The following is a 115,343-nucleotide window of genomic DNA, read 5'->3' as shown; positions in this document are numbered from 1 at the left end:
AAAATGACTGCCGTCGGTGTGGGCTTTTTAGCGGCGGTATCTTTGCTGCTTATTCGCAATGTCGATGCTACATTGAACCGGATTTGGCGTATCAAGAAAAAACGCCCAATGATGATTTCGTTTGCTGTTTATTGGATGGTACTGAGCTTAGGCCCTGTACTATTAGGGGCAAGCATTGGTGTTACCTCATACATTGTGTCTTTAGTGTCATTTGCTGATCAAGGGATACCGGGATTTAGTGGCTTTTTATTGAAATTATTACCTTACATAATTTCAATGGTTGGCTTCATTATGCTCTATACTTTAGTTCCTAACACACGAGTTCCATTTAGAGCGGCAATTCCAGGCGCTTTGTTTGCAGCTATGTTGTTCGAGCTGACAAAGAAAGGCTTTGCTTTGTACATCAGCCACTTCCCATCATACGAAGTAATTTATGGTGCACTGGCAACGATCCCAATTTTGTTTGTATGGGTGTATTTGTCATGGGTTGTCGTATTACTCGGTGCAGAATTTACTGTTTGTATCAGCCCTGAAAACATTGAAGACACGCCTGATATAGAAGTTTAAATATACTGCACCTAAGGAGAGCGAGGTGCAGTTACATCCACATTATATTGCCAACCGTGACTATCATTTGAGTGTTGGCGATGGTCATCAAATTCATGTGCAAGAGTATGGGGCCACGACAGGTATCGCTGTGGTGCTATGTCATGGCGGGCCCGGTGTGGGTTTGTGTCCTGAAAATTGCCGCTTTTTCGATTTAGAACGTTTTCGGGTGATCATGTTCAGCCAGCGTGGCTGTGGTCACTCAACTCCTCATGATATCTCTCAAAATACCACCTCAGAGTTAGTCGCCGATCTCGAGTTTTTACGCAATCAGTTGGGCATTGAAAAGTGGCTAGTGTGTGGTGAGTCTTGGGGGGCAACCTTAGCGCTCGTATATGCAATTAAGCACCGAGAACACATTTCGGGGCTTATTTTACGTGCCAGTTTTTTAGCTTGTAACAGTGATTTTGAATGGCTTTACACAACAAAAGGAGCCGGCGCGCATTTCTATCCTGAATGCTTTAATGAATTTGCACATGATTACACTGATTGGCATGCCTTACTCGACTTTTATCAGCAACAACTAAACAGTGATGATCAAATTAAAGCCAGTAAATTTGCCAAGCTGTGGTGTCATTGGGAGCAGGTGTTATGTCATGGTGAGCCCCTAACAAACTGGGGGTTACAAGAGCCTCATGTTGGGCTAAATCAAGCAAGGTTAATGGTGCATTATTTTCGTCATCACTGTTTTATTGAAGAGGGCTATATCGCAGAAAATGCGCATGTCTTAACGCATCTACCCATGTGGTTTATTCATGGCCGTGCCGATTTGATCTGTCGCTATAGTGCCGTACAGCAGCTTGCTGAACAGTTAAATGCGCAATTATTGATTTTAGATGGCATTGGGCACAGTAGCGATAATCAGGTATATTTGGCGGCAATGCGACGTGCCGCAGATTTAATGTATATCAAGTTATCGAGGGATCAATGCAAGGCTTAATTCAAAGAGTAAAACAGGCAAAAGTAGAAGTGGCAGGCGCAGTAGTCGGTGAAATTTCACAAGGTATTTTGCTGCTATTAGGTGTTGAAAAACAGGATACCGAGCAAAGCGCTCAAAAGCTTTTACACAAAGTCAGTAATTACCGTATTTTCACCGATGAACAAGGAAAGATGAATTTAAGTTTGAATGATATCAAAGGTGAGCTTTTAGTGGTTTCGCAGTTTACGTTAGCAGCCGACACTAAAAAGGGCATGCGTCCGAGCTTTTCAAGTGCTGGCACGCCAGAACAAGCTAATACGCTCTATGAGTATTTTATCGCAGAAGCTAAAAAAGCAGGCTTAACAGTGGCTACAGGGCAATTTGGTGCTGATATGCAAGTAAGCCTATGTAACGATGGTCCCGTTACTTTTAATTTATCTGTGTAACAGACAGTTACTTTTTTATCATCACGATGTGGTTCACGTAGTCGGGGATTTTTACAATGCTTGGCCGTTTACCGAATTCAGTGATCAGTAGGTGTTCAAGTTGTTTTAGCTGCGATGGGTGATTAGATAAAAAATTAATGAACAACAAGCCATCTTTGGCCATCGCTGCTCTTAGTTTGGTGTAAAACTGGTGTTTGTATAAAAATAATGGCGCATCTACCTCACTGAATAAATCTAGGATAATCCAATTGTATTCGTTGTTTTGCTCTAACACTTGCTGAGCATCAAAACAGTGTAGGTTATTAGCGTGATCGCCCCCAAAATAGCGTTTATAGCAGTGAATTATGTCGGGGTTTTTATCTACTGATGTCAGTTGGCTATCAGGGTAGGTGTGCTGTAAGTAATTACGAATAGCACCACCACCTAGCCCTAGTTCTAAAATCTTTTGAGGTTCGTCTAGGTCTTGCCAAAGTTTTGCAAGGTATTGTAAGTGTGGGAAAAGTAATCTAGCAGGGCGGCGTTTTTCGATAACGGATTGCAGGGTTTCGTTGATCAGTAACCAACGTAATTGGTTAAGTTGCCTAACTTGAATACTGTAATTGCCTTGCTTATGCCAATAAATGAGTTGCCCTAATCGGTGACAGTCCTCAATAAAACTATGTTTTACTGCGCCACTGGGTTCAAGAAAATGTTCCATATTTCGGGCCTTTAGCAATATCATTATAAAAATAAGACAATTATTTCAGCATAGACCAGTAGGCATAAAGTGCAATTGTGCATTAGTTTTTACAGCTAAGAATAATAATTTAGGCTGGGTCACCAAAGTATTATTCCAACTTGTTAGAAGATAGCGTATCGTAATTCGCATTCCAAAGGCCATGAGAAAAACAACAGACAGTGGCTGAATTATCACAGGAGTTTTTATGTTTAAAGTGACCACCCCACAAAGCAGCGAAGATTGGCAAGCGTATTATTCATTACGTTGGCAGGTTTTAAGAGCACCTTGGGGCGAGCCGCGCGGTTCTGAGCAAGATGACTTGGAGCAAGACGCAGAGCACCGCTTTATCAAAAATAATAACGGCGACGTATTAGGCGTAGCTCGCCTGCATTTTAATAATCACAAGCAAGCGCAAGTTCGATATATGGCGGTCGCTGAAGGTAATCGCAACCAGCATATTGGTAGCCGTTTATTACATGAATTAGAAAAAATAGCATGGACTCAAGATGCCGACGAGCTGGTATTGTTTGCTCGTGAGCGAGCACTTGATTTCTATAAGCGCCATGGCTACGAAGTAAAAGAAAAAGCGCACCTTGCTTATGATGATGTTCAGCACTGGAAAATGGTAAAACAAAAGCCGTCTGAGCCGGGGTGGTTCCGTCATCCAAACTGGACACAAGTGCTGCAAAATACGTGGCGTGAGTCGATCCCAATCAGTGATGCGATGGGCATTAAAGTAGAAAGCTATACCGATTGGCAGTTTACTACTCGCGCTGACTTAGATGCGAACTTAAACCTTCATAACACCATGTTTGCTGGCTCGATTTATAGTTTAGCGACTTTAACAGGGTGGGGCGCAACTTACCTTGCACTAAAAGAAGCAGGGCTTGAAGGGAATATCGTGTTAGCTGATGCCAACATTAAATACCTTAAACCACTGAATAACGACCCTCGTGGTAGTGTTGAGCTGGCTGGTTGTAAAGGCAAGTTAGCGGAGTTAGAAGACAGTGGTAAAGCAAGCTACCATGTGCCAGTGAATGTATACGATGGTGATGTGTTAGTGGCAGAATTTGAAGGTCACTTCATCGTTAAAAAATAACGACTATTTAGAGCGAGCTAACTAAAGCTCGCTCTTTATCAGTTAAAGTAAGTCAGTTAATAGAATACCCACACCAAAACGTTCAATATCGGCGTTGTAATCAATTAAGCTTTCGCCATAACCATTAAAGTATTGTGCGTAACCACGTAATCGGCCCCAAAGAGGGAAAGACCAATCTAATTGGATTGCACCGCGGTTATCTGAATTTAAGTTATTACGGGTCATAAAGCTAAATTCATGCTCGTTGTAACGGTATGCACCCGAGAACTCAAAGTAACCCATGTATTTGTAGATATCTGGATTATCATCGCCACGGGCTTCGATCTCATCGTCTTTTTTGTCTTCAGGAATGCGGTACCAAGGCTTAAAGCTAAATACAAAGCCATCTTTTTCCCATAAGAAATCCGCATAAATACGGTTCCATGAACGTGAATTTGGCTGGCTGCGGCCATTCGATTGATGTGAGGCACCAATTGCAATTGCCATTTCATCGCCCCAAAGCACATGCTCAGGGTCGAGGTAGTTCACCCAGAATATCTCAGGTTCATAATTCGTTTCACGAAACGGTGATGAAATATCTTTGTTATAAAACTGCCAAAACGATTGCATGGTAAATGCAAAAAATACGCCTTGGTCTTTATCTGAGAAGCCTTCGAAGATAGGCACTTTGATTGATAGTTGATATTTTACTTCAAGATTATCAAGTGGCTCGCCATCGACTTCTTCAGCGAGGTCTTTTAGGCCATCAAAAGGGCGCTCATTAGGATTGGATACGTAAGACAGCGGCAATATATAGTTACGCTTATGTGGGGTGATCACATTACGGTTTTTCTTACTTACTTCTTCACGGGCTTTACGTTTTTCAAGAGCTGTGAGCTTTTTGCTCTCGTCTAAGTCAGAACATTTTTTACGAAGTTCTTCGAGTGTTTGTTTACCGTCACCGCCAATAGCTTCGTTCAAAATACACTGCTTTACGAGTTCTAGCGCGTCATCTTGTTCGTTAGTTTGTGGTTGTTCAGTTTGAGCAAATACAGGTACAGAAAATAAGCCAGCGGCTGCCAGCCAAATGCGCCATCCCATTGCAGTTCCCTTTCAGTAGACTTGTAAGTAGGTATAATTATAACGATTTTTACATAAGTAACCGTGAACTTGTACTGAATTGTTGAAATTTTAGGTAAATAGAGAGCCCCAAGCTAAGCTTGGAGCCCTGCTGTAACGGCCTAAGGGCATAAGCCGTCGACTCTCACGCAATGAGAAGGAATGAGCTTATAGCTCAAATACGTTGGTAAAAAACTTATAAAGTTCAGTACCTTGATTCACGCTTGCTGAAGCAAAATGCAAAATAGCGATGGCGTCTTTATCAAAACTTAATGTTTGTAGGGGCTGCTCAGAAAGGTAGCGCTCCATTCTTAAAATACGGGCGATAGGCTCACCTGCTTTAATATGGCCACCCAGTGGGGCAAGGTATTCAACCATGCCACCCATAGGGGCGTAGTAAGCTATATAATCTTCAAGCATACAGGCATAGCGTGTCATCGCTTTTGGTTGGTACGCAGCATCAACTAATACCTCTTTGTGATTGAGGTAACTTAAAATGCTATTTGCATCATCAAGTGCTGCACTTAAATCGATTTTTTCTTGGCTACCTAGCTCAACGGTAAATGCCTCTACTTGAACAGCGAATTCACGGCCTTGCTTGCCAAGCTCTTCAGATAGTGACCACCATGGACAGAAACTCGCTTCATCCATCGCGCGATCAAAATCACTTGGGATCAATAGCACATGTTCGATGTTAAAGTAGCTCGCGCTGTTTTTGGCGTATTCAGGACAGTATAAGTGCTGACTTGAGATAGGCCCGGTGTGAAGATCTAAAACAATATCAGCCTGATGAGCAAGCTTTTGCAAGTTAAGGGCAATACGCTTACCCGTTGGTAGGCTGTAATCTGGGCCCGTTAATTGACTGTCGATGTCAGCAACGAGTGCCTGTTTAAACGCCGCTTTAAGGGTCGCATCATCACTGTCTTTATACTGTTCAGCAATCTGTGACGGTAACGCTTTATTAAAGCGGTACATACGGTTCCAGTTGGTGCCAGTAATTGGATCGAAGCGACCTAAAGTAAACTCACCTGATTTTTGGTTGCAGCCAATAGGGTTGGCATAAGGCACTAGGGTAATATCGCCACGCAGCTTGAGTGATTTTAGCTGCTCAAGCAATTGATAAATTACGGCGTTACCTTGTACTTCAGCGCCGTGCATATTGGCTTGTATATACACGTCTGGCCCCGTGCCATCGCCTTTTAAGCGATACACTGGGATTGTTAGAGGTAGGCCGTTTGCAATCTCGCCAACAACAATATTCTCTTGGTTGATTAATTCTTTACTCATGGTGATTACCTTAAATAATAGCTGGCATCTTCAGCGCTACGGATGCACTCAATATTGCCTTGTTCAAGGATGTATTCAGCCGCTAATTCGTGGCATAGAAAGTACGGCATACTTTCGGTAAAGCCATACGCGCCACATTGGCTGAATACCAACCAGTCTTGCTCATTTAAATCGCTCGCTAATTGGTGCTCACCTAAGCAATCAAGGGCGGTGCAAAGTGGCCCGTATAAAGTCATTGCTGCAGGCTCAGCCGTCGATTCGCGTAGTAACGATGCAGGAAAATCTTGGCTTGTCACAGCTGGGCGAAGTAAATGGTTAATACCGCCTGATAAAATGACCTGCTGTTGATTGTAATTTACTTTACGCTCAACAACTGGCGTTGCGTAATGGCCGCATTCGCCCACCGCATAGCGGCCAAGTTCCATCCAAAGCTCATTAACACCGGCATCTGCTTTTATGCTCGCTAGGGTCTCGATAAGTGCAGACCAATCAAGTCGGTTAGCATCTTGAGTATAAGGAATGCCTAAGCCACCCCCTAAGTCGAGAATATTAAGATTAATGTTTAATGAGCGTGCTAGCTGTTGCAGTGGCGCAATCATCGCGCGCCATAGCTCGGCGAGCTTGTCAGTGCTCAGCATATTGCCCCATTGGAAAATATGCAGACCATCAAAGCTAAGAGCAGGGTAATCACTTGCAGTGAGTGCTTGCCACTCATCACAGCCCAAACCAAAAGGGGTAAGGCTATCACCACCAAGTGGGTTCTTTTCGCTGTCTGGCCAACGAAGTTGTACACGCAATAGAACTTGCAGCTGACAATTTGTTTTTGTTGCTTGTTCGTTTAACCAGCGAACTTGGTTAATGCTCTCGGCCACAAAAGTACGTACGCCGCGAGCAATAAAATGTGAAATTTGTGCAGGGCTTTTTGCAGGCCCTGTGTTGAGCACGCGCTTGCTATCGATGCCTTGGGCAAGTACTTGCTCAAGTTCACCTTTACTTGCAACATCAAAGTTAAACCCTGCGCTGTCTAAACATTGAATAATGCGAGACAGTGGGTTGGCCTTAACGGCATACCAAAGTTTTACATTGGTTTGTGCAGTCAGTTGATTTAAATGTGCAGTTAATTTATCTAAATCATAGATAAAAAATGGCGTATCAAGATGCGTTGAAACTTGTTCAACCGCTTGCTTGATAGGCGTGCTCAAAAAGCTCATTAACGTAAAACCTCTTCTAACAGTAATGATGCATCGCTTTGTTCGTCACGGTATTTCACGATCAATGCACACGACATGCTTAGACCTTGTTCACGACCCCATGCATTTGAAGCTGGACGAGAGCCTGGGATCACAATCGCGTTTTCTGGAATTGCTTCACCTTTGTCTAGCTGGCGCTCGTTAACGCAATCGTAGACAGGAATGGTTGCCGATAAGCGAACACCCGGCGCAAGTACAGCACCTTTTTTCACGACCACACCTTCAACAATAACGCAGCCTGCACCGATGAATGCGCCATCTTCAATAACCACAGGGCTGGCACCAATTGGCTCAAGTACGCCACCTAATTGTACTGCCGCACTTAGGTGAACATTTTTACCCACTTGTGCACATGAACCCACTAATGCGTGGCTGTCGACCATTGTGCCTTCGTCGATGAATGCGCCAATATTTACATACGCTGGTGGCATGATAATGGTGCCTTTGGCAACGTGTGCGCCACGACGAACACTGCTACCACCTGGTACCATACGCACGCCTGCATCTGCTGCAAAGCCTTGTGGTGCTAAGTTGTGCTTATCAACAAAACCACCCGGGAACTCGGTATTTGTACCATTCTTAAAGGCTTCTAAAATGCCTTGTTTAACTTCAACATTGGCGTGCCAGTTGCCGTTCTCGTCTTGTGTTGCTGCGCGAACTGCGCCTGATTCTAAGTTGTTTAATAATTCTAACCAGCTCATGATAAAACCTGTTTTTAGTTCCAAGATAAAATTGTGTTGTTTGCGTGGGTGATGCTGTCTGTTTGCTCAAGCTCTAAATGTGTAAGCGGCGGACGTAAATGCGGGGTATTTATTTTACCTTGCAGGTGCATCAGTACTTTTACGGGGATTGGATTTGCTACAGCGAATAAACTTTGGATTGCTTGCGACCAATCGGTGAATAGATTTGGGTATTGACCACTTAAACTGCGTTTAACAAACTCATGGGTTTGAATCGGCCAAGCATTCGCGGCAACCGAAACTAAACCTTTGGCACCAGCTTGAGCAAAATACGGCATAAGTGCATCATCGCCACTGAAAATGGCTAATGTTGGTGATGCCGTTCTAAAGCCTTCAAATTTGCTAATGTCGCCACTGGCCTCTTTTAAAGCCCAAAGGTTTTTGTGTTCAGCAAGGTTTTTGATCACCTGCGGTGAGATCTCAACTGCGCTACGTCCTGGTACGTTATACAACATACAAGGGTGATGGCTTGCGTTGAGTAGGCTTTCAAACCAATGTGTTTGGCCAACAACCCCAGGTTTTGCATACAGAGGTGAGCCCAATAGATAGCCATGAATAGGTAGTTGGTTGCAGTATTCAACCCAAGCAACTTGTTGCTTGAGGTTCATGCCGCCCACAGCAACCATGAGTGGTACAGTCGGTGCTAATTGGCAAACATGCTCAACAATAGCTTGTTGCTCTTTGAGTGAAAGCGCCAGTCCTTCACCGGTACTGCCAAGCAATAAAATGCCGTTATTTGCATCTTGCTGCTCAGCGACCAGTTGTTCAAGGGCCGTGTAATCGACCTCGCCAGATTCAGAAAATGGCGTGACAAGCGCTGTCCATAATGGATAGTCGTTTAAATCAAAATTGTTGATCATCTCTCACGAACTTATAAGGTATTCGAAGAGTTTATGCGGGAGCAATTGAATGGAGCCGCATGTCGTCATTCGAACAAGGTATAATTCGAAGAGCGAATGGGCTTAAAATAATAAAGACGCAACGGCCTTATTATACTAAGACCAGAAGCTCTCCACCAAACTAATCAATAGCGTTTTGCTATTGTTGGTGACAGTCGCTGGGATTCAGCCCAGTCGCCCGAAATAAGCACCTCACAAACGGTGTTACTTCTCGGCGTTAATTCCCCTCACGTATGATCATCAGAGTCTGTGCTCTTCCCATACGCTACCTGAATAACGCACCTCTTCCAGCCCTTTATGCTCGCTTTAAAGGTTAAAGCCAACATAGTTAAATAGGGTATTGGCGGCGATTAAAGCATTTTAGCCATCTAGGTGTCAAGGCGAAGGATTTGTTTTTTAGTGACCGATTTTGCAACATGGTTACGTATAACCGTGTTTTTACGTACACTTAGCGTTAACCAAATAAATTGGAAAAATGATGGAAAAATTCAACGATATTTATCAACGAGCCGTATCTCGAAAGGGCAGTGAAGAAATGCTGCATGCGCTGTTATCAAACCCGCTCGATGATACTGATATTGCCAAAATGAATGACGATTTATGGTTAGAAGAGTTTACGCGTAAAGTATTTCAAAGCGGCTTTTATTGGTCTGTAATCAATAATAAGTGGGCTGGTTTCCGTGATGTGTTTTGGGATTTCAGCGTAGAAAAATTATTGATGATGCCACCGGATATGCTTGAGCAAAAGGCCAGTGACGAACGTATCATCCGAAATTTCAAAAAAGTACAAACGATCCCTGAAAATGCGTACATGATCCACGAAGTTGCTGAGAAACATGGCAGCTTCAGTCAATTTATCGCAGATTGGCCAACTGACAATATTATTGGTCTGTGGGCTTATCTTAAAAAACATGGCGCTCGATTAGGAGGCAACACTGGCCCTTACGCTTTGCGAGCGCTTGGTAAAGATACCTTTTTGCTTTCTCGCGATGTAGAAGCCTACTTGCGTGCCCATGAGTTGATTGATGGCGGCTTACAAACTAAAAAGTCATTACAAGCGGCGCAAGACTTCTTCAATGAATTACAACAGCAAAGTGGCTACAGCCTGCAGGCACTTAGTCAGCTCGTGGCTTATGGTGTAGGTGATAACCGCGTAGGTGTCGCAACACGTTAAGGACAGTTATGAAACTGCAAACTCGATACACAGATATTAGTGAACTACTTGCGATTAAAGATATGCCTAGCGCCGTTGCTGAGCCGCAATTGCTGCTCTTCAATGACAAGCTCGCTGATAATTTTGCGATTAATCACGACAGCGAATTTTTAGCTAAATTGTTATCTGGTTCAACGATAGATAACGACGTTGCACCAGTTGCACTTGGTTACTCAGGTCATCAATTTGGTCATTTTTCACCGCGTCTTGGTGATGGCCGAGCACATTTGCTTGGCGCTATTGCAGATAAAGATGGCACATTGTGGGACTTGCAGCTAAAAGGCGCTGGAGCAACAGTATTCTCGCGCGGTGGTGATGGTCGCTGCGCCATAGGCCCAGCAGTACGAGAGTACATCATGAGTGAGGCGCTTTATGCGCTTGGCATCGCAACTACACGCTGTTTAGCTGTGGTTACAACTGGTGAAACGGTATATCGTCAGCCACCTCGCCCGGGTGCAGTTGTTACTCGCCTAGCTAAAAGCCATATCCGTGTTGGCTCATTTCAATACTTAGCCACACAAGGGGATATCGAAGGGCTAGAAAAGCTCGTTGATTACGCAATTAATTGTCATTTTCCTGACATTAGCAGTACGGGTGAGCAGCGTTATATTGAATTTTTAACTGCCGTACTCGATAAGCAAATTGAGCTGGTTATCAGCTGGATGCGAATTGGCTTTATACATGGCGTGATGAATACCGATAATACCTTGATTAGTGGTGAAACGATTGACTATGGTCCTTGTGCGATGATGAATCAGTTTGACCTAGACACGGTGTTCAGTTCAATTGACCATCAAGGACGTTATGCATTTGGTAATCAACCCAATATTGCCAATTGGAATATTGCACGTTTGGCTGAAAGCTTAATTCCGTTATTTGCTGATCAAGAGAGTGCCGTCGAAAAACTCTCGCCGGTAGTGAATGGCTTTGCAGCTAAATTCAATGATGCATTTAATACTATGTGGCAGCAGAAATTAGGATTAGCAGGTCAGCAAGAAGGCGATCATGCTTTAGTTTCAGAATTGCTGAGTTTAATGAAACAACATCAGCTTGATTATACCAATACTTTCAATGCGCTTACTGAATCTTTAGTGAGAGACTTTGCTATTGACTCTCAACTTAAAGGGTGGGTTTCAAAATGGAGGTTAAGAACATCTTCTGAAAGTTACAGCACAATGCGCGCTGTTAATCCTGCAGTCATTCCACGCAATCATAATATTGAAATGATCTTGGCTGAGTATGAACAAACAGCTCAAAGCGTTTCACTTGATGAGTTTATGAAAGTCATCAAAGCTCCATATAAGTATGAGGAACAATTTGCTGCATGGTATCAACCTCCGAAGGAAGGTGATTGTAATTACCAAACTTTTTGTGGTACTTAAGGGTTAATCTTTATGGTTGATAACAATTGTAAATGCTCATTTTTTAAAATCTAAGTGTTCGTTGATTGAGCAAGCTAGCCGCCAGTGTTATGATTTATATCAATAAAATAGCACTAAAGTTTTGCTTTTTAACGAAAATTTACAAATAAAGTTGCTTTCAACTTGTTGATTTAAAAATAACCAATATAATAATGTAATTGGGAATGGACTTTTATCGGTTTTGAAGTCAGTAGATTGGGCTGAAAAGCGGCTTTCACCTAATCATAACAAAGCGATCTAAAGGCATTGTTATGCAAAGTTATTTAGATAACCTATTATTGGGTAATTGACTGAAATTACTCGGCAAGATTTTTGTTCTGTACCGAGTTCGTTAAGTTTTGATTAACTATTAGTCGACTACTCTGTTTAAACTGATTGAGCTGGTTCAACTTAGCTACAATTTTAATTGTGAAAATGGGAAGGAAACAATGAAATTAAAATCACTTACTATTGCTTTAGCACTTGCTGCAACTAGTGCTTCAAGCTTCGCTGCCGAAAAGCAAGGTTTCTACATCGGCGCATTTGGCGACTACTATGACGCATCTTGGGAAGACGTTCGTGACTTTTCAGCTGGCGGCCTAAATGTAGATGATTCTACAGGTTGGGGCTTAGAGCTTGGTTATCGTTTCAGTGATTACTGGAGCGCTCGTTTAGAATACGCTGATATGGATTTCGACTACAGCGTAGATTTAAACGATGGCACTACAATGAGTGGTTCTGAAAGCGGCAAGCGTTACGGTATCGACGCTTTATATCACTTAGGTGGTGGTCCATTCTACGGTATTTTCGGTCTTAAAAATCTTGATGCGGTTGACGAAGATCTAATGTTCGCAAACGTGGGTGCTGGTTACCAACACTACTTCACAGATAATTTCGCATTTAACGCTGAAACATCTTTATACCAAGGTCTTGACCGTGGTTACACAGATGTTGGCGCTAAATTAGGCCTAAGCTACATCTTTGGCGCACAAAGCTCTGCTTCAGAGCCAGTTGAACCTGCTCCAACAGTTGTTCCTGTTGCAGTTGAGCCAGTTGATAGCGATGGCGATAACATCCCTGATGCTGATGACCAATGTGCAAACACGCCAATGACTGACGCTGTTGATGGCACTGGTTGTACATTATATGAAGATCGTGAAGTAACTAAGAGCTTACTAATCACGTTCCCTAACAACACTTCTAAAGTATCTCAACAATACTTAGATGATATTGACCGCGCTGCTAAGTTCTTAAAAGAGCACCCAGGTACTGACGTAGTACTTGAAGGTCACACTTCATCAGTAGGTAAAGCTGACTACAACAAGTGGTTATCTAAGAAACGTGCTGATGCCGTTGCTAAGAAACTAATCGAAGACGGTATTGACCCAATGCGTCTTACTACTGTTGGTTTAGGTGAAGAACGCCTTAAAAACCCTGCAAATACGCCAGAAGCTCACGCTGAAAACCGTCGTGTTGAAGCGAAAGTAACTGTAATTGAGCGTGTTAAAGTAGAGCGTTAATCTAACCCTTTACGAAAATTTTAAAAACCCAGCCTAGTGCTGGGTTTTTTTATTTCTAAGACTTAAAGTAAGTAGATAGGAATGATTCTTAATAAATATTCATTTGAATAGCGTTTTTTTCTAGTACTATTCATGGTATTTATAGTGAATATAAAGTGCCTAACCACAGCATGGATTTTCATCTATACTTAAAAGCTTTATAATTAACCGTCAGAATACTATAAGTACTGGGTCTTAATTGGTATTTAGCTTAATACTACCGAGTACTTTCACGTCACCAAGAGGGCAATATTGTGCTACAAGAATATCGTAAACACGTAGAAGAACGTGCCGCGTTAGGTATCGTACCAGCGCCACTAGATGCTCAGCAAACGGCTGATCTTATTGAATTAATCAAAAACCCACCGGCAGGCGAAGAAGAGTTCATCGTTGATCTTCTAGTTAACCGTGTACCACCGGGTGTTGATGATGCGGCTTATATTAAAGCTGGTTTTTTAGCTGCAGTTGCAAAAGGTGAAGCGAGCTCTCCACTTGTATCAAAAGAAAAAGCAGCTGAGCTACTTGGTACTATGTTAGGTGGTTACAACATCGCACCTATGATCGAGCTTTTAGATGACGAAGCGTTAGCACCAATCGTTGTTAAAGGTCTTTCAAACACATTATTAATGTTCGACGCTTTCTACGATGTAGAAGAAAAAGCGAAAGCAGGTAACGAATTTGCTAAGCAAGTGATCGCGTCTTGGGCAAATGCAGAATGGTTTGTAAACAAGCCTGCAGTTGCTGAAAAAATCTCAGTTACCGTATTCAAAGTAACTGGTGAAACAAATACAGATGACCTTTCTCCTGCGCCAGATGCTTGGTCACGTCCAGATATTCCATTACACGCTTTAGCAATGCTGAAGAACGAGCGTGATGGCATCAACCCTGAAAAACCAGGCGAAGTTGGTCCAATCTCACAACTAGAAGAGCTTAAAACTAAAGGTTTACCTCTTGCATATGTAGGTGATGTAGTTGGTACGGGTTCATCTCGTAAATCTGCAACTAACTCAGTACTTTGGTTCATGGGTGATGATATTCCTTTCGTACCAAACAAGCGTGTTGGTGGTGTATGTTTAGGTGGCAAAATTGCTCCTATCTTCTTCAACACAATGGAAGACTCTGGTGCATTGCCAATCGAGCTACCTGTTGATGAGCTAAACATGGGTGACCAAATCGATATCTTCCCTTACGAAGGTGTTGTAAAGCGTCACGGTACTGATGAAGTAATCTCTACTTTCTCTCTTAAATCAGACGTAATTCTTGATGAAGTGCGTGCTGGTGGTCGTATCCCACTAATCATCGGTCGTGGTTTAACTGACAAAGCGCGTAAATCTCTAGGTTTAGAAGCAGAAGATATCTTCCGCAAACCAGCTCTAGTTGAAGATTCTGGTAAAGGCTTCACATTAGCGCAGAAGATGGTTGGTAAAGCATGTAACATGCCTGGCGTACGTCCTGGTCAATACTGTGAGCCGAAAATGACAACTGTTGGTTCACAAGATACAACAGGCCCTATGACGCGTGACGAACTTAAAGACCTTGCGTGTTTAGGTTTCTCTGCAGATTTAACAATGCAGTCTTTCTGTCATACATCAGCTTATCCTAAGCCAATTGACGTAAACACTCACCACACACTTCCTGATTTCATCATGAACCGTGGCGGTGTATCACTGCGTCCTGGTGACGGTGTAATCCACTCATGGTTAAACCGTATGTTATTACCAGATACAGTAGGTACTGGTGGTGACTCACATACTCGTTTCCCTCTAGGTATTTCATTCCCAGCGGGTTCAGGTGCGGTAGCATTCGCAGCAGCAACAGGTGTAATGCCTCTTGATATGCCTGAGTCAATCTTAGTACGTTTCAAAGGCGAAATGCAGCCAGGTATCACATTACGTGACCTAGTACATGCGATCCCTTACTACGGTATCAAAGAAGGTCTTCTTACAGTTGAGAAGAAAGGTAAGATCAACGAATTCTCTGGTCGTGTACTAGAAATCGAAGGTGTTGAGCACCTAACAGTTGAGCAAGCGTTCGAGCTTTCTGATGCATCAGCTGAGCGTTCAGCTGCAGGTTGTACAGTTAAACTTTCTAAAGAGTCTATCGCTGAATACCTTGAGTCAAACATCGTAATGCTTAAGTGGATGATCTCTGAAGGCTACGGCGATGTTCGTACTATTGAGCGTCGTATCACAGCAATGCAAGAGTGGTTAGCTAACCCAGAGCTTATGGAAGCTGATGCAGATGCAGAGTACAAACACGTACTTGAAATCGACCTAGCAGACATCAAAGAGCCAATCCTTTGTGCACCAAATGACCCAGATGATGCGCGTCTTCTTTCAGACGTTACTGGTGAGACAATCGACGAAGTATTTATCGGTTCGTGTATGACTAACATTGGTCACTTCCGTGCTGCAGGTAAACTACTAGATGGTTACAGTGGTCGTATCCCAACTCAACTTTGGGTTGCACCACCAACGAAGATGGATAAAGACCAACTTACTGACGAAGGTTACTATGGTATCTTTGGTCGTGTAGGTGCACGTATCGAAACTCCAGGATGTTCACTGTGTATGGGTAACCAAGCGCGTGTTGCTGATAAAGCAACTGTTGTGTCTACTTCTACGCGTAACTTCCCTAACCGTCTAGGTACTGGCGCAAACGTATTCTTAGCATCTGCAGAACTTGCAGCAGTAGCAGCAATCCTAGGTAAATTACCTACACCTGCTGAGTACCAAGAGTATGCAGCTAAGATCAATGCAACTGCAGCTGATACGTATCGCTACCTGAACTTCCACCGTATGCCTCAATACACTAAAAAGGCAGACCAAGTAATCGTTCAGCAAGCCGTATAATTAGTAATAATTTAATTTACTAGTATAAAAGCCCGCATTTAGCGGGCTTTTTTATTAAGTTTTTGTTCAGTTTGGTTTGTAAAATTAATACATTTGTCTACACTGATTGTTGTGAAAAGTTAACAGTTGTAACTTTGTGTTTAATGTTGTAACCAAGGAAGGTAAGCATCATTTCTTGGCTGCATAGATTTTGCAAATCAAGGAATTGAACAATGAAAGCACTTCTTCTTTTACTCCCTCTCAGCGGTTCGGCTCTTGCTGTTAACCCCTCTTTTAGCGAAGTTCGACTCGGTTTTGAAACGATTAGCTACAGTGAAACACTCAATGATGTAGCGGGATTTGGCAAGCTGAGTCAATCAATTGATGTTACTAACCCCGCAATACGACAGATATCATATACAGGGATTGATGATACATGGGGCTTTTATATTGAAAGCGCAGCAACAATTTCGACTGAAATTGAAACTGAAACTTGGCACTTGGCTGAGTTTGGCGATATTCAGGAAAATGCATTTAAAACGAAAGCGAATGAGATTGGTTTTAAAGGCGCATATAACTTTTCAAAAGCCATACAATTCACCCTAGGTACCAAGTTTTTTACGTCGAGTTTTACACGTTCAAATTTTGCCTTTGTGCAGCCTGGTGCAGCGGCATTTGATGAGGCACTAATTGCTATCTCAGCAGATCCCGATAACCCAGCACGTTTTACCTTGCCGGGTATGAACAATGCAAACAATATAGGTGACCAACAAGACTACAATTCTCAGCTTCGACCTGTGGTCTCTGTGTCAGAAGATCAAATGGGTATCTTGCTTACTTTAGGTGCTCGTTACGATAGCCGTTTAAAAGACAGTTTTAATAAATACAGTTGGTATGCCGAAGCTGAGCTGAGTACGCCAATGTACTCAGAAATTCAAAACACCCAATTTGAAACAACCACGCTTACCGACAGCTTTAATGGCTGGGGAGTGTTGGGGCGAGTGGGACTGCGTTATCAAATAATGTCGCATATTGCGTTAATGGGCGGTATTGATGCGCAATACAAGTCTCGCGATATTGTGACCAAGAATCTTGAAAATGGTCAACGCCTGCGCGTGCCTGAAGTTGAATATAGTAATGTGTCATTTGCCGTTGGTTTACAGTGGAGCTATTAATGAACAAGTTAGTCATTGTTAGCTCGTTATTCATTTGTGCTTTATCTGGATGTAAAACTATTGATTCTGTACAGCAAGATTTAGGTTCTCTAGCTAGTAGTATTACCGGCGAAGAAGCAACACCTGAGCAAATACGTGCAGCATTTGATAAAGCCCAAAGTGTCTTCCAAGAAGCCCTTAGTGCTTATAATCAAATAGATGCAGATAACCTAGCGCAATTTGATGAGGAGCGTGTAACTAAGGCTCGCAAAGTATGGGCGGTGCTAGAACCTGAATTTAATGAACTACGGTTAGCTCCTGAATATGCGCTAAAAAGCGCGTCACTATTTTCATCGGATACAGTTTCAGATGAAATCATGTCTCAAAGTCAGGAAGTCATTTCGTTGGTTGCTGAAGCGCAGCTTGCTAAGCAAAGGATCACTTCTGTTTTACAGCCAATAAGAGATGAGTTTGCAATTTTAGATCAATTGGATGCGGAAACCTCTTATGAGAAGCGTTATCGAGAGCTAGATAAGCAACATCAGCAATTAAAGGAAATGCTCATCGATGGACAAGAGCAACAAGTTGCTGAATATGTACCTAAGCTATTAGGACAACTCATTGATTTAGAAAAAGACGCCGTTGTGCAGTTTTATTTTTCTCAGTATATCGAAAAAATTTATGCACTAGCTAATTCCAAAAAAGTCGATATTTTCCGACTGTTTATCAGGACGTTCGCAAGCAATTAGAACAAGGCGAAGCATACAGCAAAGCGAACTATCGTGAGTACGAGCAAATTAAACAACAAGCAGCATTATTGTCACTGCAAATAGATCGTATTGATAGCCTCTATGCTGAGTACTTGGAGCAAAAAGCGGCTATTGATAAAGACACCGTTGAAGCACACATGCTGAGTCTAGAAAGTGAAATTTATGCACTGACTATGGCAGCAGGCTTAGGCGACCTTAGAGGCCTGCCATTCCAAGAGCAGCTTCAGCAAGTAAGAAAAGCAATTAATTGAGTAAACCAAGAGCCACAGTTCGCTGTGGCTTTTTATCAACGTTAAGGGATTTAGCGTTTAAATAGCTAAGAGTTTCCCTGCTATAAGCGAATGTAATGGAGTATAGATATGTTAATTCAAAAGCGGCTGTTAGCCGCGATTTTTGGTACCTTATTTTTAGTTGGATGCGGGGGAGGTGGAAGTAGTGACTCTGGAACTAAACCAGATCCTGTAGACCCCGTTAATCAAAGTCCAACAGTTTCTATTAGTGCTGACTCAGAGGGCACAGAGCAAACCTCATTTAAATTAAGCGCCGTAGCTGGTGATAGCGACGGTAGCATTGCTTCTTATAGTTGGACATCTGATGCTAGTTTTGATTTTGCACAAAGCGGTGGCTTAACAAGCGCAGAAGCTACTTTTCAAACACCTGATATAGATGCTGATACAACTGTTAACTTCACTGTCACTGTAACAGATAACGATGGGGCAACAGCTTCAGCAAAGCATAGCGTTATATTTAAACGAAATGTATCAACAGTGACAATTACCGGGATAGTAACGGATCAACCAATTGCTAATGCAGAGTTAGAGATTAATGTCGGTAGTGATGTCTTTTCCGTCAATGCAGATCCAACCGGGCGCTATACAATAGAGCTTGTTGTGGACGAATCTGCAAGTGAAAAGCTTGTGCTGGTTAAAGCAAAAGGTCTTGATAGCACCAATCCTGGGGTTGTTTTCGTTTCACAGTTAAGCTCAATTCAAGCGTTATTGGAACAGGCTGGTGAGGATAATACGCTTGATAGTGAAGACAACTTTGGCGTCAACATCACGAATGTGACGACCGCAGAGTATGCGCTTTTAACGCGTAATAATGAAGAACCTCAATCTGTCGAAGAGCTAAACGCAGCGTTACTAAATGTTGATGCTGATGAAAAAATCCTATTGGCAACTCTTATCAAAATCATCGTGGATAATGCTGACTATGTTCTTCCTGAAGGCGTAGAAAATACACTCGATCTTGTCAGTGACGAAGATACCGCTAAGAGTTTTGAAGATGAAGTAAATGAGAAAGATCCTGATCTCATTGAAGAGACGAAAGAAGAAATTAAAAAAGATGAAAACTTAGTTTCTGATAGCGATGAGCCTATTGTTGGTGATTTTATCGTTAACTCACCTCGTTATTATAACAATGATGCATATCACCTTGTCCTGGCAAGTGACGGTACGGGTGAACTTAATGCAAATACAAGCTCAACACTGACAATGAGTAAAGAATCAGGAGTGTATACTTTAGCATTGGCAAATAGTGTAGTGACTTACACTGATGAATATAACGATGGCAATGAATCTTATATTGCGCAAACAAAATTAACAGATATTAGTTTTCAAGTTTTAGCAGAAAACGAGGTTTTCAGAACGATTGAAGTAACTCAAACCACACAGCGAACATTGGACTACCAAAATGGTAGTGAACCCGTTGTGGAGCCTTCAAGTACTCGAACCTATACAACAAACCTGATTGATAAAACTAAAACAATAGCACTAAACACTGCTGAGTTAACAGAAAACACATGGATTTTAGACCTCAGAGACAATGATTACGATTCTGCGTCATCTGATGATGAACCTGAAACTTTACGCTTTTATGCCGATGGTACAGGAGATGTAACGGGTGAAAGTAGTGAGGTATTTAGTTGGGTACTCAATGATACTAAGTTATCTATTAGTTATGATGAAAATGGTGAAACTGGGCTAATTGAGTTTTGGTTCACGAAAGCCCTCTCTGCGGGCTATCAAGTTGTAGCATTAGACACTAGTTTTGATGAGCCAAGTAATACATTAACAGGCTTAATGATTAAAAAAGCGAATGTAACAACAACCGATGAGGATATTATTGGTCGTTGGCATGGTTTTGTTGGTACTTCTCAATCTTATGATTTGAATATTTACCCTGATGGTAGTGTTGCTATTGGTTTAGGTTATTCAAGTTTCCAAGGTCATATTGAAGATGGCAATTTCTCTAGAAAACGCTTTTATTCAGAAACATATGGTCTTGTTTCAAGCTGTGATGGCTTTGCTGATGACTGTTACCTTGAAAGTGAAATGCAACATGAATTCATTAACATTATTGGTAGCACCTATTACATTATCAGAACGCTAACTTATTACACTATGGCTGGTGAGGCATATGATGAAGTTAAATCGGTATTCATTTATGAATACAGTAAAGACTTGTCATACTCAGCCTTTACTGAAGAGCTATTAGAGGGTTCTATTTTATTTTATAAAGATGATAGCTCTTCAGATGCGATTTACATGCAATATAATGACTTAGGTGAAGTAGAGTATGTTGTCAGTTTTGATGGTGTTGAGCATATAGCAACGTTCAATGATGGCGTATTAAGCTATCAAGTTGATGGTAATACGTGGTTTGTTGAACTGGTTTCTGCGGATGAAAATGCTGTTACTATTTGCCGATACCAACAAGGAAGTAGTTGTTCAGTTGATACGCAAATTAGTTACTTACCCAAGCGCCCTAAAGTAACCTTAACTGTGAATCCATCTCAGAACGGTAACCTCTCACCTACCAGTCAAACTTCGTATTGGTACCAATATGCATCTTTCGTAATTAGCCCTGATGAAGGGTATGTTATTGACGAAATTACAGGATGCGAAGGATATATTGAAGGAGGCTATTATCTTGTCTATACCACAGGTGCTGATTGCGATATTACCGCAACGTTTAAACCTGCATTATTAGCTTCTGGCGAGTATATTTTAAATAACAGTGATTTATATAATGCACCAGCCTTGGGCTTATTACTAAATGCGGATAACACTGGCGCTGTAACTCTCAACGGTAGTTCAAATATCAACTGGTATGAAGTTGATGATCACATTGAGTTATCACCTATCGATAGTATCGTTGTAGAAGAATATATTTCTTTCCCTGATGGTATGACTGAGGTTCAGTATCGAACTGAGATCAGTTACGCTGAGTTAATGCCAATGGCAGAAAAAGGGCTTAATTGGCATTGGCTAACAGTTGAATATAGCTATTACGAGAATGACGTTTTAGTGAATACCAGCTCTGAAAGTTCCAATGTTTATGCTTTTGCTGATGGCGATGAAATTGCTGTTGCTAGTGATGATGTCGTAGGGCAATGGGCAGTAAGCGCAGAACAAGGAGGAGTGCTATTAAATATGCAGATCAATGCTGACGGAACGGGCTCTTACATAGATATTTTGAATGATGAGCAAGATACGTTTAGTTGGCAGATCATTGATAGCAACTTAGTACTTAATCACAACAGTGATAATTCAACAGATACTCTCTACTTCACTAAAAATATCAACGTTGGTTACCAATTCTTAGACCAGGGTAATGATAGTGAGGGGGATTATGTAGATGCAGGCATGTTTGTTAAACGCAATGAAGTAGCCATTAATACAGGTAATTTTTCTGGTCGTCATCGATTTAGAGAGGGCCATGAAATTGATTCGCATTGGAGTGAAATCCAAATTTATGACGATGGTGAAATCTTCTTTACCTTTGGAACAAGTTCATATCAGGGAAGCTTTGTTAATAACCGCTATATTAGAAGACTTTATGTAGATACTAGCTCTGGAGGTTGGGAAACAACTGACTTCTGTGATACTAGCTTAGATACATGTTTCCTTTATGGTGAGTTTGTTTACAAGCTAATTGCTATTGATGGAGCCCGATATTTTGTCGAGCGTACTGTGGCGTTCGATGGTAATGGCACTGGGGTGCTAGAAAAATCATCTGCACATCTATATGTACATGATTATGCTAGTTCAACAGCAGTTGATAAATTCTACGACTACGACTTATATAGCTTCACTTTATATGAAAGCGATGGCACAACTTGGTCATTAAGCGAGCAGGATTATAATGAAGATAGTCAGTCTTACGATTACTCACTGACGATTGGAGATCAAAGTATCACGGGTGTTCAATTGGTTGATGGTAAATTGTCATTTATTGAAAATGGCCAAGACACGTTGCTTGAGCTTATCAGTAACAATCGCACCGAACTCGTTTTCTGTAAGTATTTAGCAGGTAATAGTTGTCAGTCACAAGATCAAGTTTCCCTTTCTATGAGCAATTAAACGTGTAGTAAATTGTGCAATCTAAAACAGCCACATTTGTGGCTGTTTTTATTTTTTAGATTAAATATTCTAAAAGCCTAGTATAACGATCTTAAAATTATGCATTATGCCTTGCTGGTTTACATAAAAACGCAAAAATTCCCCGCTAATTGAATTAAAATCCTCGCCAATATTCTCAACGTAATAAGGCGAGATCGAAATGACTACATTAAACAACCAGAACCTTTTACAACTTCGTTTTGTAAGCCAAGCCCATATTGATGCAGTAAAGCCTTCGTTTGCTAACCTACCTGCTAATCCATACGCAGATGGTGAATTTCGTAAGCGTCGTTATTCAGTCATTAAAGTTGTTGATGGTGAATTAAAACTACAACCAACAAAAGCATTCGTGCAAGATGACTCAATCAATACCTTTCAGGGTAATGTAGAGCGCACGTATGAGAACCTTGAAGATAGCTTATTAGCGACGGATGGCATGAAGCAAATCGTTAATCAGTTCCGCGATATGACAGGTATTAGCGATGATCGCGATATAGAAATTCATCAATTTAGAATGCTTGCGATCGACAGCGACACACCTGCTGCGCCAGAAGGTGTTCACCAAGATGGTTTTGATCACGTATGTGTATGTGGTGTATCACACGAAAACCTAGAAGGTGGTGAGCTACTTGTTTACGAACACCAACAAGCTGAACCATGTTTCAAGATGGAAATTAAAGACGGCATGTTCGCACTGATTAATGACCGTGAAGTATGGCACAACGCAACGCCAATGAATAAAGTAGACGCAAGCAAAGAAGGTTATCTTGATTGCTTCGTACTCACTGCTTAAGGGTAACTCATGAACTTAACGCAATTACGTCGCCAATTCCCTGCACTTATGCAACAAGTTGCAGGACAGTCACCTATTTTCCTTGATGGCCCGGGTGGCTCTCAAGTGCCACAGTCAGTCTTAAGTGCTATGACTGCTTACTTGGGTTACTACAATTCAAACTTAGGTGGTGCATTTTTCTCAAGTGACAAAACAGTCGAGTTAATGGCAAATGCTCGCCAAGCTGCAGCTGATTTATTAAATGCCCCATCTAAAGAGCAAATCGTGTTTGGTGCAAACATGACAAGCTTAACGTTCAGCTTTAGCCGTGCTATCTCGCGTGATTGGACTAATGATGATGAAATCATCGTTACCAATGCAGATCACTTCTCAAACGTATCATCTTGGCAGCAAGCTGCTGAAGATAAAGGCGCGACAGTAAAAACGGCTCTTATCAACGAAGCTGATTGCAGCTTAGATATGGCACATTTTGAAAGTCTTTTATCAAGCAAAACAAAGCTTGTTGCAGTGACGTATGCGTCGAACACGACGGGTTCAATTAATGATATTAAACGCATTGTTGAGCTTGCTCATGCGGTTGGTGCGTTAGTTTATGTTGATGCCGTTCATTACGCACCTCATGAGCTGGTTGATGTACAAGCGCTTGATTGTGACTTTTTAGCGTGCTCTGCATACAAGTTCTTTGGTCCTCACCTTGGTATTGTTTATGGTAAACGTGAACACCTTGAAGGTTTCACACCATACAAAGTTGAGCCGGCAAAAGATGTTGCGCCAGGTCGCTGGGAAACGGGTACGCAAAGTTTTGAAGCGCTGGCTGGCTTAATTGCAGCTGTTGATTACATTGCTGCAATTAGTGAACTTGACGAAAGCCATTCACGCCGAGAAAAACTTGCGGCTGCATTTGCGATTACTAAACAACATGAAATGGCATTAAGTAAGCATTTCTTAACTCGTTTAGCTAATTATCCGCGTATCAAGTTATTTGGTATTGATGATTTAGATCGTTTAACTGAGCGTACACCGACTTTTGCCCTCACATTTGAAGGCATTGAGCCACGTATTGTGTCTGAGTTTTTAGGTAAGCAACATATTTGCGTGTGGGATGGTAATTTCTACGCTCAAGGCTTATGTAAGCAGCTAGGTGTATTAGAAACCGGTGGCGTAGTACGCATTGGTTGCATGCACTACAACACAATTGAAGAGCTTGATAAGGTTTTTGATTTATTTGATCAATTACTGGCAGGTTAAATCTGAGTTGTTAGTTTTAGTTAAGCTATAAGTTTTAAGCAGCCTGAGTGGGCTGCTTTTTTATTGCCATAAAAAAGCGCAACATCAAACGTTGCACTCCTTCTACTAATAGCTTTAGCTTAGCTTATTACCGCTTACTGCTTACTGCTTACCGTTTACCGCTTAGCATTAGGATTGTGGTTGGCCATAAATTTGCTCTGCGCGGTTGAATAAGACCCACGAGGTTAAAATATACTTATCATTTGAAATTGGCTTGTTACCACGGTGTGTGTGAGTAAAGTAGCCTGGCGCTACGACCATAGAACCCTGTTTTGGTGATATTTTTCGTTGTTGATAGTAAAACTCAGTTTCACCACCTTCTTCTACATCATTTAAATAGAACATAAATAACAGCACGCGATGCAGAGCTTCGTTGTGGCCAGCTTGCGGGTATACCTCGCTATGCCAATAAGGGTAGCCACCTTTATTGATATCGTATTTCTGTGCTTGAATTGGACCCATGCGGAAAATTTGCTGCACGAGTAATGGCAATTGTGGTTTGCCGACTTCTTCAAAGTTATCTTGTGTTAGGTCAACAGGTTTGCCTGTTTGCGGATGGTAAACTTTTAAACCAAAGGCACCAATCATCATAAAAATATGCTCTTCAAGGTACTTGAAGATGTAACCTGCAGTCGTTTGTTGAACGTGTTTAAGTTGCTCAGCGTATTCAGGATGATTATTAAGGTATAAATCGCGGCTGTCTTTTTTCGCTAGATCCACTCCGCCTGAGGTAATGCCTTGTTTTAAATGCGGGCTTTGTTCAAATACCGTGATAAAGTTGTCGCAAAATTCTTTGCTGAGGGCGTTTTCGTATACGCGAATAAAGTCCGTCATGAGCTACCTTTAGTTTATATTTTTTATAGGGTTACTATGTTTACTGAAACTATCACACCACGCTTTAGCGAAACAGATGTGCTAGGGCACATCAACAATACCGTACTCCCTGTATGGTTTGAAGCCGCCCGAGCGCCTATTTTCAGGTTTTTTACGCCCGATTTAAACCCTTATGAGTGGAAACTGATCATTGCTAAAGTTGAAGTAAGCTTTGTCGGTGAGTTGTTTTATGGTCACGATGTCACAGTGAAAACCAGTGTTGAGCACATCGGCTCTAGTTCATTTGTACTGCGCCAAGAGGCTTGGCAGCAAGATAACTGCTGTGCCGTTGGTAAAACTGTACTAGTACGCTACGACTTTACAAATAAATGTTCGCAAAAACTTAATGAGCAAGAAAGGGCTGACCTCACAGCACATTTAATCGCAGAGGAATAACCCATTTTTTGCCGACATTTATGTGTGCTTGGGGTAAAATGCGCCTTCATTATTTTGACTGAGTAATTTTGGGTTACACACAATGCTGTTAATGATCGACAATTATGATTCGTTTACATACAACCTAGTGCAATATTTTCAGCGCTTGGATCAAGATGTATTAGTTAAACGAAACGATGAGATCAGTATCGCTGAGATTAAACAACTTAACCCAGAGCACATCGTACTTTCACCTGGGCCATGTTCGCCAAACGAAGCAGGCATTTCTTTGCAAGTGGTTGAACAATTAAAAGGCCAGTTACCTATTCTTGGTATTTGCTTAGGTCACCAAACCATTGCACAGGCACTCGGTGCTGATGTGATCCGTGCAAAGCAAGTGATGCATGGTAAAACTTCATTAGTTAGACATACCAATCAAGGTGTGTTTAAAGGTTTGGCAAACCCGCTGACTGTGTGTCGTTACCACTCTCTTGTGGTTGATAAACAAAGTTTACCCGATGAATTTACTATTACCGCATGGACAGAGCAAAATTCTGATTTTGATGAAATTATGGGTATCATGCATAATGATTTAGCACTGGAAGGGGTGCAGTTTCATCCAGAAGCTATTTTGACCCAACAAGGGCTTGAATTACTTGCTAACTTTTTAACTCGCTTCTAATCTTAGGCTAGTGAATTAACAAATATGATCGACAATACGCCTGTGCAAATGACCGAAGAAAATCGACAACAAAGGACTGCGATGGTGCTTAATGAGCGCGCGCACGATCTTTTGCTTGGCCACAGTTTTGCACAGCGTCAAATTGGCTATATTCACACCCTTGAAATTGATTATGGCGAATCAATGGAGCAACGCACTTTATTAGAGGTTGAAGTTGCTGCAGAGAAGAAACGCCAAAAGAGCAGCACTGCTCATCATAAGTATCGCGCCCAAGCGAGTAAGCAATTACACCAAGTAATTGAAGCTGCCATGCATAAGCAGCTTGAAGACATTGATGCCGTGATTCACGAAACAATTGGTATCCAAGATAGCGTCCCTGCTATTTTAGATATTTTAGCTGTGCGTTCAGCCTCAGTGGGTCGACTCGAGCCCTTAGTTAAAGACTTAAGTTGGTTAGGTCGTGAGCTTGTCGCGTTTGTGAATTTGCCTTTTTACCGTCAACAGCGAAATAAGCACACCTCAGTCAAAGTTGATAACCCACTTTTAGCGCTGCGCTACATTGGCTTAGATAACTTAAAGTTTGTGGTGCCAACCTTTGCGGTACGCCATTGGATGCCGCACAGTACAGAACCATTCCCGCTGTTAAAACGTCGACTTCGTGATAATTCAATGGCGTGTGCTATCGCGGCTCAAGAGATTGCGAAGCTTAATGGTGTAAATGAGGTGCACGCCTTTACCTTAGGTATGCTACTCGATGTGGGTAAGATAGCGCTAGTTCGCATATATCTTCGTATTTTCGAGTTAGTTTGGCAGCGCCAAGTAACAAAAGCCCGTGATGAGCAAAAGAAAGACTTGCACACAGCTTTATTAGAACTAAAACCTGACCCTTTGTTTTTAAGCACCTTGCTAAACAAGCAGTCGATGAAGGTAACAGCGACCGTAATTGAGAAAATGGCCTTTAGGTATTTACCATTTAATGCGGTCATGCAGCAGTTAACGACGCCTCTGGCTAAAAATGATGAGTATTTGCCACTTACCAAAGTGATTTTAAAAGCCCGTTGTTATGCCCAGTATTTAAGTTTAAATGAGCATCAACTGGTCGAAAGTGACGAAACTGAGCGTTGGTTTGCGCACTTCGATTTCAGCAAAGAAGAGCTTGATCAGCTAGCAAAATGCAATTTTGATCGCTTTCATATCCAAATTAATTAAAAAAATTGTTAATTTTTTTGCGACTATTCATTCACTGTTTATCAATCCGCAGCAACAAACTTTTTCTCTTTAGCCTCTGCTTGGCTCACTAGCGGCACGCCTTTTTGTTCTATTTTGAGTGAAAAACAACCTTCAAATAGTTATTCACTATCCATGAAAAAATATCTCAAGCCCTTTATTTTCAAGGGCTACATGAAAGTTTTCTAAGAGACATGACGAAAATTTTCTGAAATAATGGATGAATGAAAATTGAACCAAAGAGTAATTTTGGTGATTTTGCGCTAAGCTCAATCGGCTAAGTAAAATGGCTTAGTTTAGCTTTAGAGCGCCACCTTACTCTGTGTGTGCTTACAATTATGAGGATATAAAATGACAGTCAATCGCGAATTATTTGATCAAGTAATGGTTCCTAACTATGCACCATCAAGTGTTATTCCAGTTCGAGGCGAAGGCTCTCGCGTATGGGACCAAGAAGGTCGCGAATTTATCGATTTTGCTGGTGGTATTGCTGTTAACTGTCTTGGCCATTGTCACCCGGCTCTTGTAAGTGCATTAAAAGAGCAAGGCGAAAAAATTTGGCACTTATCAAATGTAATGACGAATGAGCCAGCACTTCGTTTAGCTAAAAAGCTAACTGATGCAACGTTTGCAGAGAAAGTATATTTTGCAAACTCAGGTGCAGAAGCAAACGAAGCGGCACTTAAGCTAGCACGTCGTTTTGCACTGGATAATTACGGTGAGCAAAAGTCACAAATAATCTCATTCAATAAAGGCTTCCACGGCCGTACATTCTTCACTGTAACAGTAGGCGGTCAAGCTGCATACTCTGATGGTTTTGGTCCAAAACCAGGTGATATCGTACACTGTGACTACAACGATTTAGCGGCTTTCGAAGCGCTTATCTCAGACAATACCTGTGCGGTAATGATGGAGCCTCTGCAAGGTGAAGGCGGTATCATTTCTCCAACTGCTGAGTTTGTTGAAGGTGTTCGTGCGCTATGTACTAAACACAATGCACTACTTATCTTTGATGAAGTGCAAACAGGTGTTGGTCGTACTGGTGAACTTTATGCTTACCAAGGTCTTAATGTAACTCCAGATATATTAACAACGGCAAAAGCGTTAGGTGGTGGTTTCCCAATCGGTGCGATGATCACGACAACTGATATTGCTAAGCACTTAAAAGTCGGTACTCATGGTTCTACTTACGGCGGTAACCCACTTGCGTGTGCAGTAGCAGAAGCAGCATTCGACACAGTAAATACACCAGACGTACTTAACGGTGTTAAAGAAAAGTCAGCATTATTCCGTGAGTTACTAACTGCGATTAACGAAAAGTACAATGTATTCACTGAAATCCGTGGTGAAGGTCTTTTAATTGGTGCAGTGGTGACTGAGCAATTCAAAGGTCGTGCAAAAGAATTCCTAGTTGCCGGTACTGAAGAAGGCGTTATGTCTTTAGTTGCTGGTGCTGATGTTGTTCGTTTCACACCGTCACTTGTTATTCCAGAAGCTGATATCCGCGAAGGTATGGCTCGTTTCGAAAAAGCAGTTGCAAAAGTCGTAAACGGCTAAGCGAAACTGTCATTTCAGGGCAAGCTAGGCTTGCCCTCATTTCTTAATTTACCGTTATTTATAAGGGAGCAAGCGGACTTATGATGATCCTTCGCCCAATCCAGCAAAGCGATTACCAAGCCTTAGTAAAGATTGCTGATGAATCAGGACATGGCTTTACGTCTTTGCCTAATAATGAAGAGTTATTACAAAAGAAAATCGATCACTCTGTCAGCTCATTCGCAAAAACAGCGCAGCAGCCAGGTGATGAAGGTTACTTGTTTGTTCTTGAAGATAGCGAAACGGGAGAAGTTGTAGGGACTTCAGGTATTGAAGCTGCCGTAGGTTTAGATGATGCTTTTTATCATTATCATTTAAGCAAAGCGATTCACTCATCTCGTACGCTAAACGTGTATAAAGCCGTTGATATTTTAACGCTGTGTAATGATTACACAGGTGCAACTGAGCTGTGCACTTTATTCTTAAAAGACGGCTACCGTAAAAACAATAACGGTAAATTGCTTTCAAAAGCGCGTTTTATGTTCATTAACCAACATAAAGAGCGTTTTGCTGAAACAGTGATTGCAGAAATGCGTGGTGTTTCAGATGAAAATGGCGAAAGCCCATTCTGGCAATGGCTCGAAGAGCACTTTTTCTCGATGGACTTTCCGACGGCAGACTACTTAACGGGTATTGGTCAGAAAGTATTTATCGCTGAGTTAATGCCAAAATACCCAATTTACGTCAACTTACTAAGCAAAGACGCGCAAGCTGTGATTGGTCAAGTGCATGACAATACACGCCCAGCGATTGAACTATTAAAGAGTGAAGGTTTTACTTTTAATGGTTATGTAGACATTTTTGATGCGGGTCCAACTGTTGAAGCTAAGGTCGATAATATCGCCACAGTGCGTAACGCAAGAACAGTAAAAGTTGAGATTGGTGAAAGCCAAGGCGACACCACGGTATTGTTAGCAAACGACAAGCTTGCTGATTTTAGAGCAACCGTGACTGAAGTGAGCCTTACGTGTGATGCCGATACCATCACAATTTCAAGTGAACTTGCCAAGGCGCTTCACCTAGAAGCTGGCGATTCAGTTTCACTTGCAACACTATAAAATTCAGGAGACATATTAATGACTCATGCAGCGCAATTTATTAATGGTCAATGGCAAGCGGGCCTTGGGCATGATTTTCAATCTGTAAATCCAGCAAATAACGATGTAATCTGGCAAGCAAACACAGCAACCGCTGAGCAAGTAGACAGCGCCGTTGCTGCTGCACGTGAAGCGTTCTACAGCTGGGCTGATAAAACATTTGCAGAGCGTTTAGCGATTGTAAAAACATTCGCAGAAACGCTTAAAGAACACAGCGAAGAATTAGCGATTGCTATCGCACAAGAAACCGGTAAACCACTTTGGGAAACTCGCACTGAAGCAGGTGCGATGGTGGGTAAAATTGCTATCTCTGAAAAAGCATTTTTAGAACGCACAGGTGATGTTGAAAACCCAATGCCACAAGGTCGTGCGATGATCCGTCACAAGCCTCATGGCGTTGTCGCTGTGTTTGGTCCGTATAACTTCCCTGGTCACTTACCAAACGGCCACATTGTACCTGCACTTTTAGCTGGTAATACCGTGGTATTTAAACCGTCTGAGCTAACGCCAGCAGTTGCTGAGTTAACGTTAAAGTTATGGCAAAAGGCTGGTCTACCTGCGGGTGTTATCAACCTTGTGCAAGGTGAAGTTGAAACAGGTAAAGCGCTTGCATCTCACAAAGGTATCGACGGCTTATTCTTTACGGGTTCTTCTCGTACGGGTCATATTTTACATGAACAGTTTGCAGGTCAACCGGGTAAAATTTTAGCGTTGGAAATGGGCGGTAATAACCCGTTAATCGTTACTGATGTTGCTGATACTAAAGCGGCTATCCACGATATTATCCAATCAGCGTTTATTTCTACTGGTCAACGTTGTACGTGTGCGCGTAAGTTGTTTTTACCAAAAGGTGAGCAAGGTGATGCCATCTTAGCGGGTCTTATTAAAGCAACTAAAGCAATTAAAGTGGGCGACTACGACGCAGAAGATCAACCTTTCATGGGGTCGATGATTTCTGCTACAGCGGCTGCAGGTATGGTTGCTGCACAAAAGCAACTTGTTGAGCTAGGTGCAGACGTACTTGTTGAGCTAACTCACAAAGAAAATACCGGCTTTGTAACACCGGGTATTTTAGAGTGTACAAACGTTGCTAACTTCCCAGATGAAGAGCACTTTGGACCACTGCTTAAAGTATTCCGTTTTACTGATTTTGATGCTGCTATTGATAAAGCAAATGACACAAGCTTTGGCTTGTCAGCAGGTTTATTAAGCGACAGCGCCGCTGATTACGATCACTTCTTACGTCGTATTCGCGCAGGTATCGTGAACTGGAACCGTCCTATCACGGGTGCATCAAGTGCTGCACCATTTGGTGGTATTGGCGCATCAGGTAACCACAGAGCAAGTGCCTACTATGCAGCTGACTATTGTGCATACCCAGTCGCTTCAGTTGAGCTTGAAAAAGTAGCGATGCCAGCGACATTGAGTCCAGGCTTAAAAATCGATTAATAATCGTAAATCATTACAAAAAGCAGCTTAGGCTGCTTTTTTTGTATGAGATGTCTAGCAAAGGTAGCAATTAAAAGCGCTTTCTGCTTAAATCTAAAGAGATAGTTTTTTATTAGGTGTGCAGTCGTATGGTTTTAGATAGGCAAGGGTACGATGATCTTGTCATGTATCTCACTCAAAATTTAGCGCTTTTTGAGAAGCCAGGTCAAATTAAACCAGGAGCTCCAACAGTGTTAGAGCTGATTGAAGACGTGATAGCAGAAAACGTCATGTTACTTTGCGAGCAACATACAGAGCTTAATACTGAACAACGTAGTCAAATAGTCCGCGAAGTCGACGGTATTGTTTACGACCTACAAGAAGTTCTTAGTAGTGTCACGAATCACACTGTAACCGTTGAACAGCATGCTTTTATCGATGAGTTTGCCGGATTGGTGAAAAACTTATTCGACAGTGCTGTTGTAGAAAACGCCTAGTTTATAAAGCACCACACAATCTCTCGTCTTCAGCGAGTAGCTTAAAATAAGTGACTCGCTTTCCTCTAAAGCTCACCTCTTATCCCTTGCATCTGTGTGTGACTTGCTTACAATCAAGCAAAATAACTTTAAGAGATAAAACACATGCAAGCGAATGTAAAATGGGTAGAAGGTGATACGTTTATTGGCCTTTCAAATTCAGGTCACAATGTAGTTTTTGATGCAGGTAGCGATAGTGCAGCACCAAGCCCAATGGAAATGGTGTTAATGTCAGCAGGCTGTTGTTCATCTGTTGATGTTGTTAGCATTTTGAAAAAAGCGAAGCAGTCGTTTTCTGACGTACAAGTTAAGCTAACTGCTGAACGTGCAGAATCAGCGCCTCGCGTGTTTACTAAGATTAACCTACACTTTGTGGTTACCGGTAACGATGTCTCTGAAAAGCACCTTGCTCGCGCTGTTCAACTGTCAGCTGAAAAGTATTGTTCTGTTGCCTTAATGCTTGATAAAACAGTAGAAATTACGCATAGTCATGAAGTTGTGCAAGAACAGGTAAAATAACGCTTTTTCCGAGCACAAATTTCGTATAAAATCCGCGAACTTTTATTTCTGCTGGTGCAGGTTTCACTCGTTTAAAGGTTGGTTTAGCATGAATAAACCCTTCGATAAAATTAAGCTTCATGGCTTTAATAACTTAACTAAGAGCTTAAGCTTTAGTATTTACGATATTTGTTACGCAAAGACTGAACAACAGCGTAAAGAATATATTGAATATATCGACGAACAGTATAGTGCTGATCGCCTTACCGATATTTTAGGTGAAGTTGTGGATATTATTGGTGCAAACATCTTGAATGTTTCTCGCCAAGATTATGATCCGCAAGGTGCCAGTGTAACAATCTTGATCTCAGAAGAGCCGATTGAGCAACAAACAACGTATGACGTTGATGAAGCGCCAGGTCCTCTTCCTGAAACAGTTGTAGCGCACTTAGATAAGAGCCACATCTGTGTTCACACATACCCAGAAGCACACCCTGATGATGGTATTTGTACATTCCGTGCTGATATCGAAGTATCAACGTGTGGCATTATCTCGCCATTAAAAGCGTTAAACTTCTTAATTCACAGCCTTGAGTCTGATGTTGTAACAATTGACTATCGCGTACGTGGTTTCACCCGTGATGTTGATGGTGTTAAGCACTATATCGACCATGCAATTAACTCAATTCAGAACTACATGACTGAAGATACTAAAGAAGCGTACCAAATGATGGACGTGAACGTGTATCAAGAGAACTTGTTCCACACGAAGATGATGTTAAAAGAAACTGACTTGAATACTTATTTATTCGGTGTTTCTACCGCGGATCTTTCTGAAGACGAAGAAGAAGAAATTCGTTCTAAGCTAACTCGTGAGATGCAAGAGATCTTCTACGGTCGTAACTTACCAGACACAGAGTAAGTTATTATAGCTTCAGAAAAACGGCGCGTAATGTAAGTTACGCGCCGTTTTTTTATGCCTCATTGACTGCATTCAGCTGTACTTATATGCTGATTAAAAGGCCAATTTAAGGATTGATATGTCAGTACCTCTCTCGCAGTCGGTATTTTTAGCAGAGCAAGTTCGTGAAAATGAAGGACCCGCTGCCAAGCACTGTGGTATCAGTATGTATGAGCTTATGGAGCGAGCAGGGCAGGCTACTTACCAACAAGCTATTAATCACTTTGCTGATGCAAATGTATTCGTTGTGTTAGCGGGGGTTGGTAATAATGCAGGTGATGGTTATGTTGTTGCTCGCTTAGCGAAACAAGCGGGGAAGCAGGTTAGAGTTATTGCTGCCATGCCCGACAAACCGCTCAAAGGGGATGCCCTTAGTGCTCAGCAAGCTTGGCTCGACGCAGGAGGAGCAATAACAGCGGATATAAGCGTTATTGAGCAAGCAGACATCATTATTGATGGCTTACTTGGTACAGGTATTCAAAGCAAGGTGCGCGAGCCTTTTTCAACCTTAATTAAAGCTGCCAACGAAAGCCAAGTGCCGATAGTTGCTATCGACCTACCCTCAGGTATTCATGCAGACACAGGTGTCGAACAGGGAGTCGCAATTAAAGCTGCACTCACTGTGACTTTTGTGGGGATTAAACAAGGTTTAGTGACAGGGCAAGGGCGAGCACATGCAGGTAACATAGAGTTTGCTGATTTAGGTATTGAAGATGCCTTTTTAAAACTGACATCACCCGCTGCAGAGCTTATCAACTATCAGACGCAGCCGAGGCTTCCTGAGCGCAATAATAACAGCCACAAAACCAGTCATGGAAAATTATTGTGTGTTGGTGGTAATGCTGGCACCGCCGGCGCAATTCGTTTAACTGCAGAGGCCGCTCTTCGCACTGGTGCGGGCATGGTCAAAGTGTATACCCATAGCAGTTCTATTTTGCCAGTGAGCATCGGGCGTCCTGAACTTATGGTTACCGATACAAATTTAATTAGTGCGCTAGAGTGGGCGAGTTGTATTGCTATTGGCCCAGGGCTTGGTCAGGACGATTGGTCCGAAACAACCTTTGAAACTGTCATGCAGTATTGTTTCACTAATAACAAGCCACTGATTATTGATGCCGACGCACTTAATTTAATAGCTCAGCATGCTTCGTCATTCCCATTAGCGAATACAGTAATCACACCGCACCCCGGTGAGGCTGCAAGATTACTGAATTGCCGCACGGTTGATATTGAAGAAAATCGCTTTCATGCAGTAAAACAGCTTGCGCGCAGCTATACCACTACTTGTGTACTCAAAGGCGCTGGTAGTTTAATTGCTGATAATAACCAAACATGGGTGTGTAGAGATGGAAATCCTGCACTTGCGGTTGGCGGCAGTGGTGATGTATTAACAGGTATCATAGCGGCACTGATCGCACAGGGGCTTACTCCTCAGCAAGCAGCATGTTTGGGTGTAACATTACATGCAAAAGCCGGGGATATTGCCTCAGAGCGTGAAGGCGAAAGAGGCATGTTGCCGAGTGATTTGTTTGCGATAGTGAGGGAGTTGGTTAATGGCAGCTTTAAGCTGTAAGTTTTAAGCCGCAAGTATAAAAACATCATAACTACTACTATTTTGTTGGTTTTTAAGCTTTTTGGTGAATTCATGCTAGTATTATTACCTTAGTTCAAATGTAATAGGGAAGTTTGTTTTGAATAAGGTTAAGGTATTATTAGCAGTCGCTCTTTTGGTAAGTTCAGGTCTCAGTGCGCATTCGGGGCGTACTAACGCATCAGGCTGTCATACAAACCATTCCAATGGTAGCTATCACTGCCATAATAAAAAGCGAGCTGATAAGCAAACATATTGCCACATACTTAAAGGTGAAAAGCGTTGTGGATATGCCTATTCAACATGCCAATCGTTGAAAAAGAAGTATGGCGGGGCTTGTGAACTTAGCTATTAGCTTATTGTTCTGTTAAATGGTACAAATAATCTAGACAAAGTAACTTGGACTCGCATGCTATCTTAAATTCTTACTTCTCGAATCCTGTCGATTATTAAGGTGTTGATTTTCATTGCTTTTATTTCTATCCTGTTTTTTGGTTTTAAATTTAAATCTTCGCGGTAACACCAGTAAATTTTTTGTAAATTACTGCTGGTTGTAAATTGACTTTTTTGGGATTGTCTACAAATATTAAGCCGCAGTTTCAGAAAAGCTCGTTTCGCCATGTCTCGGGAATGTTTTATACACCTTATAAAATTGCCTCATACTGCTTCGCTAAACTTCTGGGTGATGTTTGGAATGCACATTCCAACCCTACCAAATTTAAGGATATAAATATGAATAAGCACTTACTTATTTCAGGAGTGGCCTCGTGTTTTGTGTCTGCAGTGGCATTTGCAGATGTGACAGCTATGACTGGAACTATTCACTTACAACCCACAAATGGCAGTATTAATGGTTCGACAATCTCAGTATCGTCTGAGCAGGTTGTATCTGGTGGAACGTTTGGAACTTACACTACGCAGCAAATGTATGATGATGGTTTTCGGACTGAAGATGGAAAATTTGCAATGCAAATGTTCAACTATGGCTCAGGCATAGGCGCATTTGATATTCAACCAAGACCGAGCAGTTATACAATCCTTAATGATGGTGGAGCATCATATGATGTGTATTGGGGATGGCAATATTGGCTAATTTACACAAATGATGCAATGCACGGTACTATTTTGGCTGTATGGGATCAGATGCCAACTTCATTAACTTATTCATGTGATGATTACTGTCTTGTTTCAACTATCAGTGACCCGATAGGTATCGTTGATGAAGATATGGATCAAGACGGTATACCTGATGCTGTGGACAATTGCCCTGAAGTTGCAAACCCTGATCAGCTAGATTTTGATCAGGATGGTCAAGGCGATGTATGTGATGCCGATGTTGACGGCGATGGTGTGAATAATGATCTTGATTATTGCCCTAATACCCCAGCTTCAGAAGCGGTAACTTATGAAGGATGTTCTGTTGAGCAACATATGGCTGCACAATGTGGAGAATCATCAGAGTTTGCTAACCATGGTAAATACGTCAGTTGTGTTGCAAAAGCGGCAGAAGAGCTTTTAGATCAAGCTTTAATCACCGAAGAGCAAAAAGACATGATTGTCAGTGAGGCTGCTAAATCAGATAAAGGTAAACCAAAGAAAGGTAAGTAGCTAAGAGCAGCTCTAATTAAATAGAGTTTAGCAATTTTAAATCAGACTGTGTTTCTATAATCGTAAAAAAGCCCCTAAAAACATTTGTTTATAGGGGCTTTCTTTTGAAGGGGAGGTACCTTCGGGTAATATCTTTAAATAAAGATTTTTACCAGGGGGATGATTACATCATGCCGCCCATACCACCCATGCCGCCCATGCCGCCCATATCAGGAGCACCCGCGTCATCTTTAGGGATTTCAGCAACCATTGCTTCAGTTGTGATCATAAGACCCGCGATTGAAGCAGCGTACTGTAGTGCAGAACGCGTTACTTTAGTTGGGTCTAAGATACCCATTTCGATCATGTCGTTGTACTCGCCAGATGCTGCGTTGTAACCGTAGTTACCTTCACCACCTTTTACTGAGTTAACAACAACTGATGCTTCGTCACCTGCGTTCGTTACGATTTGACGAAGTGGTGCTTCCATCGCACGAAGTGCAACTTTAATACCGTGGCTTTGGTCTTCGTTGTCGCCAATAAGCTCAGCAAGTTTGCTAGCTACGCGAACTAATGCAACACCACCACCCGGTACAACACCTTCTTCAACCGCTGCGCGAGTTGCGTGTAGCGCATCTTCAACGCGGTCTTTTTTCTCTTTCATTTCGATTTCAGTTGCTGCGCCAACTTTGATTACTGCAACACCGCCAGCTAGTTTAGCCATACGCTCTTGTAGTTTCTCTTTATCGTAGTCAGACGTTGCTTCTTCGATTTGTGCTTTGATTTGTGCAACACGGCCGTTGATGCCCTCTTCTTCACCTGCACCGTCGATGATTGTTGTGTCATCTTTAGTGATTACAACGCGCTTAGCTGTACCTAGGTCTTCAACTGTTGCTTTTTCTAGCTCTAAACCGATTTCTTCAGAAATAACGGTACCGCCAGTTAATACGGCGATGTCTTGTAGCATCGCTTTACGACGGTCACCAAAACCTGGCGCTTTAACTGCAGATACTTTAACGATGCCGCGCATGTTGTTTACTACAAGCGTTGCAAGCGCTTCGCCTTCAAGGTCTTCAGCAATGATAAGTAGAGGCTTGCTAGCTTTAGCTACGGCTTCTAATGTAGGTAGTAACTCACGAATGTTAGATACTTTTTTGTCTACAAGTAGAATGAATGGGTTGTCTAGCTCTACTGCGCCTTTTTCAGCGTTGTTGATGAAGTAAGGAGACAGATAACCACGGTCAAACTGCATACCTTCAACTACGTCTAGTTCGTTTTCTAACGACTGACCTTCTTCAACTGTGATTACGCCTGAATCACGGCCTACTTTTTCCATTGCTTCAGCAATGATGTTACCGATTTCGCTATCAGAGTTAGCAGAAATAGTACCTACTTGTGCAATTGCTTTAGCATCGGCACAAGGAACAGAAAGTGCTTTAAGTTCTTGAACAGCAGCGGCAACAGCTTTATCGATACCACGCTTAAGGTCCATTGGGTTCATACCCGCTGCAACTGCTTTTAAGCCTTCGTTTACGATAGCTTGCGCTAATACAGTTGCAGTTGTTGTACCGTCACCTGCAGCGTCATTCGCTTTCGACGCTACTTCTTTAACCATTTGTGCGCCCATGTTTTCGAACTTGTCTTCAAGCTCGATTTCTTTTGCTACAGATACACCGTCTTTAGTGATCACTGGAGCGCCGAATGATTTGTCTAATACAACGTTACGGCCTTTAGGACCTAAAGTTACTTTTACTGCGTTTGCTAAAATGTTTACGCCAGTTAGCATTTTGCCACGTGCGTCACCTGCAAAAAGTACTTCTTTTGCTGCCATGATTTAATTCCTCTTAAATTCTGTAAACGGGTTGCTAAATGAAAAGTAGGATTAGCCTACAATGCCTAGAATGTTATCTTCACGCATGATCAGGTACTCTTGACCTTCGATCTTTTCAACTTTTTCAACATAAGAGCCGAACAGCACAGTGTCACCGGCTTTTACTTCTAATGCTCTTACTTCACCGTTGTCTAAAACGCGGCCATTACCAACAGCGATAACTTCTCCGCGAGTTGATTTTTCAGCTGCAGAGCCAGTTAATACAATACCGCCAGCAGACTTAGTTTCTTCTTCTAGACGCTTAACGATGACGCGATCATGTAAAGGACGAATGTTCATTTATTTAGTTCTCCTAACAGTTTCTGAACAGTACAGAAAAAATCTTATGTTATTGCAGGGGAGTGCTAAGCCACCCGTTGCGTTTCATTGCCTTCATTAATGGGGGTGGCTTAAAAAAATCCAAGTACAAAAATTAAAAAATTTTAATCTTTTCGCTCAAATTCACCATCAATAGTTGTAGGTTGATGGTTTGGCTCTTCATGAGCGGCTGCTTTGCTATGATATTGGAAGTGTGCAGAGCCTTGATTTGCTTGCGTACTCATACGCACTGTCGCTTGGCTGGCAAGGCCTGCAGCTAGTTTGTTGCGGATTGCTGGCGTGAGTAATAAAAAGCCAAAAAAGTCAGTCATAATGCCAGGTGTCATTAATAAAACGCCGGCGATAATCACACATAAACCAGTAAATAATTCTTTTGCAGGCATTTGCCCTTGTGCCATTTGTAATTGCACGTTTTGAATCGCGCCCATGCCTTGCTGCTTCACTAATTTCGCACCGACAATCGCGGTCACAATCACAAGCGCTATGGTGGCAAAGCCGCCGATTACTTCACTCACTTGAATGAGTAACGCAATCTCCACAATCGGCACTAAAATAAATAACAAAAACAAAAATCTAAACATAACGCTCTCTAAAAAATGTCATTCTCTTTCGAGTCAGTGAAATATAAATAGGGGTGAGCAGGTCATTTTTCAAGGTGGAACCTAGGATCACCTTGCTCGCTACACATTATAGTTACTATCGGCTACTATGGTGCGACTCACGTAATCAAACAAAGGTTCCTTATGACTACGCATTTTCGACTTATTTTTACTACTTGTGCGAATGAGGCTGAAGCCCGTCAGTTGGCACAACATCTAGTTAAAGAAAAGCTAGCGGCTTGTGTGAACATTATGCCTACAATCGAATCTATTTACATGTGGGATGGCGAGATAACTCAAGCTACAGAAAGTAAGTTACTGATCAAAACAAAGTCAGAAAAAATGAATGAAGTGATCCAAACTATCAAGAAATTACATAGTTATGAGATACCAGAAATTCAGGTCGTTGATGTAGCAACAGGCAATTTAGCCTATTTTAATTGGATGGATGAGGTACTTAATTAATGCGATCGTTCCTTTTATTACTGTGCGCACTGTGGCTTGTGCCGGCCAGTGCAAGTAATAACAATTTACTTGGAAATCTATTACAACCAGCTGAGCAAACATTTCTGCCAGTTGATCAGGCCTTTGTTTTTGATTTTGACCAGCAAGGCAAAACCTTATTTATTGGCTGGGATATAGCGCCTGATTATTACCTCTATAAAAAGAAAGTCGAAATAATTGCTAAAGGCGCTGATATTGAAATCCCAGATCTTGGCAAAGGGCAAATCATAGAGGATGAGTTTTTTGGCAAAACCGAGGTCTTCTTTAACTCATTGAGTGTGGTAACTAAGCTTAGTAATGTTACGGAAGGGGCGGTTGTTAAAGTGCGTTTTCAAGGCTGTGCTGAAGCTGGACTTTGTTATCCGCCAGAAGTTAGAACCATTCCTTTATCTGTCATTGCTGGCGAGCAAGTTTCACAAACCGCGTCAGCGGGGAATGCGCTAGCGGCATTAACACAAGCAGCTGATACCAATGAGGCATCAACAAATGTTTCTCAAGAAGTAGCAAAACCAGCTGGTGAGCAGTCATATACCGATAAACTGGCATCGCAGGGCTTATTGACCAACCTAGTAATCTTCTTTTTAGTGGGTATTGGTCTGGCTTTTACGCCTTGCGTATTTCCAATGTTTCCGATTTTGTCGAGCCTTATTGCGGGTCAGCAGAATTTATCGACTAAAAAAGCGTTTTCGCTGTCGTTTGTTTATGTGCAAGGGATGGCCGTTACCTATGCTGCACTGGGCTTAGTGGTTGCATCATTAGGTGGTCAAGTACAAGGGTACTTACAGCACCCAACGGTGTTAATTAGCTTTAGTATTTTGTTTGTATTGCTGGCGATGTCGATGTTCGGCTGGTACGAAATTAAGCTGCCTAGCGGCATGATGAATAAGCTTACTCAGGTAAGTAACCAGCAAAAAGGCGGTAACTATGTTGGCGTATTTATGATGGGTGTGTTGTCTGGTTTGATAGCGTCACCTTGTACAACAGCGCCATTGTCTGCTGCTTTACTCTATGTAGCGCAAAGTGGTGACTACCTCGTCGGTGGTTTAACACTTTATGTACTCAGTTTAGGCATGGGCTTACCGTTATTACTACTGGGGACTTCTGGCGGTAAATTACTACCCAAAGCCGGTGGTTGGATGGAGCAAGTGAAAACGTTATTTGGCTTCATCATGCTGGTCGTTCCGCTAATTCTGCTTGAGCGTATTGTTGATATTGAAATCATTTGGTTAATGGCGGGTTTATTAGCACTTGCGACCGCACTTTATTTACACCATTGGCAAAGTGCGCAATCACAAGGCAAGCTAAAAACAGCACTCTGGTTTGCTGCAACTTTACTGGTTGTGACGGGGGCGAGCCTAACGAAAAATTATTTTTGGCCGAGTAAAGCGGTAGTTGCCGAAGCCGCAGCACAAACACATGGTTTTAAACAAGTTGCTAATTTAAGTGAATTGAAAGACGAAATTGCAGCTGCAAGTAGCGAAGGGCGCTTAGTGATGGTCGACTTATACGCAGACTGGTGCGTCGCGTGTAAAGAGTTTGAACACTACACGTTTCCTGATACGAATGTTCAAGCACAGTTTGCTCACTTTGAGTTAATCCAAATCGATTTAACCGAAAGTGATGCAAAAACAATTGAGCTAATGGAAGAGTTCACAGTCTTTGGTTTACCGAGCATTCTGTTCTTTGATACTCAAGGTAATGAGCTTTTAGAGCAACGCGTAACTGGCTTTTTAAATGCCAAAGACTTTGCTGAGCATTTAGCAAAAGTACGAAATAGCGCTAAATAAACGCAAACGTGCAAGAAAATAGCGAAACGCCACTCATCTGAGTGGCGTTTTTGTTTCTGTCTCGTAAAAAATGGTGGTTTTCAATGAAAAGTCGTAATTTCACTTGGTGAAGTTCAATTTATCAGCAGGAAAATGCTCAGAATGACCTTGTTGTGTGCCTTGCTGTGCCTGCCTTTGCCGCGAATAGGTAGTGATTAGACCAGTATTTTGCTGCTATTTACGTCGAAATATCTATAATAGGTGGTTAACGTGAGAAATAGTTGCTATTTTACATCAACACGCTTAGGTTAAGCGTGGGTTTATGGTGAATATGGTTAAACTGCTTACTTATAGGATATATCGCGTATTATGGCTGCAAAATTCAAACTTTTAGTTCTAAATGGGCCAAATTTAAACATGCTTGGCAAGCGTGAACCAGAAAAGTACGGTACTCAATCTCTTGATGAGATTATAGCTGAACTTAGTCAGGTTGCTGCGGGTCACAATGTTGATTTAACGCATTTCCAAAGTAACAGTGAAGCAGCATTAATAGAACTTATTCACGATGCATGGCAAGTGGTTGATGCAATTATTATTAACCCTGCTGCATTTACGCATACTAGCGTAGCCTTACGGGATGCATTGCTTAGTGTAAACATTCCCTTTTACGAGGTGCATTTAACTAATGTGCATGCTCGCGAAGCATTCCGCCATCATTCGTATTTTTCGGATGTGGCACAAGGCGTCATTATTGGATTAGGAGCAATGGGTTATAAGGTGGCACTTGAAGCTGCTGTTAGCCGGTTGCAAAACACACATTAATTTTTAAATAACTAACAGGCGGGTCGATCAATGGATATTCGCAAGATCAAAAAACTTATCGAACTAGTAGAAGAATCTGGTATTGCTGAATTAGAAATCACTGAAGGTGAAGAATCAGTACGCATCAATCGTAGCAACATGGCTGCAGCACCTGCAATGCAGTATGCGCCGCAACATTTTGCAGCACCTGCTCCAGCGGCGGCACCAGCTCCAGTAGCTGAAGCACCAGCAGCAGACGCAGCGCCAGCAGCACCAACAGGTCACCAAGTTAAATCACCTATGGTTGGTTCATTCTACTCAGCAGCTTCTCCTGAAGCAGCGCCTTATGTAGAAGTAGGTTCAAAAGTAAATGTTGGCGACACGTTATGTATCGTTGAAGCAATGAAGATGATGAACCAAATCGAATCTGATAAAGCAGGCACAGTAAAAGCTATCTTAGTTGAAAATGGCGAGCCAGTAGAATTCGATCAACCTTTATTCATCATTGAATAATAGCGCAACAAAAGGCCAACTCTATGTTAGATAAAGTAGTCATTGCAAACCGAGGTGAAATTGCACTTCGCGTACTGCGCGCCTGCAAAGAGCTTGGGATCAAAACTGTTGCTGTGCATTCAACGGCAGACCGTGATCTTAAGCACGTGTTACTGGCAGATGAAACAATTTGTATTGGTAAACCAGCTGCAAGCGAAAGTTACCTAGATATCCCGCGCATTATTGCAGCGGCAGAAGTAACAGACGCGGTTGCTATTCACCCTGGTTATGGTTTCCTTTCGGAAAATGCAGACTTTGCTGATCAAGTTGAGCAAAGTGGCTTTGTATTTATCGGTCCTAAAGGCGACACGATTCGCCTAATGGGTGACAAAGTTTCTGCAATCGAAGCGATGCGTAAAGCGGGTGTACCATGTGTACCAGGTTCTGACGGCCCATTAACCGCAGACAACGAGCGCAATATTCAAATCGCTAAGCGTATTGGTTACCCTGTAATCATTAAAGCAGCAGGCGGCGGCGGTGGTCGTGGTATGCGTGTTGTGCGCAGCGAAAAAGAATTAGTAGATTCAATTGCACTAACGCAACAAGAAGCGAAGCAATTCTTCGGTAACGGTATGGTTTACATGGAAAAATTCCTTGAAAACCCACGTCATATCGACGTTCAAGTACTTGCTGACGGTCAAGGCAATGCAGTTCACTTAGGTGAGCGTGATTGTTCTATGCAACGTCGTCACCAAAAAGTAGTTGAAGAAGCACCAGCACCAGGTATTACAGCTGAAATGCGTAAGTTTATCGGTGACCGTTGTACACGTGCGTGTATCGAAATCGGTTATCGCGGTGCAGGTACGTTCGAATTCTTATACGAAAACGGCGAGTTCTATTTCATCGAAATGAATACCCGTATTCAGGTTGAGCACCCAGTAACAGAAATGGTCACTGGCGTTGACTTAATCAAAGAACAGCTAAAAATTGCTGCTGGCCAGCCATTATCATTCACACAAGAAGATGTGGTTATTCGTGGTCATGCAATTGAGTGCCGTATTAATGCGGAAGACCCAGAAACATTCATTCCTTCACCAGGTAAAATCACGCGATTCCACCCTGCTGGCGGTTTAGGTATTCGTTGGGATAGCCACATCTATGCAGATTACACAGTACCACCTCATTACGATTCAATGATTGGTAAGCTGATCTGTTACGGTGAGAACCGTGATGTAGCGATTGCTCGTTCACGCAATGCGTTAAATGAATTAGTCATTGATGGCATCAAGACCAATACACCACTGCACAAGAAAATCTTGGCAGATGAGAACTTCCAAAACGGTGGTACAAACATCCACTACCTTGAGAAGAAACTAGGTCTGTAAACAAAATTCTGTTTAAGCTAAAAAGCCGGCAACTTTGCCGGCTTTTTTATGTCCAATTAGGCATAAGAGCGATTCTCGCCTTACAAAAATATTCTGGTATGATTAACAAAGTAATGTTTTTTCGTTTTTCATGAGGTAATAATGACCGACAGTGTTGGTTTTCCACTCGCTGATGAAGCAGCAACGGTTAATATGGGTAAGCAACTTGCCGCATTAATGGAGCAAGGAGCTGTTATTTATTTACACGGTGACTTAGGTGCCGGTAAGACAACATTAACCCGTGGTATCGTGCAAGGTTTCGGTCATCAAGGTAAGGTTAAGAGTCCAACTTATACACTGGTTGAGCCTTACCAATTAGCTAAAGCTGATGTCTATCACTTTGATTTGTATCGCTTAGGTGATCCTGAAGAACTTGAATATATGGGAATTCGCGACTATTTTTCACCACAGGCTATTTGTGTTGTGGAATGGCCAGAAAAAGGCGGCGAATTTATCCCAACACCGGATCTTGATATCACCCTACGCTATGAAGGCGAGGCGCGTGCGATTACTATTAACAGCTTAACTGACCGCGGTCAGGCAATTGTTAAGCAACTTAAGAGCGCGCAAGAATAAACAAATAAAAATAAAGGTGTACGAGTAAAAATGGGTCGTTGTACGTTTAAACTATTAACTATTTTAATGTTTTTGGTTGTGAGCCAGATTGCGCTTGCACAAAATACGATTAATAGCGTACGTGTTTGGCCCTCACCAGATAGCACCCGTGTGGTATTTGATCTAAATGACAAGCCAGATTACAGCTATTTCATGCTGAAGAACCCAGCCCGTTTAGTGATTGACTTAAAAGATACTGATAAGCTTGATAGCTTGCCTGATATCCCTAAAAAGCATCAGATACTCTCAAAACTGCGTTACTCAAAACCAAAAGATAGTAAAAGTGTACGGTTTGTTTTTGAATTAGCGCGAGCCACTAAACCAGTGGTGTTTGCCTTGCTGCCTACCGATCCTTATAAACACCGTTTAGTCGTTGACCTTGTAGACAAAACACCGAAAGCTGAGCCTGTGGCTGCAACGAATACCAGTGTTAAAAAGCGTGAGTTACAGCAAGAGCGCGATATCGTTATTGCGATTGATGCGGGTCACGGTGGTGAAGATCCAGGCTCAATTGGGCCATCGGGCACTTACGAAAAAGATATCACGCTACAAATAGCCAAGCGCTTAGAACGAATGATAGATGCTGAAAAAGGCATGATTTCGCGCATGGTGCGCCGCAGCGATTACTTTGTAAACTTAAATACGCGCACCAGTATTGCGAGAGAGAAAAAAGCAGACTTTTTTGTCTCGATCCATGCAGATGCGTTTACCAGCCCGCAGCCAAACGGGGCCTCTGTGTGGGTGTTATCGCTTCGTCGTGCTAACTCAGAAATCGGTAAATGGATCGAGGATAAAGAAAAACACTCCGAGCTTTTAGGTGGTGCAGCTGGGGTATTAAAAGATACTGCGAGTGAAAAATATTTAGCTCAAGCGCTATTAGATATGTCGATGGACCACTCAATGAAAACGGGCTTTAGTGTCGCAGAAGAAGTGGTGAGTGAATTAAAGAAAGTAGCCAAACTACATAAAAAAGTGCCGCAGGCGGCCAGTCTTGCTGTATTAAAATCGCCAGATATCCCGTCTATTTTGGTCGAAACCGGCTTTATTTCGAATCCACGTGAAGAGCGATTATTAAAAACAGCGCAGCATCAAGAGCGCTTAGCTAAAGCAATTTTCACATCAATTAAAAGTTATTATCTGCAAAATCCACCGGATGATTCATTATTTGCGAAATTAAAATCGCAATTTCCGACTAAACACAAAGTTCGTCCGGGCGAGTCGTTAAGTATTTTGGCAAACAGATACAACACCTCGGTTAGTAAATTAAAAACTGCTAACAACTTAAAATCGAATACTCTGTTTATTGGTCAAGAGCTTGATATCCCCCAAAGCTAGTCAATTTTCGTGTTAGGAACACTATGAGCATAGAAATACTACCCGCGCGATTGGCGAACCAAATTGCTGCCGGTGAAGTGGTTGAACGTCCTGCTTCCGTTGTTAAAGAACTCGTTGAAAACAGTTTAGATGCTGGCGCAACGCGCATTCAAATTGATATTGAACGTGGTGGCCATAAGCTAATTCGTATTCGCGATAATGGATCAGGGATTAATAAAGATGAACTGACCTTAGCGTTATCGCGCCATGCGACGAGCAAACTAAAATCTCTTGATGACTTAGAGAACATTTGCTCGCTGGGTTTTCGTGGTGAAGCGTTAGCATCAATTAGTTCTGTATCTCGCTTAACCTTGAGCTCAAAACCACAACAACAAGAAGCGGCATGGCAAGCATTTGCAGAAGGCCGTGACATGGCGGTACAAGTTAAGCCAACCGCACACCCTGATGGCACCACCATTGAGGTGAAAGACTTATTCTTTAATACCCCTGCGCGCCGTAAATTTCTTCGCACCGAGAAAACCGAGTTTTCACATATTGATGAGCTTATTAAGCGTATTGCGCTGAGTCGCTTTGATGTGTCTATAACGCTTACCCATAACGGTAAGGTCGTGCGTCAATACCGTGCTAAACCAAACCCTGAGCAAGCAATAGCGCGTGTCGCTCAAGTTGCTGGTAAAGCTTTTAGTGAACAGGGACTACATATTCAATCAGGTGAGGCCGGTTTGATGCTGCGGGGTTGGGTATTACCCGTGGGCTCAGCAAATAGCACACAATATACCTACGTGAATAATCGCATGATGCGCGATAAACTCATTCTGCATGCAATTCGCCAAGCCTTTGAAGAAGTCGCAGGCTCTGAAGAGCTGCCCGGTTTTGTTATTTATATTGATATTGACCCTCGTCAGGTCGATGTAAACGTGCACCCGGCTAAACATGAAGTGCGTTTTCATCAAGGCCGTTTAGTGCATGACTTTATTTTGCAGGCAATAAAACAAGTTGTGGTACCGCTTCAGCATGAGGCCAGTTTTGCCGAGCACAATGACACTGCTTTTCAGCATGTTCCGCTGAATGAGCCACACCTCAGCAGCACGCAGCCAAGTTTTACTCAATCAGCGCCAACAGAGCAGTATGATTACCCTAAATCTGAATTACAGCCAACACGTTCAGCGAGTTATTCAGGGGCAACAGGAGCAGGGCGCTCTGGCGGTGGGTTTAGTGGCGACAGCCAAGGACACAGTAAAACATCGCATCAAGATGTAAATGCTTTTTATCAAGGGATCAGTGAGCAACATGCTGCGCATTTTGACCAAGTACGCCCAGAGCCAAGCATTACAGCACCTGTTGTTGAGCAAGCTAAGCTTGCAAAACTCATCCACGTACGTGAAGGCGAGTGCGTATTTAGCGAAGACAATCAACTCTTTGCAGCGCACTTTAAGCATGCATTAGCACTCGACTGGCAAGCCCAAGTAGAACAAGCGGGCAGCCTTGATGGCAAAGCTCTATTGTTACCCGTGCGAGTAAATGCAAGCGCTGATGATATTAGCGCGCTAAATACTCAGCAGTCTTGGTTTACCTTACTTGGTTTTGATTTAGTAATAGAAAAACAGTTTGTGATGGTGAAGAAGCTTCCGCCTTGTGTGTATTTACTTGATGTAAGTGATGCTATTGAGCGGCTTATTACTGGCTGTAAAGCTTCTCCAAGTTCACTCGATGAATGGCTAGCTTGGTTAGCTCAGCAAATACCTACACGTTATTACGCAAGTCAGGCCTTTATGGAGCAAGTGGCTCGGTTAGAAAATAATCCACAAACTATGCAACGTTTACGTCAAAAAGCGGTTAAAATAGAACTATCTCAGTTTTTAAATTAAGCAAGGTATTTAGGCTTGAATAACTTACCCGTCATTTTTTTAATGGGACCAACCGCTGCAGGGAAAACAGACTTAGCAATTTCGCTGTGTGAGCATTTAAACACAGAAATAATCAGTGTTGATTCAGCATTAGTCTATAAAGATATGGACATCGGCACGGCAAAACCAAATGCCGAAGAGCTTGCTCGTGCGCCGCATCACTTGATTGATATTATTGACCCAGCAGAAAGTTATTCAGTGGCGGATTTTCGCCGTGATGCAATTGAAAAGATTGATCTATTTCATCAGCAAGGTAAAGTACCTGTATTGGTTGGCGGTACAATGATGTATTTTAAGTCGCTTATTGATGGCTTATCACCGCTACCTGAGGCATCACCTGAAGTACGTGCTGAACTCGAAAAGGAAGCAAAGCAGTTTGGCTGGCCACATTTGCATAAAGAACTTGTGAAAATCGATCCAGATGCAGCGAAAAAAATGAGCGAAAATGATTCGCAACGTATTAATCGCGCATTAGAAGTGTATCGTATAACAGGTAAAACAATGACTGAGCTGCAAAAACAAAAGCAGCCTGAGCTTCCTTATACTTTCTATCAATTTGCCATTGCGCCTGATGATCGCAGTGAATTACATCAGCGAATTGAAAAAAGGTTTAAAATAATGCTCGATCAGGGGTTTGAAAATGAAGTTTCATCCCTATATAAACGTAAGGATTTACACCCTGACCTACCTTCGATTCGTTGTGTGGGTTATAGACAAATGTGGGATTACATTGCTGGCGAAATTGACTATGATGAGATGGTCTTTCGTGGTATTGCAGCCACACGGCAGTTAGCCAAGCGACAATTGACTTGGTTAAGAGGTTGGCCTGAAGTAACTTGGTTGACCACGGGTGATGAAGAAAACTTGCAACGTGTAGTAAGTTCGCTAAGCTAGTAGTAGCTGGAAGTTTTTTAGCTTTGTTAAATTAGTTCAGCTACTTAATTATAATAACACCTAGAACGAAGGAAAATAACATGGCAAAAGGCCAGTCGTTACAAGACCCATTTTTAAATGCGTTACGTCGTGAGCGCATTCCAGTATCAATCTTTTTGGTTAATGGCATTAAATTACAGGGTAAAATCCAGTCATTTGACCAATTTGTTATTTTACTTGAAAACACCGTGAATCAAATGGTGTATAAACACGCTATTTCAACTGTTGTTCCAGCGCGTTCTGTTAACTTCCAAGGCGTTCAAGGAAGTGATGATTCAGAAGAGCAAGAATCTGGAAATTTTTAAACTTAGGAGCGTAATGCTTGTTTGACCGTTATGAAGCCGGCGAACAGGCAGTTTTAGTTCATATCGACTTACCTAAAGAGGGGGATCGCGAAGATCTTCACGAATTAGAGTTGTTGGTATCTTCTGCTGGTGTTAGTAGTTTGGCGATTGTGCAAGGCAGTCGTCAAGCACCGCATCCGAAACTTTTCGTCGGTACCGGAAAAGCAGAAGAAATCGCTGAAACTGTCAAAATCCACAATGCAGATGTCATCATTTTCAACCATCAACTTAGCCCGTCACAGGAACGCAATTTAGAGCGCGTTTGTCAGTGCCGTGTTCTTGATCGTACGAGTTTGATCCTTGATATTTTTGCGCAGCGAGCGCGTACTCACGAAGGTAAGCTTCAGGTTGAGTTAGCTCAGTTACGCCATATTTCTACTCGCCTGATCCGTGGTTGGACCCACCTTGAAAGACAAAAAGGGGGGATAGGTTTACGTGGTCCGGGTGAAACCCAGCTCGAAACCGATAGACGATTGCTACGTGCAAGAATTAAAAATATTCGTGCTCGTTTAGATAAAGTTGCTGTTCAACGTGAGCAGGGACGACGTGCGCGTACGCGAAATGAAATACCCACTGTGTCACTGGTTGGTTATACCAATGCGGGTAAATCAACGTTATTTAACCGTATTACAGATTCTGATGTGTACGCAGCAGATCAGTTATTCGCAACACTTGATCCAACCTTACGTAAGTTGGATATAGGTGATATTGGGCCAGTTATTTTAGCTGACACGGTAGGCTTTATTCGCCATTTACCTCATGACCTTGTTGCAGCATTTAAAGCGACCTTAACGGAAACCCGCGAAGCGGATTTACAGTTACACGTTATCGATGTGGCAGACCACGTCGAAAAGAAAATATTGAGCAAGTACAGTCTGTTTTAAAAGAGATAGAAGCAGATGAAGTGCCGCAATTATTGGTTTATAACAAAATTGATGCGCTCGATGACGTTGCGCCACGTATAGATAGAAATGACGAAGGCCAACCAGTACGGGTGTGGTTATCGGCACGAACAGGTGTGGGTTGTGAGCTGCTGAGTGAGGCAATTAACGAGTTACTTGCTAAAAAAATGTTTGCTGACGAGCTAAAATTACCACCTCAACATGGTCGTATTCGTGCAGCACTGTTTAACTTAAACGCAGTTCATCAAGAGAGTTTTGATGAGCAAGGGAACTGGTTACTATCGGTACGCTTGCCAATGGCAGAATGGAATCGCTTGAAAAAAGAGATGGGACAGGATCTCAACTCTTTCATAGCGACTAACTAAAAATCACCAGCATTTGTCTTTTTTAGTATGAGAAATGCTGTAGATTTGATAGATTTAACCTAATTCATTTAGATAACAATGGAGTATAGCTATGGCCTGGAATGAACCGGGTAATAATGGCAATGATAAAGATCCGTGGAATAATAAAGGCGGAAAAGATCAAGGCCCACCTGATTTAGACGAGGTAATGCGTAAGTTCGGCAACAAGTTTGGCGGTTTATTTGGTGGTAATAAGCCAGGTAAAAGCGGCGGCGGACTTGGTGGCGCAGGCATTTCTTTCATCCTTATTATTGCCGTCATCGTATGGGCATTAAGTGGTATTTACACGGTAAAAGAAGCTGAGCGCGGTATTGTTTTACAATTTGGACAATACAATCGCATTGCAGAACCTGGCTTACGTTGGAAAATGACCTTCATTGAACGTGTGATCCCGGTTGATATCGAAGCGGTTCGCTCGTTATCTGCTAAAGGCTTCATGCTGACAGAAGACGAAAACGTGGTAAATGTAGAGTTTGAAGTACAGTACCGTGTTATCGATCCACACCTATACAAGTTCAGCGTTACTGATGCTGATCACAGCTTACAACAAGCCCTTGATAGTGCACTTCGTTATGTTATTGGTCATGTGAAAATGGACCAAGTACTAACAACTGGCCGTGAAGTTGTGCGTCAACAAACGTGGGATGAGCTAAACAAAATTATCGAGCCTTACAATCTAGGTATTATTGTAAGCGATGTGAACTTTAAAGATTCACGTCCGCCTGGCGAAGTAAAAGACGCATTTGATGATGCGATTGCTGCACAAGAAGATGAAGAGCGTTTCATCCGTGAAGCAGAAGCCTATGCTCGTGAAATTGAACCTCGTGCTCGTGGTCAAGTGACCCGTATGACACAAGAAGCAGAAGGTTATCGTGAGCGTATTAAGCTAGAAGCACAAGGTGAAGTGGCACGTTTTGAAAAACTATTACCTGAGTATCAAGCTGCGAAAGAAGTAACTCGCAAGCGTTTATACATCGATGCGATGGAAGAAGTGCTAGGTAACAGCTCTAAAGTGTTAGTTGATGTTGAAGGCGGTAATAACATGATGTATTTACCTCTTGATAAAATCATGGAAAAGCAAGGCACAGCAACGCGTGTTGCACTACCAAGCTCAAGTGATATTCAAGATCTTCGCAATAAGCTAAACACATCACGTAACAGCACGGTAAATTCAAGTAATGACCGTTTCGCAACTGACCGTTTTAATGAGGGGAGATAAGCAAGATGAAAAATTTTAGTTTAGTAATACTTGCCCTTGCAGTTGTGATGTCTTTCTCTGCGATTTTTGTTGTACAAGAAGGCGAGAAGGCAATCGTACTGTTATTTAGCAAAGTTGAAAAAGACAGTGACGACAAGGCTGTAGTATATGGCCCAGGTTTACACTTAAAAGTGCCTTTCTTCAGCCAAGTACGTCGTTTAGATGCGCGTATTCAAACGTTAGATGGCGCACCTGACCGTTTCGTTACGAGTGAGAAAAAAGACTTAATCGTTGATTCTTATGTGAAATGGCGCATTAACGATTTTAGTGCATTCTACCTGCGTGCTCGTGGTGATAAGCAATATGCTGAAACACTCCTCAAGCAAAAGGTGAACAATGGTCTTCGTACTAATTTTGGTTCTCGTACTATCAAAGAGATTGTCTCTGGCGAGCGTAGTGAACTGATGGAAGAAGCGTTAGTTCAAGCGTCTGAAAGTGCACAAGAACTAGGTATTGAAGTACTTGATGTGCGTGTTAAGCAAATTAACTTACCACAAGAAGTGAGTAGCTCAATCTTCCAACGTATGCGTGCTGAGCGTACTGCGGTTGCAAAAGAGCACCGTTCAGAAGGTCAAGAAAAAGCTGAAACAATTCGCGCAGAAGTAGACCGTCGTGTCACTGTTATGCTGGCAGATGCTGAACGTAATGCACGTACCGTTCGCGGTCAAGGTGATGCTGATGCTGCTGCTATCTATGCTAACGCTTATAACAAAGATGCTGAATTCTTTGGTTTTATGCGCAGCCTAGAAGCGTACAAAAATACCTTTAAAGATAAGCAAGATATCATGGTGATTTCACCAGATAGCGATTTCTTTAATTATATGAAAGGTACAAAAGCACAGTAATTAATTGCTGTGTGATAAAAAGCCCTGCTGTGTGTGGGGCTTTTTTTGTTTCTGTGTGTGATTAATTTTTATCCTTAGCTAGTTTATAAACCTCTGTTCTGCATGTAGTTGTTTAATTAAATAAGATGATAAAAATTCAGGCGCAGAAAAAATAAGCTAAACGGGGTGATCTTTCACCTCGTTTTCTGATAAAATCTCGTCCTAATTTTTTCTAAGTGAATTTGCAATGGGTAAAAACGTTGTTGTACTAGGCACCCAATGGGGTGACGAAGGTAAGGGTAAGGTAGTTGACCTCCTTACAGACAAAGCATCTTTAGTAGTTCGTTATCAAGGTGGTCATAACGCAGGCCATACTTTGGTAATCAACGGTGAAAAGACGGTTTTACACCTTATTCCATCGGGTGTATTACGTGACAATGTTAAGTGTGTGATTGGTAATGGTGTTGTTTTATCACCAGAAGCATTAATGAAAGAAATCGGCATGCTAGAAGAGCGTGGCGTACCAGTACGTGAGCGCTTATTAATCAGCGAAGCATGTCCATTAATTTTACCTTTCCACATTGCATTAGATTTAGCCCGTGAAAAAGCACGTGGCGATAAGCCAATTGGTACTACAGGTCGTGGTATCGGTCCAGCTTATGAAGACAAAGTAGCACGTCGTGGTTTACGTGTAGGTGATTTATTCAACCCTGAACAGTTTGCTAGCAAGCTTAAAGAAGTATTGGAATACCATAACTTCACGTTAGAGCATTACTACAAAGTTGAGCCAGTTGATTTCCAAAAGACATTTGACGATGCAATGGCTATCGCAGATATCTTAAAAGCAATGGTTGTTGACGTTACTGAGCTACTTGATCAAACGCGTTTAGCGGGCGACCACATCTTATTCGAAGGTGCGCAAGGTACATTACTTGACATCGACCACGGTACTTACCCGTACGTAACATCATCAAACACAACAGCTGGTGGTGTAGCGACAGGTGCTGGTTTTGGTCCATTACACCTTGATTACGTGTTAGGTATCATCAAGGCTTACACAACGCGTGTAGGTTCTGGTCCTTTCCCTACAGAGCTTTACGACGGTCTTGATAAACAAGATCCAGTAGGTAAGCACTTAGGTGAAAAAGGTCATGAGTTCGGCGCAACGACTGGTCGTTTACGCCGTACTGGTTGGTTAGATGCAGTGGCAATGCGCCGTGCAGTTCAAATCAACAGCATTTCAGGTTTCTGTTTAACTAAACTAGACGTTTTAGACGGTTTAGAAACATTAAAAATCTGTACTGGTTACCAGTTAGAAGATGGCACAGTAACGAACGTTACGCCATTAGCGGCTGAAGGTTACGAGAAAGTAACACCAGTATACGAAGAGATGCCAGGCTGGTCAGAAAACACAGTAGGTGCTACGTCAGTTGATCAATTACCGCAAGCGGCACTTGATTACATCAAACGTATTGAAGAAATCACTGGTGTTCCAGTTGATATCATCTCTACAGGTCCTGACCGTGTAGAAACTATGGTATTACGCAGCCCATTTGCATAATTGTCATAGTGACTAAAAAGCTGCTTCGGCAGCTTTTTTTGTGCCCGAAATTCACTTGGTATAATATTTGTATATTATTTGCTAAGACTGACTTTATTTAAGTGACTTTGATGCGTGTTTTATTGCCTTTAACATTACTCTTCTCAAGCCTAAGCATGGCTGAAGAGCCCATAACTGCAGTGCCTCTGTACACAGAGAGCGAGTTAATTGGCTTGATCAATAAAAATGCACACCTAGCACGTGTAAAGGCAGATGATTGCCAGTTAGTGCAAGATATCGAGGCCCGAGCCAATAAAATGGCACTGCCATCATATCAGTTCCTGTATGGTGATATGCTAGCGTATGCAGTGTGTGTAGACCGTAATGTAGAGTTAGGGGTTTATTACATGCGTCAGGCCGCTCAGCAAGGGCTAGGTGCGGCTTTAGAGCAGCTTGGTCGTTACTATGATGTTGGCCAGTTAGTGCAGCAAGATAAAGCGATGGCAGTCACCTATTTACGAGAAGCATCTGCCCAAGGCAACTTAAAGGCACAAATGCGTTTGGTTAACCTATTTAATCAAGGCTATGGTAGTCCGCGTGATTATGAAGACGCCTACCGATGGTTATTCCACTCAATGGTTGCCGATAAAGCCACCCACAAAAAAATTGAGCACCTACTGGCAAAGCTTGCAGAGAAAATGCCAGACAGCGTCGTAGCACGCGCACGTTTACCAATGTAGAAACAAATACATAGCAATAAAAAAGGCCAGCTAATGCTGGCCTTTTTTTATTTCTCTTCTTTATTTTCTTTTGGTTTGCCGTTGTTAGGGTCTTTCAGCACCGACAATTTAGGCGGTTGTAGCGCCACAATTCGCTCACCTACTTGCGGAGTTTTCTCCATGTTAGTAGTGAACGGACGAATTTTTATAGGTGAATCATCATCATCTGTCTTTTCGCCATGCAAGATAAACAGTGGGATAGCTTCGCTATTTACTTCTTTGTATTGCTCCCAGCTAAACTCATCAGAAATACGCGTTGCACTGACTTTACCGCCTTTGGCAATCAAGCTACTTAAGCGCGCATAAGCCCCATTATCGCCAAATAGAATTTGTCGTGATAAGAAAGTCGCACTGTCTTTGTTTGCTTTAGCGTGGTTAGTTGAAGAGCGCAGTGAAAACACATCTTTTTCGTCAAGTAAATGCGAGAAGTACTGCACACCTAATGCATTATGATGGCGATTAGGCGAAAGCGCGAGAACGCTACGAATCGTCGTTAATGGCAAATAACGTTCAGCATGTTCAGATTGTGGATTACCATAGTAACAAGGTAAGCCATCCATACGTGCCATTTTGCAGTTCTCCCATGCAGGATCAGACAAATGCACTGGAATATTTTGATCTTTTAAGCCGCAGGCAATGGCACGGGCTACATGGTTTGCACCAATAATCAAAATGGTATTTGGCGCAGGCTGACGTACTTTTAATAACTTTGCCAAGGGCGTTGCAGTCAGACTTTGCAATACCACAGTCACGATGATCACCGTGAAGATAAGTGGCACGATTTTCTCTGCATCAGCAATGCCAGCTTCCACCATACTTAACGCGAATACAGAACCTACCGCCGCGGCAACAATACCCCGTGGCGCAATCCACGAGAGAACTAAACGAGACTTAAGTGGTAAATCGGTTTTAAAGGTCGAGATTGCGATACATGCAGGACGGGCTACAAATAACACGATGGCTAAGAAAATAAACACATCGCTATGTAACATCATTAAATCAGAGAGCTGTAGACGGGCAGCAAGTAAGATGAATAACGATGAGATTAAGATCATCGACAGGTCTTCTTTAAACTCTAGCACTGAGTCAATTTCGAGCTCATCTTGGTTCGCAAGCCAAATACCAAACACGGTAACAGCGAGAAGACCAGATTCATGGCTAAGGTGGTTAGAAACCGTAAAACTAATCAGTACTAACGCTAAAATACCAAATTTATGTAATTCGAACGGTAGCCATTCGCGGCGTATTAGCAATGTAGTGAGCCAACCTGCTACCACACCAATCGTTAAACCAACACCTAAGGTTTTAAATAGCGCGATAATGGTATGACTGAGTACTTCGCCTTGCCCTACAAGCATGACGGCTTCAAACACCAGTACCGCGAATAATGCACCAATGGGATCTATGACGATGCCTTCCCAGCGCAAAATACGGTCGATATCTTGGGTCGGTCTCATAGAGTTTAACAGCGGTGCAATAACAGTAGGGCCAGTAACAACAAGTACTGCACCAAGCACTGCGGCAACCCGCCAGTTAAGCTCTAAAATCCAATATGCGCTTAGGCTTATTACTAAGCAAGTTGTGATCATGCCGATTGAACAAAGATTACGAACAACCTTGCCGATACCTTTTAGTTCTCTAAAGTGTAGGGTCAGTGAGCCTTCGAATAAGATCACAGCAACGCTAAGAGAGACTACAGGGAATAATAAATCACCTAATAATGCGTCGGGTTCTAAAATGCCACTGAAAGGACCAAGTACTAGACCTGTTAGTAGTAAAAATAAAATAGCCGGTACACGAAACGCCCAAGCTACCCATTGTGCTAATACCGAGCACAAGGCGATCCCTGCTATATAAATTGCTGACATAGAATGAATTATCCTTTAGTTACTACTATTTAAAAAATACCAACACCATAGATAATCGCGTTTGAAGACGATAGTTAGCCGCTGAACTTTTAAATAAAATGCTTGCCTATTAAAGCCTACTCACCGTCATGGACACAAGCAAACTTGTTGCTTCAAATACGATTTTAGTCGTTATTACTACTTTTTGGGGTGCTTTTAAGAACAAAAACCAGATTAATTGGTAAAAAATCATTATGCTATGCATCTTGCTCTCTAACTCATTGTTAAAAAGTGTCTATTTCTAACATTTATGGCAAGTATAAAAGCTATGATTACTTTTTGCCCTTGATCTTTGCCCCTGATTTCCCGTATTATATTTCGTGTTCAAACAATTTGATATCTAATTTTTTATAAGTGTTATTACACTTGTTTAGTGTTTTATCTTCATTTAATCAGTTGTTTGTAACATATTTAGTGTTTTATACACTTTGTTTTCTAATTAAATAGAAATGAGCTTGCTAACGTTCAGTGTGTATTTATTACGTGTTGAATAGAATATAAGTTCATTATCTGGTCAATGTTTAGCCCCCATCGTGGCGGCTAAATCTCGGTCATACAATCTACACCCTATCTGCTGGTGTACCTGATTGTATAGGCTCTATGTATGTTGTGATTAATAAAAGCCGCACACAGCTTTTTACAGCGATACATAAACAACACTTATCTTTTTTAATCAACTTATGGTTTATAACCGTTTGGTCTACTGACTGAATAAAAGTTGTGCTATATCTAATCGCAGTACTTGCGTGGCGTAGTCGTGTGCATAGATAAGTGGTTTGACAAAGTGATAATAGTCAGTGCGTTTAGTAACACTAAACGCGAGTCTTTTAATCAGTGGCAAATTGGCACTGAACAGATAGTAAAATGGAAAGTTGAACAGTTATGCAAAAGTTTAAATGGCGACGTATAGTACTAAAAGTAGGTAGCGCGTTAATCGCACCAGAGCAAGATGGGTGTCGTTCACGTTATTTACTGACCATTGCACAGTTCATCGTTCGTTGTCGAGCGCAAGGTATCGAAGTAATTTTAGTATCATCGGGTTCGGTAGCTGCTGGTTCGCATTTATTCCCTGAACAAGAAAAACGTTCAGTAACGATGAAAAAAGCTATGGCGGCTGCTGGTCAAACAGAAATGATGGCAATGTGGGATCGTTTCTTTGATTTTCCATCGGCACAAATTTTATTAACCCACGGTGACTTACGTGACCGTGAGCGTTACACCAGTATTCGTGAAACAGTTTTCACCTTACTAGAGCATGGTGTGTTACCGATCATTAATGAGAATGACACGGTAACAACCGATGATTTAAAGGTTGGCGACAACGATAACTTGTCGGCAATGGTTGCAGCCGCTGCGGACGCAGACGCATTGATGATCTTTTCGGACGTAGATGGTCTTTATGACAAGAACCCGAATCTACATGAAGATGCAGTGCTGCTACCTGAAATAGATAGCATTGATGAATCTATTTATGCCATGGCAGGCTGTGCAACCAGCGCAGTTGGTACAGGTGGTATGAAAACGAAGATTGAAGCGGCAGAAAAAGCCACTTCACATGGTATTACAACCTTTATCTTAAATGGTTTTAAAGAACAGACGTTTAACCGACTGTTAGAGGGTGATAACCCGGGTACTATCTTCAAACCATATGACAAACCAATGCAAGAAGCTGTGCATTGGATGACTCACACAGCAAATGAGCAAGGTGAGGTTGTCGTAGAAGGTTCGATTGATAAATCAACCGAAGATGGCTGTATTCGTAGCGATGAAATCGTTGCGGTACATGGAGAATTTGGCGTAGGCGATACTATTTTAGTCCGCAGTGATGATGGTACGCGTCTAGCAAAAGCAACAGCGAATTACAGTAGCTGTTTATTGAATTTTATTGCTGACAACGAGCAAAGTGAATTTAGCGAAAAAATGCAAGATTCAATCGGGCCAGTTGTTTCAGAGAAAGATATCGCATTATTGGAGAAGTCATGAGTTTAATTACGGATATTTCGAGTCAGGCTGCAAAAGCTGCAACCCAGTTAGCTTTACTTGATACTGCTACTAAGAATCAAGTGTTAACTGAGATGGCACAGGCATTGCGAGAAAATAAAGCCTTTATCATCAAAGAAAACGAAAGCGATTTGGCAGCAGCGCGTGATAACAACCTTGCTGCGTCTATGATTGACCGTTTAACGCTAAACGATGAGCGTATTGAAGCAATGGCTGAAGGCATTGAAGTAATTGTTAGCCTTGATGATCCTGTTGGTCAATTACGCGAAATTTCAGAGCGCCCAAACGGTATTAAGATCAGCAAGATGCGCGTACCACTTGGTGTTGTGTGTATGATTTATGAAGCACGCCCGAATGTGACGGCTGATGCTGGTGCGTTATGTTTTAAATCGGGTAATGGTGTGATTTTACGTGGTGGTAAAGAAGCACTGCGTAGTTCACAAGCCATTGCGAGTGTGATGCACAAAGTGCTTGAAAAGCATGGTTTACCTGCTGCGTTAATTTCGGTGATCCCAGATCCAGACCGTGGTCTACTTATGGAGCTGATGCAACAACGCGACACAATTGATTTAATCATCCCACGTGGTGGTGAAGGCTTAATTAACTTTGTGACAGAAAACAGCACTATCCCAGTCATTCAGCACTTTAAAGGTGTATGTCACCTTTATGTTGATAAAGACGCTGATCTGAATGTTGCAATCAATTTACTATTAAATGGTAAAACTCAGCGCACAGGTGTGTGTAATGCCTTAGAAGGTTTAGTGGTTCACCAAGATATCGCTGATGAGTTTTTAAACCTGTGTGCAGTTGTTCTTCGTCAAGAAGGCGTAAAAGTAAATGCAGATGCGAAAGCTGCCGAGTATTTTGATAATGCCACTGTACTTGCTGACGACGAGTTTGGTGAAGAGTACTTAGATTTAGAAATCGCAATTAAGGTTGTGCCTGATTTTGCAGGTGCGATTGATCATATTGCTAAATTTGGTTCAAACCACACTGAAGTGATTTGTACTAAAGACCAAGCTGCGGCGCAGTTATTCCAACGTAGTGTAGATGCGTCTGTGGTGATGGTTAATGCATCATCGCGTTTTTCTGATGGCTCACAATTAGGCTTAGGTGCTGAGATTGGTATCGCGACAACGAAGTTACATGCTTATGGCCCTATGGGCTTAGAATCGCTGACAACTGAAAAATACTTAGTGAATGGTGAAGGTCAAATTCGTGAGTAATCGCTAAAAAATTGTTTAAAAAGCCGGGCTTTGCTCGGTTTTTTTGTGTCTGTTATAAAACGAAGACGACAGAAAGACAAATAAAATTGCTTTAACTTAGAATGTATTGGTTTTTATTAAAGATTCGGCAGATTGCCTAAAGAAGAGTAGGAAGGTGGTGGAGCTAAGCAGGATCGAACTGCTGACCTCCTGCGTGCAAGGCAGGCGCTCTCCCAGCTGAGCTATAGCCCCACATTCCTAAAATACAGGATGCTTAAGTATTGCGTCTCAAGCGGGGTGAACTTTAAATATTTTTGCATTTTTGGTCAAGTATTTTTTTTAAAATGATCGAATTTTTACTCTGTTGTTTTATTTTTGATAGACTAGTGCGCATACACTGTACAAGGCTTATCCAATAATGAAAAAAATAGCATGGCTTTTGGTTGCTTTACTTGCCGGTTGCGCAAGCCAAGAAGAGGCCCCTCCGTTTGAAATTAACAATAAGCAGTTTTACGAAAAAAATGACGACCAAGGCAATAAAATTTTTGCCTATGTGGTGTCAGTAAAAGCCCAAGGTCGTCGCCCAATAAACCTTGATAAGCCTATGACACGTAGCCAATTTAAAGATTTTGCCGAACAAGAAGTCTTTGAAGAATCAAGCAACTTAAAGCTCATGCTTGAGGATCAAGCGGTGGAATTATTAAACGAAGAACTTAAAGAACGACAATACTGTGACGATAAGCACGTCATTGATGAAGTATTATGGCGTGATTTAAGTGTGCAATTACGAGGACGTTGTTTGTAAATGTATGCAGATAAAAGCAAGTTAGCTGCTACGCTAGCTCAATTAGATATTAATTATGATGTGATTGAGCATCCACCATTACACGGTAGCTTAGATGCCGATAAATTTATGCTCGATAGACCGGGCACTCGATTAAAAAACTTATTTTTACGAGATAACGAAGGCAAGCGTCACTTTTTAGTGATCACTGCTCACGACAAGCAGCTTGATTTAAAGGCTATTGCTCAGCAGCAAGGCTTATCTCGACTAGGGTTTGCATCCGATGAGCGATTAGCGCGTTATCTAAAAGTGCCACCGGGCTGTGTTTCTATGTTGGCACTTTTAAACGATAAGCAAAATAATGTCACCCTTTGGCTAGACCAAGAAATTTGGTTTAACGAGCTTTTTCATTGTCACCCTTTTGAAAATACCGCGACATGGCTGATGAAAAAAGAGGACTTAGAGCTGTTTTTTGAAAGTACCGGGCATCAACCGCGTATCGTATTTCTACCAGCCAAATAAACTAAGCTTAAACCCACTAAGCAGACTAAAAGTAGCACGGTCATAAAGGCAACTTGGCCGTGTTGCTGATATACCAGCCCAGGCAATAACGAACCCAGTGCGCCACCGCTATAATAAAACGATACATAGCCTCCATTCGTCACGCTTGCTGGTGCGCTGCTGATTTTATTTACCAGAGGGGCGGCACTAGAGTGGATCACAAACATTGCACCGCAAAAGCCAGTAAAAGCGACCACAAATAGCAGTAACTGTTGGCTCATTAATAACACCATTGTTAGGCTATAGAATACAAATACCCAAGTTAGCAAACGCCAAGGTGTTGATGACTTACGTAACAGCCACGGTGTGGCTATGGATGCCAGCGCACCTAATAAATAACCACTGTAAACGAGTCCGATATCGCGGGTATTAGTGATAGCAAAGTTGTCTTGCAAAATGAAAGGTAAATAATTTAACAGTGCTGCAAAGCAAAAAAACATACAAAACACTGCCCCGTAGAGCTTTAATACGAGTGGATCTTTTAATTGCTTTAGATACAACAGCGGCGATTTTGCAGCGTGAATGCTTGCGCTTTTGCTTGATTTGGGAATGGCGATTGCAAACAGTACTAAGCCAAGCGCAATCACATAATAAAAACTTTGCCAGCTTAAAAAGTCTGTAAATAAGGCGGCAAGCATGCGTCCGAAGTAGCCACCGACTATGGTACTGCCAATGTAAAGAGTCATATTACGTTGTAATTGGTCGGCCTGATAAGTCACACCTATATAACTGGTCATAGCGGTGAGCGCCGCGGGAAGGGTGATCCCTTGGATAAAGCGAACCAGCAATAGCAACTCAAAGCTTGGTGCAAAGGTAAAAGCAACGCAGCTTATGGCCAACACGAGCATGGCAAATTTCAAAATTGTAAGTGGATTTCGCTTAGCTAAGAACAAGCCGTAAACTAAAGGAGCAATGGCCAGTGGCAGCATCGTCGCGGTCATTAAGCTACCAGCAGTGGCTGGCGATACAGAAAAATGGCTGGCGAATAATCCTAGTAAGGGTTGTGGGGCGTATAAAACAAAGAAAATAAATACAGAGCAAAGTAACAAATGTCGCAGCTGCATTTTTAGCTCCCTAGAGGAAAAGCCCTAGCTTATCGGGTACAGGTTTTTTTACAAGTTCAAAGGCGACTAAAATTATAAATCTTGCGTTAAATCAAAGTGTCATGATTTCATCGCATGTTAATCTCACTGCAATATACTCGATTGCTGTGAATCAAGTGGGCTCAGTACTGTTATTTGTTGGCAGAGCTGATTAAAATAACCCTAATACGCATTATTAAATTGGAATTTCGTCATGGGTTCATTACAAGATCAATTACTTAAAGCTGGCCTTACTACGGCACACAAAGCTAAAGTAGCCAAAACAGAAAAGCGCAAACAGCAAAAGAAGAAAAAGAAAGGCGCCACCAGTAATCCGAGCGATTTACAAAAACATATTGAGCAAACTAAGCTTGAGCAGCAGAAAAAAGCCGATGAGCTTAATAAAGCGCGTTTAGAAGAGCAAAAACAACGTGAGCAAGTTGCCCGCGTTAAGCAAATTTTAGAGCATCACAATCAAGATGAAATTCGTGGTGACCGAACATTTAACTTCACTTATCAAAATAAAGTGAAAGAGCTAGAAGTAAACGAAAAAACACAAAAGGCCCTTGCTGGTGGCCGTTTGGCAATTTGTGTTTTAGAAGGCCAATTTTTTGTACTGGAAGACGAGCCAGCACGAAAAGTCGCTGAGGTCAGCGAAGATTATATAGTGTTCCATGTTGAGCCTGAAGATAAGCAGAAGGATGAAGATGATCCGTATGCTGATTTTGAAGTACCTGATGATTTAATTTGGTAATACCTGTTTCGATTGCCGTTACAATTTTCGGGTGCAATATTGTTAAATCATGGTCTACACTAAAGAAAATGTTTAATAACCCGTCAATAAAGAGAAGATACAAATGAGCAAGATCACGAAAATTTTATGTGGGGCTGGCATTGCAATGGCTGCAAGCTTATCTTTCAATTCGATGGCAGCGGATGGCCAAGCTCTTTACACAGCTAAGCTTTGCCAAACTTGTCACGGTCCAGAAGGTAAAGCGCCTATCATGGCTCAGTACCCAAAATTAAATGGTCAAAATAAAGAGTACTTACTAGCGCAAATGAAAGACATCAAATCAGGTGCGCGTAGTAACGGTATGACTGCTGCGATGAAAGCGATGGTTGCAAACGTATCTGAAGAAGAAATGGCTGCAATTGCTGATTACCTATCGCAAGTAAAATAAGCATACATAAAGCGAAAAAGGCCACATCAATTGATGTGGCCTTTTTGTATCACCTATTGATCATCCATTAATAGTAATTTAGACTTCTATACATCTATTTGTGCTGTGTCACATTTACAAGGTTTCCCATGTTTGACTTACCAAAACTCGATTTAAAAAATAAAGTATCTGAACAAGAATGGCAGCTTCGTGTTGATTTAGCTGCATGTTACCGTTTGGTGGAGCACTTTCGATGGGGTGATTTAATTTACACTCATCTGTCGGCACGTTTACCGGGCACAGATCAGTATTTGGTTAATGCGTTTGGTTTAAGTTTTGATGAAGTGACAGCATCAAACCTTGTGAAGGTCGATTTAGCAGGTAACATTCTTGATGAAACGCCGTTTAAAATTAACCCGGCAGGTTTCACCATTCATAGTGCCATTCATGAAGTTCGTGATGATGCTCATTGTGTTATTCATTTACACACAAAAGAAACCATCGCCGTTGCAACGCAAGAAAAAGGCCTGTTACCACTAAGCCAATACTCAATGTTTTCATTGCCATCATTGTCTTATCACGGCTACGAAGGGTTAGCGGTAAACAGTGATGAGAAAAAGCGTCTGCAAGATGATTTAGGCACCACTAATCACATGTTATTGGTTAACCACGGTGGCTTAACCGTTGGTCCAACCGTGGGTGATGCGTTTATGCGCTTTTACGATTTGCAGCGTGCGTGTGAAATTCAATTGGCTATTCAAGCCAGTGGTCAAACGGCAATCCCGGTACCACAACCAATTATCGATAATATTTATAATCAAGCGAATGTCGTGCATAGCGGCAGCACGGGTGGTCAACTAGCATGGCCAGCAATGTTGCGTAAAGCTTATCGTCTTGATCCTAGTTTTGCTCAGTAAGGAGTAACCATGAAAGTTAATCGCGTCGAAGTGTTCGATATTCATTGTCCAGACAGACCTGCTTGGACACCTGTTTTTGTGCGTATTCATACTGATGAAGGTATTAGCGGTGTGGGTGAAGCGGGTTTGGCTTATGATTTAGGTCACAGTGCAGCTGCGGCAATGATCAAAGAAATGGCTGATGCCTTTTTAATTGGTCATGACCCATTCCAAACAGAAAAATTGTGGTCTCGAATGCTACGCGAAAGCTTTTGGGGTTTAGGTGGTGGTCCGGTTGTCTATGCAGCAATGAGCGCCATTGATACTGCGCTTTGGGATATTAAAGGTAAAGCATTAGGCTTACCTGTTTACCAGTTATTAGGTGGTAAAGTTAACGATAAGCTGCGTACTTATGCATCACAATTACAGTTTGACTGGGACAGCGAATTTAAAGCACTTGTTCACCCAGAAGAATATGCAGAAGCTGCACTTAAGGCGATGGCTGAAGGGTATGATGCGGTAAAAGTGGATCCAATTCAGTACGATAAAAACGGCAATACTTATTATGACCGCACTAACATTATTTCTCGTGCAGAAATGAAGTTATATCGTGCGCGTATGCAAGCTATTCGTGAAGCGGTAGGTGACGAAGTTGATATTATTTTTGAATGTCACAGCTTACCTGGTGCGACATCAGCAATTCAAATTGGTGAAATTGCGGAAGAGTTCGATTGTATGTATTACGAAGAGCCAGTGAACTACTTAAATCATTCATTACACGCAAAAGTTGCCGACAAAGTTGCCGTGCCAATTGCAGGTGGTGAACGTTTGTATAATCGCTGGGGTGTGCGTCCATATCTAGAAGATCAAAGTATTGATGTACTTCAGCCAGACTTAGGTCTATGTGGTGGTTTCACAGAAACTAAAAAAGTGTGTGATTATGCTGATATCTTCGATGTGCGTATTCAAGCTCACGTGTGTGGCGGCCCAGTTGCAACCGCAGCTTCGTTGCACTTAGAAACCGCAATTCCTAACTTCTTAATTCACGAACATCACACCTATGCGATTAAGAAATGGAACCGTGAATTGTGTATTCAAGATCCACAACCTAAAAATGGTTTCTTCCAAGTATCAGAAGAGCCAGGTATCGGTATTGAATTAAATGATGAAGTTGTTATGCGTTCTCAACGTGTTGAGATTAAGTAACACTCACTAATATTTTACTAAAAAAGCCCGTAAGGGCTTTTTTTATATCTACTTTTTAGATTTAAATTAATCAATTGGCCTGCATTTTACCAAAGGTAGTGGCTCGGTTGCTTTACTATCTAAATGACGAACAAAGCACATGCTGTTTTTGATTAATAATTCAAAGCGCTCAGGCATCGCTAGCTGTTTGCCCATCATCGGGTTACCCTGAGCATCTACAACACTCATACTATCTGTGACTAACACGCTGCTATTTATAAACGCATCATTGGCAACTGCGATTGGCTTACTATGCATTAATCTGGCAATGCCTTGTGCTATTAGCTCACTTTGTGGCTCAGTTAGCCGCGCATGTTGTAATTTCGGTGTTGGCTCTTGGCTTTGTGCACTACAGCCTAGCAGCGTTGATATCAGTAATACACTAGTTAGTTGGGCTCTCATTAAGGTTCCTACTGCTCTAAAATTTTACTTTGCTGAAGCAAGGTAGAAGTACGGATGTCATGCACTTTTGGTGTGTCTGTAAAAATTGCTGGTGCAAACCCTTGTTCACTAATCGTTGAAGTGGCTTGAGGGCAACGGCCTGTCTCGCGATAGCTAAGTGCAGTACTTAGCATAGCTTCATTTTCATCGCCTAATTGGTGTGTGAAGTCATCAGCGACAGCACAGCCTGGGATCATCACTGGCTGATACTCGCTATCATTGCTATTTTGTGGCGCAAAGCCATCAGCATATTCACCAAATTCTTTGTTATTGACGCCGGTAAATTGAATACTGAAATAAGTGGTATCACAGTTATCAGTCGGGTAGTAACCATAAGGTTTACCGCAGGTTGTTTCGCCTATTTGAATTACCTCGATATCGGCACCCCGTAGGCCATTAATCACAGCCTCACTGGCTGAGCAGGTGTTGCCTGTTGTCAGCACAAAAACACGTTCTAGGTTCAACGAAGGCAATGGGGTTCCTGGGCTGATAGCTGGGTTTTCGGCAAAGCCTAAAAACTCATCGGTAAAATAAACGGGTTCTAAGCGATCGCCAGTAACGGGGTTAAAGGTTGGATGTTGATCGTTAAAAATAGTGCGTTCAAAGATTTTGCCTGAGGTGTTGTTTCCGCCTGCCACCATGTAAGCAACTTGGCTGGCCATTAATAAGTATCCACCAGGGTTGTAACGCATATCGATGATCAAGTCTTTAACGTTACTTGCAGCTAAGCTGTTAAAGGCGTCATACAAGGGCTTTTCTGCCACAGCATTATGGCGATTAAACTGAAAGTAGCCTACTTCACCATTGGCAAAGGTCTTTATGTTGCTAACTGCTTGGCCTGTAATGGTTTGTGCAGTCATAGTCACTTCACGAATTTCGCTGGTATTAATGTCTTTGAATACAAAAGAGGTTACTTTGCCGGACTCCGAAGGAAAGAGGCCTGCATTTAATACATCAACCTCAGCTTGGGTGCTGGCATTAACAAAGTCAACGCCATCCACTTCAACGACTTCTAAGCCACGGCTCAGATTGAGGTTTGCAGCCGGTGAATTAGGTTCTGTGTAGCTGATAATCCCTTTGCGAGGGGCGCTGGCACTGATTAACTTAAGTTTAAAGCCATAACCAAAAGACTGCCCTGATTGGCTCTGAGCTTGCCATTCGTCAGTTGGCAAGCTGGCATGAAAGTTATCTTTGTTTGCACCTGAATCCGTGGTGTTTTGGGTTTTTAATAAGGCAAAGTAATTTAAAACACCGTCAGTTAATGCAGGGTCGCGGTCCGTTATTTCGTCATACCAAAGATAGGTTTCGTGACTCCAAGCGCGTAGCCAGTGCTTTTCATTGAGTGCTTGGCATTGTTGGTCAAATTTACTTGATGGCTCAAATACACCTTCAGTCCATGTGATATCTGCAGCATCGATAGTCCCTGACTCTGAGCTACCAGAACCACCACAGCCTGCAATGATAAGCGAACACGTAACTGCTACAGCAGCTAAAGGCTTTTTAAAATGAACAAACATAACACCAACCTAAACAGCTTTACTGACCTGAATATAGCTAGTTTTTAAGCAATTAGATAGATTTCGCGGGCGTTTTTATAGCTTAGTTTATGCCATAAACTCGACTGCGAGCACAATGAGTGATAGTGCTGCCAGCAGTTTGTGTAACTGGTATTCATTTGGCAAACAGGGAAATTACTGGCAAACATAACGCGATGTTCACCAAAGTACTTAACTAAATTATTAACCAGCCAAAGGTGTTTGTTTACGACAATTTGCGTGAATTCTAAGCCTGAGAACTTTATCGCGATATTATCGCAGTGGCTGAGTTTAATGATTGCTTCAAGCCATCCTTGCTCATCACTAATAAAGCCTAAATGATTAATCACCACACGTAATGAGGGCAGTGCGATGCAATATTTAATCAGCTGCTCAGTAGCCTGCATGTTTTCAATTTCAAACTGTGCTTCAAAGTGTAAGTTTTCGCCTGCGAGCATGGCTAGGTTGTCTTGGCAGTGAGGAGTTAATAAGCGCTTGGCTTCATCACCTTCGGTTATATCGCGAATACCAACCAAAGATGGATGATCTAATTCATTGAGTGACGCTTCAAAGTGTTTGCTAGATGCGTCAATCGCGCTGTAGCTGATTGCGCGATAGGGAATATCATTTAAGTACGTTGCAAGCCAATTAAGCTCATTCACTGGCGCTTGATTATCAAAGCCAGCTTCAATATGCACCAAGGCTTCTAGTTGAAATGGGCAAGCGGCTTTAAGTTCTGAGCTAGTAATTTGCTTTTTGATTTTATCTAAATTTGGCCAAGGGGGGGGGTTGCTACCTTGTAGCCAAGTGTATTGACCCTCAGTGAGGTTAAAAAAGTGCACATGGGGGTCAATAATTTTGTCGCTCATTGCGTGGTGTATCCACCATCAATACTTTGTAAACTACCAGTAATAAAGCTTGCTTCTGGGCTTATTAAAAAGTTCACCAAAGCAGCAATTTCTTCTGGTTGCCCTAAACGGCCTAGCGGTTGCAGTGCGGCTTCTTCAGCAACAATTTCTGCTTTATCGGCACCACTGCGCTGACAATATGCATCAATCGCATTATGAAACAGTGGTGTTTCTATCGTACCCGGACACACTGCGTTTGCACGAATGTTAAACGCCGCATAATCGAGTGCTGTCGTTTTTGCCATGGAAGCTAGCGCGTGCTTGGTTAGGTTATAAGCAAACGAGTTTGGTTTGCCAATGATTGCCTGATCAGAGGCAACCAATACGATACTGCCGCCTTGCTGGCTTTTCATGCTAGGTAATACAGCTTGAATTGCAGCATAGGCACCTTTCACATTGAGCGCAAACAGGGCATCAAACGTTGCTTCATCGGTATTTTCAATGTTGGCACTTAAATGACGACCCGCATTAGAGACTAAAGCATCAACGCGACCCGTCTCGGCAATAATTTCGGCAATAACCGATTTCACCTGCTGAACATCACTGACATCACAGTAATGATAATTGCCCTCAGACGGGGTGATATCCAAGTTATAAACTGTGTAGGCTTCACGCTCTAAACGCTCAACTACAGCTTTACCAATACCTTTACTGCCACCGGTGACAATTGCAACGTTTGTCATTTTTTACCCTTAGTGGCTATGGCCACAACCGCCTTCACCGTGCACGTGGCCGTGTGATAATTCGTCAGCTGTTGCTTGGCGAACATTGATCACTTCAACATCAAATGTCAGTGTTTTACCAGCAAATGGGTGGTTTAAGTCACAATCTGCATTGAAACGGCCTACTTTAACGATAGTCACTTGGTGACGACCTTGGTTTGAATGAACGATTGCAGTCATACCTGGCTTCCACACTTTTGTGTTGCCTTGTAAGTGCTTAAGAGGAATGCGTTGAATTAGATTATCAACGCGCTCGCCGTAAGATTCGCTAGGTTCAAGTGTTACGCTGAAGTTATCACCAGCCGCTTTACCTTCAAGGGCTTTTTCAAGACCAGGAAGCATGCCTTCAGTGCCATGGATATATGAAAGTGGCTCGCCATCTTTGCTTGATTCGATTTGCTCGCCTGCTTCACTAAGTGTGTAGTGAAATTCAACCACTGCGTCTTTACTGATTTGCATGTTATTTCTCTTTTGAATTTAAAATATAGGCGCTGATTTTACGCTAACCACAATGCGTGAGCAATCAAGGCTTTTTCAATGAGCTTTCGATACCTGACAACATGGCTTCGCTGGCTGGTACTTGCGGCTCAGCGGGTTTTGCTTGCGGTAGGTGCAATGTCAAAATGGTGCCTGGTTTTAAAATGCTGGTGGCACTGAGTTTATTCCACGTTGCAACGTCTTTATGAGGCACGTCGTATAGCTGACTGATACTCCAAATTGAATCACCTGGTTTAACGAGGTAATCAACCGCAATGGTTGCGATAACTTCCTCATGCTGTTCAAGGTAAGGGCTAATATTGTAATCAACCAGTAAAGATTCAGGCATGGTTTGGGGCTGCGATAATCGCAATTGTTCACCGACTTTAATCAGGTTACTTGTTTTACTATTAAGCGCTTTCAGATCCTTTACAGACATATTAAAGCGTCTGGCAATGCCATAAAGCGTATCGTCTTTTTGCACTATATATTCACCAGCAAAGTTGTTGCGAAACAGCTTACTTTGCAGCAAGGTACGGCGCTCCATAGGTAAAAGCAGAGTATGTGGACCATTTGGAGAGCTTTGGTTTTTTAAATATCCTGGATTTAATTTATGGAGCTGGTTATGCCCCACACCTGATAAATTTGCGATGACCGAAAAATCAAATTGCTGGCCGACATCAAATTCAGTGGTGAGTGCTTTATTCGCTAATTTAGGGCGCTTTAAGCCTTGCTCAGGATGCTTAAGTAAATAGCTAAGCGCCAAAAGTTTAGGAATATATTCAGCAGTTTCTTTTGGTAGTGATAATGACCAATAGTCAGTTTTTTTGCCAAGCTTTTTATTTTTTTCGATAGCTTTTTTAACGCGTCCTTCACCACTGTTATAGGCAGCAAGGGCATGCAGCCAGTCACCATCAAAGCGTTTATGTAAGTAACTTAAATAAGCTAAAGCGGCATCAGTTGAAGCGAGTATATCTTGGCGTCCGTCATACCATTGGTCGCTTTGCACACCAAAATGATAAGCTGTCGCACCGACTAGCTGCCAAACACCTACGGCTTGCTCTGATGATCGTATTGTTGGTCTAAAATCACTTTCAACAAAGGGTAATAGGGCCAGCTCCATCGGGAGCTTCTGTTGCTCGATACGTGTGACGATATGATACAAATAGGGTGCCGCACGTTTATTTACTTTAATCAGGTAATTGGGTTGTTTTAAATACCATTTTACTCGTGCAGATGTATGTTTGTTGGTTTGAAATACCAGCGTTAAATTGTTGGCGATATGCTGCCACAGATCTTTTGATCTAGGCTTTGCTAGTGGGGTATTATTGACTGCTATGGGCGCAGCAATAGGACGTGGTTCGACAGCTGTTGAATCGACAAACTCACTAGGTGCTTGCTGGGTTGTTAAATCAGGCTCGTAATGGCTAAAAATCTCCGGCCTTGCCCGTTGTTGTTCTGTTTCTTGCTGAGTTACTTGGCATCCTTGTAAGCCAATAAACAAGCTCAGCAAAAGTAAATATTTCAAACTTACTTGAGCCATATAATAAAATCCTTTTACTATTTTAGCCCTATTTTGACAATTTGCTCTGTTTAAGTCCAGCTTCTAGAAACATAGAAAACGCTCTTTCGCCCACTTCATCAAGTTGGTATTGCTGTTTAACGTCTGAAGGAAAAAGTGGAATTAATTCACTCACTGGTTTATCCGGCGAGGAATTTGTCAGCTCTTTAATGGTTTTCAAAAACTTTAAAGGGAGCGCAAGTTCAGCAGGTGTCAGCGGCTTGCCGTGACCCGGTAAAATAGTTGTCAGTGTGGTATTTTTCTGAATATCTTGCAGTGCGGTTATCCAGCGCGTGAATGTACCATGCCCAGGGTAAGGTAAGCTGTCGACTATATCGCCGCCTAACAGCACGCGACCTTGATCTGCCCTTAAAGTGAGATCGCCCTTAGTATGCGCTTGGTAAGGTGTAATAACGACGGGGTAGTTACCAAGGTTTAGCTGTGTTGACTCAGTAATGCTAATAGCTGGCGGGTTTAAGGTGAGCTCTCGCCAGCGAAATAAGCGCTTTTTTGCAAGTTCAAGTTTGTCGCGCCAAATAGCTTGTTGATTTTCAGGTTGATTGGCAAGCCGTTGATAGCTGAGCTCAATGCTTTTTTCATAGCCATCTAATTTATCTGTCAATGCTTGCTGCATTGCTGAAAACTCAGTCGCTACTTGCTGATGTACAATGAGTTTAGCTTCAGGGAACTCAGCTTGTAAAACGGCCAAGCCTAGCAGATGATCATCATGATAATGACTCGCCACTAAATAACATAATGGTGTTTTTAAGCGTTCTTTTAGCTGCTCAGCGAGCTTTTCTACTTCGGCAAAGTTACCACTGGCATCAAACATTAAGGCACATTCTTTACCCTCTATCAGCACTTGATTCGAATCGTAAAAACGCAGCTTATTTTGTTGTTGTAGAAATTGGATTTCAGGCGTGATGCTATGCCAGCTAACGCTTGCTTGGGCGCTATAGCTCATGAAAAGACAGATCAAAAAAGCACAAAATCGCATGGTGTTTAGCTCGAATAGGTGTCAGTGCAGTTGATTGTAAACAAAAAAAGCGCCAGATGCGCTTTTTTCTAAATACTAAGGTGTTGGCTGAGCTTATCTATTAAGCTGTCATGTTGTTGCTCTTGTTCTGCTTGTTGCGATTTAACTTCAAGCAATTCATGACTTAGATGTAATGCTGCCATTAGCAATGCTTTTTGGTCATTGCGAACCGATGAGCGTTGTTTCATTTGCTCCACTAAGTCATTCAAATTTTGTGCAGCAGCAACTAGGGCATGCTCTTGCCCTGATGGGCAAGAGAACTCATGCTCTTTACCTAGTAGCTCTACGGTGACCCGCTGACTTTGTGGGCTGCTCATTAGCTAGCCTGTTGAACGCTTTGCAATTTCTCTAGCAGGCCAGTCAATGTGCTGCTTGTATCTTTTTGTTTCTCTTCGTTTTCTAGTACTTCAAGTTGCAGAGTTTCGTTCTCATCTAAAAGCTTAGCGGTTTGTTCTTGTAGGCTTTTAACTTCACTTTCAAGTTCGCTGTTGCGAAGGATTAATTTGTCGATCAGTTGTTCGAGTTGGGAAAGGGTTTCGTTATTCATAAATGCGCTCATAAAACTGTGATTATTGTCATGCAAATGTAAAGGAAAGTGTCTTGATATGCCAGCATTTACGGCCTTTTTAGGGGGTTTTTATTTATTATTAAGGTGTAATTCAGCGTAGCGGCTTTTTTATTCATTTTTGATTCACGAAAGCGCCAGATCCTAGGATCATTTTCTGTTTATCATGTACAATATGGCCATTCATTTTTAATGCAGTTTTGCATTTGGCGACTTATAAATATGCTTAGTTATCGACACTCTTTTCATGCAGGTAACCCTGCTGATGTGCTAAAACATCTTGTTCTAGCTGAAGTTCTTAAATACCAAACAATTAAAGATAAACCACTTGATTATGTGGACACCCACTCAGGTGCTGGCTTTTTTGAACTTGCAGGCAGTGATGCACAAAAAACACAAGAGTATTTGGATGGGATTGCTAAGCTTTGGCAGCACAACAGTGAGCATGATGCACTTAATGAGTATATTGAGCTGATAAAATCATTTAACTCACATGGTAATTTAGATTTTTACCCAGGTTCGCCAAAAATTGCAGAGCACTTTTTACGTCGCCAAGATAACGGGTGGTTCTTTGAGTTGCATCCACGTGACTTACAGTTACTGCAAGACAACATGAAAGGTAAGCGTTCTATTCGCGTACGTGGTGAAAACGGCTTTCAAGGCTTAATTGGTTTATTACCACCAGCATCACGCCGGGCTTGCGTGCTTATTGACCCTCCATACGAAATTAAAAACGATTACGACACGGTCGTTAATACCCTTGTTAAAGCACATAAACGCTTTGCAACTGGAACATACATGATTTGGTATCCGGTTGTAGACCGTGAACGAATTGACCGAATGGAAGCGGGTTTAATCGCTTCGGGTATGCGTAACATTCAGCTTTTTGAACTCGCAACAGAGGCCGATACCGACGTTCATGGTATGACAGCATCGGGTATGATAGTGATCAACCCGCCATGGAAATTAAAGCAAACAATGGATGCGGTATTACCTGAGCTTGTTTCATTACTAAGCGATAGCAGTGGTTTTTATCGCAGCGAACAACTAGTTGAAGAATAATTTTTTCAATACAAAAACGCCCAGCATTTGCTGGGCGTTTTTGATTTAACTGTTGTTAATTCATGTAAGTTGCTGCGAAGGTTGCAAGCGGCTCATTACTATCATCTAACAAGGTTAACTGTTCCCCATTGATAGAGTACTTAGCCGTTGCTGCAAGTGCTGCAGACATGGCTGCTTCAATATCCATTTGTGATACACACATTTTTTTGGTGCTTGCTAATGGGTTGAATGTAAGCGTCTGCTCGTTAACCTCGTAACTGCCTGAGAAGTTATTACACCCTAAATAACCATTGGTTGAACCATCGTCTTTAAACTGCACGAAAGGTTCTTTATTTTCAACGGTGATTGCTTCTCCGCTGATGGTAACGGCTTTCCAATACGTATTAGTCAAAGTAACGTCTGGTTTTTTCGCTGATACTTTAGTCACAGTCACCTTATACACATCACCCGTCACATCTTCAGCAAATGGATTATTGTGAGTGGTGCTGATGTAAAGTAATTTACCTTGATTCTCAATGCGTGCACTCACACCATAGCGGTGACGGTCAGCAATTTTACTTTCGTCATATTCAAGTGCCACGTTATATGGCGGCGCGCCATTTAATTCAATTTCTTGTTCGCTGATAACGTCAGCTTTGGCATCCATTTTTGATACATCAGCAAGTTGTACTTTTAATACTGAACCTGGTGGCAGCATGCTGCGATCTAAATAAGTAACCTGTGTATTAAGGGTTTTCATTGTTGATTGCTCAGCCTGTGGTGCGGCAGAGTCTTCACCACAACCTGTTAATACTAAGCTGCTCCCTAAGATCATTAAACTGCATAGAGAAGCGCGTTTGAAAGATGAGATGGTATCCGAAGCCATGATTGTTTCCTTGCGTTTTAGGGTTATGCGTCTTTGTTATTGAGTTAGCATAAAGTTCGCTGACTTAATCATAGCTTAATTAACAAAAAATGGGCACTAGGCCCATTTTCTTAATAACGAATCGCTTAAGAGAAATAAAGCGAATTAAAGTAATCGTTACTTTTTCACGTATTTGGTAAGAATAACAATGCGTTGCCCTTCAACACGGCCTTCAATGTGTTCAGGGTTGCTCGTTAAGCCAATGTTTCTAACTGCGGTGCCGCGCTTAGCAACAAGGCTGCTACCTTTCACATCAAGATCTTTAATAAGTGTCACAGTGTCACCTGCTTGTAGCACAACACCATTACTGTCGATGTGTTTAATATCGTCATCTTCAGCTAGGGCTGTTTGCGCCCACTTTAGTGTGTCTTCTTCAAGATAAATCATATCGAGTGCGTCTTGTGCCCAACCGTTATCAGCAGCTAAACGCTTCAACATGCGATAAGCCACAACTTGTACAGCCGGTGTTTGACTCCACATGCTGTCGTTCAAGCAATGCCAGTGGTTTGCAGTTAAATCAGCATTATTTTCAATTTGATCTTTACAGGTTTGGCAAACGTAAATGCATTTATCAGAATGAGCCTCTGTAACAGGTGGCACTTCGTAAACAGATAGATTATCTGTATTAGTGCAAAGTTCACATTGGTTATTACTGCGTTCGATTAGGGCTTGTTCAATGCTCATAGGAGGCTCTTTTAGTTAACAAGGTAAGAAAAACAGCGCGCATTATAGCAAAAGCAGGTCCAAAGCGGAATATCCCTAATTATTGTAGGGGTATGCTTTTTGTGTATTTATTGATTATGGCATCTAAGCGGCCAGAATTATTAAGTTCTTTGATTGCTGTATTTATTTTTGGTAACAATGACTGATGCTCACTGCGCAGGCGAATTTTTAGATTACCTAGCGAATGTAATGCACCAAAGCTGATATCTGCATCAAATTGCTCAGCCCAATATAATGCTGGCAGTTTATCAATTATGACGACCTCAATTCGTTGCATTTTTAACGCCTGAATGAGTTGTTGTTCAGAGTGAAAATCAACCCGTTTAAAGCGGTTATCGTCATAATAGTAATAACCTAAAACAGTCCCTACGGGTTGATTACGAATACTGTTGAGTTGCTGCCATTGAGCCACCGAGCTTTTTAAGCTCACTAGATACTCTTCAACGGCAAACAGGGTGTCTGAGTAACTAAACTGTGGATTTTGTTTTTCTGCCTGGCTCAGCCATTCGGGACTTATGACATCAAAGTCGATATGTCCTTGGTGAAGGTATTTAACGGTTCGTTTTGCAGGAAGCTCGACATGCTGCACTTGAATATCAGCAAGCAGCATAACTTGCTTGATAATTTCAGGAAGTATCCCTGGGTTGCTTTTATCATTAATATAGTAAGGATAGTAGTTCCCAGAGCCGGTTACATTGTATTTCAGTACAGGTTGCTGCTCAGCCAAAACTACGTGAGTAATAAAGAGTAAAATTAAGAAAATCGAGTTAGAGAAGCGCAATGGTCTGATTGAATTCGTTTTCATGTACCTAGTTTGGTTGGTTTTTTGTTTTTTAGCAAGGCAAACATCTTTCACTATACTAATAACAATAGTAATGTGGAGATAGCCACATCTAAGTGAGAAGTTGAATGTCAGAATTAAGTATGGAAGGTAACAAAAGTCAGAGCATGACTCAGTATATAGCCCGGCAGCCAATATTTAATGCTGATAGAAGTTTATATGCTTACGAATTATTGTATAGAGAATCGAGTGATAATGTCTTTCCGGTAGGCACCAGTGATGGTCAAGCAACGGGACGGCTGTTTTTTAACGCGTTAATGTTGATGGGACTCGAAAAACTAACGGGCTTTCAGCCTGCTTTTATCAACCTATCGACCGACGCTATTTTGGATGACTTCCCTAAGCTTTTACAACCACGCAGTGCGGTTATCGAAATAGTCGAGCGGGCTACCAGTATTCCAAAAGTAGTGAATCGCGTTAAGCAGTTAAAACAAGAAGGTTACTTGTTCGCGCTTGATGATTACGATGGCACAGATAAATGGCAAGATATTTTACCTTTAATGGATTTTATCAAGCTTGAAGTCACGCAGCCGATTATCAAAACCAACATGATGATCAAAAAGCTCAAACGCAGCTTCCCAGAGACCACCATCATAGTTGAACGCATTGAAACCTATGAAGACTTTAAGCAGTTAAAAGCGGCAGGTTGCGACCTGTTTCAAGGCTACTTTTTTGCCAAGCCAGAGCTTTTAAGTTTTGGTAATGTTGAACCATCAAAAGTTGCCGTGCTTGAATTACTTAACTGTACTGCGCAAACAGATTTAAATTTTGATGCAATTCAACAACGGGTTGCTAAAGATATTGGCCTTACTGCACGTATTTTAAAATTAGTAAATGCACGTATAAGCAGTGGTCAGCAAACAATTCGCTCGATTTCGCAAGCGGTTATTTATCTCGGTGAAGATGCGATTAGACAATTTGTGCGGGTATTAGCGCTCAGCGAATTAGGTAATGATAAACCGCAAGAGCTGACCAAACTTGGTTTAACAAGAGCTAAATTTATTGCGTTGATGCTTGAACCAGGCGGTAAAGACCTCGCTGAGCAAGGCTATTTAGTTGGCTTACTCTCTGTTTTAGATGCAATTTTAGATATGGAGCTAGATATCATTGCCAAAGAGTTTTCGCTGGGTAGTGAGCTTTCGAGTGCACTATTAAACTTTAATGGCATGCAAGGTGCGAGCTTACAGCTGGTTAAAGCAATGGAAGAAGAGCAGTGGCACATAGCCCATGAGCTACTCATGATGATCCGCCCTGCGTCAAAAATGGATGTGGTTTTTCAAGCTATGTATGATGCTCGAGCTTATGCCGATGAAGTGTTTGAGAGCTTATCATCGGTTACAGACTAAACCCGCGGAGTTCGTTATGATGCGGGCTCTGAGTATTAAAAAGGTTTGTAACTAATGCGTGTTGTTTTTCCAGTACTGGCTATTTTAATTGCCTTGGCGTTACTAATTCCCGGTGTAACCCAGCCTGTGCTCACCCTTGAAGGAAAAATTGATAAATCTAAGCTTGCCAAAACAGGTATTGAAATGATTGCTGATGAAGGCGATCGCAATACGCGTAGTGTACTAATGATGGCATCAAGCATGTTGGGGCTTGATAAGCTTGAAGGCGAAATCGATGCCTACAAAAAAACGCGCAGCATTTGGGGCACCGTAAATGAGCTTGCTAATAACAAAAACTACCTTGTTGCCGCGCTTGTTGCAGTGTTCTCAATTGTCATTCCCACTTTAAAACTCCTGATGCAATTGCTTTACTGTTTTTTACCTGTGAATAGATTTAAGCATTTGCTCGGTCAACTCATACAGGGCCTAAGTAAATGGAGCATGGTTGATGTGTTTGTGATTGCATTGATCGTGGCCTATTTAGCAGGTAATGCCGATGGGCAAATGGGCGAGCTGATTAAAATGCATGCCGAATTAGGTGATGGGTTTTGGTATTTTACTGGTTATTGCCTATTTGCTATAGCTGCCAGCAGTAGCATAAAAATAGATAAGCCCTTGTCGAGCGCGTAAATTTCGGGCTACAATTTGGGCAAATAATGTTTAAGGTATGATGATGACGCGACTTTCAAGCTACTTATTGATAGCTATGATGCTGCTCACGTTTGTGGGTCAGTCAGTTGCGTCTGTTGCTATGGTATGTGATATGCCACATGCCAGCATGCAAATGGACCATCATGCTAATATGAATGCTGACAGCGACATGAGTGATATGGATTGTTGCCATGAAGATGCAATGGATAACAGCGATTGTGCGTGTCCGTTCAATGCCTGTACAGCTCACTCACTCCTGCCGTTAAATGATTTAGTTGTTAAATCAATTAAGCAATCAGAAAAAGTCACCGTGTTAGGCGCCAGCCAGCTGAGTTTCCGCGTCAGTTCTTTATATCGTCCACCTATTACTGCTTAAGCAGGATAGGTCTGTCTAAAATTCAGTAAAACGCTGAAATACACCTCATTCTGCAACCAAAATCTATTGTTTTTTAACCATTTTTAAGATTTTTGGAGCATGTGATGATTCACAGCAAATTGATTAAGGCGCTTTCTCTAGGCGCAGTATTGATAACCTCAAGTTTAGTGAAAGCAGAGCCGTTGGCACTCAATCAGGTGATTGATTATGCATTGACTCACGAGCCTTGGTTACAGGCAAATAAATACCAGCAACAGGCGATAGAAGCACAAAGCATTGCCGCCGGTACCTTGCCAGATCCAGTGTTAACTGTTGGACTTATGAACTTACCAACCGATGGCTTTGCCTTTGACCAAGAGGGTATGACGCAATTCAAAGTGGGCTTGTCTCAGCAATTTAGCCGAGGTGATAGTCTTGCCTTACAGCAACAAGCTTTAAAACAATCGGCTGAGCAATATCCTTGGCTTAGAGCTGACCGCCAAGCACAGGTTAAAGCCATTGTTAGCGAAGCATGGCTAAATGCTTATCGCGCACAAAAAAGCATTCAACTGATCAACCAAGATAAAGCCTTATTTAATCAGCTTATTGATATTACAGAAGCAAGCTATGCCAATACACTTGGTGCGACTCGCCAGCAGGATATTATTCGCGCTCAGCTAGAGCTGACTCGGCTTGAAGATAAGCTGGTGATGTTAGAGCAACAGTTTGATAGTGCCAAAAAGCGACTAGCTCAATGGCTACCTATTGAAATGCTAAACGGTGCAGTGAGCGATGAAAACACCAAGGTGACCGCAGTTATGGCTTATCAAGAGCTTGCACCATCGGGGGTGACTGAAGTGCTGATGAATCACCCGGCAATTATCGCTATTGATCATGCTATGCGTGCTAAAAACACTCAAGTGCAAGTGGCGAAAGAAGCGTATAAACCGCAATTTGGTATGAACCTTGGTTATGGCTATCGTGATGATACCCCGATGGGTGACTCTCGCGCTGACTTATTCTCTATTGGGGTGAGTGTTGATTTACCGCTGTTTACTGATAACCGCCAAGATCAACAAGTTAATGCCGCAATAGCTAATGCCGAGGCGGTAAAAACCAACAAGCTTATTACCCTGCAAAAACTGCAAGGTCAGTATTTTAAAGAGCTTAGCCAATTAAGCCGACTTGCTCAGCGCAAAGCGCTGTATCAACAGCAGCTATTACCGCAAATGGCAGAGCAAGCGGAGGCGACGTTAAATGCTTACACCAATGATGATGGTGACTTTTCAGAAGTGATGCGCGCACGCATTAGCGAACTTAACGCGAAAATTGATGCATTAAACATCGAAATTGATAAACAAATAACCCTCGCTCGCCTTAATTATTACGCAGCAGCAAAAGATAACCAAATAAATGCAGCACAAAGCCAAGGAGCTAGCAATGAATAACACAGTGAAATTAGTTATCGCTTTGGCGGTAGGTGCAGCATTGGCAACGGCTGTAAATAAATTGGCTGAGCCAGAGCATGAACAAATGCCAAGCGCTGAGAAAAAGCCGCTATATTGGGTGGCGCCTATGGACAGCAATTACCGCCGTGATGAACCGGGTTTATCACCAATGGGTATGGAATTAGTGCCCGTTTATGAAGAGCAAAGTAGCGCTGAAGACAGCCCGGGTACTGTGAGAATCTCACCAGCAGTCGTTAATAACTTAGGGGTAAGAACAGCACCCGTAAGGTTTAAATCATTACAAACGACGGTTGATACGGTTGGCTATGTGCAATACGACCAAGACCAACTCGTGCATATTCACCCTCGTGTCGAAGGGTGGATAGAAACCTTATATGTAAAAGCCGCTGGTGACCAAGTTAAGCAAGGCGAACCACTTTATACCTTGTATTCTCCACAGCTAGTAAATGCGCAAGAAGAGCTACTGCTTGCCCTTAAACGTAACAATGCAGTGCTTATACGTGCGGCAAAAGCACGCTTAGCCTCACTGAATGTTTCTGACGATTTTATTGCGCGATTAGAGCAAAGCCAAAAGGTTAGGCAAAACATTACCTTTTATGCCAAGCAAAGTGGCGTACTGGATGAGCTAAATATCCGCGAAGGTTTCTTTGTGAAACCAGGCACAACCATGATGAGTATTGCTCACTTAGAAGAGGTGTGGGTTGAGGCTGAAGTTTTTGAGCGCCAAGCAGGGCTTATTCATAAAGGCTTGCCAGTGACGATGAGCTTAGATTACTTACCGGGCAAACGCTGGCAAGGCAAGGTCGATTATATTTACCCAACCCTTGATGAGAAAAACCGTACCCTGCGCGTGCGTTTACGCTTTGCTAACCAAGATGGCTTACTCAAACCGAATATGTTTGCTGAAGTGAGCATTACTACTAAGCCAACTGAGCCGCAATTAGTGATAGCCAAAGAAGCGGTGATCCGCACAGGTAGCCAAGACCGTGTCGTGATTGATTTAGGTGAAGGTCGCTTTAAATCAGTGGCTGTGACGCTAGGCCGTAGTGATAATCATGATGTCGAAATTTTATCAGGCTTATTGAAAGACGATAACGTTGTGGTTTCAGCGCAGTTCTTAATAGATTCCGAATCAAGTAAGAGTTCTGACTTTATGCGTATGCAAGAACCTGATAGCGATAGCGCAATGGTAAATGGCGTGATCAACAGCATTGACCGTGAAGCCAGAACGGCCGTGATCAGCCGCGAAGCCATCCCTAAGTGGGGCCGCGGGGCTGCAACTATGGAATTTCATTTCTCGCCGCGCATCGATATGTCTAGTTTGCAAAGCGATGATGAAGTGCATTTTACCTTTAAATTGGTGGACGGTGAGTTTGTGATTTTTGACATCATGACAATGAGCCACCCTATGCAAGGAGAAATGCAATGATAGCTGCCGTGATCCGTTGGTCAGTCGGTAATCGCTTCTTTGTATTACTGCTGTCTTTAATGTTGGCAGGCTTTGGGGTTTTTTCTTTAAAGAATACCCCAGTGGATGCCTTGCCTGACTTATCTGATATACAGGTTATTGTAAAAACGTCTTATCCAGGACAAGCGCCACAAGTGGTGCAAGACCAAGTAACGTTTCCGATCACCACGGCCATGTTGTCGGTGCCGGGTGCTGAAACGGTAAGGGGCTTTTCGTTTTTTGGAGACTCTTATGTATACGTTATTTTTAATGAAGACTCCGACCTTTACTGGGCCCGTAGTCGGGTGCAAGAGTATTTGAGTCAAGTAAGTGCTCGCTTACCGGATTCAGCAAGGCCTGAACTTGGCCCTGATGCGACAGGGGTGGGTTGGATTTACTTGTATGCGCTGGTGGATAAAACCGGTAAGCACGATATTAGCCAGCTACGAAGCCTGCAAGATTGGTTTTTAAAGTTTGAGCTGCAGACTGTGCCGGGCGTATCAGAAGTAGCGTCTGTTGGCGGTATGGTTAAGCAGTATCAGGTGAATGTCGACCCCGATAAATTGCGTGCTTATGGTATTCCGCTAAGTTTAATTCAAACAGCAATTAAGCAAGGTAACCAAGAGCGTGGTGCTTCTGTGGTCGAAATGGCAGAAGCAGAATACATGGTATCGAGCACAGGTTACATCAAAAGTGTCGTCGATTTAGAGGCTATTCCGCTGGGTACTAATGCCAATGGCACGCCACTGCAATTACGCGATGTGGCTGATATAAAACTTGGGCCGCAAATGCGCCGTGGTATTGCCGAGCTTAACGGCGAGGGCGAAGTAACTGGTGGTGTGGTGGTGATGCGCTTTGGAGAAAACGCCGAAGCAACCATCAAACTAGTAAAAGAGAAGCTAGAGTCGCTCAAAAAAGGCTTGCCTGAGGGGGTTGAAATCATCCCAGTGTACGACCGCTCAAACCTTATACCCAAGCGCTTGATAACTTAAGCTCAAAGTTAATTGAAGAATTAATTGTCGTGGCCTTAGTGTGTGTGGTGTTTTTATTCCATATACGCTCATCGATCGTAGCCATTATCACGCTGCCAATGGGTATTTTAACGGCTTTTGTAGTTATGTATTGGCAAGGTATAAACGCTAATATCATGTCGCTTGGTGGGATAGCGATTGCTATTGGTGCAATGACAGATGGTGCTATCGTGATGATAGAAAATATGCATAAGCATATGGAGAAAACCCCTCTGACCGATGAAAACCGCTGGCAAGTGGTGATGGACTCAGCCGCAGAAGTCGGGCCCGCGTTATTCTTTAGTTTATTAATTATTACCGTCAGCTTTATGCCAGTGTTTATTCTTGAAGCTCAAGAAGGACGTATGTTCTCGCCACTGGCTTATACAAAAACCTATGCAATGGCGGCCTCCGCTGGTTTAGCGATTACACTGGTGCCGGTATTAATGGGCTACTTTATTCGCGGTAAGGTTATTTCGGAGCAGAAAAACCCAGTAAACCGCTTATTAGTGGCAGCCTATAAACCCTTGTTAAATGCAGTATTAAAAGCGCCGAAAACAACATTGGTACTGGCCTTAGTGTTGGCTGCTGTTGGCTTTTATCCGGTTAATAAAATTGGTAGTGAGTTTATTCCTCCTCTTGATGAGGGCGACTTAATGTATATGCCAACTACTTACCCGGGTATTTCAATAGGTAAGGCCCGTGAAATCTTACAGCAGACTGATAAGTTAATTGCTAGTGTGCCAGAGGTCGAGTCGGTGTTTGGTAAGGTAGGTCGTGCGGATACTGCAACAGATCCGGCTCCACTCACCATGATCGAAACTTTTATTCAGTTAAAGCCAAAGTCACAGTGGCGCGAGGGTATGACAACCGAGAAACTGAAAAAAGAGCTCGATAATCTGGTTAAGTTCCCAGGGCTTACCAATGCGTGGGTTATGCCAATCAAAACACGAATCGACATGCTTGCCACTGGTATTAAAACGCCTGTGGGGATCAAGGTAGCAGGGCCAAAGCTGAGTGAAATTCAAAAAATCGGTGAGCAAATTGAAGTCATATTAAAAGACTTACCGGGCACAGCTTCGGTTTACTCAGAGCGGGTTGCCGGTGGTCGCTACATCAAAGTCGATATCAACCGTGAAAAAGCAGCGCGTTATGGTTTGAACATTGCTGATGTGCAACAGGTAGTTGCCACCGCTATCGGTGGTATGAATGTGACCGAAACGGTTGAAGGACAAGAGCGGTACCCAGTTAACTTGCGTTACCCGCAAGATTATCGCGACTCGCCAGAGGAGCTTAAGTTGTTACCGATTGTGACGCCAAACGGACAGCGTATCGCATTGGCTGATGTTGCCCATGTCTTCATCGAAGATGGCCCACCGGGTATTAAAAGTGAAAATGCACGTATTAATGGCTGGAGCTTAATCGACATTGAAGGCAGTGATATCGGCAGTTATGTTGAGCGTGCGCAACAAGCGCTGCATGAGCAACTCGAGCTACCTGCTGGTTACTCAATTACGTGGGCGGGGCAATATGAATACATGGAGCGCGCAAAAGCTAAACTCAGTTATGTATTGCCACTCACCTTGGCAATCATTGTGGTGTTGCTATACCTCAATTTTAGAAGCTTTATTGAGGTGGCAATGATCATGCTGACCTTACCGCTTGCAATGATAGGGGGTATTTGGCTGATGTACCTTGAAGGTTTTAACTTCTCGGTTGCTGTTGGGGTTGGTTTTATTGCCTTAGCAGGAGTTGCCGTAGAAATTGGCGTGATCATGCTGGTTTATCTCAACCAAGCGTATCAAGATGCCAAAGCGCAATCATCGCAGTTTACGGTTACAGAGCTGCGCCAAGCAATCATCAATGGTGCTGGCCTTCGGGTTAGGCCTGTAATGATGACAGTTGCCACTATTATCATTGGGTTACTGCCGGTGCTTTATGGCACTGGAACGGGTAGTGAGGTGATGAGCCGAATAGCCGCGCCTATGGTCGGCGGGATGCTCAGTGCCATAGTTTTAACGCTACTTGTGTTACCTGCGCTTTATTTTATATGGCGTAAACGCGACCTATAAAATTTACAGTCAGTGTGTAACTTGTGCGCTTTTAATTGCTGCAAGTTACACATTTTATTTTTAACTTATTGATAATTGGTTTGTTTGTAGCTGGTGTGGTTTATGCAAAGTCATATTAAATTGATTTTGATAAGGAATGCACATGCAAGTTAAAACAATACAACAAGTTTATGATTGGACCGTGTTATTTCATACTCAAATGGCAGCCAATTTCCACAGTGTTAAAGACTTACTGGACGAGCACAATCAAATGCTGGTGGACTATTATCTGCAATATGAGAAGAAGCTGGCAGAAGATCTCGTTGGTTTTAAAGCGATTACCGAAGTAAACACACTCGATACGTATTGCTATGAGTATTTTTCTGAAAATCCAGAGCTAATTACTTTTAACGATATCAGCACTGATCAGCGCATAGATGAAAAGGCGATTCAGGTTTACTTAACCACGCAACACCAAAAAGTAATCGACTTATATGAGTACTTGGTGTCACGCGCCGAAACGGCAGATACCAAAGAAAAGCTCGAACGTTTGCTAGAACTTGAACATCAAGGCCTTAAGCAAATGATGCAAAGCTCAAACCGCCATATGGATATGTAGTATACCCAAACCACCTCAAGATGCAGAATTCAGCGTTTCACAGGTGCTTAATATCAAGGCGTTACTTTGTAAGAATGGCAGTCCCTTTTAAGAAGTAACAACGATGAGAGTAAGTGCCTGTGAAGCGCCCAACGGGTTGGTTTAAAAGCGATTTATACTGCGTTATTGATCTTAACAATAGAACCACTATTACTTGCAATCAATGCCTTGCCTAAATCGCTTTTAATTCCAACTGAAACTCACATCTTGAGGTGGTTTGGGTATATATTAATCAGCTTAATGAAAATCGAGTAAGAAGCCGACTTTTTTAAGGTATTTTTGCTCTTGCTGTAAGTCAGCTAAAAGCAAGGTATGTTCTTTAAGCCACTTATTGTGAAACTTTAAGAACATACTATTTTGCTTGGCTGTTACCTCAAGCTTAAAGCCTTGGTCAGTAATGCGCTTTTGATTTAGCAGTACTGCTAAACGCAAAATCACAATGAGCTGTAATATTTCATAATGCTGCATGGTATGCAGTGCTGGAAAATCTTCTAAACGGATCTTTTTACGATAAAAACGGATCATACAGCTAAGAAGTGTTTGTTGTTGCTGTGTAAAGCCAGGTAATTGGCTGTTCGCCACGATATAGGCACTGTGTTTATGTAACCCCGAAGAATTAACCCCTAAACCAATTTCATGCAGCTGTGCAGCCCAATCCAGTAAATTTATGTGATCAGAGTCAGTCAGGTGCCATGTTTCTCTTACTTGTTCGAATAGCCACTTTGCGGTTGTTGAGACGCGATTAGCATGCTCTTTATCTATGGCATTGCGCTCAGATAGGTTCGCTATGGTATTTGTGCGAATATCCTTATGGGCGAGTTTTTGCTGCATTTCATGAAGCAGGCCTTCACGCAGTGAAAAGTCGCTATATTGCATCGCTTCGATGTTAAACAGTCTAAATATGGCAATTAAAATAGCTAAACCACCACAAATACTCACTTGCCGCTCAGGCGTAAGACCTTCAATTTGCAGCGCTTGTATTTGTTTTGCTGCAATAAACTGGGTTTTTAATTCTAATAATCGCTCTAAAGTAATTAGCTCTTGCTCTGCATCGTTTGCATTGATCATGGCAAGGATAGATTTAATCGTGCCTGATGTTCCCACCACTGATTGCCAGCCAGCTGACAAGTAATTTGCAAAGATCACTTCGAGTTCTTGCTCTGCGCGAACTTCGGCTTTGGCAAAACGCTTAGCAGTGATTTGTCCATCTGCAAAAAACTGCTTGGTATAGCTGACACAGCCCATGTTGCGGCTAGCGAGTAGCTTATGTTTAAAGTGTTTGCCAATGATGAGTTCAGTACTGCCGCCGCCGATATCAATGACTAAGCGGTTTTCATCGTGATGAATATAATGGGCTACACCCTGGTAAATTAAACGCGCTTCTTCTTGCCCTGATATTACTTCGATTGGGTAAGGAAACACTTTACTTGCTTGCGTTAAGAATGAATGAATGTTTTTCGCACGGCGCAATGTGTAAGTTGCGGCCACTTTGACATTTTCAAGGGGAAAGTCCTGCAAAGTTATGGCAAATTGTTTGAGAATGGCTAGTGCGCGCTCAATAGCTTCTTGGCTTAAGTGATTTTTATCATCTAAACCGTCAGCTAAATAAACGCGCTGTTTTTCTTTGTGTAAGATTTGCAAAGAGCCATCGACCTCTCTTGCCACCACTAAATGAAAACTGTTTGAGCCTAAATCAACGGCAGCAATTGAGGGATAATCATTCATTATTGTAGTTACTTTCCCATTTCTTAAGGTGGTCATAAATGGCAATTTGCGAGCGAATTTTTTTACGATTGCCACGGCGCACATAGCTGTTTTTTTGTTCGCTATCGATTATGCGTGCTTTTGATCTATCTTTAAACTGTAGCTCAAGGATATCAATAATCAGGTGTTTTAATTTTTCATTATAAATCGGAGTGGCTACTTCAACGCGGTGATCAAGATTTCGGGTCATCCAGTCTGCCGATGAAATATACACTTTTTCGTCACCATTATTATGAAACACCATCACCCGAGGGTGCTCTAAAAAACGGTCAACGATACTAATAATACGAATATTATCGTTCACGGCAGAGGGCACTAGCGAGCACATACCACGCACAATAATGCGAATTTTTACGCCGCGTCTTGCAGCAAAATAAAGATGATCAACCAGCTCTTTATCAACTAGGTTGTTTATTTTTAGTGTAATTCGGCCAGCTTTTCCGTGCTCTACATTGGTAATTTCGGCATCAATTAGCGACATAATAGTTTGTCGTGCGTTAACTGGCGAAATCATTAAATGGTCAAATTGAAATGGTCGGTAACTACTTTCGATAAACTTAAACACGCTATCGCACTCTTCACTAATGCCTTCATGCTTGGTGAATAAGCTAAAGTCCGTGTAGATTTTGGCGGTTTTTTCATGGAAGTTACCCGTGCCTATATGGGCATACTTCACGATGTTATTCTTTTCTTTACGGTGAATAACGCATAGCTTACTGTGCACTTTCAGCGCAGGAATACCAAAAATCACTTTAACCCCAGCGTTACTCAAGGTTTTTGCCCATTCAATGTTGTTCTGTTCATCAAAGCGCGCTTTCAGCTCAACCATTACGGTTACATGCTTACCATTTTTTGCCGCATTAATTAGTGTAGAAACAAGGCGAGATTGACTTGCAACGCGATAAATATTGACCTTTATTTGGGTTACATCTGGGTCAAACGCAGCTTGGCGCACAAACTCAAGTAAATGGTTAAAGGTGTGATAAGGGTAATACAGCAACACATCTTGCTCAGAGATAGCATCAAAAACACTTGAGTGATTGTTAAAGGCTGTGCTTTGTAATGCAGGCAGTGGTTTGTTTTCTAAATACTGACGACCAACATTTGGAAACGCAATAAAATCGCGGAAGTTACGATAACGACCGCCGGGGATCAGTGCATCATGTTGGCTTATGTTAAGGCGCTTTTTCATCACTTTAAGCATTTCATCAGGCATGCTCTCGTCATAAACAAGGCGCACAGGCTCAGCAGAAATACGTTGTTTTAGGCCTTTCGACATTTTATCGAGTAAACCTTCTTCGAGTTCATCATCTAAATTGTACTCGGCATCGCGGGTCAGTTTGATGGCATAACATTGAATATCATCAAAGCTAAAAAAGCTGCTAAATACATCGCGAATAAAGTAGGCAATGATGTCATCAAGCATCACAATGGTTTTGTGGCGACGTGTTTTCTCAGGCGGCAAAATAACAAAGCGTGAGACGCGGTCAGTAGGCACCTCCATCATGGCATAATGACTTTTTTGATTGGTCATCTCGACAAACAAATAAGTCATGGTGTCGTTAATTTGATCTGAGTAGTCTTTCTTTTCAGAGAGCAAAATCGGCAAAATGTGTTGCAGTACATTGTCGTGGAAAAACTTTTTCAGCCAGGTTAAATGAAATTCAGATAACTTCTCTGGTAGCTCTACGTGAATATTATGCTCGTTTAAATCATTCAAAATATCTTTATGAATTTGATTAAATTTTTTGCCAAGCTGGAGCACTTTACTCTGGATTTGATGGAGTAGGATCTCATCTTCATCAAAGTTCGCATCAGGAATTTTATTAAGTAAAATTCGGCGTTTTACATCGGCAACACGGACACGGAAAAACTCATCCATGTTGTTTGAGTAAATACCTAAAAAGCGCATGCGCTCAATAATCGGGTTCGATTTATCTTTGGCTTCTTGCAGCACGCGTTCATTAAATGACAGCCAACTTAGCTCTTTGGCAAAGTAATTGATGGCTTGAGAAGAAGAATGTGATGCGTTCATCTGGTTTTCCAACGTTTATAGCTAGTTAGAATATAGAGGATGCAGATGACGTTTATGTGACGTACTTATCACTTTTATGACATACATGTCAGTTTTGTGACATGCATGCCGCTTTTTTAAAGTTCAAAATATCCCTATAAACTTGTGTGTTACGCGTCCTCAATATCAACAATTAGGTCTGTAGTGATAGACTCAAGTGCGCTAATTACTTCGTCTTTGTTCATACCAATCGGTAAAGCAACGGTGGCAACAGCACTAAAAATAGGCACACCCCAGTTAGGTGCACTTTGTTGTTTTGAATTGAGGTGAGTGATATTCGCCCCTTTATGACGAATAACGCTGGCTAGCTCTTGTACAATGCCTGGTCTATCATTGCCAGTGATAACAAAATTAATTTGCTCAGATTTTTCTTCAGGCAGCGTCTCGGTGCCGCGTTCGATTCTAACCTCTAAATGCGGCAGGCTATGTAACGCATCTTGTAATTCTTGTAAGTGTTCTTCAGGTACTGCTGCTTCAATGATCCCTGCAAAATGCCCTGCAAGGTGGCTTAAATTACTGCTTAACCAGTTGCCGTGGTGGCTTAGAATTGTGGCTGAAAGGTCTTCAACTAGGCCGGGTTTATCTGGCCCCAAAATAGTAATTACTAACTGCTTCATACTTAAATCTCTATAAAAATGCCTCTGAAAAATGCAATAAAAGGAAGGAGGCGTTGGTTAAAAATGATTCTTATTGTTGAAAAAATAAGTCTTCTTGAGTATTGATGCTGTTTTATTGTTTGTCCAATTTTTTCCATATAGTTATAAAAAATTAGATATAACAGTTTGTTAGCTTGTTAATTTAGGACTTTTAAAAGCGCTTACAATTGTCGTAAATTGGTCATTTTTTAACTTTAAACTTCGTTCCTGAAAAGCTTGCTTTATTACACTGAATTATGACGTTTGTAACATTACTGTCATCTTGGTGAAATATAATTCGCGCAACGTTAAGATTTAAGGGTGTTTTGATGACTTCCAATCCGAATAAACCTACCTTTCATACGGATAGAAGCCGTCTATTTAAAGACAGGTTTGCCAAGTGGGGTATTTCCGCAGGTGGCGTAATGGTGCTAGTAGCACTGTTACTCATATTCTTTTACCTTCTTTATGTTGTTCAACCTATTTTTGAATCAGCAAAAGTAGAAACACGTAACAGTGTAAAACTACAAAATGCGTCAGAAGTTGTTGGCCTTGGCATTGAAGAGCAAACAGAGGTTGCCTTTTTACTCGGTGAAAAAGGTAGCGTGGACTTTTACAATGTTGAAAAAGAACATTTTGGTAAAAAGATCACCACTCTTAATGCTGAATTACCTAGCGATGTAAGCAGCTTTGCAAGCTCTGCACCGTTTCAAGGTCAATATGCGTACGGTTTAGAAAATGGTACGGTTGTTGTGGTTGCACCTAAGTTTTTGGTGACATTCCCAAATAACCAACGCCAATTAACACCTCGATTAGACTACCCGCTCGGTGATATGGCGCTTGAAGTTGATGATCAAGGCGCAGCAATCACTAAATTTGCGTTTAGCCACTATGAAGATAAAACGGCCGTTGTTGCTTTAACTGCTGACAAGCGCGTTTTATTCAGCAGCTTTGTCGGTGAAGAAAACATGTTCACTGGCGAAGTTGAGTGGAATGTTGAGCGCACTGAGCTTGATATCGAAGGTCGTGTGGATGAGCTATTAATCTCACCTGATACAACACGTACGTTCGTTCGCTCTGCAAATCAAATTTACGTATACGATACGCGTTACCCTTCTGAAGTTGAGCAAATCCAACTGCTTGCAGCTAACGAAGAAAACGCGAACCTAGTTTCAACTCAGTTATTAGCGGGTGCTAACTCACTGATGCTTGCTAACGATAATGGTGAAGTATCTCAGTGGTTTGAAGTAAACACGGAAGAGGGACGTGAGTTCCAAAAGATCCGCGCTTTTGAAACCAGCAAACAATCGAAACTAAATATTTTCACTGAGTTCTACCGTCGTACGTTCTTCACAGCGGGTGCTAACGGTGAGCTTGGTATTTATTACACAACCAGCGACGCAAAACTGTGGCAAGGTAAAGTAAGTGATGGTCCAATTCAAAACTTTGCAATTGCACCTCGTTCAAATGCGGCGCTAGTACTTGCCGATGACGCATTAAAAGTAATCGAAATCCATAACGAACACCCAGAAGTAACGTGGTCTGCGTTATGGCAAGAAGTATGGTACGAAGGTTACCCAGAGCCGGGTTATATCTGGCAATCAACCTCTGCCAGTGATGATTTTGAATCTAAGTTTTCATTAGTGCCAATTTCATTCGGTACGATTAAAGCAGCTTTATATGCGATGCTGTTTGCAGTACCTATTGCGCTTTCAGCTGCGATTTACACGGCGTACTTTATGTCGAGTGAATTACGTAAAGTGGTTAAGCCGACTGTAGAAATCATGGAAGCATTACCAACAGTAATCTTAGGTTTCTTAGCCGGTCTTTGGTTAGCACCATTAATTGAAGAGCATTTACCAGCGATTGTCGGATTATTAGTGTTATTACCAATTGGTATCTTATTAACCGCATTCGGCTGGAACAAGCTACCGGCGTCAATTCGTCACCGTGTTCCTGAAGGTTCACACTCTATTTTACTTATTCCAGTGGTTATCTTTATTGGTTGGTTATCGTTTGCGATGAGTAACTCAATTGAGCTTTGGATGTTTGACGGTAATGTGCGTCAGTACCTAACCAATGAATTAGGTATGACATTCGACCAACGTAACTCGTTAGTTGTTGGTATTGCGATGGGCTTCGCTGTTATCCCAACTATCTTCTCAATTGCGGAAGATGCGGTATTCAGTGTTCCTAAGCACTTATCAAATGGTTCATTAGCACTCGGTGCAACGCAATGGCAAACATTGGTTCGCGTAGTACTACTAACTGCAAGTCCGGGTATCTTCTCAGCAGTAATGATGGGTCTTGGCCGTGCTGTAGGTGAAACAATGATTGTACTAATGGCAACAGGTAATACACCTATTATGGACTGGAGTATCTTCCAGGGTATGAGAACACTTGCAGCAAATATCGCGGTAGAAATGCCAGAGTCTGAGGTAGGCAGCTCGCATTATCGCATTCTATTCTTAGCAGCATTTGTACTATTCATATTCACATTCGTTTTCAACACAGTGGCTGAGTTTGTTCGTCAGCAACTGCGTGAAAAATACAGTTCAATGTAGGTGGAGAGACACGACATGGTAAAGCAGTGGTTTAAGTCTGGTTCTCCTTGGATTTGGATGACCGGCGGTGCGGTAAGCATCAGTTTAATCTCGGTTCTTGGCTTATTAGCCATGATTGCTTGGAAAGGTTTAAGCTTTTTCTGGCCATCAGAAGTAGTGCAACTTGAGCTGCAAGGCTCAGTTGCTAAACAAACAGTGATCGGTGAAGTTTATGACCGTGAGCTAGTTGCAAAATCACGTATTGAGGCGACGGGCGTTGATTTATCTCACTACGACAAAGAGCAACTAGAGCGCTTACTAATCAAAACAGGTAACCGTGAGTACGTTGATCTCGATTTCCGTTGGGTATTAGAGACAGATATCACATCGCGTACAGCGCCAGCTGAACTTGCAGTATTCGAGCGTAGCAAAAACGGTAACTTTTACGGTTATGTAGAACAGGTTATTAAAGACGGTGAAGTTATTACAGATAACAAAATCGAGGTACTTTATGATCTTGTTGACCGTGCAGTTGACCTAAACGACCAAGCACTCGATTTACAAAATGGTGATATTGGTCATATCAACTATGAACTTGAGCGCTTGCGCTTAAAAGAAAAAGCGTATCAGCTTGATAACGAGTTGACGGACGAACGTGTTGCTGAGCTTGCACAAACACGCGCTGAGCTACGTGCTGAATATGCCGTGCTAGAAAAACAGTTATTTGCACTTCGTAAAGAAGCAAAGCGTGACCAAGTAACGGTTAAAGACATGCGCGGTGAAGTGGTTACTTTACCTCTGTATCAAGTTCTTGATGTGTGGTTCCCAAATGACATGGGCTTCTTCGCTAAGCTAGGCCACTACTTTGTACAACTTGGTAAGTTTGTAGCGGATGACCCGCGTGAGGCAAACACTGAAGGGGGTGTATTCCCTGCGATTTTCGGTACTGTGTTTATGGTATTACTGATGGCAGTGATTGTTACGCCGTTTGGTGTGGTTGCAGCGATTTACTTACATGAATACGCAGCAAAGAATGCCGTTACTAAAATGATCCGTATCGCGGTAATCAACCTTGCGGGTGTACCTTCAATTGTATACGGTGTATTTGGTCTAGGTTTCTTTGTATATATGCTAGGTGGCAGTATTGACCAATTGTTCTACCCAGAATCATCGCCAAGTCCAGTATTTGGTACGCCAGGTGTGATTTGGTCAGCATTAACGCTAGCAATTTTAACGCTTCCAGTGGTTATTGTTTCAACGGAAGAAGGTTTATCACGTATTCCAAGCACGGTTCGTCATGGTTCATTAGCACTTGGCGCAACAAAAGCAGAAACGCTATGGCGCATCATCATTCCGATGGCAAGCCCTGCGATTATGACAGGTTTAATCTTAGCGGTTGCGCGTGCAGCCGGTGAAGTAGCACCACTTATGCTTGTTGGTGTTGTTAAGATGGCGCCAACACTGCCTCTTGACGGTAACTTCCCATACGTTCATTTAGATAGAAAATTTATGCACTTAGGTTTCCACATTTATGATGTTGGTTTCCAAAGCCCTAACGTAGAAGCGGCACGTCCGCTGGTATATGCCACGGCATTCTTACTGGTATCAGTAATTATCGCCCTGAATATCACCGCGATTGGTATTCGTAACCACTTACGCGAAAAGTTTAGAGCTCTTGAGCATTAATACAGAATTTTTATAGGTAGACAGAGATGATTACAGTTGCACCACAAGTAAACCAAGCGAAAAGCGCGGCAAAGCTAGATTTAGATAATCTAACTGCAGAGCAAACAGCGTTAGAGATTAAAAACTTAGATCTATACTACGGTGATAAACAAGCGCTTAGCGGCGTAAATATGAACATCCCGAAAGGTCAGGTAACAGCGTTTATCGGTCCGTCAGGCTGTGGTAAATCAACACTTTTACGTTGTATCAACCGTATGAACGACCTAGTTGATAGTTGTCGTATTGAAGGTGAGATCTTATTACACGGCCACAACATCTACGATAAGAGTGTTGATGTTGCAGCATTAAGACGAAATGTTGGGATGGTATTCCAACGTCCTAATCCATTTCCAAAATCAATCTACGAAAATGTCGTTTATGGCCTACGCTTACAAGGTATTAAAGAAAAGCGTAAACTAGACGAAGTGGTTGAACAATCTTTACGTGGCGCGGCGTTATGGGATGAAGTTAAAGACCGTTTACACGATAGTGCATTTGGCCTATCGGGTGGTCAGCAACAGCGTCTTGTTATTGCTCGCTCAATTGCTATCGAGCCTGAAGTACTACTTCTGGATGAGCCTACATCGGCACTAGATCCAATTTCTACTTTAGTTATCGAAGAGCTAATTAACGACTTAAAGAATAAGTTTACCGTGGTAATTGTTACTCACAACATGCAACAAGCTGCTCGTGTATCAGACCAAACTGCGTTCATGTACATGGGGGAGTTGATTGAGTATTCAGATACCAATACGTTATTTACAACACCAAGCAAGAAGAAAACAGAAGACTACATTACAGGCCGTTACGGTTAGTCAATAAAGTCACTTGGTACCGTAAACGAAATTTATAGAGGTAGACAATGGAACATAATATCAATAAACACATTTCGGGCCGCTTTAATGAAGAGCTTGAAAATGTGCGTAACCATGTATTAAACATGGGAGGTTTAGTTGAACAACAACTAAACAGTGCACTTGATGCTGTTAGCAATGGCGATGCAGATCTGGCACAAAAAGTTCGTGAGAACGACTATAAAGTAAATGCAATGGAAGTGAACATCGATGAAGAATGCACACGCATTATCGCTCGTCGTCAGCCAGCTGCCAGTGACTTACGTCTTGTAATTGCCATTGCTAAAACAATTGCTGATTTAGAGCGTATTGGCGATGAAGCTGAGCGTATTGCTAAAGTTGCGCTGGACTCATTCACAAAAGATCAGCAAGACCTACTGGTGAACATTGAAAACATGGGTCGCCAAGTATCAAAAATGCTTCATGATGTACTTGATGCATTTGCACGTATGGATGTGCAATGTGCGTTTGAAGTACATAAAGAAGATGCCAAAGTTGACCGTGAATACGAAGCAATTACCCGTCAAATCATGACATATATGATGGAAGATCCACGCTCAATCCCGAAAATTATGGATTTAGTGTGGTCAGTACGCTCTTTAGAGCGTATCGGCGACCGTTGTCAAAATATTGCTGAGTACATCATCTACTTTGTAAACGGCAAAGATATTCGTCATACATCTCAAGCAGATATCGAAAAGTCGCTGTAATTTTAACCGCAACTTTTCATTATTAAACCGAGCGGCCTTTGGCCGCTTTGTCTATTATTGCTGATGTAAGGCAGAAAAAGCGTTCACAATCGAACACAATGCTGTAAAATTCGCAGCTGCCAAAGCATACTAATTTATAAAGGGTCAGTTATGCCTACAAATGCATTTTTAGGGGTATTTGCTAAATCTCCTATTAAGCCTATGGAAGATCACATTAAGAAAGCACATCAAGCAAGTAAAGCATTGATCCCTTTCTTTAATCACGTTTTCAAAGAAGAGTGGCAAGAAGCGGAAGAAATCCGCCTAAACATTCGTAATTTAGAGCGTGAAGCTGATGAAATGAAACGTAACATTCGCCTTCAACTACCACGTGGCTTATTCATGCCAGTTGAGCGTACCGATTTGCTAGAGCTTGTTACTCAACAAGACAAAATTGCTAATAAAGCAAAAGATATTGCAGGTCGTGTAGTTGGTCGTGAGATGATCATACCTACCGAAATCCAAGCAGATTTCCTTGCTTATGTAACTCGTTGTGTTGATGCAACTAAACAAGCATCAAAAGCAATCAATGAGCTAGATGAGCTTCTTGAAACGGGCTTCAAAGGTCGCGAAGTGACTTTAGTTGAGAAAATGCTCGTTGAATTGGACGCAATTGAGCAAGACACGGATGACATGCAAATCAAAATTCGCCGTCAATTGCGCGCCGTTGAAAATGAACTTAACCCAATCGACGTGATGTTCTTATACAAGATCATCGAATGGGTAGGTGACTTAGCTGATATTGCTGAGCGCGTAGGTTCTCGTCTTGAGCTGATGTTAGCTCGTTAATTAAAAATCAGTTCATACGAAAAAAATTAAAGGTTCACACAATGGATATCATTGCAAATTACGGCACGTTACTCGTTTTAACTGCCGCCGCAGTCGGTTTCTTTATGGCTTATGGTATTGGTGCAAATGACGTTGCCAATGCGATGGGTACATCAGTAGGTTCAAAAGCACTTACAATTAAGCAAGCTATCATCATCGCGATGGTGTTTGAGTTCGCAGGCGCATACCTTGCCGGTGGTGAGGTTACATCAACGATCCGTAAAGGGATTATCGATGCGACCCCATTTATGGACGTACCTGAGTTAATGATACTTGGTATGATCGCCGCGTTATTCGCTGCAGGTAGCTGGTTATTGATTGCCTCGTTCTTAGGCTGGCCGGTTTCAACTACTCACTCAATCATTGGTGCCATCATTGGTTTCGCATTGGTTGCGGTAGGTAGCGAAGCAATCCAATGGAACAAGGTAATGGGTATTGTAGGTAGCTGGATTGTTACCCCTGCTATCTCTGGTTTTATTGCTTATTTGATTTTCATGAGTGCGCAAAAGCTAATTTTTGACACTGACGCACCTCTTAAAAATGCTAAGCGCTACGTGCCTGTATACATGGGTCTAGCGGGCTTCATCATGTCTCTTGTAACAATCAAGAAAGGCTTGAAGCACATTGGTATCAACTTAGGTTCATTTGAAGGTTACATGCTTTCTATCGCGATCGCCGTGGTTGTTGCAATCATTGGTAAATTCGCTATTTCACGCCTTAAGATTGACCCTAAAGCTGACAAGAAAATGCAATTCAACAACGTTGAGAAAGTGTTCGCGGTACTTATGGTACTAACAGCATGTTGTATGGCATTCGCACACGGTTCAAACGACGTTGCTAACGCGATTGGTCCACTAGCAGCTGTTGTAAACATTGTTGAGCACAACGGTGAAATCGCTAAGAAAGCGGCTATTGCATGGTGGATTTTACCATTAGGTGGTTTAGGTATTGTTGCTGGTCTTGCTATCTTAGGTAAGAAAGTAATCAAAACAATCGGTGAAGGTATCACCCACTTAACACCTAGCCGTGGTTTTGCTGCTGAGCTTGCTGCTGCTTCTACAGTTGTTATCGCATCAGGTACTGGTTTACCTATCTCTACTACACAAACACTTGTTGGTGCGGTATTAGGTGTTGGTATGGCACGCGGTATTGCGGCACTTAACATGGGTGTTGTAAGAAACATTGTAGTTTCTTGGGTAATTACGTTGCCAGTTGGCGCAGCCCTTGCTATTGTTATTTTCTACGTACTGAGAACTGCCTTCGGGGTATAAAAAAGTACTAAAAGACTTTTAGCTTGAAAAGATCTCAATGCCTTAGGTGTTGGGGTCTTTTTATTTTCAGGTAGAGTATGAATAACTTACCAAGTATTAAACAACTACAATATTTATTAGCAGTCCACCAACATCAACATTTTGGCCGCGCAGCAAGCGCCTGTTTTATTGGTCAATCAACCTTAAGTAGTGCAATTCAAAACTTAGAAGAAACCCTAGGTTGCCAACTTATTGAGCGCGAAAACCGCAGCTTAATGTTTACTGCAATTGGTGAAGAGGTTGTCGAAAAAGCACGTAAGATCATTGACGACACCTTAAGTTTAAAAGAGCTGACGAAGAGCTTTTTAACGCCATTAAGCGGCACACTCACGCTTGGTGTGATCCCGACGATTGCCAGCTTTATTGCTGCGCCGTTATATCATTTCTGCAAACAAACATTTACCGAGCTAGAGCTAGTTTTGGTTGAAGATACCAGTGACAAATTACTCGATAAGCTAGAGCATGGGCAAATTGATATGGCGTTGCTCGCGTTACCGTATGACACTGAAAAGTTTCATACTCAAGTCCTTGCGAAAGATCACTTCAGCCTAGTGCATCATAAAGATTACACACCCGCAGATGGCGTGGAAGACTTTAATCTTTTACCGGATGCGAGTGTGTTCTTGCTAGAGCGTGAGCATTGTATGACTGGCCACGCACTCAGTGCTTGTCACTTGAATCGCTCAAGCTGTATTAACCCATTTGAAGCGGCAAGCTTACATACCTTATTAAGTATGGTTGAACACCAGCTTGGTGTTACTTTCTTACCGCAGATGGCAATTAACGCTGGTATTTTAGATAAAAAAGATATGGTTGCTACGCCATCACAAGGCGATGCATACCGAGATATTGGTATTGTATGGCGTAAAACTACAGGCCGGATCAGAGATTTTAGGCTGTTTAGCCAGCAGCTAGAGCTGTTTCTGAATAAGCAGTGCAGCTTAGACGGTCAATGCGACTAATGATAAAAAACCCCAAATAAAAAATATTTGGGGTTTTTTATTATTTAAGCAAACTATTTTTTTCCTTCCCTCGACTAACATAATAACAAAACCATTAAAGGCAGATCAGATGACGAGGCTAGCGTGTTTTTTCAATCACTTGAGACACTAATTGCTAAAGCGCAACAGGGCAATAAACGGGCGTGGTTGAAATTAGTCAAGCAGCACGAAACACAGGTATATAACTATTGCCTAAGGATGTTAAGTCACCCTGATGATGCAATGGACTTAATGCAAGAAGTGTTTATTTCTGTGTATAAGAGCTTACCGAGTTTTCGTGGTGAATCGAGTTTTAACACTTGGCTTTATCAAATTGTGCATCGGCGTAGTGTTGAATATTACCGCCGCCGTAAGCTGCATCAAGGTTTGGACGCCGTACCAGAAGAAAGCTGTGAGCGCAGTGAGTTAGAAACCAATCAACTGCAATCTGAGCAGCATCATGAACTTAAAGAAATGATGAACAATTTACCCTGGGAGCACCGCTTGGTGGTGGAGTTAAAGTTTTTTCAGCACTGTACGTTTGAAGAAATAGCTGAGCAATTAGGTATTTCAACCAATACAGCTAAATCAAGACTATACAGTGCGCTTGGTAAGTTAAAAGTGCATTTGGAGGCCGTAGATGGCTAATTTAGATTCATTATTTACCGCATGGTTAGAAGGCGAAAGCCTAACTGATGAGCAAATTGCGTTACTTCAAGCCGATGCTGAGTATGCATTAATGATGAACAATGCAATGCAGTGGCAACAACAAAGTCACCACTATGAAACAGTACCTGTACCAAACTGGGATCGAGAATCCACGATGCCCAAAGTGCAAAAAACGAGTTTGTTTTTTGGTTCTGGGATGTGGGCAGTAGCTGCATCAATTGCATTTTGCGCGTGGATTTTTGTTAGTAATCCACAGCAAGGAAACCAGCAGTTACTCGAACAAGTGGCTAAACAAACCAATTTATTAGAGTCACAACAAAAGCAAATTGATCAGTTGCAAAACATCATCACTGCGCAAAACGAAGTGCAGCAACAGCAGATGTATCAACTGGCCAAAGAAGCAATTAAAACCGGGCGAGTAGAGCGCCAAGAAGATATTGCCAGCGTGCTGGCTTATATCAAAACACAGCGCGCCCAAGATCAAGCGTACTTACGTATGCAGTTAAATGATTTAGCTGAGCAAGTGGACGGCAGGCCAATGCCAACCGTTGCCAACAATTTGGAGTATTAAGATGTCAAAATACAAATCAACCACGGCTGCCTTATTGCTTTGCACAGCAGTAAGCGTACAAGCACAAGCAAGTGATGAATTAGATAAAATTCAGCGTGAAGTCGGGATCATGGAAAAAATCCTCACAGCAGCATTAAAACAAGACACCGATAACAAGGTAAGAAACGTATCATCAAGTTATTTGCAGCATCAAGGTGTGGTGTTTAGCTTTGACGTAAGAGGCGGCTCACGCTGGTCTACAGTGTTTGCGTCAGTGCCTGATGCACCGCTTCCACCCATGCCAGATATCGATTTTGAAGAGCTAACTGAAATCGAAGTGCTAGGCGAACATGTGCAAGTGATCAGCGATGCGGTGGTCGTAAAAACGCAAGAAGCTTATCAGCAGGCTATGGAAGTGATGCGTGAAAGTGCAGAGCGAGTGCGTGAAGTTGCCGAGCAAGAGCGCGATGTGAGCCGTGAAATCCGTGATCTTGAACGTGAAAAGCGTGATCTTGAGTTTGATCGTCGCCACGATAAAGATGCCAAAGAGCAAGAGCTCGAAAAACGTAAACAAGCACTACAAGCATCAATTAAAGAGCTTGAGAAAGAGCAGCAAAAGCTGTCTTTAAAACAGCAAGAAATGCGCAAAGAGTTAGCTGAGAAAAAACAAGCTCGTGTGAAAGAGCAACAACAGCAGTTGGCTGCTTTAGCTAAGCAAGTAGATAAAAGCTTATCACTGACCTTATGTGATTATGGTAGCGGTTTAAGAAGTCTGCCTAACGATGAACATGTGAGCTTTATCATTCGCGGTGTGAGTGAAGGTAAGGGTGAGCTGGTTAAAGTATTTAAAAAGTCAGATATCAAAAAGTGCGTGGTTGGCGATATAAAAGCCGCACAACTTATCGACAAGGCATCAAGTTATCGCTTTTAAATTCTCCCAACTAAAAAGCAGCCTAAAGTGGCTGCTTTTCATTCATTGAAAATGGTTTTAAGTCAGGTAAAAACAACAAATAAACCCAGACGACTAAGTTAAAGTAAGGGATTAAACCTAGCCCTGTAAATATTTTCACCGGATACCCCTTAAAGGTCGCATTACGGTAACATTGATACGCTATCCCTAGATTCACAATCAGCAACAAAACGATTAGTTGTGTCATCACTTTTCTCCTTTATACCGTCAATACATGGACTTAACGATGTTAAGTCACATTCAGTATGTTTAATGTAATAAGTAATGTCATGTTTTTATTTGATAATCACCATAAAACCACGACATTTGTTCTTGCTGTGGATTAAAGTATAGATGAGTATTGTGAGTATGGAAGCTTAAAAACTAATAAAAAATGTTTAAAAATGTATCAGAACTAGGCTTTTTAATGTTAGCCAACTGTTAATTAAACAGATTATTTTCAGATATTTTTTTAAGTTCAGCGCTAATTTTTTCAACCGGTACAGGGCGGGCAATAAAGTACCCTTGACCATAGTCTATACCAATTTCTTTTAGTGCTAAGAATATTTCTTTGTTTTCAACATATTCAGCTACAGAGCGCTTATCAAGCGAACGGCTAATATCATTGATCGCTTTTACAAGTGCTAAATCGATTGGGTCATTCAACATATCACGAACAAATGAGCCATCAATTTTTACATGCTGAGCCGGTAATTGTTTAAGGTAGTTGAAGGTACTAAAGCCAGTACCAAAGTCATCAATCGAGAAATGACAGCCTAAGCCGTTTAAACGCTCGATCATGGCACGGGTTGCCACCAGGTTATTGATACTCGCAGACTCGGTGATCTCAAAAATAATGCGTGTTGGTTCAACATTATATTCTTTTAAGCTCGATTCAATGTGCGGCAATAGGCGCTCATCTAAAAACGACTGTGCTGATAAGTTAATTGCGACTTGATTAAGCTCTGGGTACTCGGCAACGCTCTTAATAGCATTACGAATGACGCATTGATCCATTAAAAAGGTATCGTTTAAAAGCTCAAGCGCAGGAATAAACTGGTTGGGATAAATAAGCTCGTCATTCAACTTCAAACGTAATAGCGCTTCAAAATAAGCAACATGGCCGCGTTTGAAGTCCCAAATTGGTTGATAGTGCAGTTCGATTGCATCATGTTGTAATGCTTGGCGAATGCTATGACCCCACTCAAGACCAGCTTGTAAGCTGTTATGATGGCTATCTTCTTTTGAGTAACAGTGAACTAAGTTACGGCCTAAGCTTTTTGCTACATAAAGGGCGATATCAGCTTGCTTTAAACATTCACTTGGGTCGTTATTTTGCTCAGTGATTTGTGTTAAACCAATGGAGCAGCTAATTGAGTACTCTTGGCCTTCGGAGTGAAAGCGGTGTTTTTCAATCGCCATACAAATACTTTCTGCCACCAAGTGTGCATCAAGTAAGTTAGTATTTTTTAAGATCACGGCAAATTCATCACCACCGATGCGGCACACTAAATGCTCATCACTGATATTCGCAGTAAATAACTGGGCAACCTCTTTTAAAACGATGTCACCTTGTTGATGGCCTTTACTATCGTTAATGATTTTAAAGTGATCTAAATCGATATAGATGAGCGCATGCTCGGTATCTTTACTGGTGTATTTGGCCTTACAAATACGTTGTAACTGTTGGTCAAAGTAGTAACGGTTATGCAATTCAGTGAGCGTATCGTGTAAGGCTAAGTGACGAAGCTGTAGCTCAGCTTGCTTACGTTCATGAATGTTATCGATAGTTGCAGTTATGGTCGCAGAGTTTTGGCTGTTTTTAATCAGCTGTAAACGACACTCAACCCAAATAGCATTGCCATTTTTATGCTTAAGTTGGATCTCTACCTGTTGCTGTTGCTCACCACCATGCAAAATACTTTGAATTGTATCTTGCAGCTTTGTTTTGCACTCAGGCAAACAAAAATCAGTTAATGATTTCGCCAAGCTAGACTTAATACCATATCCCGTTAAGTGCTCCCAAGCTGGGTTAATAAAGCGAATATTTCCCTCTTGGTTAAACTCAAGTACCACCGTATTTAAATGTAATAAGATACGTTGGTGGGCAGAAAACAGCTCTTTATAGCGGCTTTGACTTTGGCTTAGTTGTTCTACTTTTTGCGCAAACTCTGCGTAGCTCACCATGAAATCTTCACGACGGGCAGCGTGATCACACACTTTACTCAATAATGAATGATCGTACGGGGCACGAATAAAATCAGTAACACCAGAAAGTAATAACTGCTCTGCGTAATCTGCATCATTGTTATCAATGATGGTTACGATTGCTTGCTTAGGGTTGTGTTGTAATATTTCGCTAATTAACCCCGCCGCAGTATCTGAATGAGACTCGGTCGCGTCAATCAATACAATGGCAAACTTCTGTTGTAGATAGGTAGCAAGCGTCGCTTTTGTTGAGGTGGTATGGGTTATCGCGAAGCTAAGTTTTAGCTGTTCGCTGATATCCTTTGCCTTACGGTTATCGGTTTCAAGTAGTAATAAATTAAGGCGACTACTTTTTTCAAGGTGTGTTGATAACACGTTGGCAAGCACTTGCGGCAACATATCTTGGCGTTCAAATGGAAGAACAGCATCAATGCCATAGCTTCGTGCAGTGGTTTCGGCTATACGTTCACAATAGATTGGTGGAGTAAGTAAAATAGGTGTGTTTTTTGGGGTTTTCAATAGCCCTGAACGGATCATGCGCGAAAAGCGCCAACCATCAATCTTACCGACTTCAAGGCCTGTAATGATAATATCCACCGGGTGGCTTTTGAGAATTTTTAGCGCATCTTGAGAGTCACTGGCTTCGATAAACATGAAAACATTAAGCTTGTTTAATGTCGACTTAATAGTCTCACGCTCAGCAACGCTTGCGTTCAAAATTAGCAGCTTTAACTGCTTGGCCATGGCGCTACTACCTCTTACTTAAACCATGTTTAGTGAATAAGCTAGAATAATGACATTTTGCCTAATCTACAAGCAAACTTTACCCAAAAGCGGTTAATAAGTACTTAAGTTTGTAATCCTTTAAGCTTGTACGAAGTTGGCACAGGGCTTTGCTTGAGGTGGTGGGCGTATCAGAGTAAACTTGGCGCGTTTTTATTAATGAGAGATATGCTCTATGCGCGTAGCTGATTTTAGCTTTGACCTTCCTGATGAATTAATTGCTCGTTTTCCGAAAGCAGATCGAACTAGCAGCCGTTTACTGACGCTTGATGGCCCATCAGGCCACCTTGAGCATAAAGTGTTTAGTGATATTTTATCGCTTGTTAATGAAAATGACTTATTAGTTTTTAATAACACTAAAGTGATCCCTGCGCGTATGTTTGGGCAAAAAGAATCGGGCGGTAAGCTTGAGGTGTTAGTTGAGCGCGTACTCGACGAGCACCGTGTGCTTGCGCATGTGCGAGCTAGCAAATCGCCAAAACCAGGCTCAAAAATCATTCTTGAAGGTAAAGCAGAAGCAACCATGGTTGCGCGTCATGGCGAGCTTTTTGAGCTTGAATTTGCCAAAGACGAAAATGTCCTCGATATCTTAAACGACATCGGCCACATGCCATTACCACCTTATATTGACCGCCCTGATAACGAGTCAGATCGTGAGCGCTATCAAACAGTTTATGGTGAAAAGCCAGGTGCCGTAGCCGCGCCAACAGCTGGCCTGCATTTTGATGATAAATTAATGGCGGCCTTAAAAGATAAGGGCATTAACATGGCGTTTGTGACTTTGCATGTCGGTGCGGGTACATTCCAGCCTGTGCGTGTTGACTCAGTTGACGAGCATGTTATGCACTCTGAGTACATTGAAGTGCCTGATGATGTGGTTAAAGCGGTAGCCGAAACGAAAGCGAAAGGTGGTCGCGTAATAGCCGTAGGTACTACCTCAGTCCGCTCGTTAGAGTCTGCTGCTAAAGTGCACGGCGGCAAATTAGATACTTACTTTGGTGATACCGATATCTTTATTTACCCGGGTTATCAGTTCAATGTGGTTGATGCCATGGTAACAAATTTCCACTTGCCTGAATCAACATTGATTATGTTAGTCAGTGCCTTTGCAGGCCAAGATAACATTATGGGTGCTTATCATACGGCGATAAAAGAACAGTATCGCTTCTTTAGTTATGGCTATGCGATGTTCTTAACGCGCAAATAACGATTATACCCAATAAAAAGCCCAGTTTTTGAACTGGGCTTTTTATTTTCGAATTTAGCCCAATTAATAGTAATAAACCTGCAAACAGGGTAGAATCGAGCGGTTAAATTATAGCTTGTTGGACTGTTTTTCCGACACTGAGGATAATATGAAATTTGAATTAGACCGCACTGACGGTAAAGCGCGCCGCGGCCGCTTGATTTTTGAACGTGGCGTTGTAGAAACCCCTGCATTTATGCCGGTAGGTACTTACGGCACAGTTAAGGGCATGACCCCTGACGAAGTAAAAGATACTGGCGCGCAAATCTGCTTAGGTAACACTTTCCATTTAATGTTACGTCCTGGCACAGAAATCATTAAGCAGCACGGTGACTTACACGACTTCATGAATTGGGATCGTCCAATCCTAACTGATTCAGGCGGTTTCCAAGTATTCAGCTTAGGTGCAATGCGTAAAATCACAGAAGAAGGCGTGATGTTCAGCTCACCAGTTAATGGTGAAAAAATCATGCTTTCGCCAGAAAAAGCGATGCAAGTTCAGCGTGATCTAGGCTCTGACATCGTAATGATTTTTGACGAATGTACGCCATACCCAGCGACAGAAAAAGAAGCGAAAGACTCTATGGAGTTATCACTTCGTTGGGCTAAACGCTCAAAAGAAGGCCATGGTGACAACCCAGCTGCGCTATTTGGTATTATACAAGGTGGTATGTACCCTGAGCTTCGTGCACAATCGCAAAAAGGCTTAGAAGAAATCGGCTTTGATGGTTATGCATTAGGTGGTTTATCGGTTGGTGAGCCAAAAAACGAGATGATCAATATTCTTGATCACTGTGCTTACAAAATGCCAGAAGACAAACCTCGTTACTTAATGGGTGTTGGTAAACCTGAAGACTTAGTTGAAGCGGTTCGCCGTGGTATCGATATGTTTGACTGTGTAATGCCTACGCGTAATGCCCGTAACGGCCACTTATTCGTTACTGGCGGCATTGTTAAAATCCGTAATGCAGTACATAAAACAGACACCGGTCCACTGGATCCTGAGTGTGATTGTCATACATGTAAAAACTATTCACGTGCATACTTGCATCATCTTGATAAATGTAATGAAATCTTAGGCGCACGTCTAAACACGATTCACAACTTACGTTATTATCAACGCGTGATGGAAGGCTTACGTAATGCCATCAGTAATGGCAAACTAGACGAATTTGTTGCAGATTTTTATGCACGCCGTGGTCAAGAAGTACCAGAGCTTGCAGATACATCAGATTAAATTTTTAGAAAAATTAAAGAGGAAGTGAAATGAGTTTATTCATCTCAAACGCCCACGCAAGTGCGGCAGGTGCAGCACCAGCAGGTGGTGGCATGGAAATGCTAATCATGTTGGGTATTTTCGGTCTGGTATTTTATTTCTTAATCTACCGTCCACAAGCTAAGCGTGTAAAAGAGCATAAAGCCCTAATGAGCGCAATGGCGAAAGGCGACGAAGTACTAACGCAAGGTGGTTTAGTAGGTAAGATTGCTAAAATCGCTGATGACAAAGACTTCATCGTGATTTCATTAAACGACCAAGCAGAAGTAACAGTTCAAAAATCAGCTGTTTCTGCAGTATTGCCAAAAGGCACTATGAAGTCGCTATAACAATAAAAATAAGGACTCACACGTGTTAAACAAGTTTCCATTATGGAAGTATTTACTTGTTCTTGTAGTGTTAGTCGTTGGTATTTTATATGCCTCACCTAACTTGTATGGCCGTGACCCGGCCATCCAAGTATCGGGCACTAAAGGTACTGATGCTGACCTCAGCGTACTCGATAAAGTAAATGCGACTCTCAAAGAACATAACGTTACTGTTAAATCAAGCAAACTTGAAGACGGACAAATCCTCGTTCGTTTTAAGAATGTTGAAGACCAACTAAAAGCGCAAGATCTACTGCGTGATTCCCTTAGTGAAGATTACATCTCAGCAATCAATATGGCGCCTGCTCAACCTGAGTGGTTAAAGTCTTTGGGTGGTAACCCAATGAAACTAGGCCTAGATTTAAGCGGTGGTGTTCACTTTACTATGGAAATCGACATGGCGACGGCGGTTGATACTCAGCTTGAGCAAATGGAACAAGATTTCAAAAGTGACTTACGTGAAGAAAAACTACGTTATCGCACCATTCGCCGTGTAGCGAATAGCGAGCGATTACGTGTTGAAATGCGTAACGAAGAAGATAAAAGCGCAGCAGAGCGTTTCTTATCAACACGTTACCCATTAAACGTATACGTTGATGATAGCAGCAGCGACAATGCTTTTTACGTGAGCATGAGCGAGCAAAAGTTAAAAGAAATTCGTGACTACGCTATCAAACAAAACGAAACGATTATCCGTAACCGTATTAACCAAATCGGTGTTGCAGAGCCTAACGTACAGCGCCAAGGTGCTGAGCGTATCATCGTGCAACTTCCGGGTGTGCAAGATACAGCGCGTGCAAAAGAAATTCTGGGTGCAACAGCAACACTCGAATTCCGCGAAGTTGACGAGAACGCAGATGCAAGTGCTGCGCTGCAAGGTCGTTTACCGCCAGGTACAGAAATGATCATGGCGCGTGAAGGTTACCCTGTGGTACTTAAGCAACGCATCATTCTTGAAGGTAGTCATATTACTGGTGCGCAATCAGGCACAGATGAGTATCAACGTCCACAAGTTAGCATTACGCTAGACAGCAAAGGTGGCGCAAAAATGAATGCGTTCACTAAGCGTGCTATCGGTAAACGCATGGCAACGGTATTCATTGAATACAAGCCATCGGGTAAAACAGATGAAAACGGTAAAGCGCTTCCGCCAATTAAAGTGGAAGAAGTGATCAATGTGGCAACCATTCAAGCGCGCCTTGACCGTTCATTCCGTATTACTGGTATCGATAACCCAGCTGAAGCACATAATCTAAGTTTATTACTTCGTGCCGGTGCACTTGTAGCGCCAATTCAAATTGTTGAAGAGCGCACAGTAGGTCCAAGCCTAGGTCAAGAGAACATCGAAGCGGGTATGACTGCGGTTGTGCTTGGTTTTGTGTTTGTACTTGTATTTATGCTTGTTTACTACAAAGGTTTCGGCATGGTGGCAAATTTGGCACTGGGCGCAAACTTAGTATTAATCGTCGGCGTAATGTCGCTTATCCCAGGTGCAGCGTTAACGCTACCGGGTATTGCAGGTATCGTATTGACCGTCGGTATGGCGGTTGACGCCAACGTACTTATTTTTGAACGTATTCGTGAAGAACTTGCTGATGGCCGTAGCCCGCAACAAGCTGTTCATTTTGGTTACGACAGCGCATTTAGTACGATTTTCGATGCTAACATCACAACGCTAATCGCAGCAGTGATCCTATTTGCAGTGGGTACTGGTCCTATTGCTGGTTTCGCAGTAACACTTGCGATTGGTATTATCACCTCTATGTTTACAGCCATTGTTGGTACCCGTGCGGTAATCAACTTATTCATTGGCGGTAAGCGTATTGAGAAGTTGTCGATTTAGGAGTCAGCATGCAAATTTTAAAACTCGGTGGTAAAACACTCGGCTTTATGAAGTTACGTAAGTTTGCCATGACAGTATCAACCTTGTTGATTTTGGCTTCTTTCGTATCGTTTTTTACTAAAGGCTTAAACTTCGGTCTCGACTTTACTGGCGGTACCGCTGTTGAAGTAGGCTTTACAGAGGCACCCGATCTTAAACAAGTACGTGATGCAATCACAGAAAGTGGTTTTGAAGATTTCTCGGTGCAGCTGTTTGGCTCAAGTAAAGAGATTTTAGTACGTCTTGCACCGCAAGGTGCAGGCGTTAAAGCAGAAGTTATTGGTAACCAAATCATTACGGCATTGCAAAAAATTGAGCCGACAGTAGAAATGCGTCGTATCGAATTTGTTGGCCCAAGTGTGGGTGAAGATCTAAAAGAGCAGGGTGGCCTTGCCATGTTAACTGCACTTATCTGTATCTTAATTTACGTTGCGTTTCGTTTTGAATGGCGATTTGCGGTAGGTGCGGTTTCAGCACTATTACATGACGTTATCATCACATTAGGTTTATTCTCAGTGCTAGGTCTTGAGTTTGACTTAACGATTCTTGCGGCGATTTTGGCAGTAATAGGTTACTCACTCAACGATACTATCGTTGTATCTGACCGTATCCGTGAAAACTTCCGTAAAGTGCGTGTTGATGACACGATTGAAATTATCGATATTTCATTAACGCAGACGTTAAACCGTACATTAGTTACTTCAATCACGACAATTTTAGTATTGATTGCATTGTTCGTATGGGGTGGTCAAACGATCCACGGTTTCGCAACTGCGTTACTATTTGGTGTGTTCATCGGTACTTACTCGTCTGTTTACGTTGCTTCAGCAGTAGCAATTGCAATGGGTGTAAGTAAAGAAGACTTAATTCCAGAAGTAATTGAAAAAGAAGGTGCGGATCTCGATCCTATGCCTTAATAAGTGATACAAAAAGAAACCGCCCTAATTAGGGCGGTTTTTTTATGGGAGACATTATGAAACACCTGATGTTTAGCGTGTTTATACTTTTAATGCTTAGTGCTTGTGACGATAAGCCTGAGCCAGAACAGACAGAAGTACAGCAAATACCTGAGGTAACACTTGAGCAGCAGTTCGACAACTACCAAGGTTTAGCTTGGCAAGTTGTAGAGGCATTGCAAAACCAATCAACAACTCAGCAATTACAAGATTTGACGCTTAAGCTAATTACTTCATCAACAGGTTTGTTTTTAAACCTAAAAGCGCAGCTGCCAGAGTGTGAGGCAAGTTTGCATGCGTTGGCAGACGCAACCGAGTTTCAGCAACCGCAAAGTAATGACACAGACGCGTTAAAGAATGAAATCATTATCAACCTCGAGCCAAACCTTCCTGAGTTTGCTGCAGCAAGTTGCTATCATGCGCAGCAGTTATTACTTAATCCGCTTGCCGTCTATTCGCTAGCGCAACAAGCTGATTTAGCACAGAGTGATTACCAAAAAGCTAAATTAAAAATGACAGATAGTTTTGCTCGCATTAAGCAGCTTGAGCTGATCACCGCTATTGAGTAGTCAGTACTCGTCATAGCCTTGCCATAAAATTGTCATACAAGGTTGCTAATTTAGCCGTCTATTTGTATTACTAACGCTAGGTGTAAGGTGAGCGCGCAACTACAGCAGATCTTAGATAACAGTGCTATTGAAACCTTGTTTCAGCCTATCTTTGATATTTCTAATCAGCATATTTTGGGTTATGAGGCATTAAGTCGCGGTCCAAAAGGGTCTGAGCTAGAAATGCCGAGTGCATTATTCAGCGAAGCAATTGCTTGCCATAAAATCTCTGAATTAGAGCTACTTTGTCGCAGTAAGGCAATTGAGAACTTTGTTAAACTCAATCTGCAAGGTAAGTTATTCCTTAATGTAAGTCCTAAAACCTTACTTGACCCTTGCCATCCTAAAGGTGAAACATTACATCTAGTTGAGCACTTTGGTCTTGCAACCAATCGGGTCGTTATTGAGGTTACAGAGCAAGAAAAAGTGGATGATGGCTTTTTATTATTAAAAACCATTGCCCATTACCGCGAACTAGGTTTTTCGATTGCCATTGATGACTTAGGGGCTGGCTATTCGGGTTTAAAGCAATGGTCTGAGTTATGTCCTGAGTTTGTAAAAATAGACCGCTACTTTATTGATCATTGCGACCAGAGTGTGGTTAAAAAAGAGTTTTTAAAGTCAATTATTGAGCTTGCAAAAGCCACCAATACGCAAGTTATCGCAGAAGGGATAGAACGAGCAGAGGAGCTTCGTTTACTCGAAAGCTTAGGCGTGCAGCACGCACAAGGCTTTTTACTCGAAAGGCCGAGTATACAACCAAGCTACGAAATAAATATTCATTGCTTAAAGCACTTAGAATCATCAGATAGCAGCAATACTTTTGAACAGTCTATGGCGATTGGTTGGTTGGCAGTCGAGCACGCCAGCATAGAAGCAACAACCCGTTGCAAAGACGCGCACAGCATCTTTGAGCAAGATAAAAGTTTAACGAGTCTTGCGGTGCTTGAGCACAATATTCCTGTTGGTTTATTACACCGAGATCAACTCACTGAAGTGTTTGCCGCTCCCTATGGTCATGCACTTTATGATAAGCAGCCGGTTACTTCATTAATGGATAAGCAGCCGTTAATCGTTGATGAAAACGAGTTACTCGATACAGTGAGTCAGCAAATTACCGAATTTGAGTTTGATATTAGACGCCACATTGTTATCACCCGTAATGGCGAATATTTAGGTTTGGCGCCATTGCGTAATATCTTAAAGCACATTACCGAAGAAAAAATCCGCCATGCGCAACATGCAAACCCGCTGACTATGCTGCCGGGTAATGTCGCGATTAATGAAGCGATAGAGCTGAGGCTTCGCAATAATTATCCGTTCTCACTCGCATATGTTGATTTAAATCACTTTAAACAATTTAATGACCTATACGGTTATGCCAGCGGTGACAGCGTTATAAAATTACTTGCTGAAGTCATCGTAGAGGCGTGTAGCACTAGTAAAGGTTTTGTCGGCCATATTGGTGGTGATGACTTTATGGTGGTGTTTGATCAAAACGATGCAGAGCACGTATGCCATGACATCATTAGTAAGTTTGAGCTGCAGTCTCGGGCCTTTTTCACCCCAGAACATATTGAGCAAGGGGGTTATTGGGCAAGCAACCGCGAAGGTAAAAAGCAGTTTGTGCCACTACTTACATTATCAATCGGTTTAGTTAAGCCTGATTTAGAGCTATGTATTAACAGCCACCAAGTTGCAGCACTGGCAACAGATGCGAAAAAAGAAGCAAAACGTTATCAGAGTAGCCACTTATTTGTATGCAAACGAAGCCGCCCAGCACCTGCGGTAGTCCGTTTGAATTGCCAAAAAGATGAAGCATTCCCTATTAGTTCATGAAGAAATTTTAAGTTTGAATATTTTTACTTGTGTCCCTGTTTAACAGGGTGTAGCTTAAAAAAAACACAATAATCAAAAATAACAATGAAGCGACTATGTAGTGCAATCCTAGTATTGCTAAGCCTAGGATACAGCCTTACCACAGAAGCTAACAATGTGGTCAATTTAGCGATTGAACAACGCCCACTGTATAAACGCGATTATTATCTTCATGAATTGCTGGCAGCGGCTTTACGCGCCAGTAATTATCAAGCAGAAATCAGCGAAGTTCTGGTTCACCCTCATCAACAGCGCACTTTGCTGATGCTCGATGAAAACCAGGCTGATGTGTTTTGGAGTATGACAAGCCCCGAGCGAGAACACCTTGCAATAGCCGTTAAAGTGCCACTGTTTAAAGGCTACATTGGTAAACGCGCATTACTCACTAAACGAGCTTTTTTACCACGTTTTAAAGATGTAAAAACGAAGCAAGATTTAGCGCAGTTTAGTGCCATTCAAGGCCATGATTGGCCCGATACTAAAATCCTTGCGCAAAACGGCTTAACAGTCAGGCCACTGGCAAATTATCAGGCGATGTTTAACCTAGTGATCAGAGGGCGAGTTGATTATTTTCCGCGTTCGTTCATTGAAGTCATTTCTGAAATGGAACAAGTGAAAAGTGACGAACTTGTCATTGTGCCTAATCTTTATATTAGTTATCCAACGGCATTTTACTTTTTTGTCAGTAACCACAAGCCTGAATTGGCCGAAGCCCTGTTAAAAGGACTCAAGGTGATGAAAAGCACGGGCGAGTTTGAGCAATTATTTGCCAGTTACTTTGCTGAAGACTTGGCTAAGTTGCCATTTAAAGAAGGTGAAGTCATAGAGATAAAACTCGACAACGATTATTTTCAGCCACAAAAAAAGGAGCCGTAGCTCCTTTTTTGCATTACAACCGCTATTAGCGAAGTAGTGACTCAGTTAACACTGGGCGAATTTCACGAATGATCGCTTGAGTTAACTTAGGTGCACCACAGATGATGTTGCCGCTTTGGTTGTAGTTAATACCACCTGCGAAATCAACAACCATACCGCCCGCTTCTTTAACTAAAAGCTCGCCTGCTGCTGTGTCCCATGGCTTAAGGCCAATTTCAAAGAAACCATCAACACGACCCGCAGCAACATATGCCATATCTAATGCCGCAGAACCTGCACGGCGGATATCAGCAGTGTGTACGAAAAGTGCTTTAAACGCTTCAGAGTATGCGTCTAAGTGGTGCTTTTGTTTGAATGGGAAACCAGTTGCAAGTACAGAGCCCGCTAACTCGTTAGTTTTAGTTACGCGTAAACGCTTGCTGTTAAGCTGTGCGCCTTGACCACGTGATGCAGTGAATAATTCACCACGGATTGGATCATAGATAACAGCTTGGTCTAAACGACCTTTAACTTTAAGTGCAATAGATACTGCGAAATGAGGGATACCCTTGATGAAGTTAGTTGTGCCATCAAGAGGGTCTACAATCCATTGGTAATCTGCATCTTTACCTTTATGCTCACCAAGCTCTTCACCTACGATAGTGTGATCTGGGTAAGATTTTAAAATAGTGTCACGAATTGCGGCTTCAGCTTCTTTGTCGATGTTAGTCACTAAGTCGTTAGTGCCTTTTTGTTGTACATCAACTTTTGATAAGTCTTCACTTGCGCGAAGTAAAATTTTGCCTGCGTTACGCGCAGCGCGAACCGCAATGTTTAACATTGGATGCATAGCATTACCTTTGGGTTGTAAAAGAACGAATATATTTAAGCCGGCGTATTCTAGCGATTTCTAGCGTAAAGTAAACAAGAAACTCGAATAAGTTAGGTTGTTTTTTGTACGATTCTGATTTTGTTATTGTTTAATCTCAGAAGAAGTGGTTAGTCGTCAGCCGTCAGCCGTCAGCCGTCAGCCGTCAGCCGTCAGCCGTCAGTTTGAAATTTGCATTCTGAGAAATTCGTGCCTATATAAAGTTTTTATACTTAAAAGGATGCAAGTATGAATTTTGAAAAATTAGAGGTATGGAAGCGATCAGCAAGATTAAGTGCTGAAATCTACAAAGAAACGACTGATCTGAATGACTTTGGTTTTCGCAATCAACTCACACGTTCTGGTTTATCAATACCGAGTAACATCGCAGAAGGTATGGCTAGAATCAGCAAAAAAGAGCGGGTGCGTTTTTTAGATATATCAAGATCGTCAATAGCAGAAACACGAACGCAAATTTATATCGGAATTGAGATTAAATACATTGATGCTGCCATCGGTAGAGCTTGGGTAAGTGAAACGGAAGAGCTATCAAGAATGTTGACATCTCTTATGCATAGGATCGA

103 protein-coding genes, 1 tRNA gene, 3 pseudogenes and 1 riboswitch (1 of these 108 running past the window's edge) are annotated in these 115,343 nt (G+C 42.1%); of the genes and pseudogenes, 76 read left to right on the top strand and 31 right to left on the bottom strand.

Translation table 11 applies throughout. The annotated features are described in order from the left end of the window. The 3 genes in view from C2M25_RS06170 to dtd are tightly spaced (at most 25 nt apart) and all read left to right on the top strand, a layout consistent with a single transcriptional unit that may run on beyond the window. Nucleotides 1-567, top strand: the 3' portion of a protein-coding gene (locus C2M25_RS06170; protein WP_063701532.1) for a virulence factor BrkB family protein. Its footprint begins 306 nt before the window's first position; 567 of the gene's 873 nt are visible here — the last part of the coding sequence; its start codon lies off the left edge, out of view; it ends in the stop codon at nt 565-567. A gap of 25 nt (nt 568-592) precedes the next feature. Next, complete coding sequence (locus C2M25_RS06165) at nt 593-1,546, top strand: alpha/beta fold hydrolase (RefSeq protein WP_063701535.1); 954 nt, start codon at nt 593-595, stop codon at nt 1,544-1,546. Beyond that, the gene (gene dtd / locus C2M25_RS06160; RefSeq protein WP_063701537.1) at nt 1,534-1,971 is read left to right on the top strand and encodes a D-aminoacyl-tRNA deacylase; all 438 of its coding nucleotides are present in this window, start codon (nt 1,534-1,536) and stop codon (nt 1,969-1,971) included. Before C2M25_RS06165 ends, dtd begins: the two co-directional genes overlap by 13 nt. Nucleotides 1,972-1,978: 7 nt before the next feature. On the opposite strand, the gene C2M25_RS06155 is transcribed toward dtd, so the two are convergent. Further along, a complete protein-coding gene (locus C2M25_RS06155) occupies nt 1,979-2,668 on the bottom strand; it encodes a spermidine synthase (protein WP_063701539.1) in 690 nt (229 codons plus the stop codon). 226 nt (nt 2,669-2,894) lie between these two features. Between C2M25_RS06155 and C2M25_RS06150 the strand changes: the two genes are divergently transcribed. Next, nucleotides 2,895-3,788 (top strand): bifunctional GNAT family N-acetyltransferase/hotdog fold thioesterase, encoded by an 894-nt coding sequence (locus C2M25_RS06150; protein WP_063701541.1) that lies wholly within the window; start codon nt 2,895-2,897, stop codon nt 3,786-3,788. 42 nt (nt 3,789-3,830) lie between these two features. Here C2M25_RS06150 and C2M25_RS06145 read toward each other — a convergent pair whose 3' ends face one another. From C2M25_RS06145 to dapA, 5 genes are all read right to left on the bottom strand, one after another. Continuing rightward, nucleotides 3,831-4,868: a phospholipase A gene (locus tag C2M25_RS06145; protein ID WP_063701543.1), complete on the bottom strand. Its 1,038-nt coding sequence runs from the start codon at nt 4,866-4,868 to the stop codon at nt 3,831-3,833. A 186-nt stretch (nt 4,869-5,054) separates the two neighbouring features. Then, nucleotides 5,055-6,173 carry a succinylglutamate desuccinylase/aspartoacylase family protein gene (locus C2M25_RS06140; RefSeq protein WP_105180689.1) on the bottom strand — a complete coding sequence of 373 codons (1,119 nt, stop codon included), beginning with the start codon at nt 6,171-6,173 and terminating at the stop codon, nt 5,055-5,057. Between the two features lie 5 nt (nt 6,174-6,178). Next, nucleotides 6,179-7,384: a PLP-dependent decarboxylase gene (locus C2M25_RS06135; RefSeq protein ID WP_105180688.1), complete on the bottom strand. Its 1,206-nt coding sequence runs from the start codon at nt 7,382-7,384 to the stop codon at nt 6,179-6,181. After that, nucleotides 7,384-8,124: a 2,3,4,5-tetrahydropyridine-2,6-dicarboxylate N-succinyltransferase gene (locus C2M25_RS06130; RefSeq protein ID WP_105180687.1), complete on the bottom strand. Its 741-nt coding sequence runs from the start codon at nt 8,122-8,124 to the stop codon at nt 7,384-7,386. Before C2M25_RS06130 ends, C2M25_RS06135 begins: the two co-directional genes overlap by 1 nt. Nucleotides 8,125-8,138: 14 nt before the next feature. Continuing rightward, nucleotides 8,139-9,023 carry a 4-hydroxy-tetrahydrodipicolinate synthase gene (dapA, locus tag C2M25_RS06125; RefSeq protein ID WP_063701553.1) on the bottom strand — a complete coding sequence of 295 codons (885 nt, stop codon included), beginning with the start codon at nt 9,021-9,023 and terminating at the stop codon, nt 8,139-8,141. A 137-nt stretch (nt 9,024-9,160) separates the two neighbouring features. Further along, nucleotides 9,161-9,357: riboswitch (Lysine riboswitch) on the bottom strand. A gap of 183 nt (nt 9,358-9,540) precedes the next feature. Here dapA and C2M25_RS06120 point away from each other — a divergent pair. From C2M25_RS06120 to C2M25_RS06075, 10 genes are all read left to right on the top strand, one after another. Further along, on the top strand, nt 9,541-10,236 hold the full coding sequence (locus C2M25_RS06120) for a DNA-3-methyladenine glycosylase I (protein WP_105175080.1): 696 nt from the start codon (nt 9,541-9,543) through the stop codon (nt 10,234-10,236). A gap of 8 nt (nt 10,237-10,244) precedes the next feature. Then, the gene (locus C2M25_RS06115) at nt 10,245-11,657 is read left to right on the top strand and encodes a protein adenylyltransferase SelO (protein WP_105180686.1); all 1,413 of its coding nucleotides are present in this window, start codon (nt 10,245-10,247) and stop codon (nt 11,655-11,657) included. Nucleotides 11,658-12,124: 467 nt separating this feature from the next. Further along, the gene (locus tag C2M25_RS06110) at nt 12,125-13,195 is read left to right on the top strand and encodes an OmpA family protein (RefSeq protein ID WP_063701559.1); all 1,071 of its coding nucleotides are present in this window, start codon (nt 12,125-12,127) and stop codon (nt 13,193-13,195) included. A gap of 293 nt (nt 13,196-13,488) precedes the next feature. Further along, the gene (gene acnB / locus C2M25_RS06105; RefSeq protein WP_063701561.1) at nt 13,489-16,086 is read left to right on the top strand and encodes a bifunctional aconitate hydratase 2/2-methylisocitrate dehydratase; all 2,598 of its coding nucleotides are present in this window, start codon (nt 13,489-13,491) and stop codon (nt 16,084-16,086) included. A gap of 212 nt (nt 16,087-16,298) precedes the next feature. Continuing rightward, nucleotides 16,299-17,240, top strand: a complete 942-nt coding sequence (locus tag C2M25_RS06100) for a hypothetical protein (protein ID WP_063701563.1) — start codon at nt 16,299-16,301, stop codon at nt 17,238-17,240. Further along, nucleotides 17,240-17,968: a hypothetical protein gene (locus C2M25_RS06095; RefSeq protein ID WP_105180685.1), complete on the top strand. Its 729-nt coding sequence runs from the start codon at nt 17,240-17,242 to the stop codon at nt 17,966-17,968. The genes C2M25_RS06100 and C2M25_RS06095 overlap by 1 nt, the downstream gene beginning before the upstream one ends. 68 nt (nt 17,969-18,036) lie before the next feature. Beyond that, on the top strand, nt 18,037-18,240 hold the full coding sequence (locus tag C2M25_RS06090) for a hypothetical protein (RefSeq protein WP_105180684.1): 204 nt from the start codon (nt 18,037-18,039) through the stop codon (nt 18,238-18,240). Nucleotides 18,241-18,348: 108 nt separating this feature from the next. Then, on the top strand, nt 18,349-22,353 hold the full coding sequence (locus tag C2M25_RS06085; RefSeq protein WP_105180683.1) for a PKD domain-containing protein: 4,005 nt from the start codon (nt 18,349-18,351) through the stop codon (nt 22,351-22,353). 199 nt (nt 22,354-22,552) lie between these two features. Beyond that, entirely contained in the window at nt 22,553-23,185 is a 633-nt protein-coding gene (locus C2M25_RS06080) for a 2OG-Fe dioxygenase family protein (RefSeq protein WP_063701569.1), read from the top strand. A gap of 9 nt (nt 23,186-23,194) precedes the next feature. Continuing rightward, nucleotides 23,195-24,433 carry a cysteine desulfurase-like protein gene (locus tag C2M25_RS06075; RefSeq protein ID WP_063701571.1) on the top strand — a complete coding sequence of 413 codons (1,239 nt, stop codon included), beginning with the start codon at nt 23,195-23,197 and terminating at the stop codon, nt 24,431-24,433. A gap of 168 nt (nt 24,434-24,601) precedes the next feature. On the opposite strand, the gene C2M25_RS06070 is transcribed toward C2M25_RS06075, so the two are convergent. Continuing rightward, the gene (locus C2M25_RS06070) at nt 24,602-25,306 is read right to left on the bottom strand and encodes a 2OG-Fe(II) oxygenase (RefSeq protein ID WP_105180682.1); all 705 of its coding nucleotides are present in this window, start codon (nt 25,304-25,306) and stop codon (nt 24,602-24,604) included. A 36-nt stretch (nt 25,307-25,342) separates the two neighbouring features. Between C2M25_RS06070 and C2M25_RS06065 the strand changes: the two genes are divergently transcribed. The 12 genes and pseudogenes from C2M25_RS06065 to C2M25_RS22295 all read left to right on the top strand — a co-directional run. Beyond that, nucleotides 25,343-25,741, top strand: a complete 399-nt coding sequence (locus C2M25_RS06065) for an acyl-CoA thioesterase (RefSeq protein WP_105180681.1) — start codon at nt 25,343-25,345, stop codon at nt 25,739-25,741. 82 nt (nt 25,742-25,823) lie between these two features. Beyond that, entirely contained in the window at nt 25,824-26,402 is a 579-nt protein-coding gene (locus tag C2M25_RS06060) for an anthranilate synthase component II (RefSeq protein ID WP_105180680.1), read from the top strand. A gap of 48 nt (nt 26,403-26,450) precedes the next feature. Next, on the top strand, nt 26,451-27,611 hold the full coding sequence (locus C2M25_RS06055) for an HDOD domain-containing protein (RefSeq protein ID WP_063701648.1): 1,161 nt from the start codon (nt 26,451-26,453) through the stop codon (nt 27,609-27,611). Nucleotides 27,612-27,980: 369 nt separating this feature from the next. Further along, nucleotides 27,981-29,186: an aspartate aminotransferase family protein gene (locus C2M25_RS06050; protein WP_063701580.1), complete on the top strand. Its 1,206-nt coding sequence runs from the start codon at nt 27,981-27,983 to the stop codon at nt 29,184-29,186. A gap of 80 nt (nt 29,187-29,266) precedes the next feature. After that, nucleotides 29,267-30,283 (top strand): arginine N-succinyltransferase, encoded by a 1,017-nt coding sequence (gene astA, locus C2M25_RS06045; protein ID WP_105175072.1) that lies wholly within the window; start codon nt 29,267-29,269, stop codon nt 30,281-30,283. 18 nt (nt 30,284-30,301) lie between these two features. Then, on the top strand, nt 30,302-31,771 hold the full coding sequence (gene astD, locus C2M25_RS06040; RefSeq protein WP_063701584.1) for a succinylglutamate-semialdehyde dehydrogenase: 1,470 nt from the start codon (nt 30,302-30,304) through the stop codon (nt 31,769-31,771). A 128-nt stretch (nt 31,772-31,899) separates the two neighbouring features. Continuing rightward, a complete protein-coding gene (locus tag C2M25_RS06035; RefSeq protein ID WP_063701586.1) occupies nt 31,900-32,247 on the top strand; it encodes a DUF3802 family protein in 348 nt (115 codons plus the stop codon). A gap of 144 nt (nt 32,248-32,391) precedes the next feature. Continuing rightward, a complete protein-coding gene (locus tag C2M25_RS06030; RefSeq protein WP_063701588.1) occupies nt 32,392-32,805 on the top strand; it encodes an OsmC family protein in 414 nt (137 codons plus the stop codon). Between the two features lie 88 nt (nt 32,806-32,893). Next, on the top strand, nt 32,894-33,706 hold the full coding sequence (speD, locus tag C2M25_RS06025; protein ID WP_063701590.1) for an adenosylmethionine decarboxylase: 813 nt from the start codon (nt 32,894-32,896) through the stop codon (nt 33,704-33,706). Between the two features lie 118 nt (nt 33,707-33,824). Next, nucleotides 33,825-35,318 (top strand): NAD(P)H-hydrate dehydratase, encoded by a 1,494-nt coding sequence (locus tag C2M25_RS06020; protein ID WP_105180679.1) that lies wholly within the window; start codon nt 33,825-33,827, stop codon nt 35,316-35,318. A gap of 118 nt (nt 35,319-35,436) precedes the next feature. Beyond that, complete coding sequence (locus C2M25_RS22230; RefSeq protein ID WP_105175069.1) at nt 35,437-35,691, top strand: YHYH domain-containing protein; 255 nt, start codon at nt 35,437-35,439, stop codon at nt 35,689-35,691. Nucleotides 35,692-36,560: 869 nt separating this feature from the next. Continuing rightward, nucleotides 36,561-36,944 (top strand): annotated as a pseudogene (locus tag C2M25_RS22295) (thrombospondin type 3 repeat-containing protein); the annotation flags it as partial. Nucleotides 36,945-37,107: 163 nt separating this feature from the next. Here the strand turns inward: C2M25_RS22295 and groL are convergent. From groL to C2M25_RS05995, 3 genes are all read right to left on the bottom strand, one after another. Continuing rightward, on the bottom strand, nt 37,108-38,754 hold the full coding sequence (groL, locus tag C2M25_RS06005; RefSeq protein WP_105180678.1) for a chaperonin GroEL: 1,647 nt from the start codon (nt 38,752-38,754) through the stop codon (nt 37,108-37,110). A 51-nt stretch (nt 38,755-38,805) separates the two neighbouring features. After that, a complete protein-coding gene (locus C2M25_RS06000; protein ID WP_063701599.1) occupies nt 38,806-39,093 on the bottom strand; it encodes a co-chaperone GroES in 288 nt (95 codons plus the stop codon). 143 nt (nt 39,094-39,236) lie between these two features. Further along, nucleotides 39,237-39,713: an FxsA family protein gene (locus tag C2M25_RS05995; protein WP_063701602.1), complete on the bottom strand. Its 477-nt coding sequence runs from the start codon at nt 39,711-39,713 to the stop codon at nt 39,237-39,239. A 162-nt stretch (nt 39,714-39,875) separates the two neighbouring features. On the opposite strand from C2M25_RS05995, the gene cutA reads away from it, so the two are divergent. The 15 genes and pseudogenes from cutA to C2M25_RS05920 all read left to right on the top strand — a co-directional run bounded on the left by cutA (nt 39,876) and on the right by C2M25_RS05920 (nt 55,520). Then, nucleotides 39,876-40,196 (top strand): divalent-cation tolerance protein CutA, encoded by a 321-nt coding sequence (gene cutA / locus C2M25_RS05990; protein ID WP_063701604.1) that lies wholly within the window; start codon nt 39,876-39,878, stop codon nt 40,194-40,196. After that, nucleotides 40,196-42,022: a protein-disulfide reductase DsbD gene (locus C2M25_RS05985; protein WP_105175066.1), complete on the top strand. Its 1,827-nt coding sequence runs from the start codon at nt 40,196-40,198 to the stop codon at nt 42,020-42,022. Before cutA ends, C2M25_RS05985 begins: the two co-directional genes overlap by 1 nt. Before the next feature lie 348 nt (nt 42,023-42,370). Continuing rightward, nucleotides 42,371-42,823: a type II 3-dehydroquinate dehydratase gene (gene aroQ / locus C2M25_RS05980; RefSeq protein WP_105180677.1), complete on the top strand. Its 453-nt coding sequence runs from the start codon at nt 42,371-42,373 to the stop codon at nt 42,821-42,823. A 30-nt stretch (nt 42,824-42,853) separates the two neighbouring features. Next, nucleotides 42,854-43,315, top strand: coding sequence for an acetyl-CoA carboxylase biotin carboxyl carrier protein (gene accB, locus C2M25_RS05975; RefSeq protein WP_063701610.1), 462 nt, complete (start codon nt 42,854-42,856; stop codon nt 43,313-43,315). Between the two features lie 23 nt (nt 43,316-43,338). Next, complete coding sequence (gene accC, locus C2M25_RS05970) at nt 43,339-44,679, top strand: acetyl-CoA carboxylase biotin carboxylase subunit (protein WP_105180676.1); 1,341 nt, start codon at nt 43,339-43,341, stop codon at nt 44,677-44,679. Nucleotides 44,680-44,820: 141 nt separating this feature from the next. Continuing rightward, the gene (gene tsaE / locus C2M25_RS05965) at nt 44,821-45,294 is read left to right on the top strand and encodes a tRNA (adenosine(37)-N6)-threonylcarbamoyltransferase complex ATPase subunit type 1 TsaE (protein WP_063701614.1); all 474 of its coding nucleotides are present in this window, start codon (nt 44,821-44,823) and stop codon (nt 45,292-45,294) included. A gap of 66 nt (nt 45,295-45,360) precedes the next feature. After that, the gene (locus C2M25_RS05960) at nt 45,361-46,668 is read left to right on the top strand and encodes an N-acetylmuramoyl-L-alanine amidase (protein ID WP_233999260.1); all 1,308 of its coding nucleotides are present in this window, start codon (nt 45,361-45,363) and stop codon (nt 46,666-46,668) included. Nucleotides 46,669-46,691: 23 nt separating this feature from the next. Then, nucleotides 46,692-48,536 (top strand): DNA mismatch repair endonuclease MutL, encoded by a 1,845-nt coding sequence (mutL, locus tag C2M25_RS05955; protein ID WP_105180675.1) that lies wholly within the window; start codon nt 46,692-46,694, stop codon nt 48,534-48,536. Nucleotides 48,537-48,551: 15 nt separating this feature from the next. Next, complete coding sequence (gene miaA / locus C2M25_RS05950; protein ID WP_105180674.1) at nt 48,552-49,469, top strand: tRNA (adenosine(37)-N6)-dimethylallyltransferase MiaA; 918 nt, start codon at nt 48,552-48,554, stop codon at nt 49,467-49,469. 80 nt (nt 49,470-49,549) lie between these two features. Next, complete coding sequence (hfq, locus tag C2M25_RS05945) at nt 49,550-49,813, top strand: RNA chaperone Hfq (RefSeq protein WP_054552435.1); 264 nt, start codon at nt 49,550-49,552, stop codon at nt 49,811-49,813. Nucleotides 49,814-49,830: 17 nt separating this feature from the next. Continuing rightward, nucleotides 49,831-51,119 (top strand): annotated as a pseudogene (gene hflX, locus C2M25_RS05940) (ribosome rescue GTPase HflX). Nucleotides 51,120-51,210: 91 nt separating this feature from the next. Further along, entirely contained in the window at nt 51,211-52,377 is a 1,167-nt protein-coding gene (gene hflK / locus C2M25_RS05935; protein ID WP_063701624.1) for an FtsH protease activity modulator HflK, read from the top strand. 5 nt (nt 52,378-52,382) lie between these two features. Beyond that, nucleotides 52,383-53,261 (top strand): protease modulator HflC, encoded by an 879-nt coding sequence (gene hflC, locus C2M25_RS05930; protein WP_063701626.1) that lies wholly within the window; start codon nt 52,383-52,385, stop codon nt 53,259-53,261. A 226-nt stretch (nt 53,262-53,487) separates the two neighbouring features. Further along, entirely contained in the window at nt 53,488-54,801 is a 1,314-nt protein-coding gene (locus C2M25_RS05925) for an adenylosuccinate synthase (protein WP_063701628.1), read from the top strand. A 110-nt stretch (nt 54,802-54,911) separates the two neighbouring features. Continuing rightward, nucleotides 54,912-55,520: a tetratricopeptide repeat protein gene (locus tag C2M25_RS05920; protein WP_063701630.1), complete on the top strand. Its 609-nt coding sequence runs from the start codon at nt 54,912-54,914 to the stop codon at nt 55,518-55,520. A 47-nt stretch (nt 55,521-55,567) separates the two neighbouring features. On the opposite strand, the gene C2M25_RS05915 is transcribed toward C2M25_RS05920, so the two are convergent. Continuing rightward, nucleotides 55,568-57,427 (bottom strand): cation:proton antiporter, encoded by a 1,860-nt coding sequence (locus tag C2M25_RS05915; protein WP_105175062.1) that lies wholly within the window; start codon nt 57,425-57,427, stop codon nt 55,568-55,570. A gap of 921 nt (nt 57,428-58,348) precedes the next feature. On the opposite strand from C2M25_RS05915, the gene proB reads away from it, so the two are divergent. Together proB and C2M25_RS05905 are read left to right on the top strand one after the other, a co-directional pair. Then, nucleotides 58,349-59,449, top strand: coding sequence for a glutamate 5-kinase (gene proB / locus C2M25_RS05910; protein ID WP_063701634.1), 1,101 nt, complete (start codon nt 58,349-58,351; stop codon nt 59,447-59,449). Next, on the top strand, nt 59,446-60,693 hold the full coding sequence (locus tag C2M25_RS05905) for a glutamate-5-semialdehyde dehydrogenase (RefSeq protein WP_105180673.1): 1,248 nt from the start codon (nt 59,446-59,448) through the stop codon (nt 60,691-60,693). Before proB ends, C2M25_RS05905 begins: the two co-directional genes overlap by 4 nt. Nucleotides 60,694-60,848: 155 nt before the next feature. Here C2M25_RS05905 and C2M25_RS05900 read toward each other — a convergent pair. Continuing rightward, nucleotides 60,849-60,924, bottom strand: a tRNA-Ala gene (locus C2M25_RS05900). Between the two features lie 166 nt (nt 60,925-61,090). On the opposite strand from C2M25_RS05900, the gene C2M25_RS05895 reads away from it, so the two are divergent. Both C2M25_RS05895 and C2M25_RS05890 read left to right on the top strand, forming a co-directional pair. Continuing rightward, nucleotides 61,091-61,477: a hypothetical protein gene (locus tag C2M25_RS05895; protein ID WP_105180672.1), complete on the top strand. Its 387-nt coding sequence runs from the start codon at nt 61,091-61,093 to the stop codon at nt 61,475-61,477. After that, a complete protein-coding gene (locus C2M25_RS05890) occupies nt 61,478-61,978 on the top strand; it encodes a prolyl-tRNA synthetase associated domain-containing protein (protein ID WP_058583962.1) in 501 nt (166 codons plus the stop codon). Here C2M25_RS05890 and C2M25_RS05885 read toward each other — a convergent pair. Further along, nucleotides 61,945-63,081 (bottom strand): MFS transporter, encoded by a 1,137-nt coding sequence (locus C2M25_RS05885; protein WP_105180671.1) that lies wholly within the window; start codon nt 63,079-63,081, stop codon nt 61,945-61,947. The two genes, C2M25_RS05890 and C2M25_RS05885, sit on opposite strands and share 34 nt — an antisense overlap. A 232-nt stretch (nt 63,082-63,313) precedes the next feature. On the opposite strand from C2M25_RS05885, the gene C2M25_RS05880 reads away from it, so the two are divergent. The 4 genes from C2M25_RS05880 (at nt 63,314) to C2M25_RS05865 (ending at nt 66,361) form a co-directional block, all read left to right on the top strand. Next, nucleotides 63,314-63,853 (top strand): DUF2058 domain-containing protein, encoded by a 540-nt coding sequence (locus C2M25_RS05880; protein WP_063701878.1) that lies wholly within the window; start codon nt 63,314-63,316, stop codon nt 63,851-63,853. A 103-nt stretch (nt 63,854-63,956) separates the two neighbouring features. Continuing rightward, nucleotides 63,957-64,280 (top strand): c-type cytochrome, encoded by a 324-nt coding sequence (locus C2M25_RS05875; protein WP_063701876.1) that lies wholly within the window; start codon nt 63,957-63,959, stop codon nt 64,278-64,280. A gap of 128 nt (nt 64,281-64,408) precedes the next feature. Beyond that, entirely contained in the window at nt 64,409-65,176 is a 768-nt protein-coding gene (locus tag C2M25_RS05870) for a class II aldolase/adducin family protein (RefSeq protein ID WP_105180670.1), read from the top strand. A gap of 9 nt (nt 65,177-65,185) precedes the next feature. Continuing rightward, the gene (locus tag C2M25_RS05865) at nt 65,186-66,361 is read left to right on the top strand and encodes a mandelate racemase/muconate lactonizing enzyme family protein (protein WP_054552450.1); all 1,176 of its coding nucleotides are present in this window, start codon (nt 65,186-65,188) and stop codon (nt 66,359-66,361) included. Between the two features lie 66 nt (nt 66,362-66,427). On the opposite strand, the gene C2M25_RS05860 is transcribed toward C2M25_RS05865, so the two are convergent. From C2M25_RS05860 to C2M25_RS05820, 9 genes are all read right to left on the bottom strand, one after another. Then, a complete protein-coding gene (locus C2M25_RS05860) occupies nt 66,428-66,802 on the bottom strand; it encodes a hypothetical protein (RefSeq protein WP_063701872.1) in 375 nt (124 codons plus the stop codon). 8 nt (nt 66,803-66,810) lie between these two features. After that, nucleotides 66,811-68,358: a S41 family peptidase gene (locus tag C2M25_RS05855; protein ID WP_063701870.1), complete on the bottom strand. Its 1,548-nt coding sequence runs from the start codon at nt 68,356-68,358 to the stop codon at nt 66,811-66,813. Between the two features lie 44 nt (nt 68,359-68,402). Then, on the bottom strand, nt 68,403-69,245 hold the full coding sequence (locus tag C2M25_RS05850) for an amidohydrolase family protein (RefSeq protein ID WP_105180669.1): 843 nt from the start codon (nt 69,243-69,245) through the stop codon (nt 68,403-68,405). Beyond that, complete coding sequence (locus C2M25_RS05845) at nt 69,242-69,967, bottom strand: SDR family NAD(P)-dependent oxidoreductase (RefSeq protein ID WP_105180668.1); 726 nt, start codon at nt 69,965-69,967, stop codon at nt 69,242-69,244. The genes C2M25_RS05850 and C2M25_RS05845 overlap by 4 nt, the downstream gene beginning before the upstream one ends. A gap of 9 nt (nt 69,968-69,976) precedes the next feature. Then, nucleotides 69,977-70,465 carry an FKBP-type peptidyl-prolyl cis-trans isomerase gene (locus C2M25_RS05840; protein ID WP_063701864.1) on the bottom strand — a complete coding sequence of 163 codons (489 nt, stop codon included), beginning with the start codon at nt 70,463-70,465 and terminating at the stop codon, nt 69,977-69,979. Nucleotides 70,466-70,529: 64 nt separating this feature from the next. Then, on the bottom strand, nt 70,530-72,026 hold the full coding sequence (locus tag C2M25_RS05835) for a LysM peptidoglycan-binding domain-containing protein (RefSeq protein WP_105180667.1): 1,497 nt from the start codon (nt 72,024-72,026) through the stop codon (nt 70,530-70,532). 28 nt (nt 72,027-72,054) lie between these two features. Further along, nucleotides 72,055-73,008 carry an MBL fold metallo-hydrolase gene (locus C2M25_RS05830; RefSeq protein ID WP_234003541.1) on the bottom strand — a complete coding sequence of 318 codons (954 nt, stop codon included), beginning with the start codon at nt 73,006-73,008 and terminating at the stop codon, nt 72,055-72,057. 101 nt (nt 73,009-73,109) lie between these two features. After that, nucleotides 73,110-73,397, bottom strand: coding sequence for a cell division protein ZapA (locus C2M25_RS05825; RefSeq protein ID WP_105180665.1), 288 nt, complete (start codon nt 73,395-73,397; stop codon nt 73,110-73,112). Next, entirely contained in the window at nt 73,397-73,627 is a 231-nt protein-coding gene (locus tag C2M25_RS05820) for a hypothetical protein (RefSeq protein WP_054552458.1), read from the bottom strand. Before C2M25_RS05820 ends, C2M25_RS05825 begins: the two co-directional genes overlap by 1 nt. A 240-nt stretch (nt 73,628-73,867) precedes the next feature. On the opposite strand from C2M25_RS05820, the gene C2M25_RS05815 reads away from it, so the two are divergent. Then, nucleotides 73,868-74,707, top strand: a complete 840-nt coding sequence (locus tag C2M25_RS05815; RefSeq protein WP_063701860.1) for a 23S rRNA (adenine(2030)-N(6))-methyltransferase RlmJ — start codon at nt 73,868-73,870, stop codon at nt 74,705-74,707. A gap of 55 nt (nt 74,708-74,762) precedes the next feature. On the opposite strand, the gene C2M25_RS05810 is transcribed toward C2M25_RS05815, so the two are convergent. The 3 genes from C2M25_RS05810 to C2M25_RS05800 all read right to left on the bottom strand — a co-directional run bounded on the left by C2M25_RS05810 (nt 74,763) and on the right by C2M25_RS05800 (nt 77,139). Further along, the gene (locus C2M25_RS05810) at nt 74,763-75,572 is read right to left on the bottom strand and encodes an META domain-containing protein (RefSeq protein WP_063701858.1); all 810 of its coding nucleotides are present in this window, start codon (nt 75,570-75,572) and stop codon (nt 74,763-74,765) included. Between the two features lie 156 nt (nt 75,573-75,728). Then, on the bottom strand, nt 75,729-76,295 hold the full coding sequence (locus tag C2M25_RS05805; protein WP_063701856.1) for a PhnA domain-containing protein: 567 nt from the start codon (nt 76,293-76,295) through the stop codon (nt 75,729-75,731). Nucleotides 76,296-76,374: 79 nt separating this feature from the next. Beyond that, the gene (locus C2M25_RS05800; protein ID WP_105180664.1) at nt 76,375-77,139 is read right to left on the bottom strand and encodes a substrate-binding periplasmic protein; all 765 of its coding nucleotides are present in this window, start codon (nt 77,137-77,139) and stop codon (nt 76,375-76,377) included. A gap of 104 nt (nt 77,140-77,243) precedes the next feature. Between C2M25_RS05800 and C2M25_RS05795 the strand changes: the two genes are divergently transcribed. The 7 genes and pseudogenes from C2M25_RS05795 (at nt 77,244) to C2M25_RS05765 (ending at nt 86,162) form a co-directional block, all read left to right on the top strand. Continuing rightward, nucleotides 77,244-78,521, top strand: a complete 1,278-nt coding sequence (locus C2M25_RS05795; RefSeq protein WP_234003540.1) for an EAL and HDOD domain-containing protein — start codon at nt 77,244-77,246, stop codon at nt 78,519-78,521. A 54-nt stretch (nt 78,522-78,575) separates the two neighbouring features. Beyond that, on the top strand, nt 78,576-79,190 hold the full coding sequence (locus C2M25_RS05790) for a paraquat-inducible protein A (protein ID WP_063701851.1): 615 nt from the start codon (nt 78,576-78,578) through the stop codon (nt 79,188-79,190). A 43-nt stretch (nt 79,191-79,233) separates the two neighbouring features. Then, the gene (locus C2M25_RS05785) at nt 79,234-79,587 is read left to right on the top strand and encodes a hypothetical protein (RefSeq protein WP_105175050.1); all 354 of its coding nucleotides are present in this window, start codon (nt 79,234-79,236) and stop codon (nt 79,585-79,587) included. Between the two features lie 104 nt (nt 79,588-79,691). Next, complete coding sequence (locus tag C2M25_RS05780; RefSeq protein ID WP_105175049.1) at nt 79,692-81,014, top strand: TolC family protein; 1,323 nt, start codon at nt 79,692-79,694, stop codon at nt 81,012-81,014. Further along, nucleotides 81,007-82,464 (top strand): efflux RND transporter periplasmic adaptor subunit, encoded by a 1,458-nt coding sequence (locus C2M25_RS05775; RefSeq protein WP_063701843.1) that lies wholly within the window; start codon nt 81,007-81,009, stop codon nt 82,462-82,464. Before C2M25_RS05780 ends, C2M25_RS05775 begins: the two co-directional genes overlap by 8 nt. Further along, a pseudogene (locus tag C2M25_RS05770) lies at nt 82,461-85,564 on the top strand (efflux RND transporter permease subunit). The gene C2M25_RS05775 and the pseudogene C2M25_RS05770 overlap by 4 nt, the downstream one beginning before the upstream one ends. Nucleotides 85,565-85,706: 142 nt before the next feature. Further along, nucleotides 85,707-86,162, top strand: a complete 456-nt coding sequence (locus C2M25_RS05765; protein WP_063701839.1) for a hypothetical protein — start codon at nt 85,707-85,709, stop codon at nt 86,160-86,162. 276 nt (nt 86,163-86,438) lie between these two features. Here the strand turns inward: C2M25_RS05765 and ppx are convergent, their stop codons facing one another. The 3 genes from ppx to C2M25_RS05750 all read right to left on the bottom strand — a co-directional run bounded on the left by ppx (nt 86,439) and on the right by C2M25_RS05750 (nt 90,656). Then, complete coding sequence (gene ppx, locus C2M25_RS05760) at nt 86,439-87,926, bottom strand: exopolyphosphatase (RefSeq protein WP_105175047.1); 1,488 nt, start codon at nt 87,924-87,926, stop codon at nt 86,439-86,441. Further along, a complete protein-coding gene (gene ppk1, locus C2M25_RS05755; protein ID WP_105180663.1) occupies nt 87,919-90,000 on the bottom strand; it encodes a polyphosphate kinase 1 in 2,082 nt (693 codons plus the stop codon). The genes ppx and ppk1 overlap by 8 nt, the downstream gene beginning before the upstream one ends. A gap of 149 nt (nt 90,001-90,149) precedes the next feature. Continuing rightward, complete coding sequence (locus tag C2M25_RS05750; protein ID WP_063701833.1) at nt 90,150-90,656, bottom strand: glycine cleavage system protein R; 507 nt, start codon at nt 90,654-90,656, stop codon at nt 90,150-90,152. Nucleotides 90,657-91,003: 347 nt separating this feature from the next. On the opposite strand from C2M25_RS05750, the gene C2M25_RS05745 reads away from it, so the two are divergent. The 10 genes from C2M25_RS05745 (at nt 91,004) to C2M25_RS05700 (ending at nt 101,813) form a co-directional block, all read left to right on the top strand. Continuing rightward, complete coding sequence (locus C2M25_RS05745) at nt 91,004-93,238, top strand: ABC transporter permease subunit (RefSeq protein WP_105175045.1); 2,235 nt, start codon at nt 91,004-91,006, stop codon at nt 93,236-93,238. 15 nt (nt 93,239-93,253) lie between these two features. Beyond that, nucleotides 93,254-94,903, top strand: a complete 1,650-nt coding sequence (gene pstA, locus C2M25_RS05740; RefSeq protein ID WP_063701829.1) for a phosphate ABC transporter permease PstA — start codon at nt 93,254-93,256, stop codon at nt 94,901-94,903. A 26-nt stretch (nt 94,904-94,929) separates the two neighbouring features. Further along, nucleotides 94,930-95,757, top strand: coding sequence for a phosphate ABC transporter ATP-binding protein PstB (pstB, locus tag C2M25_RS05735; protein WP_063701826.1), 828 nt, complete (start codon nt 94,930-94,932; stop codon nt 95,755-95,757). A gap of 47 nt (nt 95,758-95,804) precedes the next feature. Continuing rightward, on the top strand, nt 95,805-96,506 hold the full coding sequence (gene phoU / locus C2M25_RS05730; RefSeq protein ID WP_054552476.1) for a phosphate signaling complex protein PhoU: 702 nt from the start codon (nt 95,805-95,807) through the stop codon (nt 96,504-96,506). Nucleotides 96,507-96,656: 150 nt separating this feature from the next. Beyond that, nucleotides 96,657-97,334: a TIGR00153 family protein gene (locus C2M25_RS05725; protein ID WP_105180662.1), complete on the top strand. Its 678-nt coding sequence runs from the start codon at nt 96,657-96,659 to the stop codon at nt 97,332-97,334. 41 nt (nt 97,335-97,375) lie between these two features. Continuing rightward, the gene (locus C2M25_RS05720) at nt 97,376-98,644 is read left to right on the top strand and encodes an inorganic phosphate transporter (protein ID WP_063701822.1); all 1,269 of its coding nucleotides are present in this window, start codon (nt 97,376-97,378) and stop codon (nt 98,642-98,644) included. 77 nt (nt 98,645-98,721) lie between these two features. Then, complete coding sequence (locus C2M25_RS05715) at nt 98,722-99,645, top strand: hydrogen peroxide-inducible genes activator (RefSeq protein ID WP_063701820.1); 924 nt, start codon at nt 98,722-98,724, stop codon at nt 99,643-99,645. Nucleotides 99,646-99,768: 123 nt separating this feature from the next. Beyond that, the gene (locus C2M25_RS05710) at nt 99,769-100,311 is read left to right on the top strand and encodes an RNA polymerase sigma factor (RefSeq protein WP_105180661.1); all 543 of its coding nucleotides are present in this window, start codon (nt 99,769-99,771) and stop codon (nt 100,309-100,311) included. Then, the gene (locus tag C2M25_RS05705; protein ID WP_105175043.1) at nt 100,304-100,903 is read left to right on the top strand and encodes a hypothetical protein; all 600 of its coding nucleotides are present in this window, start codon (nt 100,304-100,306) and stop codon (nt 100,901-100,903) included. The genes C2M25_RS05710 and C2M25_RS05705 overlap by 8 nt, the downstream gene beginning before the upstream one ends. A 1-nt stretch (nt 100,904) precedes the next feature. Further along, nucleotides 100,905-101,813 carry a hypothetical protein gene (locus tag C2M25_RS05700; RefSeq protein WP_063701812.1) on the top strand — a complete coding sequence of 303 codons (909 nt, stop codon included), beginning with the start codon at nt 100,905-100,907 and terminating at the stop codon, nt 101,811-101,813. A gap of 22 nt (nt 101,814-101,835) precedes the next feature. On the opposite strand, the gene C2M25_RS05695 is transcribed toward C2M25_RS05700, so the two are convergent. Together C2M25_RS05695 and C2M25_RS05690 are read right to left on the bottom strand one after the other, a co-directional pair. Next, the gene (locus C2M25_RS05695) at nt 101,836-102,039 is read right to left on the bottom strand and encodes a hypothetical protein (RefSeq protein ID WP_105175042.1); all 204 of its coding nucleotides are present in this window, start codon (nt 102,037-102,039) and stop codon (nt 101,836-101,838) included. Nucleotides 102,040-102,272: 233 nt separating this feature from the next. Further along, the gene (locus C2M25_RS05690; RefSeq protein WP_105180660.1) at nt 102,273-104,783 is read right to left on the bottom strand and encodes an EAL domain-containing protein; all 2,511 of its coding nucleotides are present in this window, start codon (nt 104,781-104,783) and stop codon (nt 102,273-102,275) included. A gap of 214 nt (nt 104,784-104,997) precedes the next feature. Here C2M25_RS05690 and queA point away from each other — a divergent pair, with 214 nt between their 5' ends. The 8 genes from queA (at nt 104,998) to C2M25_RS05650 (ending at nt 113,912) form a co-directional block, all read left to right on the top strand. Then, nucleotides 104,998-106,029 (top strand): tRNA preQ1(34) S-adenosylmethionine ribosyltransferase-isomerase QueA, encoded by a 1,032-nt coding sequence (gene queA, locus C2M25_RS05685; protein WP_105180659.1) that lies wholly within the window; start codon nt 104,998-105,000, stop codon nt 106,027-106,029. Between the two features lie 148 nt (nt 106,030-106,177). Continuing rightward, on the top strand, nt 106,178-107,305 hold the full coding sequence (gene tgt / locus C2M25_RS05680) for a tRNA guanosine(34) transglycosylase Tgt (RefSeq protein ID WP_058583935.1): 1,128 nt from the start codon (nt 106,178-106,180) through the stop codon (nt 107,303-107,305). Between the two features lie 29 nt (nt 107,306-107,334). Then, entirely contained in the window at nt 107,335-107,673 is a 339-nt protein-coding gene (yajC, locus tag C2M25_RS05675; protein ID WP_036973302.1) for a preprotein translocase subunit YajC, read from the top strand. Between the two features lie 22 nt (nt 107,674-107,695). Further along, nucleotides 107,696-109,555: a protein translocase subunit SecD gene (gene secD, locus C2M25_RS05670; protein WP_063701803.1), complete on the top strand. Its 1,860-nt coding sequence runs from the start codon at nt 107,696-107,698 to the stop codon at nt 109,553-109,555. 8 nt (nt 109,556-109,563) lie between these two features. Beyond that, nucleotides 109,564-110,511: a protein translocase subunit SecF gene (gene secF / locus C2M25_RS05665; RefSeq protein WP_063701801.1), complete on the top strand. Its 948-nt coding sequence runs from the start codon at nt 109,564-109,566 to the stop codon at nt 110,509-110,511. 56 nt (nt 110,512-110,567) lie between these two features. Continuing rightward, nucleotides 110,568-111,119 (top strand): hypothetical protein, encoded by a 552-nt coding sequence (locus C2M25_RS05660; RefSeq protein WP_105180658.1) that lies wholly within the window; start codon nt 110,568-110,570, stop codon nt 111,117-111,119. Between the two features lie 87 nt (nt 111,120-111,206). Further along, nucleotides 111,207-112,997: a GGDEF domain-containing protein gene (locus tag C2M25_RS05655; protein WP_105180657.1), complete on the top strand. Its 1,791-nt coding sequence runs from the start codon at nt 111,207-111,209 to the stop codon at nt 112,995-112,997. An 84-nt stretch (nt 112,998-113,081) separates the two neighbouring features. After that, the gene (locus C2M25_RS05650) at nt 113,082-113,912 is read left to right on the top strand and encodes a substrate-binding periplasmic protein (RefSeq protein WP_105180656.1); all 831 of its coding nucleotides are present in this window, start codon (nt 113,082-113,084) and stop codon (nt 113,910-113,912) included. A gap of 25 nt (nt 113,913-113,937) precedes the next feature. Here C2M25_RS05650 and suhB read toward each other — a convergent pair whose 3' ends face one another. Further along, nucleotides 113,938-114,741: an inositol-1-monophosphatase gene (suhB, locus tag C2M25_RS05645; protein ID WP_054552496.1), complete on the bottom strand. Its 804-nt coding sequence runs from the start codon at nt 114,739-114,741 to the stop codon at nt 113,938-113,940. A gap of 267 nt (nt 114,742-115,008) precedes the next feature. Between suhB and C2M25_RS05640 the strand changes: the two genes are divergently transcribed. Then, a partial coding sequence (locus C2M25_RS05640) for a four helix bundle protein (protein WP_105175105.1) occupies nt 115,009-115,343 on the top strand: 335 nt, incomplete at its 3' end.

It is taken from the genome of Pseudoalteromonas sp. T1lg21, assembly GCF_002964625.1.
Taxonomy (GTDB): Bacteria; Pseudomonadota; Gammaproteobacteria; order Enterobacterales; family Alteromonadaceae; genus Pseudoalteromonas; species Pseudoalteromonas gelatinilytica.
This window is presented reverse-complemented; position numbering and strand designations above follow the sequence as displayed.

What these genes read in the sequence shown, in the direction of transcription:
- C2M25_RS06065 (WP_105180681.1), top strand. Translation starts at nt 25,343, where the DNA reads ATGTTTACTGAAACTATCACACCACGCTTTAGCGAAACAGATGTGCTA.
- C2M25_RS06070 (WP_105180682.1), bottom strand. Translation starts at nt 25,306, where the DNA reads ATGACGGACTTTATTCGCGTATACGAAAACGCCCTCAGCAAAGAATTT.
- C2M25_RS05700 (WP_063701812.1), top strand. Translation starts at nt 100,905, where the DNA reads ATGTCAAAATACAAATCAACCACGGCTGCCTTATTGCTTTGCACAGCA.
- C2M25_RS05750 (WP_063701833.1), bottom strand. Translation starts at nt 90,656, where the DNA reads ATGAAGCAGTTAGTAATTACTATTTTGGGGCCAGATAAACCCGGCCTA.
- C2M25_RS05725 (WP_105180662.1), top strand. Translation starts at nt 96,657, where the DNA reads ATGCCTACAAATGCATTTTTAGGGGTATTTGCTAAATCTCCTATTAAG.
- C2M25_RS05880 (WP_063701878.1), top strand. Translation starts at nt 63,314, where the DNA reads ATGGGTTCATTACAAGATCAATTACTTAAAGCTGGCCTTACTACGGCA.
- ppk1 (WP_105180663.1), bottom strand. Translation starts at nt 90,000, where the DNA reads ATGAACGCATCACATTCTTCTTCTCAAGCCATCAATTACTTTGCCAAA.
- C2M25_RS06115 (WP_105180686.1), top strand. Translation starts at nt 10,245, where the DNA reads ATGAAACTGCAAACTCGATACACAGATATTAGTGAACTACTTGCGATT.
- groL (WP_105180678.1), bottom strand. Translation starts at nt 38,754, where the DNA reads ATGGCAGCAAAAGAAGTACTTTTTGCAGGTGACGCACGTGGCAAAATG.
- C2M25_RS05865 (WP_054552450.1), top strand. Translation starts at nt 65,186, where the DNA reads ATGAAAGTTAATCGCGTCGAAGTGTTCGATATTCATTGTCCAGACAGA.
- C2M25_RS06080 (WP_063701569.1), top strand. Translation starts at nt 22,553, where the DNA reads ATGACTACATTAAACAACCAGAACCTTTTACAACTTCGTTTTGTAAGC.
- pstB (WP_063701826.1), top strand. Translation starts at nt 94,930, where the DNA reads ATGATTACAGTTGCACCACAAGTAAACCAAGCGAAAAGCGCGGCAAAG.
- C2M25_RS05870 (WP_105180670.1), top strand. Translation starts at nt 64,409, where the DNA reads ATGTTTGACTTACCAAAACTCGATTTAAAAAATAAAGTATCTGAACAA.
- hfq (WP_054552435.1), top strand. Translation starts at nt 49,550, where the DNA reads ATGGCAAAAGGCCAGTCGTTACAAGACCCATTTTTAAATGCGTTACGT.
- C2M25_RS05920 (WP_063701630.1), top strand. Translation starts at nt 54,912, where the DNA reads ATGCGTGTTTTATTGCCTTTAACATTACTCTTCTCAAGCCTAAGCATG.
- C2M25_RS05925 (WP_063701628.1), top strand. Translation starts at nt 53,488, where the DNA reads ATGGGTAAAAACGTTGTTGTACTAGGCACCCAATGGGGTGACGAAGGT.
- C2M25_RS05815 (WP_063701860.1), top strand. Translation starts at nt 73,868, where the DNA reads ATGCTTAGTTATCGACACTCTTTTCATGCAGGTAACCCTGCTGATGTG.
- C2M25_RS05895 (WP_105180672.1), top strand. Translation starts at nt 61,091, where the DNA reads ATGAAAAAAATAGCATGGCTTTTGGTTGCTTTACTTGCCGGTTGCGCA.
- proB (WP_063701634.1), top strand. Translation starts at nt 58,349, where the DNA reads ATGCAAAAGTTTAAATGGCGACGTATAGTACTAAAAGTAGGTAGCGCG.
- C2M25_RS06020 (WP_105180679.1), top strand. Translation starts at nt 33,825, where the DNA reads ATGTCAGTACCTCTCTCGCAGTCGGTATTTTTAGCAGAGCAAGTTCGT.
- C2M25_RS05715 (WP_063701820.1), top strand. Translation starts at nt 98,722, where the DNA reads ATGAATAACTTACCAAGTATTAAACAACTACAATATTTATTAGCAGTC.
- C2M25_RS06145 (WP_063701543.1), bottom strand. Translation starts at nt 4,868, where the DNA reads ATGGGATGGCGCATTTGGCTGGCAGCCGCTGGCTTATTTTCTGTACCT.
- C2M25_RS05860 (WP_063701872.1), bottom strand. Translation starts at nt 66,802, where the DNA reads ATGAGAGCCCAACTAACTAGTGTATTACTGATATCAACGCTGCTAGGC.
- C2M25_RS06150 (WP_063701541.1), top strand. Translation starts at nt 2,895, where the DNA reads ATGTTTAAAGTGACCACCCCACAAAGCAGCGAAGATTGGCAAGCGTAT.
- C2M25_RS06085 (WP_105180683.1), top strand. Translation starts at nt 18,349, where the DNA reads ATGTTAATTCAAAAGCGGCTGTTAGCCGCGATTTTTGGTACCTTATTT.
- C2M25_RS05805 (WP_063701856.1), bottom strand. Translation starts at nt 76,295, where the DNA reads ATGAGCATTGAACAAGCCCTAATCGAACGCAGTAATAACCAATGTGAA.
- ppx (WP_105175047.1), bottom strand. Translation starts at nt 87,926, where the DNA reads ATGAATGATTATCCCTCAATTGCTGCCGTTGATTTAGGCTCAAACAGT.
- C2M25_RS06030 (WP_063701588.1), top strand. Translation starts at nt 32,392, where the DNA reads ATGCAAGCGAATGTAAAATGGGTAGAAGGTGATACGTTTATTGGCCTT.
- C2M25_RS05985 (WP_105175066.1), top strand. Translation starts at nt 40,196, where the DNA reads ATGCGATCGTTCCTTTTATTACTGTGCGCACTGTGGCTTGTGCCGGCC.
- C2M25_RS06155 (WP_063701539.1), bottom strand. Translation starts at nt 2,668, where the DNA reads ATGGAACATTTTCTTGAACCCAGTGGCGCAGTAAAACATAGTTTTATT.
- accB (WP_063701610.1), top strand. Translation starts at nt 42,854, where the DNA reads ATGGATATTCGCAAGATCAAAAAACTTATCGAACTAGTAGAAGAATCT.
- C2M25_RS05905 (WP_105180673.1), top strand. Translation starts at nt 59,446, where the DNA reads ATGAGTTTAATTACGGATATTTCGAGTCAGGCTGCAAAAGCTGCAACC.
- C2M25_RS05800 (WP_105180664.1), bottom strand. Translation starts at nt 77,139, where the DNA reads ATGAAAACGAATTCAATCAGACCATTGCGCTTCTCTAACTCGATTTTC.
- yajC (WP_036973302.1), top strand. Translation starts at nt 107,335, where the DNA reads ATGAGTTTATTCATCTCAAACGCCCACGCAAGTGCGGCAGGTGCAGCA.
- tsaE (WP_063701614.1), top strand. Translation starts at nt 44,821, where the DNA reads ATGACCGACAGTGTTGGTTTTCCACTCGCTGATGAAGCAGCAACGGTT.
- tgt (WP_058583935.1), top strand. Translation starts at nt 106,178, where the DNA reads ATGAAATTTGAATTAGACCGCACTGACGGTAAAGCGCGCCGCGGCCGC.
- hflK (WP_063701624.1), top strand. Translation starts at nt 51,211, where the DNA reads ATGGCCTGGAATGAACCGGGTAATAATGGCAATGATAAAGATCCGTGG.
- C2M25_RS06050 (WP_063701580.1), top strand. Translation starts at nt 27,981, where the DNA reads ATGACAGTCAATCGCGAATTATTTGATCAAGTAATGGTTCCTAACTAT.
- accC (WP_105180676.1), top strand. Translation starts at nt 43,339, where the DNA reads ATGTTAGATAAAGTAGTCATTGCAAACCGAGGTGAAATTGCACTTCGC.
- C2M25_RS05780 (WP_105175049.1), top strand. Translation starts at nt 79,692, where the DNA reads ATGATTCACAGCAAATTGATTAAGGCGCTTTCTCTAGGCGCAGTATTG.
- suhB (WP_054552496.1), bottom strand. Translation starts at nt 114,741, where the DNA reads ATGCATCCAATGTTAAACATTGCGGTTCGCGCTGCGCGTAACGCAGGC.
- C2M25_RS05690 (WP_105180660.1), bottom strand. Translation starts at nt 104,783, where the DNA reads ATGGCCAAGCAGTTAAAGCTGCTAATTTTGAACGCAAGCGTTGCTGAG.
- C2M25_RS05850 (WP_105180669.1), bottom strand. Translation starts at nt 69,245, where the DNA reads ATGAGCGACAAAATTATTGACCCCCATGTGCACTTTTTTAACCTCACT.
- secF (WP_063701801.1), top strand. Translation starts at nt 109,564, where the DNA reads ATGCAAATTTTAAAACTCGGTGGTAAAACACTCGGCTTTATGAAGTTA.
- C2M25_RS06055 (WP_063701648.1), top strand. Translation starts at nt 26,451, where the DNA reads ATGACCGAAGAAAATCGACAACAAAGGACTGCGATGGTGCTTAATGAG.
- C2M25_RS05745 (WP_105175045.1), top strand. Translation starts at nt 91,004, where the DNA reads ATGACTTCCAATCCGAATAAACCTACCTTTCATACGGATAGAAGCCGT.
- C2M25_RS05875 (WP_063701876.1), top strand. Translation starts at nt 63,957, where the DNA reads ATGAGCAAGATCACGAAAATTTTATGTGGGGCTGGCATTGCAATGGCT.
- C2M25_RS05840 (WP_063701864.1), bottom strand. Translation starts at nt 70,465, where the DNA reads ATGCAAATCAGTAAAGACGCAGTGGTTGAATTTCACTACACACTTAGT.
- C2M25_RS05785 (WP_105175050.1), top strand. Translation starts at nt 79,234, where the DNA reads ATGACGCGACTTTCAAGCTACTTATTGATAGCTATGATGCTGCTCACG.
- C2M25_RS05885 (WP_105180671.1), bottom strand. Translation starts at nt 63,081, where the DNA reads ATGCAGCTGCGACATTTGTTACTTTGCTCTGTATTTATTTTCTTTGTT.
- C2M25_RS05845 (WP_105180668.1), bottom strand. Translation starts at nt 69,967, where the DNA reads ATGACAAACGTTGCAATTGTCACCGGTGGCAGTAAAGGTATTGGTAAA.
- hflC (WP_063701626.1), top strand. Translation starts at nt 52,383, where the DNA reads ATGAAAAATTTTAGTTTAGTAATACTTGCCCTTGCAGTTGTGATGTCT.
- C2M25_RS05795 (WP_234003540.1), top strand. Translation starts at nt 77,244, where the DNA reads ATGTCAGAATTAAGTATGGAAGGTAACAAAAGTCAGAGCATGACTCAG.
- C2M25_RS05830 (WP_234003541.1), bottom strand. Translation starts at nt 73,008, where the DNA reads ATGAGCTATAGCGCCCAAGCAAGCGTTAGCTGGCATAGCATCACGCCT.
- C2M25_RS05890 (WP_058583962.1), top strand. Translation starts at nt 61,478, where the DNA reads ATGTATGCAGATAAAAGCAAGTTAGCTGCTACGCTAGCTCAATTAGAT.
- C2M25_RS05765 (WP_063701839.1), top strand. Translation starts at nt 85,707, where the DNA reads ATGCAAGTTAAAACAATACAACAAGTTTATGATTGGACCGTGTTATTT.
- C2M25_RS05820 (WP_054552458.1), bottom strand. Translation starts at nt 73,627, where the DNA reads ATGAATAACGAAACCCTTTCCCAACTCGAACAACTGATCGACAAATTA.
- C2M25_RS05720 (WP_063701822.1), top strand. Translation starts at nt 97,376, where the DNA reads ATGGATATCATTGCAAATTACGGCACGTTACTCGTTTTAACTGCCGCC.
- astD (WP_063701584.1), top strand. Translation starts at nt 30,302, where the DNA reads ATGACTCATGCAGCGCAATTTATTAATGGTCAATGGCAAGCGGGCCTT.
- C2M25_RS06060 (WP_105180680.1), top strand. Translation starts at nt 25,824, where the DNA reads ATGCTGTTAATGATCGACAATTATGATTCGTTTACATACAACCTAGTG.
- speD (WP_063701590.1), top strand. Translation starts at nt 32,894, where the DNA reads ATGAATAAACCCTTCGATAAAATTAAGCTTCATGGCTTTAATAACTTA.
- cutA (WP_063701604.1), top strand. Translation starts at nt 39,876, where the DNA reads ATGACTACGCATTTTCGACTTATTTTTACTACTTGTGCGAATGAGGCT.
- C2M25_RS06110 (WP_063701559.1), top strand. Translation starts at nt 12,125, where the DNA reads ATGAAATTAAAATCACTTACTATTGCTTTAGCACTTGCTGCAACTAGT.
- astA (WP_105175072.1), top strand. Translation starts at nt 29,267, where the DNA reads ATGATGATCCTTCGCCCAATCCAGCAAAGCGATTACCAAGCCTTAGTA.
- C2M25_RS05660 (WP_105180658.1), top strand. Translation starts at nt 110,568, where the DNA reads ATGAAACACCTGATGTTTAGCGTGTTTATACTTTTAATGCTTAGTGCT.
- C2M25_RS05960 (WP_233999260.1), top strand. Translation starts at nt 45,361, where the DNA reads ATGTTTTTGGTTGTGAGCCAGATTGCGCTTGCACAAAATACGATTAAT.
- C2M25_RS05775 (WP_063701843.1), top strand. Translation starts at nt 81,007, where the DNA reads ATGAATAACACAGTGAAATTAGTTATCGCTTTGGCGGTAGGTGCAGCA.
- C2M25_RS05705 (WP_105175043.1), top strand. Translation starts at nt 100,304, where the DNA reads ATGGCTAATTTAGATTCATTATTTACCGCATGGTTAGAAGGCGAAAGC.
- queA (WP_105180659.1), top strand. Translation starts at nt 104,998, where the DNA reads ATGCGCGTAGCTGATTTTAGCTTTGACCTTCCTGATGAATTAATTGCT.
- C2M25_RS06120 (WP_105175080.1), top strand. Translation starts at nt 9,541, where the DNA reads ATGGAAAAATTCAACGATATTTATCAACGAGCCGTATCTCGAAAGGGC.
- C2M25_RS06075 (WP_063701571.1), top strand. Translation starts at nt 23,195, where the DNA reads ATGAACTTAACGCAATTACGTCGCCAATTCCCTGCACTTATGCAACAA.
- C2M25_RS05915 (WP_105175062.1), bottom strand. Translation starts at nt 57,427, where the DNA reads ATGTCAGCAATTTATATAGCAGGGATCGCCTTGTGCTCGGTATTAGCA.
- C2M25_RS05695 (WP_105175042.1), bottom strand. Translation starts at nt 102,039, where the DNA reads ATGACACAACTAATCGTTTTGTTGCTGATTGTGAATCTAGGGATAGCG.
- C2M25_RS06135 (WP_105180688.1), bottom strand. Translation starts at nt 7,384, where the DNA reads ATGAGCTTTTTGAGCACGCCTATCAAGCAAGCGGTTGAACAAGTTTCA.
- C2M25_RS06095 (WP_105180685.1), top strand. Translation starts at nt 17,240, where the DNA reads ATGAACAAGTTAGTCATTGTTAGCTCGTTATTCATTTGTGCTTTATCT.
- C2M25_RS05825 (WP_105180665.1), bottom strand. Translation starts at nt 73,397, where the DNA reads ATGAGCAGCCCACAAAGTCAGCGGGTCACCGTAGAGCTACTAGGTAAA.
- C2M25_RS05810 (WP_063701858.1), bottom strand. Translation starts at nt 75,572, where the DNA reads ATGGCTTCGGATACCATCTCATCTTTCAAACGCGCTTCTCTATGCAGT.
- C2M25_RS05650 (WP_105180656.1), top strand. Translation starts at nt 113,082, where the DNA reads ATGAAGCGACTATGTAGTGCAATCCTAGTATTGCTAAGCCTAGGATAC.
- C2M25_RS06100 (WP_063701563.1), top strand. Translation starts at nt 16,299, where the DNA reads ATGAAAGCACTTCTTCTTTTACTCCCTCTCAGCGGTTCGGCTCTTGCT.
- C2M25_RS06000 (WP_063701599.1), bottom strand. Translation starts at nt 39,093, where the DNA reads ATGAACATTCGTCCTTTACATGATCGCGTCATCGTTAAGCGTCTAGAA.
- C2M25_RS06140 (WP_105180689.1), bottom strand. Translation starts at nt 6,173, where the DNA reads ATGAGTAAAGAATTAATCAACCAAGAGAATATTGTTGTTGGCGAGATT.
- C2M25_RS05855 (WP_063701870.1), bottom strand. Translation starts at nt 68,358, where the DNA reads ATGTTTGTTCATTTTAAAAAGCCTTTAGCTGCTGTAGCAGTTACGTGT.
- pstA (WP_063701829.1), top strand. Translation starts at nt 93,254, where the DNA reads ATGGTAAAGCAGTGGTTTAAGTCTGGTTCTCCTTGGATTTGGATGACC.
- phoU (WP_054552476.1), top strand. Translation starts at nt 95,805, where the DNA reads ATGGAACATAATATCAATAAACACATTTCGGGCCGCTTTAATGAAGAG.
- C2M25_RS05790 (WP_063701851.1), top strand. Translation starts at nt 78,576, where the DNA reads ATGCGTGTTGTTTTTCCAGTACTGGCTATTTTAATTGCCTTGGCGTTA.
- C2M25_RS05995 (WP_063701602.1), bottom strand. Translation starts at nt 39,713, where the DNA reads ATGTTTAGATTTTTGTTTTTGTTATTTATTTTAGTGCCGATTGTGGAG.
- dapA (WP_063701553.1), bottom strand. Translation starts at nt 9,023, where the DNA reads ATGATCAACAATTTTGATTTAAACGACTATCCATTATGGACAGCGCTT.
- dtd (WP_063701537.1), top strand. Translation starts at nt 1,534, where the DNA reads ATGCAAGGCTTAATTCAAAGAGTAAAACAGGCAAAAGTAGAAGTGGCA.
- C2M25_RS05835 (WP_105180667.1), bottom strand. Translation starts at nt 72,026, where the DNA reads ATGGCTCAAGTAAGTTTGAAATATTTACTTTTGCTGAGCTTGTTTATT.
- mutL (WP_105180675.1), top strand. Translation starts at nt 46,692, where the DNA reads ATGAGCATAGAAATACTACCCGCGCGATTGGCGAACCAAATTGCTGCC.
- C2M25_RS06130 (WP_105180687.1), bottom strand. Translation starts at nt 8,124, where the DNA reads ATGAGCTGGTTAGAATTATTAAACAACTTAGAATCAGGCGCAGTTCGC.
- aroQ (WP_105180677.1), top strand. Translation starts at nt 42,371, where the DNA reads ATGGCTGCAAAATTCAAACTTTTAGTTCTAAATGGGCCAAATTTAAAC.
- C2M25_RS06035 (WP_063701586.1), top strand. Translation starts at nt 31,900, where the DNA reads ATGGTTTTAGATAGGCAAGGGTACGATGATCTTGTCATGTATCTCACT.